Genomic DNA, 115,343 nt, shown 5'->3' with positions numbered 1-115,343 from the left:
GTTCCGATCAGCACCGCGACCGTGAAAGCCGGGGTGGGCGTGGCGGAGACGATGCCTTTGGAGAAGAGCTGGGTCATCTTTGAAGCCAACGTCAGCGAGACGAGGCAGCCGAGGGCGGTGGCCACCGTGCCCCATGCGATGGCCGTGCGGATTTTCGTCACACCCGCGCCGGCGAGCGTGGCGACGCCCTTCGGCACGTCGTTCGCTCCGTTGGCGGCGGCCAGTAGGAGCACGAGCAAGAGTACGAGCACTTCCATGCGTCTGCCTCCGGGGGTAGTGGTGCTCGTTGGTGAAAGCGCGCGCGGCAAGAGGTAGGGCCGGGCCGGACTACACGTCAGAAGGAAGAGCGATTCTCGGAGCCGACGCATCGGGCGCCGCCGTCTGTTCGGTGTTCATTCTTTCGTCACCTGGAGTTCATGATCGCTGTTCATCTCTCCGACGGCAATAGCGCCGGGACGGTCGAGGGTGCTTCGCCTTACCTCACTGGGCAGGGATCGGCCGCCAGGGCAGGTGCACCGGTTCGGCGGGGAGGTCACCGGCGAGCAGCCGGGGCAGAAGCGCGCCGATGCCGACGGGGAAGACGAGGTCGGAGGTGGTCTGAAGTTCGTGGACGGTCCACCAGCGGTGTGCGGCGATCGCCTCGAGTTCGTGGGCCTCCAGGTCCGAGGGCGCCAAGGTCAGATGGTCGAGGCGGGTGAAGAAGAACGAATCGACAGCGTGCAGGGTGAACTCGCCGAACCGGGCAGGACCGGAGGAGACGGCCACCACCGGACTCAGCCGCTGCGGAGCGAGGAGGTGACCGGTCTCCTCGAACAGTTCGCGCACCGCCGCCTGAGAGAGGGTTTCTCCGTCTTCGACACCACCGCCGGGCGTGGCCCAGAAGTGGGAGGCGGGCAGATCGTCGGAGGCCCGGAAACGGAAGAGCAGGAGCCGATCGTCTCGGTCGACCAGCAGAACGCGGGCGCTGGCCCGCACGGCGGGAACGGTCACTCCGCCGATCTTAGGCGGCGGCCCGAGGCGGGGAAGGAACCCGTCGCTGGTGCGTTCCCGAGCGGTCGCGGATGGCTTGCGGCGGGACCGGTTCATTGTTCGCCGCGCGGTGTCTCTCGGCTGAAACTTTCAGCTTCCCGTCCTCGAAACTTTCCGGCTCCCTATCTCCGGTACGTGTGAACAACTGGCAGGGGAGTGGCGATCATGTCGCTGACGTGGAGCGGGAGGGAGTAAGACCCTTCCCGGATGGATCACCCTGATGGGGATGTCTATGTGCCCACCTGGGGTCGATGCGGTAGAGGGCGACTCCCGCAGAGCGCGATGCTATGTTTCGCGCCAGATTTAGTTGTTGTTGCGTAGTTAAGACGGCTCTACTTTCGGTTGCTGGACGTATCCGAATCGGTTCGACGGTAAGACACCCATGTTCCACTGTTCATCAGTGCGTCCTGATGCGACCGGCGAGAGCGGTTCCACGCAGCGCGGGCCCTCCGTCCGCCACGACAGGACCTGTGAAAGAAGACAAAGGAGGCCACTCTTGAATCTGCGGCTCTTACGCAGAGCGCGGCTGTGGGTGAGCATGGTCGCCGGCGCCCTGGCCGTACTGCTGCCGGCGGGGGTGATGACGGCCGTCAACGCCCAGGCGGCCGCGGGCTGCCGCGTGGCGTACACGGTCACCTCCCAGTGGCCGGGCGGTTTCACCGCCGACGTGGGCGTCACCAACCTCGGTGACCCGATCAACGGCTGGAGGCTCGCCTGGACGTTCCCCTCCGGGCAGCAGGTCACCCAGCCGTGGAACAGCACGATCACCTCGTCGGGCGCGCAGGTCACCGCCGTCAACGTGAGCTGGAACGCGGCCATCGCGACCAACGCGACGGTCTCCTTCGGCTTCAACGGGTCGTGGTCGGGCGCCAACACCGCGCCGAGCACCTTCACGCTCAACGGCGTCACGTGCACCGGGAACGTCGGCTCGCCCTCGCCGTCGGTGAGTCCGTCGCGGTCCCCGAGCGCTTCGCCGTCGGCGAGCCCGTCACGATCCCCCAGCCCGTCGCCCTCGGCGAGCCCGTCGCGGTCCCCGTCGCCGTCTCCCTCTCCGTCGCCCAGCCCGTCGCCGTCCCCCTCGCCGTCGGCGTCTCCGCAGCCGGGCGACGCGATGGCCAGGGTGGCCGCCATGCAGCCCGGCTGGAACCTGGGCAACACCTTCGACGCGATCCCCGACGAGACGTCATGGGGCAACCCGCCGACGACCCAGGCCATGCTGCACTACGTGCGGTCCCAGGGATACAACAGCATCCGGATCCCGATCACCTGGAGCAACCACCACGGCCCGGCGCCGGACTACACCCTCGACGCCGCCTGGCTGAGCCGCGTCCGGCAGGTGGTCGACTGGTCCCTCGCCGAGGGCTTCTACGTGATGATCAACTTGCATCACGACTCCTGGCAGTGGATCAACGGCTACCCGGGCGACCGTACGACCGTGATGAACCGGTACAACGCGCTGTGGCGGCAGCTCGCCGGCACGTTCCGTGACTATTCCCAGAAGCTGGTGTTCGAGAGCATCAACGAGCCGCAGTTCACCGGCACCTCGGGAGACGGCGAGAGCGATCAGGTGCTGAACGAGCTCAACACCGCGTTCGTCCGCCTGGTACGCGCGTCCGGCGGCGGCAACGCCACCCGGCTGCTCGTGCTGCCCACCCTGTACACCAGCTCCGAGCAGGCCCGGCTGGACGCGCTGACGGGCACCTTCAACCAGCTGCACGATCCCAACCTCGCCGCGACGGTGCACTTCTACGGGTGGTGGCCGTTCAGCGCCAACATCGCAGGCGGCACCCGCTACGACAGCAACGTCGAAAGCGACCTGGTCGGCGGCTTCGACCGGGTGTACAACACGTTCGTGTCCCGCGGGATCCCGGTGATCATCGGAGAGTGGGCGCTGCTCGCCTACGACTACACCAGGCCCGGCATCATCGAACGCGGCGAGTTCCTGAAGTACATCGAGGCCGTCGGCTACAACGCCCGCATCCGCAAGCTCACGACCATGCTCTGGGACGCGGGTTCGTTCCTGGAACGCAACGAGCTGCGATGGCGGGACCAGGGCATCTACGAGATGATGAAGGCCAGCTGGACCATGCGATCCGGCACGGCCTCCTCCGATCAGGTGTATCTCCCGCGCAGCGGCACGATCACCGCCAGGTCGCTCACGCTCAACCTCAACGGCACCTCGTTCCAGGGCCTCCGACAGGGCGGCACCAATCTCGCCAGCGGCACGGACTACACCGTGTCCGGCAACACGCTGACCCTCACCGCGTCCGCCCTCACCCGGCTGGCCGGCAACCGGGCCTACGGCGTGAACGCCACCATCGAGGCCCGCTTCTTCCAGGGGGCGCCCTGGCAGATCGGCATCATCACCTCCGACACACCGACCCAGGCCGCCGCCACCGGAACGACCTCCTCGTTCTCCATTCCCACCCAGTTCCGCGGTGACCAGCTCGCCACGATGGAGGCCAAGTACGCCGACGGCAGCCCCGCCGGACCGGCCAACTGGACCACGTTCAAGGAGTTCTGGGCGACCTTCCAGCCCGACTACACCGCGAACACCATCATCCTGAAACCCGAGTTCTTCGCCGAGGTCAACGACGGCCGCGTCACCCTCACCTTCCACTTCTGGAGTGGGACGAAGATCACCTACTACATCACCAAGTCCGGCGCCAACGTGACCGGAAGCACCACCTGACCACAGACCGGGACGGGGTCGCGGCCACATCGGCCGCGGCCCCCGTCTTCAGCGCGGGCGAACTCCAGAAAGCGAGAACCAGTGGACCTGTCGTTTCTCCGCGGCCGGGGCCGTCGGCGCCGGCTCGCCATGGTCGTGGCGGTGGCACTCGCCGGCGCCGTCCTCACCACCCCGGGCACCAGGGCTCAGGCGGCGACCCCGGCCGTCGAGGTCACCGTCAACGCCCGTGAGGGACTCGGCACGGTGCCCGACACCGCGTACGGCCTCAACCAGGCGGTGTGGGACGGAAACATGAACACCCCGGCGTCGGTGGACCTTCTCGGCAAGGCCGGCGTGCAGATGATGCGCTATCCCGGCGGCTCGTACGGCGACGGCTTCCACTGGGAGACCAGCACCGTCTCCGGCGGCGGGTACGTCGCGCCGGGGACGGACTTCGACTCGTTCATGGGCACCGTCAGGGGTGTCGGCGCCCAGGCCATCATCATCGCGAACTACGGCTCCGGCACGGCCCAGGAGGCCGCCGACTGGGTGAAGTACGCCAACGTCACCAAGGGGTACGGCGTCAAGTACTGGGAGATCGGCAACGAGATCTTCGGCAACGGTCACTACGGCGCCGACTGGGAGCTCGACTACCACGAAAGCAAGAGCCCGGCCACGTACGCGAACAACGTGGTGGAGTACGCCCGGGCGATGAAGGCGGTCGATCCCACGATCAAGATCGGGGCCGTGGTCACCGATCCGGGCAACTGGCCCGACGGCGTCGTCGGGGACGGGGACACCGCGGCCTGGAACCAGACGGTGCTGTCGATCGCCGGACCGTACATCGACTTCGTGATCATGCACTACTACCCGAACCACACCACCGCCGCGGACGTCCTCCAGCAGGTGCGGCTGCTTCCCGGCGAGCTGGAGCAGGTGCGGCGGCAGATCGACCAGTACGCCGGCCGGAACGGCCCGAACATCGGCATCGCGCTGACCGAGACCTCGTCCAACTACCAGTCGGACACCCAGGTCGGCGGCCTGTTCACCGCGGACGTCTACTTCGCCGCGCTGGAGAACGGCGTCTTCACCGTGGACTACTGGGACACCCGCAACGGCATGGGCGAGGTCACCACCGCGCCCGACGGGACGACGTCGTACGGCGACGGAGGCCTGCTGTCGAGCGGCAACTGCAACAGTGACAGCGTCTGCGAGCCGCCGCTGAACACGCCGTTCGCGCCCTACTACGCGCTGCAGATGCTCAGCAGGGTGGCGCTGCCCGGCGACACCCTGGTCAAGGCGGCCTCCGACAACCGGCTCGTCACCGTGCACGCGGCCCGGGGCGCCGACGGCGGGCTCAGCGTCGAGCTGATCAACCAGGACCCCGGAAACGCCTACACCGTGCACCTCGGCTACGACGGCTGGACCCCCAGCGGCGCCACGCCGACGGTCCACACCCTCGGCTCCGGGTACACCTCGATAGCCACGTCGAAGCAGGGCACCGCGAGTACGCAGGTCATCCCGCCGTACTCGATCGTGACGCTCAAGCTCACGCCGTCGGCCACCAACCCGGTCAGCACCACGCTGACCGCGCCCGGCAGCCCGGCGGCGAGCGACGTCACCGCAGGCACCGCGACCGTCTCCTGGCGGCCGTCCACCGGCGGCGCCGTCACCCGCTACGCCGTCTACCAGCAGTTCGGCACCAACAGCGTGCTGCTCGGCGAGTCGACCTCGACCTCGTTCACCGCGCGGAACCTGGTCCCCGGCACCTCCTACACGCTGAACGTGCTCGCCGTCGACCAGAAGGGCCATCTCTCGATGCCCTCGGACCCGGTCACCTTCGTCACGGGCACGCCGCGCGACAGCACCTGCGCCGTCACCTACAACCTCGCCACGGGCTGGGGCAGCGGTTTCGTGGCGAACATCGGCGTCACCAACACCGGTCCCACTCCCATCACGGGATGGACGCTGGCGTTCACCTTCCCGGCCGCGACCGAATCCGTCTCCGGCAGCACCTGGAACGGCACCTTCTCGACGGACGGCCGGCACGTGGTCGTCACCCCGGCCGGCTCGAACACCTACCTTGCCCCGAACGGCGGCAACACGGTCAGCCTCGGGTTCGTCGGCAACCAGACCGGCGCCAACCCGCCGCCCGCCTCCTTCACCCTGAACGGGACCGTCTGCACCACGACCTACTCGTACTGAAACACCCGGGGTGCGGGCCGGACGGCCCGTACCTCCCTGGGTTGTACGGAAACGCGTCTTTCCCACCTGTTCCGCCCGAGATCGGCGCGCATCGCCGTCATCGAATCGATACGACCCTCTCACGACAGGAGACAGCATGCCCCCCTTGAAGCTGTCCGGGCTGCGCCGGCGAACCGCTCTCGCCGGTACCGCTCTGCTCGCCGGAGCCCTGCTCACCGCTCCGTCCCTGCGCGGCACGGCCGCGGCCGCCCCCTCCGTCTACGAGCCGACCTGGGCGTCGGTGGACCAGCACCCGGCCGCCCCGGAGTGGTTCCAGGACGCCAAGTTCGGCGTCTACTGGCACTGGGGCGCCTTCGCCACGCCCGAGTACGGCACCGAGTGGTACCCCCGCACGATGTACATCAACGGCTCCAGCGAGAACAACCACCACAAGAGCGTCTACGGCGACCCTTCGGCGTGGCCGTACCACAACTTCATCGACGGCGCGCGAGACAAGGCGGGCAACTGGGTGCAGTTCACGCCCAAGCTCAAGTCCGCCGGTGGCAACTTCGACCCCGCCGAGTTCGCGCAACTGGTCTCCGACTCCGGCGCGAAGTTCGCCGGTCCCGTGGCCGAGCACCACGACGGCTTCTCCATGTGGGACAGCCAGGTGAACGAGTGGAACTCGGTCGACCGCGGGCCCAAGCTCGACCTGGTCGGCCTGTTCGCCGACGCGATCCGCGCCAAGAACCTGAAGTTCATGGTCTCGCTGCACCACCTGTACAACTTCACCGGCTACTACGACCACGTGCCCGCCCAGCCGACCACCACGCTGAAGAAGCTGTACGGGCAGCTCCCCAACGTCCAGGAGCAGCAGCTCTGGTACGACAAGCTGAAAGAGGTCGTCGACAGGTACCGGCCGGACATGATCTGGCAGGACGGCGGCCTCTACCTCGTCGACGAGGCCAAGCGGCTCAACTTCCTGTCGTACTACTACAACCAGGCCAACGCGTGGGGCAAGGAGGTCGTCGCGGCGTACAAGGACGGCTTCAACACCAACGGTGAGGTGTACGACTACGAGCGCGGCGGCCCCGCCGACATCCGCTCCCCCTACTGGCTGACCGACGACTCCGTCAGCAACCCCTCGTGGTCCTACACCCCGACGCTCACGTACTACAGCTCGGCCGCGCTGGTCCACGCGTTGATCGACCGGGTGAGCAAGAACGGCAACATGCTGCTCAACATCTCGCCAAGGGCCGACGGCTCGATTCCGCAGACGCAGAAGGACCTGCTTAACGCCATCGGCGGCTACCTGAAGCGCAACGGCGAGTCGATCTACGCCACCCGGGCCTGGACCACCTACGGCGAAGGCCCGACCAAGATGGGCGGCGGCAGCTTCGTCGAGCCGCGGGCGGGCACGCCGCAGGACATCCGCTACACCCGCAGCAAGGACAACACCGTCCTGTACGCGACCGTGCTCGGCTGGCCCGGCTCGACCCTCAACCTCGCCTCGCTGGCCACCGGGAAGATGGACCTGTCCAACCTCAGCAGGGCCGAGCTGATCGGCGACACCGCCGGCACCTACATCAACCTGCCCACCCGCACCCAGGACTCCTCCGGCCTGCGCATCACCATGCCCGGCCAGCCGTACTCGGCGCTCGCGTACGTGGTGAAGCTGACCTTCAACGGGCCGATGAAGAACTCTCCCAGCACGACGAGCGGCGCCTTGCGCGACGTCAACTCCGGCAGGTGCCTCGACGTCGCCAACGTCTCCCAGACCAACGGCGCCCAGACGCAGATCTGGGACTGCAACGGTGGCGTCAACCAGCGGTGGGCGACCACCAGCGCGGGCGAGCTTCGGGTGTACGGCAACAAGTGCCTGGACGTCAACGGCGGCGGCACGGCCGACGGCACCAGCGTGATCATCTGGGACTGCAACGGCCAGAACAACCAGAAGTGGCGCCTCAACTCCGACGGCACCATCACCGCCGTCGGCGCCGGCAAGTGCCTGGACGTCTCGGCGTTCGGCACCGCCAACGGCACGAAGGTGCAGATCTGGACCTGCACCGGTGCGAACAACCAGAAGTGGACCCGAAGCTGACGCCGCAAGGATGTTTCCGAAAGGAGTGCCCATGCACCCCCCCAACAGGTTCGGACCCGCGCCGAGGACGCGCGCCCTCGCCAGGAGAGCGCTGACAGCGCTGTCCGTGCCGGCTCTGGTCGTGCCCGCCCTGGCCGCGACCGCCCCCGCCTTCGCGGCGACCACGGTCCAGGTCTCTCCGGTGGCGCCGTCGGACTCGTCCGCCACGGTCATCGCCAAGGCCGCGGACGTCGTGCCGGCGCCGCGCCAACTGGCCTGGCAACGGCTGGAGCAGTACAACTTCATCCACTTCGGCATCAACACCTTCACCGGCAGGGAGTGGGGCACCGGCACCGAGGACCCGAACGCGTTCCAGCCCACCGGTCTCAACACCGACCAGTGGGCGGCGGCGATCAAGGCCGCCGGGTTCAAGGGGGCGATCCTCACCGCCAAGCACCACGACGGGTTCCTGCTGTTCCCGTCCAAGTACAGCAACTTCGGCGTCGCGTCCTCCTCCTGGTCCGCCGGGCGAGGCGACGTCGTGAAGAGCTTCACCGACTCCATGCACAAGTACGGGCTGAAGGCCGGCCTGTACGTGTCACCGGCCGACCTGCACGAGAACCAGCCCGGCGGGAAGTTCGCCAACGGCAGCCCGTCCAGGCAGGTGACGATCCCGACCGACTCCTCCGAGATCGTCAACGGGGTGACGTTCACCTTCAACTCCGACGACTACAACACCTACTTCGAGAACACGCTCTACGAGCTGTTCACCCGCTACGGCGGCATCGACGAGCTGTGGTTGGACGGCGCCAACCCGACCGGCCGCAACCAGCCCTACAACTTCAGGGACTGGACGACCATGGCCCGCAGGCTGCAGCCCAACGCCGTCATGGAGGGCGACGGCGGGCCGGACGTGCGCTGGGTCGGCAACGAGAACGGCTACGCGCGCCAGTCGGAGTGGTCGGTCGTACCGACCAACGGCGATCCCGCCACGGCCGCCGACACCGCGCTGCCGGTGCCCGGGTTCAACACCGCCGCCGACGTGGGCAGCGACGCGGTGCTGTCCCAGCGCAAGTCGGACGGGACCAGTGCGTGGAACGTGCTGCGGTGGTCGCCCGCGGAGTGCAACGGGACACTCTCGGCGCGCCACAACTGGTTCTGGCAGACCGGCGAGACATGGCGGAGCCCGACCGAACTCTTGGAGATCTACTACGGGTCGGTGGGACGCAACTGCAACTTCCTGCTGAACATCTCCCCCAACCGGCAGGGCCTGCTCGACCAGTCGGCGATCGACACCCTCTCCCAGTTCGGGACCGTGGTGTCGCAGACGTTCGCCACCAACCTGGCCGCCGGCGCCGGCGTGGCCAACGACAGCGGGACCTCCAGCAGCACGGGTCACACCCCGAACCTCGCCCAGGACGGCAACCTGGACAGTTCCTGGCAGCCGACGGGCACGACCGGCGGGCTGGTGCTGACCCTGCCGTCGGCGCGGACCTTCGACGTCATCTCGGTGCAGGAGGACCTGAACATCGGCCAGCGCACCAGGTCGTTCGCGGTCGACTCGTGGAACGGCGGCTCCTGGACCCAGATCGCGGCCGACACCACGATCGGGCACAAGAAGCTGATCCGCCTGACCTCTCCCGTCAGCACCAGCCAGGTGAGGCTGCGGATCACCGGCGCACGGGCCAATCCCGCCATCGCCGAGGTCGGCCTGTATCGCCGCCCCGGCGGCAGCACCTCTCCGGCCGGCCCGATCAAGGGTGTCGGCTCGGGCCGGTGCCTGGACGTCAACGGCGCCTCGCAGGCCAACGGGGCGACGGTGCTGATCTGGGACTGCAACGGCCAGAGCAACCAGCAGTGGACCGCCACCAGCACGAGCGAGCTGCGGGTCTACGGCAACAAGTGCCTGGACGTCAACGGCGGCGGTACGGCGGACGGGACCGCGGTGATCATCTGGGACTGCAACGGCCAGAGCAACCAGAAGTGGCGGCTCAACTCCGACGGCACCATCACCGCCGTCGGCGCGAACAAGTGCCTGGACGTGTCCGGGAACGGCACCGCCAACGGCACCAGGGTCCAGATCTGGACGTGCAATGGCGGTAGCAACCAGAAGTGGACCCGAAGCTGACGCTTGACGAGCGAGCGCCCCGGGTCACCCACGCCGGCCGGACGTGCACGACACGCCCGGCCGGCACCGGCCGGTATGACGCCTGGTGCTCAGCCCTTCGGGGGCGCCGTGCTCTCCCGTACGGTGAGGGTGGTCGCGATCTCCAGTCCGACCTGGGTGATCTCCTCGCCGCGCCCGAGGGCCAGCGCCAGCTCGGTCGCGGCCGCCGCCATCTCGTTCAACGGCTGGTGGACCGTGGTCAGAGGCGGGTCGACCCAGGCCACGACCGGCAGATCGTCGAAACCCACCACGCTCAGGTCCCGGGGGATGGACAGTCCCATCTCGCGGGCGGCCTGGTAGACGCCGAGCGCCTGCAGGTCGTTCGCGGTGAAGATGGCACTGGGCCGGTCGGGCCGGGAGAGCAGGTCGCGCGCCGCGGCGTAGCCGTGCTCGCGCGTCAGCAGGGTGCGGACCACGAGGCCGGGGTCCGCGGGCAGCTCGGCCTCGGCCATCGCGGAGAGGTAGCCGGCCAGCCGGGCACGGCAGAACGGGTGATCAGGGCCGCTGATCATGGCGATGCGGCGGTGTCCCAGTTCGATCAGGTGCCGGGTCGCCGCCTGGCCGCCCCTCCAGTTGGTGGCGCCCACGAACGGCACGTCGTCCGGCAGCTCGTCGATCGGGTCGAAGACGACGAACGGGATGCCTTTCGCAGTGAGCTGGTCGCGCTCCGCCTGGGCGAGCTGCGCCACCGACAGGACGCACTGGGGGCGGCGTCCGACCGTGTCGTCGATGGACATGCCCACCGAGTCGTGGAGGCCGAACTCCGAGACCATGACTCCGACGCGGTTCTTGCGGGCCACCCGCTCGACCCCGCGGATGATCTCAACGGCCCACATGCTCTCCAGCTCGCGGAACACCAGTTCCACGATGTTGCTCCGGTTGCCGGTCGGCTTGCGGTATCCGTACTGGTTGACCAGTTCCTCGATCCGGGCGCGCGTCTGGGCCGACACGCCCGAGCGCCCATTGATCACTTTTGACACGGTGGGGATCGAGACCCCGGCTGACTCGGCGATATAGGCGATGGTGACCGATCCCGGCCCGCCGCCCTGCGAGCTCTGCTCGTCGGCCGCAGGCCCGTCCGATCGGTTGTCCGTCACGTTCGCCCTTCCTCGTCAACGGCGCGTCCGCCACGTCCTCCGACTGGATCAGCCGGCCTTGACGCGACGGTCTGGAGCCATTCTGGCACCCGTGGTGGCCGGGTGGTTCACCCCTTGACGGCGCCCGTGAGAACTCCCGTGCGCAGGTGCTTCTGGGCGAACGGGTAGACGACCAGGAGCGGCACCAGGGTCAGCACCACCACCGCCATCTGCGTCGACAGGGGAGCGGTCCGCGCGTGCGCCATGCCGAAGCCCGCGTTGACCGATCCCGGCATCCCGGCCCCGCGGTTGACATAGGTGAGCAGCACGTACTGCAGCGGCCACTTCTCGCTGTCGGTCGGCAGGTAGAGCATGACGTTGAAGAAGGAGTTCCAGTAGCCGACGGCGTAGAAGAGGGCGATCACCGCGGTCACCGCGCGCGAGGTGGGCAGGACGACGGACCAGAGGATGCGCCAGTCGCCCGCGCCGTCCATCCGCGCCGCGTCGATCAGCTCGCCGGAGGTCTTCGCGTAGAAGGAGCGGAGCACCAGGATGTTGAAGACCGAGACCGCGCTCGGGAGGATCAACGCCCACCACCGCCCGTAGCCGCCGAGGCCCGTCACCACCAGGAAGGTGGGGATGAGCCCGCCGCCGACGAACATCGTGACGATCAGCAGCACCAGGATGAGGCGGTGCCCGGGCGAACCCGGCCGCGACAGCCCATAGGCGCACAGGACCGAGACGACCATGGACAGTGCCGTGCCGATGACGGCGACGCCCAGGCTGACCGACAGCGCGGTGCGTACGGTTGGGTCGGTGAGAATCTCCCGGTAGGCCTGGAAGGTGAGGCCGTCCGGCCAGACGACGAGGCCGCCGGCCCGGTTGACGACATCGGGAGCGGACAGGCTGGTCACCACGACGATCCACAGCGGGACCAGCATGACCGCCAGCACGCCGCCGATGGCGCCGCCCTTCGCGGACCGGCCGGCGACGGTCGGCCGCTCCTGCCAGGGCGGGCGTTCCGCCCGCGCTCGCGGTGCCGTCGCCGCACTCGTGCCGGCTGTGAACACCTTGGTCATCTCCGGTACAACCCGTCCTCGCCGAAGGAATGCGCGATCCGGTTGGCGCCCCAGATGAGCAGGAGCGAGATCACGCTCTTGAAGAGCCCGGCCGCCGCACCCAGGCTGTAGTCGCCCGTGGCGATGCCGTAGTAGAAGGCGTAGGTGTCGAGCACCTCCGCGGCATCGTGGCCGACGGCGTCGCGCTGGATCAGGAACTGCTCGAAGCCGACCGAGAACGCGCCGCCGAGGCGGAGCACCAGCATCAGCACGATCACTCCGCGCAGGCCCGGAAGGGTGATGTGCCACATCCGGCGGAAGGGGCCGGCGCCGTCCACGGCCGCCGCCTCGTAGAGCCCGGGATTCATGGCGGACAGAGCGGCCAGGAAGACGACGATCCCCCAGCCGGCCTCCTTCCAGACCACCTGAGAGGTGACCAGCAGCACGAAGGTGCCCGGATTGGTGGTGATGTCCCACGTCTGCAGGTCGTGGGAGCGGAGGAACTGGTTGAGCGCGCCCGCACCGCCCAGCATCTGCTGAAAAATCGTGATCACCAGCACCCACGAGAAGAAGTGCGGCAGATAGACGACGGACTGGACGAAGTTGCGCACCCGCACACCGAGCACCGAGTTGAGCAGGAGCGCCAGCGCGATCGGGATGGGGAAGAACAGGACGAGCTGGACCAGGCTGAGGTAGAGCGTGTTCCGAAGCGCGCCCCAGAACAGCGGGTCGGCGAACAGCCGGCGGAACTGCTCGAAGCCCGCCCATTCGCTGTTCCAGACCCCGGCAGGCGGGTCGTAGTACTGGAACGCGGTGAGCAGTCCGAACAGCGGTGCGTAGTTGAAGACCAGCAGCAGGACGGCCGCGGGGACCACCATGATCAGCAGCGAGCGGTCGCGCCGCAGCCTGATCCGCAGGCCCGGACGCTCCTGCCGCGTGTGCGATGCGCTCACCGGCCCGTGCCGTACCTGTCCAGCACGTTGTCGGTCATCCACTGCTTGAGCCGGTCGCCCCCGCCGCCGGTCTTCCACGTGGAGACGGCGGCCTGGACCTCGGAGACCTTCGTTCTCCCGTGGTAGCAGTCCTTGACGGCGTCCTCGACGGCCTGCGCGGCACTGGCCGCCGACAGCGACCGGGGCAGGCTGATGTTCATGTTCCAGAAGACCGGCTTGTAGAGCGCCCTGACGTTGGCGGCCTGCCAGGCGGCGTAGTCCCTGGTGACGACCTCGGCGCCGGGGTTGCTGATCACGGCGGGCGGCGAGGCCAGGAACGGGAAGGTCATCGCCTGGACGAACTTCCTGCCGTCCTCGGTCGCGGTCGGAACCCCGTCCTCCATCGTGAAGTGGACGCCCTCGACCCCGAAGTTCACCATCGTGTACTCGGCCGAGCCGAAGGGGGCGGCCAGATAGTCGGCGACCGCCAGCAGTTCCTCGATCTGGTCCGGCTTCAGCCTGTTGCTGAGGTAGCTGACGACGTTCGTGGAGGGCCCCATGGCGACGCGAGGCGGGCTCGTGCCGTCGGCGGCGAAGAAGTCGAACGCGCCGCGGCGGTAGTCCTTGTCGGCGGCCGTTCCGGACTGGTGGTCGGCGAGGTTCCAGGCACCGGTGCCACCACCGCTGATCAGCACCTTTCCGGAGTAGAAGCGGGCGTCGGCGTTCGCGTTCTGACCGGCGGCGGCGTCCGGGTGCAGGTAGCCGGCCCGCGCCATGCGGTGGTGCCAGTCGAGCGCCTCGAAGAACTGCGGCATCTCGTACTTGTGGATCAGCCTGCCGTCCTGGACATCCCAGGTGAGCGGGACGTTCCAGGCGGGGAAGAGATAGGTCCACACGTCGTCGAAGGCCCAGACGCCGCGTCTGGCGTCGGTCAGCTCCTTGCCCAGGTTCATCAGGTCGTCGGCCGAACGCACCTGGCCGGCGGTGATCCCCTTCGCCTCCAGGATGTCCCGGCGGTGGAAGACCGCGCCGGCGACGACGAAGCCGCTGGAGAAGGAGGGGATGCCGTACAGCCTGTCGCCCCACGCGCCGGTCTGCCAGGCGCCGGTGGGGATGGCGGCGAGGTTCGGATACTTCTTGATCTTGTCGCCCGCCAGGTGGGGCGTGAGGTCGGCGAGTTGCGTCCCCGCCAGCCCGCCGACGTCGAAGACGGCGTTCCACCAGGTCGGCAGCTGGATCCAGTCGGGCAGGCGCCTGGCGGCCGTCATCGTCGGGACGATGGTGTTGTAGTTGTTGCCGTCCGCCGGCTTCATGGTGAGAGTGACGCCCAGGGCCTTGTTCACGGCCTCGTAGAAGGAGTTCCCCGCCGGCGGCACCGTGCCCCACAGCGGTGTGACGGCGGTGTAGCTCCCGCCCCTGCCCGGAGTCCCGTGGACGGTGGCGACCCGGCCGGAGGGGTAGGCCAGGAAGGCGGGATCGGTCGCGGCTCCGGCTCCGCCTGCCACGGACGGGATGTCCGGCCTGACCGAGCCGCTGGGCACGTAGGACGGCAACACCGCTCGCAGACCCGCCCCGGTGTTCGTGCCGGCCTTCTGACGCGCCCCGCCCCCGCAGGCGGCGAGCAGGGGAGTCGCCGCGGCGAGGGCGACGAAGCTTCTGCGGTTCAGCTCGGGTCTCACGGTGGGGGCCGTCCCCTTCGAGGTCGTCGAAGCGCTTCTACGCTGCCGCGAGACTAGTGACCCGTTTTCGGGGAGAACAAGAACACCGCATAAACGAAATTTTCCATGGCCTGGTCGGACGGCTCTCCCTCGATGAAAGAATCACGGCCCCGACGCGCCGTCGACGGTGAGCCAGGCGACGGCGGCGCCGTCCAGGGCGGCCCGGTTGTCGGCCGCGCGAGCCCAGCCGGGACGGGCTTCGGGTGGCATCACCGTCTTGCCCACGGTCACGCGCCGCTCGTCCACCGTGCCGGTCACGCCGCGGCCGGGCTCCTCGGTCACCTCCCGCGCCGGCGGCAGCGCCAGGCCGCGGGCCCGCGCCTCCGCGACGATCGCCTCGGCCAGCACGTGAGCGGACATCTGGTCGAGTGACGCCGCCAGCCGCAGCACCTCCGACGGCGTACGGCCAGGGGCGGCGACGACCTGCTGCGCGTACGTGCTGTCCTCGGCGGTCGCCGTCGCCTCGACGTCGACCGCGCCGCCGGCGTTGACCACCCCGCTGCGGACCGCCTCGCCGGTGCCACGCTCGACCAGGGCGGACTCGCCGGTCAGCGCGGACTCGTCCAGCATCGCCGGTCCCGTCAGGACCCGGCCGTCCACCGGCACGACCTCGCCCGGGCCGGCCACCAGGACGTCCCCGATCCGTACGTCCGCCAGGGGGACGACGACCAGGTCGTCGCCGCTCCGGCGACGCGCGGAGCGCGGCGCGCGGCGCGCGCTCCAGCGCCGCAGATCGCGCGACGCGCGGCGCTCCGCCGCGGCGTCGAGCGCCCGCCCGGTGGCCGGCATCAGCGCGATCAGGGCCCCGGCCAGGTGCTCCCCGACGGCCAGGGTCCCGGTCCAGCGCCAGCGCCGCGATCAGGTCGACACCCGCCCGCCCCCTGCGCACCGCGGCGGCCACCCACACCACGGCGGTAGGACGGCCACCGCGGTCCCCGCCGCCCAGAACCCGTCCGCGACGGCAGTGGCCCCGGCCAGCCAGGCAGCGCCACCACCACCAGCGCGCCGCCGGTCGCCACCAGGAACGCCTGTTCCCGCCACCGGTCACCCAGGACACCGAGAGGACGCGGCATGTCGAGCCTCCACGCACGGAAGTGTCGCCTCCATACGACAGCCCCGACGTGCGGGCCGACAGTGCCGAACGGCCCCCCAACAGTCACCACTCGGCAAGCACGGCCGGCGGGTAGGCTGCTGTGATCCGAATGGGCCCGCGTTCCGGGGGGACGATGTCCACTTCCCTTCTCCTGTGCCTGGCCGGGGCCATCCGGCGGTCGTACGGCGAAGTGATCGGCGCATGACCATCCGGGCCGCGGTCCGGCTGCAGGAGGGGGCGGAGGGCCGGGCGCGCGGGCGGATCCCGTGGCTCGCCCTCGTGGCCGCCGGCTACGCGGCGGTCCAGCTGGCTGTCGTCACGCCTCTCCTCGGGCTCGGCTGGGACGAGACGGTGTACCTGTCCCAGGTCGATCCACGCAATCCGGCCGCCTACTTCAGCGCGCCGCGATCGCGGGGGATCGGCTTCCTGGCGGCCCCCCTGATGGCCGTCACCGGCGCCACCCCTGTGATCAGGATCGTGCTGGCGCTGCTGTCGGCCGTCGCGCTCTACGCGGCGTACCGCGTCTGGCGCCCGCTGCTCGGGCCCGGCCGGACCGCGCTCGCCGCCCTGCTGTTCGCGGGCCTGTGGGTCACCGTGCTGTACGGACCTCAGGCCATGCCCAACCTGTGGGTGGCGCTGCCGGCGGTGGCGGCGACCGGCTTGTTCCTGCGCGCCCAGCGGCCCGGCGCCTCCGGAGTCGTGCTCCTCGGCCTGGGCGGCTCCGTCGCGGCGGCCACGCTCTTCCGCTTCTCCGACGGCGTCTGGCTCGCGGCGCCGCTGCTGGCCGCCTGCGGCGTGGTGCCCGCCTGGCGGCGTCCGGCCCCGGCCCTCGCCGTCGCGGGCGGGCTCGCCGCCGGTGGCGCCCAGTGGATCGCCGAGGCGTACGGGCGATGGGGCGGCATCGGCGCCCGCCTGCACGCGTCCAGCGCGACCGAGGGCGGCATGGGCCTGCACTGGGCCGGCGGAGACGCCTGGCGCAGCCTCAACGGGCCCCTGCTGTGCCGCCCCTGCATGGTCCCGCTGACGCACCCGGAACACACACTGTGGTGGCTGGCCCTTCCGGTGCTCGCGTTGACTGCCTGCCTGGTGGCCCTGCGCACCGGGCGGGCGGCCGAGACCGTGCTGCCCGTCGTCTGCGCCGCCGCACTGAGCGTTCCCTACCTCGTCCTCGTCGGCTACTCCGCGCCGCGCTTCTTCCTGCCCGTCTACGCCCTGCTGGCCCTGCCCGTCGCCACCCTGGCGGCGGGTACGGTGCGAGCCGTCCGTCCGGCCCCCGGCCGTGTCGTCGTCGCGGGGGTCCTGGCCGGGCTGCTCGTCGCGCACCTGACCGTGCAGTACGAGGTGCTCCAGGAGAGAGCCGCCGGTGCGCGGGCCACCGCCGACCGCTACCGGGCTGTCGCGGACGGCCTGCGCCGTCTCGGCCTGCGCCCGCCCTGCCTGGTCACCGGCAGCCACTCGCAGCCGATCGGCTACTACGCCGGCTGCGCCTCCGCCGACGTCAGCGGCAACAACCGCAACATCACCGAGGCCGCCCTGCTGCGCCGCGCCGCGACCGAACCCACCGCGGCGCTGGCCGACAGACGCTCCCCACCTCCCGGTTACGCCCAGGCGTGGAAGGCCCACCGGCTCCGGGGCACCGGCTACACCGCCTACCTCCCGAGACATGCCGCCGGCGGCTGATCCCTCGGTCACGCCGTCTCCCAGGGGTTCGACCGGCGGCTCCGGGTCCCACGGCCAGGGGAGGGGTTTCCGTCCTGACCCCGACGGCCGGGCGGGAAACCGCTCTCCTTGTGCCGGACCGCACGCACATCGGGGGTCACATGGAATCCCGAGGTCTCGTCTGCTGGAAGGTCTCTCTCACGATCGCGGGCACGGTCGTCCTTCTGTCCGTGGGAGCCGGGAGCGCGATGGCGGCGTCCGCTCCTCGTTCGGACGACGTCGACCCGTCCACGCGTACCAACGTCACGAAGTCGATGAAGGGCGAGGCGCTGGCGAACGTCACCTACCGCGCCTATGCCAAGCAGGCCGATCGGGAGAACCTGCCCGATGTCGCGAACCTGTACCGGCACACCGCGCACAGTGAGTTACGCGACCACTTCACCGAGCAGGTGGAGCTGATCGGCCTGGTCGGGGACAACGCGGCAAATCTACGACCGCCGCCGTCGAGCGCACCGAGCATTTCGCCGAGCACGCGAACCTCGCCGAAGCGGTCCGCGACACCGGGACGAACCTGTGCGAGACGATCAAGGGGGAGACGTACGAGGGCACGCGGATGTATCCCGAGTACGCGCGCCAGGCCTCGGCGGCCGGCGACACCGGTGTGGCCGAAGTGCTCAACGGCACCGCGAAGGACGAGCTGAGGCACGCGAAGGCCTTCTCCAAGAAGGTCGCCAAGCTCGGCAGGCAGTGCCCCACGTCGAGTTGACACTCAGCGCGCCCTACCGCGGACGCGGAACTCCTCGGTCACCTCGAGGGGCGGCGACCAGAGGAGACGTACCACCCGGGGGTATGCTACGGTCTCGGAAATACCCTAGGGGGGTAGGGTGTTCCATAAGGACAACGGATCTCCGAGCAAGGCGGCACCGAGGGCGACCTCAAGATCAAGGAAGCCTCCGACGCCGTCGCCCGTCTCGTCCGTTCCTGATCGATCGACAACAGAAGGAGAAGCGTCATGACGACCGCCACCTACACTGTCAGCGGCATGACCTGCGGTCACTGCGTCAGCTCCGTGAAGGAAGAGGTCGGCGAGGTCACCGGTGTCACCGGTGTCGAGGTCGATCTGGCCACCGGGCTCCTGACAGTGGAAAGCGACAACCCCCTCGACACGGCCACGATCAGGGCCGCCGTCGAGGAGGCCGGATACGAAGTGGTGGACCACCCATGAACACACCGGCCCGGATGGGCGCCTACGTCCTCGGCCTCGCCGTGGTCTTCGCGGGAGCGTTCGGCATCGGCGGCGCGGTCGGCGCGACTCCACCCTCGGCGCCCGTGAACAACGGACACGGAGGGCACGCGACCCCGGCACAGGCCGCGCCGAAGACGGACCACGTGCCGGGAGGGCTCCAGGTGTCCCAGAACGGCTACACCCTCACCCCGCGGACCACGACGATCACTCCTGGCGAGCGGACCGAGTTCCGGTTCACCGTGGACGGCCCGGATGGCCGCCCGGTGACCGCCTACGAGACGCAGCACGAAAAGAAGCTGCACCTCATCGTGGTCAGCCGCGACGCGACGGTCTTCCGGCACGTGCACCCGGAGCTCGCCGGTGACGGAACCTGGTCGGTGCCGCTGACGTTGCCCGACGCCGGCGCGTACCGGGTCTTCGCGGACTTCGTCCCCCAGGGCAGGGCAGGGCTGACCCTCGGCGCCGACCTGTACGCCTCCGGCGGCTACGCGCCCCGGCCGCTGCCGGCGCCCGGCCGTACGGTGACGGTGGACGGATACACCGTCCGGCTCGACGGCACCCTCACTCCGGGCGCGGCGAGCAGGCTCGTCGCCGAGATCAGCAAGGACGGCAGGCCCGTGACCGACCTGCAGCCGTACCTCGCGGCCTACGGCCACCTGGTCGCGCTGCGCGTGGGCGACCTGGCCTACCTGCACGTCCACCCCGACGGCACCCCAGGTGACGGCGTCACCCCGGCCGGGCCGGGCATCACCTTCTACGCCGAGGTGCCCAGCCGCGGCGACTACCGGCTCTTCCTCGACTTCAAGCACGACGGGACCGTGCACACCGCCGCCTTCACCGTACGGGCGGAGCAACCCTCGGGGGCCGCTCCCGCCGCCACGGCGGACCACGGATCCGAACACGCCCACTCCGGCCACTGACGCCGGGCATGACGCGGAAAGGAGGGGTGATGGCCCCCATCACCGGTGACCGGCCGACAGGCGCGGTCGAACTCTCGATCGGCGGCATGACCTGCGCGTCGTGCGCCAACCGGATCGAGCGCAAGCTCAACAAGATGGACGGCGTGAGCGCGACGGTCAACTACGCCACGGAGAAGGCGAAGGTGACCTTCCCCGAAGACCTGGACCCCCAGGCGCTGGTGGCGGAGGTGGAGAAGGCCGGATACACCGCCAAGCTCCCCGAGCCGCCCAAGCCGGAACAGGCGCCCCCGGAGCCGGACGAACTCGCCGCCCTGCGGACCCGGCTGCTGGTCTCCGTGGTGCTCGCGGTGCCGGTGATCGCGCTGGCGATGATCCCGGTGCTGCAGTTCACCTACTGGCAGTGGCTGTCGCTGACGCTCGCGGCCCCGGTCGTCGTGTGGGGCGGCCTGCCGTTCCACAAAGCCGCCTGGACCAACCTGCGGCACGGCACGGCCACGATGGACACGCTCGTGTCGCTCGGCACGATCGCCGCGCTGGGCTGGTCGCTGTGGGCGCTGTTCCTCGGCGACGCTGGCGTGCCCGGCATGACCCACGGCTTCGACCTGACCATCTCCCGCAGTGACGGCTCGGGTGACATCTACCTGGAGGCCGCGGCCGGAGTCACCGCGTTCATCCTGGCCGGGCGTTACTTCGAGGCCCGCTCCAAGCGGCGCGCCGGCGCGGCGCTGCGGGCGCTGCTGGAGCTGGGCGCCAAGGACGTCGCCGTGCTGCGCGACGGCCGCGAGGTGCGCGTCCCCGTCGGCGAGCTGAAGGCCGGCGACCACTTCGTCGTACGGCCGGGGGAGAAGATCGCCACCGACGGCGTGATCGAGGAGGGCACCTCCGCCGTTGACGCCTCGATGCTCACCGGCGAGTCGGTCCCCGTCGAGGTGCGGCCCGGCGACGCCGTCACCGGGGCCACGGTCAACGCGGGCGGCCGGCTGGTCGTCCGGGCCACCCGGGTCGGCTCCGGCACCCAGCTCGCCCAGATGGCGCGGCTGGTCGAGGAGGCGCAGACCGGCAAGGCCCAGGTGCAGCGCCTCGCCGACCGCATCTCCGGCATCTTCGTGCCGATCGTCATCGCCCTGTCGGTCGCCACCCTGGGCTACTGGCTCGGCACGGGCGAGGGGGCCGGGGCGGCCTTCACCGCCGCGGTCGCGGTGCTGATCATCGCCTGCCCCTGCGCGCTGGGCCTCGCCACCCCGACCGCGTTGCTGGTCGGCACCGGCCGCGGCGCCCAGCTCGGCATCCTGATCAAGGGCCCCGAGGTGCTGGAGTCGACCCGCGCGATCGACACGGTCGTGCTCGACAAGACCGGCACGGTCACCGAGGGCAGGATGACCCTGGCCGGGGTCCACCTGGCCGACGGGGAGGACCACGACGAGGTGCTCCGGCTGGCCGGGGCCCTGGAGCACGCCTCCGAGCACCCGATCGCGCAGGCGATCGCCCGGGGCGCGGCCGAGCGGGTGGGCGCACTGCCGTCGCCGGAGGACTTCGCGAACGTCGAGGGCCTCGGTGTGCAGGGCATCGTGGACGGCCACGCCGTACTCGTCGGCCGGCCCCGCCTGCTGGAGGAATGGTCCCAGCACCTTCCTGCGGAGCTGGAGAAGAGACTGGGGGAGGAACAGGCCGCAGGCCGTACGGCGGTGGCGGTCGGCTGGGACGGCCGGGCACGTGCGGTGCTGGTGGTGGCCGACGTCGTCAAGCCCACCAGCGCCGACGCCGTCGCCGAACTGCGCGCGCTCGGGCTGACGCCGGTGCTGCTGACCGGCGACAACGAGGCGGTCGCCCGTACGGTCGCGGGCGAGGTCGGGATCGACGAGGTGATCGCCGAGGTGCTGCCCGCCGGCAAGGTCGACGTGGTGAAGAGGCTGCAGGCCGAGGGCCGGACGGTCGCGATGGTCGGCGACGGCGTCAACGACGCCGCGGCGCTGGCCCAGGCCGACCTGGGGCTCGCCATGGGTACGGGCACCGACGTGGCCATCGAGGCCGCCGACCTGACGTTGGTGCGGGGCGATCTGCGGGTGGCGGCCGACGCGATCCGGCTCTCGCGGCGCACGCTGCGCACGATCAAGGGCAACCTGTTCTGGGCCTTCGCCTACAACGTGGCGGCCCTGCCGCTGGCCGCCGCGGGCCTGCTCAACCCGATGATCGCCGGTGCGGCGATGGCGTTCTCCAGCGTCTTCGTCGTCAGCAACAGCCTCAGGCTCCGCCGCTTCCGCTGAGTCCGCCGCGGCCACCGGGATGTACGCGACCCCTTGGCCGCGTACATCCCGGAGCAGGTTCAGGATGCGTCCGGAGTGCCGGTGCCCCGCCATCGGTAGTGGGCGTCCGGGAGGTTCTCCTCGTTGTCGCTCCCGTCCCGTTCCTCGACGAGGGTGAAGCCGTGCCGTTCGTAGAAGCGGCGGGCGCCGTCATTCTGCTGGAACACATGGAGGTCGAGCACGTGGGGGTGCGCCTCCTTGGCGTGGCCGAGCAGCGCGGTGCCGACGCCGCGCCCCTGGGCGGCGGGGGTGATGTACAGGTGGTCCAGCCAGCCGCCGTTCAGGCAGGCGAAGCCCGCGATTCGACCGCGCAACACGGCGACCCACACCTGCGAGGCCGGGAGCATGACGCCGGTGATCCAGGCCCCGGTCTCCTCGTCGGAGTGCAGGCGGGGCAGGTAGGTCATCCCGGCCCGGGCGGCGAGGAACACGTCGGCGATGTGCCCGGCGTCGCCGGACGACGCGCGGCGGATCAGCGGCAGCGCATCGTGTGCGATCGGCTTCGCCTCGGCCTCGCTTCCTGGCGGGAAGATCTGCTCAGACACGCCCACACCGTGCCACACGCGGTCCCACCCCCGCCAACGACTTCTTGGGCCGACATCAATAGTCAGGGACTCCAGCGGGCGGCGGCCAAGTCGACCAGATTCTTGAGCACTATGCCGATAATCTTGGCCCGTCCTCACGTGGAACAATTAATCTCTACTCCGAACTCGAGGTCTGTCCAAGCTGCTCGTCAGTCATTGAGCAGTTTCGTGACATGTTCCCCGGCATCAAGCTCAACGTGACCTGGGGGTAGCTGCTGTATGTCAGTAATTCGAAGGATGGGAATCCCGCTGGCCGATGCTGTCGGGTTAACTGAGCGAGAGATTTCACTCATTGCAGAGGATCAAGGAGTTCCGCGTCTGCCTCTAGTGTATGGAGAGTTCTTGCGGGAGATGGGGCGGGGCGGAGGGAGATTCCTTGCTGGCACCGAAGCCTTTTATCCTGGAATTCTGGGCTTAAAAGAGGATGCTACTCGGCTACTTCTAGAAAATCGGATGGAGGGGCTTATCTCAAATGAGTCAATCGTCTTAGCCATGCACCAGGGGTACCAGGTCTACTGGATGATTGACTTTCGTTTGGACGACCCTGCTGTTCGGATGTTTCAAGAAGGCGAGTCTGGAATTTTCCGGGAATGGGACTCTTTCACTGATTTTTTGCGGGATGAAGCTTCGCGTCTATGATCACGGATCTGGAGGATGGTCCATCCTTGCGCAACTTCGGCGGCTTCGTGAGCAAGCCAAGTTAGGCTGATTGACCCAGATTGTGCTGAAAAATGGAATTAGATAGAATGTTCATGGATGTCGCCGAAGCTATGCGGTCGCAGTCCGTACTGTGAAACCAAGTTGACTTAACTAATAGTCTTGCGACTCCTCCTGGGTTGGTTGCAGGATTGGACCTTTTGTACGAAGTCCGCGCGCGGCCGCTGCGGCGGTCCTGATGGACCTGCAGACACTTGAGGTTGGAGAGACTGCCATCACCTATGGTGAAGTAACTTTTCCTTATGTCCCAGGGCGGCGAGAACAGGACCGCAGTCTGGCGGTACGGGCCCGTGCCGGTCAGGGAGGAGCCGGGAGTAGGTCGGCCGATACCATGCAGTTGCGGGAATTGAACATCTTTCACACTGTGGCGACCGGCGCCGGCTTCTGCTTCGTCTGGTGTGCGAATGCGTTCGATCACATGCGCGGGCTGGAGAAATGGGAGGATGAGGTAGGGGGATGATTCGGCCCTCGAACGTCATATCTCGGCGGTTCCTTCCTATCGCCCCTTGTGTAACTTCGGCAGCATCATGAGCAAGGTTGAACTGACCGGTTGGATTGTGCTGGAGTGTAATGGAACCCTATGAGACGTTCTCGGATGTCGCCGAAGCCGTACGCGCGCAGTCGGCACTCCGAGATCAACTCGACTTGACCAACAGTCTGCCGACTGCTCCTGAATTCGTGGCAGGGTTGGACGTCTCATACGAAGTCGACAGCCGGTACGCCGCTGCTGCGGCGGTCCTGATAGAGCTGCGGTCACTTGAGGTCAGAGAGACTGCCATCGCCTACGGTGAAGTGACTTTTCCTTACGTCCCTGGGTTGCTGGCGTTTCGTGAGGTTCCTATTCTTCGGGAAGCGCTTGGAAAACTGGCAGGCCGGCCGGATGTGCTTGTTTGCGATGGTTACGGAATTGCTCATCCGAGACGCTTTGGATTGGCCTGTCACATGGGTGTATTGACTGGCTTGCCGTCGTTCGGTGTGGCGAAGTCGCCCTTCGGCATGGAATTTGTCGATCCTGGGCCACGACGGGGTGACTGGTCGCCGATCGTTGACGATGGCGAGGTGCTTGGTCGTGTGCTCCGTACGCAGGCCGGCGTCAAACCGGTGTTCGTATCCGTTGGGCATCGAGTCGGCCTGGACCAGGCGACCGAGGTGACACTCAAGCTGAGCCGTGAATTCCGCCTCCCGGAGGCGATTCGCAAGGCGGACTTTCTTTCGCGTCAAGAGCTACGAAGGCGTCAAGGGGTTGGATAGCGCGAGCTGGAACCAGACCACCCGCCCCGCCTTGCTCTCATGCCAGCCCCAGGCCGCCGCCAGCTCCTGGACCAGCCACAGCCCACGGCCCGTGCACGTCTCTGTGTCGGTGCCGACCTGTACGCGGGGTGAGCTGGTGGCCGAGCCCGCGTCGATGACGTCGACGTGGAGTGTTCCGGAGCGTCGAGCGACGGTCACGGTCACCTGTCCGCGGGGCAGGCGCGAGTCGGAGTGCCGTACGGCGTTGGCGACGAGTTCGCTGACCAGCAGCACGGCGTAGTCGGCCTGCGGGTGGCCGGTCCCGGCCAGGAGCACCCGAAGGTAGTGACGCGCCTTCCGCACCGACGCGGCCTCGCCGGGCAGGTCGATCCGTCCCAGCAGTTCCACCGCCTTCGTCGCGTGCTGCGGGAGACCCGCACAGCCGGGATCGGCGTACGGCTCAGGCGCCACCCAGCTGCCCGTGGAAGGCCGGGACGAGGCCGACCTCACAGCCTGATGTCCATGGTCGCCCGTCCGCATCTTCGACCCCTTCTCGCCAGCCTGGCACCCGTTTGAGCGCATTCAGTCATCAACTGATAACCCAACGTAAGTGGTTCGCTCTGATGGTCATCCCTCGGAAGCGACGAGGCAAGCGAAATTGCAAATTTGCTCCGTGTGGCGTCTTCGCTGGTTTCCCTGATGCGGTCCCTCCTGGGGCGGCACACTGTGCGTGACGATCAGGGAGGTTTCCGTGACGAACGGGCGTGGTCCCACGGTCCGGCGCAGACGGCTGGCCGGCGAACTGCGCAGGCTGCGCGAACGCAAAGAGCTGACCCTGGAGGACGCCGCCGAGCGCCTCGGCTGGTCGGCGGCGAAGGTGTCCAGGATCGAGACGGCCCGCGTCGGGATCACCTCGCCGGACCTCACCCGCATGCTCGACCTCTACGAACTGGCCGACGACAGGCGGGCCGGCCTGCACGCGCTGGCGAGGACGGCCCGCACCCGGGGCTGGTGGGACGCCTACGCGGACTCGCTGCCGAGCGACTACTCGGCCTACATCCAGCTCGAAGCCGACGCGGCGTTCATCCGCAGCTACGACGGCATGATCGTGCACGGCCTGCTGCAGACCGACGAGTATGCCCGGGAGATCATCCGCGCCGCCCTGATGGGCCTGTCCTCCCCGGCCGAGGTCGAGCGACGGGTGGAGGTGCGCATGACCCGGCAGCGGCTGCTGCTCCGGGACGAGAGCCCGCTGCGGTTCTGGACGGTCGTCGACGAGGCCGCGCTCACCCGCAGGGTCGGTTCCGAGGCGATCATGCGCGAGCAGTACGCGAGGCTTCTGGAGTTCGCGGACCGGGACAACGTCACTATCCAGGCGCTGCCCTTCGCCAAGGGCGCGCACCCCGCGACAGCGGGGACTTTCGCCCTGCTTGAATTCCGTGAAAGTCACGATCCAAATGTGGTGTACGTCGAGGGCACGACAAGTAATCTGTACGTCGAAAGCGATGCCGAGATCTACCGGTACTCGCTGGCCTTCGACCATCTTCGAGCGATGGCGCTCGACCCCGACGAGTCGAGGCGACTCATCGCGCGGCTGGCCGAGGGGTCCCGATGAGAGCGATCCTGTCGAGAGAAGCCAAGGGGTGTCCGTGTACCTGTCCCGCGTCACGTGGCGAAAGAGCCGTCGTAGCGGCAACGGCTCGAACTGTGTCGAGATCGCCGTCGCCGACGCTGCCGAGGCGGGCGCGGAGCACAAGGCGGACGCGCACCGGTTGTTCCTGGTCCGCGACTCGAAGAATCCGGACGGTCCGGTTCTCGCGTTCACGCCGTCCGAGTGGGACGCCTTCGTCGGTGGGGTCAAGGACGGCGAGTTCGACGACCTGAGCTGACCCCGAACGAGCCGCCTCGCCGGCCTCGACCAGTCAGGCGTACGGGCGATGCGACGGGGTGAGGAGGCGGCGCAGTTCCTCATAGTCGATCGGGCGGCCGAGCCGCAGGGTCGCGTACTCGGCCGAGGCGCCGTCCACCGCGGCGAGTTCCTCACACGCGCGGTGCCACTCCTCGCGTGCCTTCCGCAGAGCCAGCGCCTCCTCCGGACCTGCGCTCCGTGACGACGACCGATCACGAAGGCGGAGGTAGTTCTCGTAGGCGTCGCGTTCTCGCGCGGTCCCGGACGCGGACGGCGGCGCCAGCCGCTCGCCGAGGAGTTCGAGGAAGACGCGGGATCGGGCCAGCTCCGAGAAGTGCCATGCGGTGACCGCCGGGCTCGCCGGCCCGGCCCGGCCGCCGTCTTCGCCGTCGGCCGTCCCGGGATCGGCCGGGGCGGACGAGGCGAACAGCCACACCGCCAGGTCGTACAGGCCGCTGATCGATCCGCCGGCGCTGATGCGCAGCTCGGGGCTCAGAGCGCGCCCCCGCAGATCCTCCGCCGAGCGCATCGCCTCGAGCAGACTGTCCCTGGCCAGTCCCGCGTCACCGACGAACCTCGCGAGCTGCGACAACCCGGTCAGCGCGGTCATCTCCCAGATCAGCTGACCGGCGGCGCGGGCACGGCGCGCGGCGTCGGCGAAGAGCGCGGCGGCCTCGATGGCCCGTCCTTCCTGCACCAGCCCGTCGGCGCGGAGGACGAGATCCCGGATGGGGTTACCCCAGGCCGGATGGGGTGGGACAGTGCGCCGTGAAAGCCACGAGGACAACTGCTTGTTCAGGTTCCGGTGCGCTTGGCCGGACATCAGCAGGACGAACGGATACGGGCTGAGGCCGGAGAAATGCTCCCGGCCCCAGGCGAACCACTCCCTGAGCCCTTCTCGGGGAACGGCCGCCGCGTCCGCCGCCAGGCGGCGTGCGCCCTCCTCGTCGCCGCTCAGCTGCCGGGCGACGGCCAGGCCCAGCATGGCGCTGCTGCGGACGTACGGGCTGTCGCCAGGTGAGAGGAGTTCGTGGTCCAGGTCCACGGAGTCGAGCCCGTGCCTGCTGAGCAGGCGGCTCCACGCGGTGTGCCTGGCCTGGGCGGCCAACCGGGGGAAGCCGAGCTCGGCGTAACGCCGGGCGCACTCCTTCCAGGTGGCCAGCACCTCGTCCTCCCACCCGCGGTACTGGTAGATCTCCGCCCGCTGCCAGAGGCAGGCGGTGCGCTGGATCGCCAGGTAGCGGGTCAGGCGTGCGGCGTGCCGGGGCTGGATCCGCGGCAGCACCTCCGCGTCGACGAGGTCCAAGGCGAGCTCGGCCAGTTCGACGCGGCGCAGGGCCGCGTCGGTGGAGGCGGCGCCGGCGGTGAGCCGCGCGTCCAGGAGCAGCATGGCGACCAGCGTGCGATCGGGCCTGCGGGGACGGGACAGGACGCCGTCGTAGAGCCACTCGCCCAGGTATGCGGACACGCGCAGGGCGGACGCCTCCTGGTCCAGAATCTCCGCGAGCCGGGAGACGGGAGGGATCGCCCGATGTTCCAGGACGGCGAGTGTGTAACGCATGACCTCGGCCGCGGGGTCCACGCCACGGGAGCCGGGGGTGTGGAACGCCCGCAGATCCGACCGCTGTTCCGTCAACGTTTCGGCGACGGCCTGGTCGATCGTCATGATCGTCTCCAGTGCGGCCAGGGTGAGCGCGGGCGCGGCGAGCCGCGCGTCGGGATGCATCACGAAGGCCATCAGGAACGGCGCCCAGGCACAGCGCAGCAGCAGGTTCGCCACGACCGACGCTCCTGCCAGGGGAACCCGGATGAGCGTGCTGGGGCGGCGCGTCCCCAGAAGGTTCACGAACGTGCGGTAGACGCCGACCACGACCCGCGACGCGAGTACGGCGAGTGCGAGCAGCGTCCCGCCGTACGCCGTCGCCCAGGTCGCCCCGGCCCACGCGCCGGCGATCCACGCGCCGGTGGGGGAGAGGACCAGCAACGCGCCGGCGGCGAGGACGATGAGTTCACCCCAGCGCCGGAGCCGGACCCGCCGGCGGATCAGGCCGCGCCGCGTCGTCATCCGGACCGTCACGTGCACGCTGACCAGAAGCCCGGCTGCCGCGGGTGTCCAGGCGGGTGACCCGCCGGCTCGCGTCGCCGCCCAGACGCCCAGCGCGGCCGGGAGCACGCAGGCGATGCCCGACGCCCACGAGGACAGGCGATCGGCCCGCCCGGGTAGGCGGATGACCGGGCCGTACCTGCGTACGGCGCGCTGGTCGGAAAGCAGCCGGCGAAGGGTGCGGCCGGAGGTGCGGTTTCCGTCGGACACAATGCCTCCCACCGCTGCAGACGCTTCGGTGCGGGTGCCGGTTCACTCATGGTGCACCTTCCATCACGAATGCGCATCACGCCTTCTCGGCGCGATCCGGTGGGGCTAGCTTCGGCGTGGCGGCGATTGGATCTGAGTGGGCGGCGAGCGAGCAGCGCGGAGGGCCATGCCGAGGCGGTTGCGCGTCCGGAAGAGCGGGCCGTGGACGCGACATGTCGCTCGTGCCCGGCGCCGCCTGGCGGCCGGAAGACCGGGAGAGGCGGCGCGCGAGTACCGGCGGGCCTGCAGGCTCGCCGACAGCAAGGGCGCGGATCAGGCGGTCAGGTCGGCCCTGCGGCAGCGACTGGGGCTGGCGCTGCTGAAAGCGGGCCGCGGGCGCGATGCCCTCCGGGCGCTGACCGAGGCCTGCGAACTGCTCGCCGGCGTCGACGCCGGCGCGGCTGTGGAGCAGGTGGAGCAGTACGCGCTCACCCTGGACACTCTCGGGCTGGTGCGACGAGACCTCGGCCTGCTCGCGGCTGCGGAGAAGTCCCATCGCGAAGCGCTGAAGAGGCTGCGGCAGATCGGCTCGCAGGAGGACGCCGTCCGCGTGGCCGTCAACCTGGCCGTCGCGGTCAAGGACCAGGGACGGATCACCGAGGCGCGCGGGCTGCTCGAGGACATCCTGCCGGCGGCCCGGCGAGGTGATCGTCCGGAGCCGCTCGGGCATGTGCTGCTGACCCTCGGCCTGGTACACGAACTGCTGAACAACCCGGATTCGGCCGAGCGGCTGGCCCGGGAGGCGGCCGAGGCCTACGCCGCCGCGGGAAACAAGGAGAGCGAGGCGGCCGCGACGCACAACGTGGGCAGGGCGCTGGACGCCCAGGGAAGGCACACCGAGGCCATCGAGTGCTTCGTGGTCTCCTTGGCCATCAATCAGGAGATCGGCGCCGAGCTCGGTGTCTCCGACGACCTGGGCGCCCTGGCGTCCCTCTTCCAGCTCACCGGAGAGCACGGCGAGGCCCGCCGGTTGCACGAGCGGGCACTGGCGATACAGCGGCGGGCCGGCTACCGGCGCGCGGTCGTCTCGACCCTCAGCGACCTGGGCCTGCTGGCACGGGACGAGGGGGACTTCCCCCTGGCCCGCCGCCATCTGCAGGAGGCTCTGAAAGAGGCTGAGACGCTCGCGGATCCCCACATGGTCTACGAGGCGCGTGTCCTCCTGGCCGAGACCAGCATGGTGGAGGAGGACTACGAGCGGGCGCGCGTCGCCTACCTCGCCGCCGCCGAGGCGATCGGGGACGCCCGCCGGGCTCTGCTGGACGAGGCGGACGCCGTCACCTTCTTCAGCGAGTCCCGCCTCGACGCCCTGGACATGCTGGTCAGGCTGTCACTCCACCTGCACGATCGGACGGGCGCGCTGGAATGGGCCGACGCCGCGCGGGGGCAGGAGCTCGTACGCCGTCTCGCTCTGACCGCCCTCCCCGCACCGCCCGGACCGCCGGAGGCGATCCTCGCGGAGGAGGCCCGGGCGCGACACCGGCTCCGCGTCCTGGAGGGGGACCTGCGTGGCGGCGGGTCCGCGGACGCGGCGTCGCTGACGGCCCACCGGGAGACGCTGACCGTCCTGCGCCGTCTGGAGGACCGGCTCGGCGAGGAGGCTCCGGAGTACGTGTCGATGCGCCGAGGGGAACGCCTCGGCTGGAACGGCATCGCCGCTCTGCTGGCTCCCGCCGGAGCGAACCGCCCGCGTGAGGAGGCCGAATTGGACGACACCCCGATCTCCCCGGCGGCCGGATCCCGCTCGGACGGGCGGGCCGGCGAGACGTCACCCGGCGTCGTTTCCGGCCCGCCCGGGCGCCTGGTCCTGGCGGAGTACTACGTCACCGACCACGAGACGTTCGTCTTCGGTGTGACGGCGGACGCGCCGGAACCGCAGGTCGTCACGGTGGAGGTGACCCGCGCCGAGCTCCGGGAACTGGCCGAGGAGGTCCGCGGGACGCTGTCAGGCGAGCGCGCGGGGCTCGGACGGCTCCTCGCCGACGACCGGCTGGTCCGGTTGCTCGCGCCGGTCGTCCAGTGGGCCGGGCCCGGGGACGTGGTGTACCTGGTGCCGCATGACGCGCTCCATCTGCTGCCTCTGCACGCCGTACCCGTCGGCGGCGGTCCGCTGATCGACCGGAACCCGGTCGTCCTCGTGCCGTCGGCCTCCGTGCTGCGCTACTGCCAGGCCAAGCGCAGGACGCGCCGCGAGACCGCGCTCATCGTCGCCGATCCGCCCGCGGAGCACCCGCTGGCCTTCGCGAGGGAACAGGCGCTGGCGGTCTCGGCGGAGTTCGGCGGGCAGGGGGTGCCGGCGGCGGCCCAGGCGACCCGGGAGGCGCTGATCGCCAGGCTGGCCGAGCCCGGAGGCGCACCGGACGTCATCCACTTCGCGACGCACGGCGTGTTCGACCCGATGGAGCCGATGCGCTCCGGCATCGAACTCGCCGGCGGCCGGCTGACCGCGGAGGACATCCTCGGGCTGCGGCTGGACGTGGACCTCGTGACGCTCGCGGCCTGCGAGACCGGCGTGAGCGAACGCCGGCCGGGGGACGAGCTGATCGGCCTCACACGGGCGCTGCTGTACGCCGGCGCGCCCTCGGCGCTGGTCGCGCTCTGGCGGGTGGACGAGCTGTCGACCAGCATGCTGTTCGGGAGGTTCTACGCGGCGCTGCGGGCCGGTGCGTCCAAGGCCGAGGCCCTGCGCCAAGCCCAGCTGTGGCTCCGCGACCGGACGATCGCCGACGCGCTCGAATACGCGCGCGGTGCCCGCTCGCGGCTGGCCGGTGACCCGCGCGCCCTGGCCGTCGTACGGCTGGAGGAGGCACGGCTCCACCTCGCGGCCGGTGACTTCCCGGCCGCGGCCGGCCTGTTCGGGAACCTGGTGGACCACCCCGAGCTGGACGAGGAGCAGCGGGAGGTGGCGGAGGTCGGCATGCTCCAGGCGAGGCTCGCCATGGACGTCGGCGGCGAGCCGAATCTCAATGTCCCGGCGTTCGCCGACCCCTACCACTGGGCGCCCTTCGAGTTGATCGGCGACTGGCTCTGATAGCGGACAGGAGGTCGAGTGGAGCGGCGACGGCCCATCTCCGAGTTGATGACAGGCGATTTCACCGTGACGGACGCACGAGAGCCGGGGGACCCCGACCGGGGAACGACATTCACGGTCCTGGTCGACGAGGACGGCGCGCCGGCCGGGCTCGTCAGGGCAGGGGAGGCAGGCCAGGCTTGCGTCGTCGCGATGGACACCCCGATCACGGATGTGCTCGGCTCGGCGGACCTGCTGCACGCGCTGGTGGCGGGCGTGCCGGGACTTGTGATCGTCCAGGAGGGGCGCGTCACCGGCGTGGTCACCGCCGAGGCGATCAAGGCCGAGATCGTCGGCAGCGCCTCCTCCGGTCTTCTCTCCGGGAGGCAGTTGGGCGACGCCCAGCCGCCCGGCAGGCGGGCCGAGGTCGTCACGAGCCGCATCCGGTGCGCGGAGTGCGGCAACACGAACACCTTCCGCCGGTTCAGCCAAGCCCACCGCTACACCTGCCAGTACGGCGACCACGACTTCGTCCCCTACTGGAACGGGTGACATGGGCGGGCTGGTCGAGGCGGCGTCCGGAGTGGTCGACCGGCGGCTGCTCACCACGACGTTCCTGCCGGTCCTGGTCTTCCTGAGCGCCCTGGCGGCCGAGGGTGCCGCGGCGACGGGCTGGACCACCACGGTCCGCTGGTGGTCCGGGCTGGGCGCCGAGGTGCAGGTCACCCTCGCGGGACTCGTGCTCGCGGCCGCGCTCCTGGCGAGCCGGCTCATCGCCGTACTGCGCGTCGGGCTGACCAGGATCTACGAAGGCTACTGGGAGGCGCTGCCGTACGGCGGACGCCTGGCCGAGCGGTGCCGGACGCGTTTCACGGCGGCCGCGGCGGACGAGCCGATGCGCGGCGACCACCGGTCCCATCTCTATCCGGCCGACGAATCCCGTCTGATGCCGACCACGCTCGGCAACATCCTGCGCGGAGCCGAGGACCACAGCCGCGACAGATACGCCATCGACGGCGTCACCGCGTGGCCGCGCCTGTACGCGACCCTTCCCGAGACCTTTCACCAGGCGTTCGCCTCCGCGGCTGGCGACCTCGACCTGATGATCACGGTCAGCGGGCTCGGCCTGGTCTTCTCCCTGCTCGGCGGAGCGCTCGGCACCGCCCTGCTCCCGTGGTACGGGGCGCTCCTCTGCTGCTGGAGCGGCCTGCTGGTCGCCTGGGCCGGTTACCGTGGCGCGGTGCGTGCCGCCGAGCCGTACGGCGAGCTCTTCCGCGCCGCCTTCGACGTGTACCGCTGGACACTGCTGGACACGATGGGTCTGCGGCGGCCCACCGAATACCGCGCCGAGGCGGAGCAGTGGCGGCAACTGGACAAGCTCTGGACCGTCGGAGCGGTCGACAGCGAGCACGTGGCCAGCCTCGGCTTCCCGGATCCGCGACCGGAGGCGAGGGCCACGCCGCCGGACGCCTCCCCGCGGGGCGCACTTCATGGCCCGCCCCCGGTCCGGTCGGCTGATCCGCACATGGATCCTCCTGCGCCCGCGCAGGGCGGATCCCCTGCGCGGCCACTGCGGCTCACCCCGTGGCTGGTGGGCGCGGCCGCCGTCCTGGGGATCCTGGTGGCCGGGGGAGGGCTGGCGATCCGATCCCTCACCTCGCCGGCCGGCTGGACGGCCGTGCACGCGTTGCGCTCGTACCAGGTGCTCACGGCCGCTGACGTGAGCGGTCCCTCGGCGGGGGAAGCCGCGGGGCGGTACACGTTGCGGGCCGTGGAGGAGGGCGCGCCGGTGGACCCGGATGTGCTTGGTCCCCGGTTGCCTCCAGGCGCGGCCGTGGGCAGGGTCGTCGTCACGGTCCGGCCCCCGAACGGCCGGCTGTTCGCCGACGGAGTCGCCCAGGGAACGACGGCGACACTGCGCCTGGTGCCGTCGCCGGCCGTGCGTGGCCGCCCCGCGGCCGCCCGGGTCTTCACCGACGTCACGGTTCTCGACCTGCTCGGAGGCGAGGCGCGCACCGGGCTGGTGATCGCGCTTCCGGCCGCGCGCCTCGACGAACTGCTCGGTCACATCGGCGGCAGCGACGTCTACCTGGTCACGGCCATGGAGTGAGCCGCGCAGGTGACCTCGTCCGCGCGGCGCGGGGAGCCGCCGCCCTGCGCGGCGGACGGGTCGGCCGCGCAGGGCTGGTTCTGGCTAGCTCGGGCTGTTATCGGAGGTATGCCGCGAGGCCGAGCCGCTGGTCGCGTACGGCTCCGGCGACGAGGCCGGCGATCTGCCGGGCGCCGTACGCCTCGAAGTGGGTGTGGTCGTTGGCGAAGAACGCGCCCACCGGGCCCGAGGTGTAGTCGCCGCTGTACGGACAGAAGCGCAGGCTGTTGTAGAGGGTGTAGCTCAGCTTGTGCAGGTCGATGACCGGGGTGCCGGTGGCGGAGCCGACGTCGAAGGTCTCGGTCAGGTAGCCGCGGTTGGGCGTGGCGGTGCTTCCGCTGCAGGTCAGGGCGGCCACAGGGGTCACCAGCACGGGGTTGGCGCCACGCTGCTTCGCGGCGCGGACCATGGCGGTGAGGAGTTCGCGGTACCGGGCGGAGCCGACGTGCCGGGGGCAGGTGGGGGAGCCGTCGTTGATGCCGAACTGGATGAACAGGTAGTCTCCGGCCTTCATCCCGGTGGAGGCGTCGAGCATGGACTGCCAGCGGGCGGCGTAGGCGGTCGAGCTGAGGACGCATTCGCCCGAGGAGTTGGTGCTGCTCGTGACGGCCGACTCGTACAGCCAGGTCTGGATGCTGCGGCCGCCGACGGCGTTGTTCGCCACGGTGGCGTTGGCGGTGAGGTACTGGCCGAGCTCGCGGCCCCAGCCGACGATGGGGTCGCCTGAGCTGTTGGCGACGGTGGAGTCGCCGGCCAGCCAGACTGTGATCTTCCCGGGGGTCGGGGTGGTGCTGGGTGTCGCGCTCGGGCTCGCACTTGGCGTCGCACTGGGGCTCGGACTGGGGCTCGGGCTGGGGCTCGGGCTGGGGAAGCGGGTCGGAGAGGCGCTGGGGCTGCTGGTGACCCCGCCGGTGCAGGTGACGCCGTTGAGCGCGAAGCTCGCCGGCACCGGGTTGGCGGAGCTCCACGACCCGTTGAACCCGAAGTTGGCCGACCCGTTGCCCGGGATGGTGCGGTTGTAGTCGACGTTCTTGGCGGTGACGTTCGCCCCGGTCTGCGTGACCGCCGCGTTCCAGGCCTGGGTGACCTGCTGGCCCGTGGAGAAGGTCCAGGTCAGCGTCCACCCGTTGATCGTGTCGCCGAGGTTCGTCACGGTGACGTCCGCGCCGAAACCACCCGTCCACTGGTTGGTGATCCGGTAGGTGACGGCGCAGCCGGTGGCGGCGCCGGCGCTCGGCGCCGCCGCGAAGGTCAGCGCCCCCGTCAGCGCGGCCACCGCTGCTGCGATCGCCGTGGCGGCGCGCCGTCGGAACATGGTCATCTGCGGTTCTCTCCTTCTCGGGCGGGCGCTCGGTCGGTCAGCGGGCGTGCGTGCTTCTCAGCGGGTCGGCGACTGCCACGGGTAGTACGGCCGCCGCACGACCGGCCGTGTCATGTCAGGTGAGCGCGCATGCGGCGCCGTTGAGGGTGAAGGCGGCCGGTGCGGTGTTGGCGCCGTTCGAGGTGCCGGTGAAGCCGACCGTCGCGGAGGCGCCGGGCGCGAGGGCGGGGCTCCATGTGGGGTTCGTGACGGTGACGGCTGCGCCGGTCTGGGTGAATGTGCCGTTCCAGCCCTGGCTGATCTGCTGGCCGTCGGAGAACCTCCAGCCCAGCGCCCATCCGTTCAGGGTGCTGGCGCCGGTGTTGGTCACCTGTACCTCGCTCTGGAAGCCGCCGGGCCACTGGTTGGTCACGCTGTAGTGCACGGCGCACGCCCCGGTTGGGCCGCTCGGGGTGGCGCTGGGCGACGGCGTGGGGGTGGGCGACGGCGTGGGGGTGCGGCTGGGCGTCACGGAGGGCGTCGGGGTGAAGCTTGGTGTCGGGGTGGGGGAGGTGGGCGGAGCGAGGTGGGCGGCCACGATCGGCGCGAGTTTGGCCGCGATCGCGCGGTGCCCGGCGTCGTTGGGGTGGACACTGTCGGACAGGCCGTCGGACGGCACCCATCCGTCGGTGGCGACGAAGAAGACGTTGCGGTCGCCGGCGTTGTTGACGGTCTGCACCGCGGCCTGGGTCTGCGGGACGAACCGCCCGCGGAAGGTCTGCAGGGCCAGGATCGCGGCCTTCGGGTACTTGCTCCGGATGGTGCGCAGCAGGCCGACGTAGGAGTCCTGGAACTGTGTCGTGGACACGCCGTGTCCGGCGTCGTTGGTACCGAGGTTGATCACGACGACGTCCGCCTGGTATCGGGCGAAGTTGTGGTCGACGGCCCCGTCCGCGGCGCTGACCTTCACGAAGCGGCGGTCCAGGCCGACGCAGCCGTCGGCGGTGCTGACCAGGCAGGCGCCCCCCTCGGCGACCTGCATGTGGTCCAGCCCGAGCTGCTCGCCGACCAGCCATCCGTACGCGGTGAGGGCGTTCTTCGAGGTGGTGGTGCCGACGGTGATCGAGTCGCCGACGAACTCGACCATGCCTCGGGCCGCCTGGGCGGGCAGGGTGCGTGCGCCTGAGTCGAGCACCAGCCCCTGGAACACCGCGTCGCCGTGATAGGAGCCGGCCACCACCCGGTAGGACACGCGCAGGGTGTGGTTGCCCGCCGAAAGCGGGGTGGCGGTGAGGTTGACCGTGCCTCGTACGTTCTGCAGGTAGACGTCGGGGCGGCCGTCGATGCTGTAGTAGAGGTCGATGGTGTTGCGCTGCCTGAGCTTGACGGTGGTCCCGGTGAACCCGGTGGTGAGGTAGGCGCCGGCCCAGCCGGGGACGTAGGCGGTGCTGTCGCGGGTGTCCCAGCGGCCGACGAAGCGGATGTTGGGGTCGGTGGGCGTCCCGTCTCCGGCGGCGGCCTGCGCTCCGGGTGGCGTCGCGAGCGCGACCGCGGCGACGACGGTGCCGGCGGCGACCGCCAGGCGCATGAGCTTCATGCCGATCCGTCTCATGCAGCGTCCAATCTGGTGGGGACCGGTGGGGCCGGACGTTACGAGACGCTAGAAAAGCGCACGTAAAGGCGTCAAACACGTTCTGACTGCATGTGCAGGCGATTCGAAGGGGAAGTCGTCGCGTTTCAGGTCAGCCGTACGATGGCGGCCGACGGGGGACTCTCCCCGAATGAAACTTTCGGAACCTCGTGTGAAAAGCCCGCTCGCCCCTTCCGGACGAGTTCGGACGACGCCGCCCCAGGCCATGGACAATCTCCGCAAAAGACTTCAGCATCATCATCGAACCGCACTTCCGGGTGAAACGGCGGCGAGTACTTCGCTTGGCACGATGACCAAGCTCGCCGTCACCTGCGCGAACCCGGCCGTTCTGCCGCACGCCATCGAGCTGTATCGCTACTGCACCCTGGATCGATCCGGCAGTAAGGAGCGAGAAGCATGACCACGACGCTGTCGTTCGGGAACCGTCCGGCCGGGACCCCGGTTCACCGGAAGTTCCAGGACATTCCGTTCTCCGCGGCCGCCGGCACCGCTGACCCGACCAAGGGGCAGGCCGCCGTCTGAATGGGCCGGGAATGCTCTCGCGGCTCCTTTCCCACCCGTCGAACCGCCGCCCATCGAACCGCCGCCTGTCGAACCGCTGCCCGTCGAACCGACGCCCGGGTCATCCGGGGCACCTGATACGGACGCGCGGTGGTGTGCGCGGCCTCGGGCGCCGGTTCCGTCTCGCGCGCGTTCCACTCCGCGTTCCAGTCCGCGTTCCATTCCTCGCCCGGACCGGACGGGGGACCAGGTGCGCGTCACCGCGCACCGCACGCCCGCGCCGTACTCGTCACGGCGACACGGCCGTGCTCGACGGCGCCCACACCCGGAAGGAAGTGGTCCTATGAGCCCGCACACCGTCGCGCCGCTGCTTCTCGGCCTCGCGGTGATCGTCGTGACGGCGTGGCTGCTCGGCATGCTCGCGCGCCGGCTCGGCCAGCCCGCGGTCATCGGCGAGATCGTGGGCGGCGTCCTGCTCGGGCCGACGCTGTTCGGCGGCGCGATACCCAGGACGCTCTTTCCCGCCGAGGTGCGGCCGTCGCTGACCCTGCTGGCCGACATCGGCGTCTGCCTGTTCATGTTCCTTATCGGCCTGCACCTGGACCACACGTTGCTGCGCGGCCAGAGTCGTACGGCCTCCGTCGTGTCGGTATGCGCGATGCTGCTGCCGTTCGGTCTCGGCGCCCTGCTGGCGCTCTACCTCGCCGGCGGTGGCGGGACCGGCGACCGGGTCGCGTTCGTGCTGTTCATGGGCGTCGCGATGGCGGTCACCGCGTTCCCCGTCCTGGCCCGGATCCTCACCGACAAAGGCCTGATCGACACGCCGATCGGCGGGCTGGCACTGGCCTGCGCCGCGGTGGGCGACGTGCTCGCGTGGGCGCTCCTCGCCGTCGTGGCGGCGCTGGCGGGTGGCGGTGGTCATCCGTGGCGCGTCCTGTTCGTGGTGCCCTTCGCCGCCGTGCTGCTGGGGGTGGTACGACCGCTGCTGGCCCGGCTGGCCGCCCGCCGTCCGGTGTCCGGTCCGCTGACCGGCGTCGTACTGGTCGCCGGGGCGGCCGGGCTGCTGCTGTCGGCTCAGGCGACCAGCTGGATGGGCCTGCACGCCATCTTCGGCGCGTTCCTCTTCGGCGTCGCCATGCCGCGTGAGGGCGTCTCGGCGCTGCGCGAGCGGGTCCTGCCGTGGATCGAGCGAATCTGCGCCGTCATGCTGCTGCCGGTCTTCTTCATGGCCGCCGGTCTCAAGGTCGATCTGTCCCGGCTGGACACGGTCGCGTTCGGCGAGCTGGCGCTGATCCTGCTCGTGGCGGTCACCGGCAAGTTCGGGGGTGCGTACCTCGGCGGGCGGATCACCGGCGTACGTCCCCGCCACTCGGCGGTCCTCGGCATCCTGATGAACACCCGCGGCCTGACCGAGCTGATCGTGCTGACCGTCGGGCTCGAGCTCGGCGTGCTGACGCCGCGGCTGTACTCCCTGATGATCCTGATGGCCCTGGTCACGACCGCCATGACCGGTGTCCTGCTGCGGATCGTGTACCCCGAACGAAGGGTCATCGAGGACAGGTCGCCCCGCACCGGCGCAACCCGCCTGCACGTGAACGAAGGCCGTTCCGGCTTGTCTGATGAGTATTGACGCTTGTCTGACGAGTGCCCATCATGGTGTCGCCGGAGTCGAGATCAATTGCGCCCCGGGAGGCAGGGCCCGGGGGCCCTTGCCCGGCGCGGGCGCAACGACATGAGAGGTGGCGCATGCCCCGACTGTTCGCCGCTCGACTGCTCACCACCTGTCTGACGTTGTCCGTGGTCGCGGCCTGCGGGGCCACGGGCGGCGGCACCACCGCGGGTCCGGCCTCCGGTGAGAGCCGGGCCGGCGCCGGAAAGATCACTGTCGGGGTCGCCTACAGCCGGGGCGGGCGCGGAGACAAGTCCTTCAACGACTCGGTCGGGGCCGGAGTCGACCAGGCCAAGGCGAAGCTGGGCGTGTCGGCCAAGGAGCTCAGTCCGAACGCGGCCGGGTCGGACCTGGAGGAGGTCCTGCGCCTGCTGGCCGAAACAGGACACAATCCCGTCCTGGCCGTCGGCTTCTTCTACGCCCAGCCGCTGGCGAAGGTCGCGCCCGCCTTCCCCCACACCCAGTTCGTCATCATCGACGACGCGACGGTGAAGCTGCCCAACGTCACCAACGTCACCTTCCGGGAAGAGCAGGCGAGCTACCTGGTGGGAGCGGCGGCGGCCCTCAAGTCGTCCACCGGGCGGATCGGCTTCGTCGGCGGCGTGCAGACACCTCCCCAGGAGAAGTTCATCGCCGGATACACGGCCGGCGCCCGGAAGATCAAACCCGGCATCCACATCTCCAGCGTGTTCCTCTCCCAGCCGCCCGACTTCAGCGGGTTCTCCTCGCCGGACAAGGCGCAGGAGGCGGCCCGCGGGATGTACGACGACGGCGCCGACATCGTCTACCACGCCGCCGGTGCGTCCGGGCTCGGCGTCTTCCAGGCGGCGAAGGCGGCGGGCAAGTGGGCGATCGGGGTCGACGTGGACCAGCGCAAGACGGTCGGACAGGGGCTGGCCGACGTGATCCTCACCAGCGCCACCAAACAGCTCGACGTCGCGGTGCTGCGCATCATCGAGGACGCGGCGGCGGGCAAGCCGGTCTACGGGCTGCAGGAGTTCGGGCTCAAGGAGGGCGGAGTGGGCTACACCACGACCGGCGGCGAGCTCGGCGACGCCGAGCCGCGAATCGAGGAGCTCCGCAAGCAGATCATCGCGGGCGAGATCACCGTGCCCGTCTCGCCCAGCTGACGTCCGCGCCGGCGACACCGCAACGGGGCGAGTCTGGAGGTCCGATGTCCCCGCACGCCGTCCACGAACCACCTCCGCTCGTCGAGCTCCGCGGCATCGGCAAGCGCTATCCGGGCGTCGTCGCCAACCGTGACGTGAACCTCGCCGTCCACCCGGGCCAGATCCACGCGGTGGTGGGGGAGAACGGCGCGGGCAAGTCGACGCTCATGAGGATCCTGTACGGAGAGGAGCAGCCCGACGAAGGCGAGCTCCTGCTGGACGGCGAGACGGTCCGGCTGCGGTCACCCGCCGACGCCATCGCGGCCGGGATCGGCATGGTCCACCAGCACTTCATGCTCGCCGAGAACCTGACCGTGCTGGAGAACGTGATCCTCGGAGCCGAGAACACCCGCTGGGGCCTGCTCGACCGCCGCTCAGGCCGGCGTGCGGTGCGGGAGGTGAGCGAGCGCTACGGCCTCGACGTCGATCCCGACGCCACCGTCGAGCACCTGGGCGTGGGGCAGCGGCAGCGCGTCGAGATCCTCAAGGTCCTCTACCGCGGCGCCCGCGTGCTGATCTTCGATGAGCCCACGGCGGTGCTCGTACCCGGCGAGGTGCGGGCCCTGTTCGGCAGCCTCGCCGGACTGCGCGCGCAGGGACTGGCCGTCGTCTTCATCTCGCACAAGCTCGACGAGGTGCTCGCCGTCTCCGACCACATCACCGTCATCCGCGCGGGCGCCTCGGTGGGATCCTTCGCGACCGCGGACGCCGATCCCCGCCGTCTGTCCCGGCTCATCGTCGGCGGGGAGCTGCCGGCGCCGGCGGCGCGGCGGCGCGGCGGAGGCGGGGAGGTCGTCCTGCGGCTGCGCGGCCTGCGGGCCGAAGCCGTCGCGGACGCGACGCTGGAGGTGGCGCAGGGGGAGATCCTCGGCATCGCGGGGGTCCAGGGGAACGGGCAGACCGAGCTGATCGAGGCGATCATGGGAATCCGCGCGGTGTCGGGAGGCTCGCTGCACATCGCGGGCCGGGAGGCGACCCACCTCGGCACGCGGGGCCGCCGCCGGCTGGGGCTCGCCTGTATCCCGGAGGACCGCCACCGCCAGGCGCTCGCGCTGCCCGCGACGCTCTGGGAGAACGCCATGCTCGGCAGTGAGGATCTGCGCCGGCGCAGCCGGTGGCGGGTCGACAGGAAGGCCGCCCGGGACGCGACCGGCCGGCTCGTCGCCGGGTTCGGCATCAGGTCGCCCTCTGTCGACGTACCCGCCGCCGCGCTGTCGGGAGGCAACCAGCAGAAGCTGGTCGTCGGCAGGGAGCTCGGCGGCCGGCCCAAGGTGCTGCTGGCCGCCCACCCCACCCGCGGCGTGGACGTCGGTGCCCAGGCCGTCATCTGGGAACGGCTGCGTGACGCCAGGGACGACGGTCTGGCGGTGCTGCTGGTCGGCGCCGATCTCGACGAGCTGCTCGGCCTGAGCGACCGGGTGCAGGTGATGCTGCGCGGCAGGCTGAGCCCCGCCGTCCCCGTCGGGGAGCTGACCGTGGAGCGCCTCGGCCGGATGATGACGGGCGCCGAACCGGAGCCCGTCGACTCGGCCGCGGAGAACCGATGAGGCCCGCCCGGACGCCGGGCTGGGGAGTGGCGAGCACACTCGCCGCCCCCGCGCTCGCACTGCTGATCGCGCTCACCGTCTCGACGGCCGTTCTCGCCGCGGTCGGCGCCTCGCCGTCGCGGACGTACCTGACGATGCTGGAGTTCGGCGTACGGCCTGACTCGCTCGTCTCCGCGGTCAACCGGTCGGCCATCTACTTCTTCGCCGGTCTCGCCGTCGCCGTCTCCTTCCGCATGAACCTCTTCAACATCGGCGTCGAAGGGCAGTACCGCTTCGCGGCGCTGCTCGCGGCTGCGGCCGGCACGTCCTTCGATCTGCCGGGGCCGCTGCACCTCGCCGTCGTCTGCCTGGTCGCCGTGCTCGCCGGCGCCCTGTGGGCCGGTATCGCCGCCGTGCTCAAGACATGGCGCGGCGTCTCCGAGGTTCTGTCCACGCTTCTGCTGAACTACGTCGCCACCGCCGTCATCGCCTTCCTGCTGGCCGAGGTGTTCGCGGCGGGAAGCGCCACCGGATCGACCCCTGAGCTGCCGCCCTCGGCGCGCCTGCCCGAGCTCGACGGGCTGCTCGCCCTTCTCGGGGTCTCGCTTCCCGCGGGCGCGCACCTCGGCGGGGCCGTGCTGGGAGCGGTCGTCCTCGGCGTCGCCGTGCACCTGCTGCTCACCCGCACCCTGTACGGCTACGACCTGAGGATGAGCGGACTGAACCCTGCGGCGGCCCACGCCCACGGCATCGACCCACGCCGCATGATCATCATCACGATGCTCGTGTCGGGCGGGCTCGCCGGGCTGGCCGGTCTGCCGGACCTGCTGGGCAACACCTATCGCTACGGCGTGGACTTCCCCTCCGGCGCCGGGTTCACCGGCATCGCCGTGGCGCTGCTCGGCCGCAACAGCCCTCTGGGCATCGCGCTGTCCGCCCTGCTCTTCGGGTTCCTGGAGCGTTCGGCACTGATCCTCGACATCGAGGGCATCCCGAAGGAGATCGTCACGATCATGCAAGGCGTCATCGTGATCAGCGTCGTGGTCGCGCACGAACTGGCGCGCCGCATGGACCGCAGGCGCACCGCGCGACTCGTCCGCGAAGGGGCCCCCGCCACACCGACCGCCCCCGCCACGCCGGCCGGACCCGCCGCATGAGGGCGGCGACGCCGCGGCCCTGGTGGCGCCGCCCTCATGTGGTGGGCCCGGTGCTCGCCGTGGTCGCCGTCCTGCTCGCGGTATCGATGGTCAGGACTCTCACCGGAACCGAGGCCCTCACCGGATCCGGCGTCGTCGGCGCCACACTCCGCCTGGCGGTTCCGATCGGGCTCGCCGGTCTGAGCGGCCTGTGGAGTGAGCGCGCGGGCGTGGCCAACCTCGGCATCGAAGGCATGATGATCATCGGGACCGTCTGCGGAGCCTGGGCCGGTTACGCGTACGGCGTCTGGGCCGGCGTCCTGGCCGGCGTGGTGGGCGGCGTCCTGGCCGGCCTGCTCCACGCCGTCGTCACCGTGACCTTCGGCGTGGACCAGGTGGTCTGCGGAGTCGCCGTCAACATCCTGGCGGTGGGGGTCGCGCGCTTCCTGTGCGTCGTCGCCTTCAACGGCCTGCCCGGGGCGGGCGCCACCCAGTCGCCTCCCGTCCGGGGGACGATCGGCACGATCAGCCTGCCGGTCCTGGCGGGCGGCTGGGGCACGCCGGACCTCCTCGGACGGCTCGAACAGACGCACTGGTTCCTCCTCTCCGATGCCGGCGGCATTCTGCGGGGGTTCCTCCACGACGTCTCCTGGTTCACCGTGGTCGCCGTCGCGCTGGTCCTGGGCAGCGTGCTGGTGCTGTGGCACACCGCCTTCGGGCTGCGGTTGCGCGCGGCCGGGGAGCATCCCGCCGCGGCCGACTCCCTCGGGGTCCCGGTCCAGCGGATGCGGTACTGGGCGGTGCTGGTGTCCGGAGGGCTCGCCGGTCTCGCCGGGTCCTACCTGGTCACCGTCGCCTCCAACGTCTACCGGGAGGGTCAGACCGGCGGCCGGGGCTTCATCGGGCTCGCCGCCATGATCTTCGGCAACTGGCGGCCGGCGGGCACCGTCGGCGGAGCGCTGCTGTTCGGGTACGCCGACGCCCTGCAACTGCGCCAGTCGACCGCCGTGCACGTGCTGATCCTGCTCGCCGCCGTGCTGCTGTGGATGGCGGCGATCGTCGGCCTGCGCCGCCGTCCCCGTCTGTCGGGGGTGATGGCGCTGCTCGGCATGACCGCCTTCGCGGTCTTCCAGACCACCGACGCGGTCCCCACCCAGCTCGTCTACGCCACGCCCTACCTCGCCACCCTCCTGGTCCTGGTCACGACCGCCCAGCGACTCCGGATGCCGGCCTACGTCGGTGTCCCCTACCGACGAGGAGGAGCCTGACCCATGACGGAAGAGCCGGAACCTCGCCTGATGGCGTACGCCGACGTCTGGTCGGCCGTGCCCGGGCAGACGGTGTCCGTGTACGGCAGCGGCCCGCGGGGCACCGTGGACGTCGACCTCGTCGACCTCGTCACGGACGCCGTCCTCACCCCGGCCTCGCCGGTCTCCGTCGAGCCACGGCCCCTGGAGATCGGTTCCCACCTGGAGATCCCCTCCGTGCCGGCGCCGGCCAGGGGAAGCCTGGCGCTGTGGATCCGCCCGCACCGGCTGGGCACGAGGCAGGTCCTGGCGGACCTGACCGCCGGGGAATGGCGGCTGCTCCTCGCCCTGGACGAGGAGGGCAGGGCCGAGGTGAGCCTCGGCACGCCGTCCGGTCGTCTCGACGGCCGCGCGCCCTCGGGCGTCCGGGAGGGTTCGTGGTCCCTGGTGGCGGCGGCCTGGGAGGCGACGCCGGCCACGACGACCGTCCATCTGACCGTCGGCGGGGGAGGGGAGAGTATGCGCGCGACGGGACACGCACCGCCTCCGCCCGCCGGGACCGGGGCGCTCCGGCTCGGCGCGGGCCCCGGGCGCGACTCGCCCTACATCGGACGCATCGCCCTCCCCCTGCTGACGAGGAGCCTCCTCACCGGGGAGGCGTGCGCTCCCCTGCTCGGCCTGACCACGGGAGCCGGCCTGCTCGGGCATGCCGGCGACGACGTGGTGGCTCTCTGGGACCCTTCGGCGGATCCCGGCGCCCCCCTCGTGCCCGACGTCAGCGGGAACGGGCACCACGCCCGGGCGGTCAACCGGCCGCTCGCCGGGCTGGCCGGCCCGGAAGGCGACGCCGGGAAACCCGCCCACACCGCCGTGCAGCTGAGCCCCGAAGACCTCGACGACGCACGCTGGCCGGAGACCTGCGCGCTGACCGTCCCCGGCGACACCGCGTCCACCGTGCTCGGCATCCGGCTGCGGGGCGGGGGCCGGTCGTTCGTCGCCCCGCTGATCGTCCGTCCTCCCGGGCCGCCGCACGAGCCGGCGTCCCGCCCGCTCGCGGTGGTCCTGCCCACCTTCACCTACACGGCCTACGCCAACCACCGGCAGTCCAGCGAGGCCGAGTACTTCGGCGACTACTCGCGGGTGACCACCCGCGGGATCACGCTCTCCCCGGTGGACGCCTACCTCAACCGGCACCGGGAGTTCGGGCTGTCCCTGTACGACAGCAGGCGGGAGGGCGGGGCCGTCTACTACTCCTCCAGGCGCCGTCCCGTGCTGAACTACACCGCCGACTACGTCTGGTGGATGACGGGGGCGCCGCGCCACTTCTCCGCCGACATCCTGCTGCTGCGCTGGCTGCGGTCCGAAGGGTTCGCCTTCGACGTCCTCGCCGACGAGGACGTGCACGCGGGCGGAGCCGACCTCCTCGCGGGTTATCGCGTGGTGATGACCGGCAGCCATCCCGAATACATCAGCGCTCCGGAGCGCGCGGCCGTCGGCGCGTACGTGTCCGGGGGCGGGCGGCTCATGTACCTCGGCGGCAACGGGTTCTACTGGGTCACGGGCGTCGACCCCCGCTACCCGTACGCCATCGAGGTCCGCCGCCGCGGCACGGGTGACTGGTGGGACAACGAGCCCGGCGAGGACGTCCTGACCTCCAACGGCGAGCCCGGCGGGCTCTGGCGCCTCCAGGGACTCCCGCCGCAGGAACTTCTCGGTGTCGGCTTCGCCGCCCAGGGCTGGGGCCCGGCGCCCGGATACACCCGCCTGCCCGACAGCTACCGCGACGATGCGGCCTGGATCTTCGACGGTGTCGATACGGAGGTCGTGGGCGCCTACGGGCTCGCGCTCGGCGGCGCCGCCGGAGACGAGATCGACCGCGCCGCGCCGGAACTCGGGACCCCTCCCGGCACCCTGGTGCTCGCCACGTCCGCGGGCGGGCACGGCCACTACTACCTGCCGGCCGCGGAGGACGCCTCCCCGGACGGGGACACCGTACGCGCGGACATGACCCTGCGCAGGCTCGGCGGCGGCGGCGCGGTCTTCTCCGTGGGCTCCGTCAACTGGGTCGCCAGCCTCGCCGCCCGCGAGGGCGACATCAGCCGCATCACCCGGAACGTCCTGTCCCGATTCCTGCTTTCCGACGTCTTGTGAGGAGCAGCGACATGGCCGCGAGCGCCCGCCGCGACGACTATCCGTACCCCCGCACCTCCGGCGAGCTGACCGACGAGCAACTGACCATGCCTGCCGACGATCTCACGGCCATCGCCCGTCACCCGTTGACGGTGTACAAGGACACCACCGAGCTCTACCATCAGCTCGCCCGCCAGATGGCCGACGAACTGCGGGAGAACAACCTGCGCGGGGAGCCGACCCGCTGGATCCTCCCCGTCGGCCCGAAGGCGCACTACCCGATCCTCGCCGAGATCTGCAACCGGGAACGCATCAGCTGGGCCGACGTGTTCGCCTTCCACATGGACGAGTTCCTCGACTGGCAGGGCCGGCCGGTGGATCCGTCCCACCCCTTCAGTTTCCGCGGTTATTGCGACCGCAACCTCTACCAGTTGCTGGATCCCGAGCTGAGGCCCGATCCCGGCAACGTCGTCTACCCCGACGTGTTCGACCCCGACGCCTACGCCGAACGCCTGCGACAGGTGGGCGGGGCCGACACCTGCTTCGCCGGATTCGGATACCGCGGGCACCTGGCCTTCAACGAACCCCCCACGACCCGCTGGCACCACTACAGCCTGGAGGAGTTCGCCGCCTCCACCACCCGGATCGTCCCGCTGCTGGAGGACACGATCGTGGCGCACTCCCACCGCGTGACCGGCGGCTACACCCAGGCCATCCCGCGCATGGCCATCACCGTCGGCATGGCGGAGATCCTCTCCGCCCGGAGGCTGCACCTCGTCACCGACGGCGGAGCCTGGAAGCGGTACATCGTGCGGGTCCTGCTGCTCACCACCGAGCCCGACGTCCTGCTGCCGGTCACCCTCGCGCACCGCCATCCCGACGTGCACGTCACCGTGGACGCCGACAGCATCGCACCCTGTGCGCTGGGCCTCGGCTCGTGACCGTGCTGGCCGTCGGCGCCTACACCGTGGACCTCTACATGTTCGGCGACCACCTGCCGGCGCCGGGCGAGAGCGTCGGCGCCTCCGGCTACGCCACCGCGCACGGCGGCAAGGCGGCGAACGTGGCCGTCGCGTCGGCCCGGCTGGGAGCTCCAACCGGGTTCGTCGGCGGCCTGGGAGACGACGCCGACAGCGTGGCGGCGCTGGCCGCGCTGCGGGCCGACGGGATCGAGACCGGCGGTTGCGCCGCGATCGACGGCGTCGCGACCGGGCGCAGCTTCGTCTACGTCGACAAACGGGGCGGGCAGATCGTCATGACGTGGCCGGGGGCCGCGGATCTGCTTCCCCCCTCCCGGGCGGCCGCCGCGGCCGCCGGGCTGCGGCCCGGTTCGGTGCTCGTGCTCCAGGGCGAGATTCCCGTGGCGACCTCCGCCGCGGCGGCCGCCGCGGCCCCGCCCGGCGTACGCGTCCTGCTCAACCCGAGCCCGGCAGGGCCGTTCCTCAGCGAGATCGGGGAGGAGCTGCTCCGCCGGGCCGACGTGCTGGTGCTGAACGACGGCGAGCTGGCCGCGCTGACCGGGCCCGCGGACGAGGCGCGCCCGGCGGCGACGCGGAGTGACGAGGGCGTCTCTCCGGCCGAGTCCCTGCTGCCCAGGACCAGAGGGCGGACCGTGGTCGTCACCCTTGGTGAACGGGGCGCCGAGATCGCCGGAGACCACGGCACTATGCTGATCGGCGTGCCGCGCGTGAACGCCGTGGACACCACCGGAGCGGGTGACGCCTTCACCGGAGCCCTGGCGGCGGCGCTGCGTACCGGCGCGAGCGTGGCGCAGGGAGTTAGGCTCGCCTGCCGGGTGGCGGCGGTCTCGGTCACGCGCCGCTTCTGCGCTCCCAGCTACCCATCCGCCTCAGAGCTCGGCATCGCCCCGCTCCAAGGCTCGTCCGGGCAGGAGAACCCCGGTGAGACGACACCCCACCCTGGCAGTCCAGGTACGTGACCGGCTGCGTGCCCTGATCGCCGAACGGGGACTGCGTCCCGGGGACCGGCTGCCGTCGGAGAACGAGCTCATCGCCCTGTTCGAGGTCGGCCGCACCAGCATCAGGGAGGCGCTCAAACTGCTGGAGCAGGAGGGCGTCATCCAGGCCCGCCACGGCGACGGCCGCTACCTCACGTCCCAGCCCAGCCTCGACCGTCCGCTGACCCGCCTTGAGGGAGTGACGGAGATGCTGGCCAGCCGGGGGCACACGGCCGACAACACGGTCCTCGACATCACGGCGGCGGAGCCGGACCGGCACCAGCGCGAGCTGCTCCAGCTCCCGCCCGGCGAGGCCGTCGTACGGCTGGAGCGGTTGCGCCGCCACGAGGACGACGCGCTGCTCTACTCGGTCGACCTGTTCCCCCGGTCCCTCATCGCCCGTCCGCTGGACGAGGTGGACTGGACCGGGTCGCTGTTCCGGCTGCTCGCCGAGCACGGGCACAACGTGGCCTACGCGGTCGCCCAGGTCCGCGCCGTCACGCTCGACGAGACGCAGGCGGAACGCGTCGCGAGCCCCCGCGACGGCGCCTGGCTGCTGCTGGTCCAGACCCATCACGACAGCGCCGGGCGGCCGCTGCTGTATTCGGAGGACTACCACAGGGGCACCGACTTCTCCTTCCATCTCGTGAGGCGCCGTGACTGACACCCCCCGCGCCCGCCGGGTCCTGTTCGACCACGACGGCGCTCCGGACGACCTGCTCGCCCTTCTCCTGCTGACCCAGTACGACAACGTCGACCTGCGGGGAATCGCCGTGACCCCGGCCGACTGCCTCCCCGGACCTGCCCTGTCGGCGACCCGCAAGATCCTCGACCTGACGGGCGAGGACGTGCCGACGGCCGTGGGAGTGCTGCCGGGGCGCAACCCGTTCCCGCTCGCCTGGCGCATCGACGCCCTGCGGGCGGACGCCTTACCCGTGCTCAACCAGAAGGACCACATGACCGCCGGCGCGGAGGGTCCTCCGGCGCACGAACAGCTCGCCGCCTGGCTGATGCGGGCTCCGGACCCGGTCACCGTGCTCGCCACCGGCCCGCTGACCAACCTCGCCTGGTGCCTGGAGCACCACCCGGAGGTCGAGTCCCGCATCGAGGAGGTGGTGTTCATGGGCGGAGCCATCGACGTCGACGGCAACGTCAGGCAACCGGGTCACGACGGCACCGCCGAGTGGAACCTCTTCTGGGACCCCGACGCCGCCAAACGCGTCTTCGACTCCGCCGTCCCCATCACGATGTTCCCCCTGGACGTGACCAACCGCGTGCCGGTCACCGCAGAGCTCGCCCGGACCTTCGGCCGCAGTTACGGCGACCACCTCAGCGATCTGGCCGGATCGCTGCTCGCCCTGACGTTCGGAACGCTGGAGACCACCGGGCTGGCCTACTGCCTCTGGGACAGCCTCACCGCCTCCTACCTCGCCGAGCCCGGCATCTGCGCCTTCGAGACGGTGCGCTGCGACGTGGTCGCGCAGGGCGAGAGCCAGGGGCGCACCGTCAGGGACAGCCGCGGCCGCGCTGTCAGGTGCGCCCGTACGGTCGACGCCGACCGGTTCTACCGGCACTTCCTCGGTACGCTCGCCCCGGGCGGGCCAGGGCTGCCACCCGCCTGAACGCGCGGGGCCCTGCGGCCCAGTCCTACGGCGGGGTCCTACGAGGCGGCGTCTCCTACGAAGGGTCCAGCCCGCACATGGCGAGGGCCCGCAGCGCGAGGTCGATCATGCCGGTTTCCCGGGAGGACGACGCCAGACGGCGCAGCGCCGCTCCGTCCAGCCAGCGTGCCTCGACGAACTTGTCCCGCTCCATACGCGGGCGGGCCAGGTCACCCGCGACCGTGGCGAGCACGTCGATCTCGCGTCTGCGCTCGCCGTCGCCGCCGCTCCAGTCGAAGACGTCCACCACCCGGTCCGCCCGGAGCAGGTGCCAGCCCGTCTCCTCCTCGACCTCCCGGGCGAGCGCCGCGCACAGCGTCTCGCCCTCTTCGACGTGTCCTCCGACGATGTCCCAGCAGTCGGGGTAGAGCCGTACGTGGGGAGCCCGCCGTTGCAGGAACACCTCGCCGAGCGGGTTGACGAGGACGGCGCCGACGACGCACCGCGCGCCCGCGGCCGACGCCTCCCGCTGGATCCGCTCGAAGTCCGGAGGGTGCGGGGCGCAGCCGCCGGCCGCCCGCCCGGTCACGCCGGCTCCTGATGGGCGTAGTACGTCGCGTACAGGCCGGCGAAGCGGCCGCCGCGGCGCAGCAGCTCGTCGAATCCGCCGTCCTCGGCGACCCGGCCCTCGTGCATGACCAGGATGCGGTCGGCCCGCCGGATCGTGGAGAGCCGGTGCGCGATCACCAGCACGGTACGGCCGGTGAACAGCCGGGACAGCGCGTTCTGGATGTCCCGCTCGGTCAGCGGGTCGACGCTGGCCGTCGGCTCGTCCAGGATCACGATGTCCGGCTCCCTGAGGAACATCCGGGCGAGGGCGATGAGCTGCCGCTGCCCCACCGACACCCCCTGGCCGCCGGCGCTCAGCGTGTCGTGCAGGGACATGGGCATACTGCGGGACCACACCTGGGGACCGATCCTCTCGATGGCGCGTTCGACGTCCGCGTGGCCGGCTCCCGGCCTGCCGTAGGCGATGTTGTCCGCGAGCGTGCCCGCGAAGACGAACGGGTGCTGCGGGACGACGCCGACGCGCCCCCGGTACGCTCCGAGGTCGAGTGAGCGCACGTCGCGGCCGTCGACCAGCAGCTCGCCTCCCTGGAAGTCGTAGGCGCGGGCGATCAGCTTGGCCAGGGTGGACTTCCCGCCGCCCGTGTGCCCGACGACGGCCACGGTCTCCCGGGCGGCGATCCGCAGGTCGAAATCGTGGAACACGGCGGTCCCGGCCGCGTAGCCGAAGCGCAGTCCGCGCGCCTCGATCTCGCCGTCCAGCCGCGTCACCGGCTCGTTTCCGTGCTGGACGACGGCGTGGTCGCTGTCGATGAGCGCGAAGACCCGCTCGGCGGCGGCGAGACCCTGCTGGAACAGGCTCCAGAAGGACGCCGCCTGGGTGACCGGCTGCCACAGCATGCCGAGCGCCTGAAGGGCGAAGTACCACTCGCCGGGGGAGAGCCTGCCGAGCACCGCGAAGCGTCCGCCCTGGTAGACGACGACCGCCGTCGCCAGACCGGCCAGCAGCGTCAGGACCGGGAGGATGACCGCGTAGATGAGGCCCTGCCGCACGTAGACCGCGTAGGACAGGCGGTTCACCTCGTCGAAGTCGCGGTAGACGGCCCTCTCCCGGCCGAAGCTCTTGGCGACCGAGATGCCCAGCATCGACTCGTGCACGGTCGCGTTGACCTTGGCCATCACCCGCCGCGTGGCGGACGCCGCCATCCTGGCGAGCCTGCGGAAGGCCAGCGCCGCGGCGAGCAGGAGCGGAAGCGTGGCCAGGATGATCAGACCGAGGTCCACGTCGATCCAGAACACCACGCCGCCGAGCAGCAGCACCAGGAACATCTGGCTGATCAGGTTCAGGGTGAGGGTCATGACCGAGCTGAAGCCCTCGGTGTCGCCGGTGACCCGGCTGAGCACCTTCCCGACCGAGTTGTCGTCGTAGAAGGCGACGTCCTTGGCGAGCGCGGCGTCGGCGGCCTCGCACTGCAGCCGGTACACGACCCCACCCACCAGCCACGCCGCCAGGGCCTGGCGCGCCCAGTTCATCCCCCAGGCCAGCACCGCGGCCGCGACGACGAACAGGCTCAGCCGCACGCCCAGCCCGGTCCCGTCCCCGACCTGGTCGATCATGCGGGAGATGACCACCGGCACCGCGGCGGTCAGCAGGGCGGATCCCACGACGAGGGCGGCGGAGCCGAGCATCGCGCCGCGCTGTGCCCGCAGGTAGCGGAGAATGCGGCCGAGGAGGCGGCGGTTGCCGTAGACGCGGTCGTAGGTGTCGCCGCTCAGGCCCGCGAACAGGTCGCTCACGACGGCCGCCGGTCCGTCTCGGCGATACGGGTGTCAGCCACTGTAGATCTCCCGGTAGAGCGCGCAGCGCGCCATCAGCTCCTCGTGCGTTCCCTGGTCGACGACCCGCCCGGCGTCCAGCAGCAGGATCAGGTCGGCGCGCCGGATCTGGCCGGGGCGGTGCGAGATCAGCACCGTGGTACGGCCGGTGGCCGCGCGCTCGATCGCCTCGGTGATGGTCGTCTCGGTCCGGGCGTCGACCGCGCTGGTCGCGTCGTCGAGGGTGAGGATGCGAGGGTCGGTGAGCAACGCCCTCGCGATGGCCAGCCGCTGCCGTTGCCCGCCGGACAGCGTCGTCCCGCCCTCGTTGAGGACCGTGGCGTAGCCGTTCTCCATCGTCTGCACGAACTCGTCCGCGCACGCCTGCTTGGACACGCGCAGGACGTCCTCGTACCCGGCGCCGTCCGGCGACCCGAAGGCGATGTTGTCCAGCACGCTCTTGGAGAACAGGAAGGTCTCCTGGTCCACATGGCCGATCTGGCGGCGAAGCGCGCCCGGCTCCCAGTCGCGTACGTCCCGTCCGTCGATCAGCACCCGTCCCTCGGCGGCGTCGTACATGCGGTTGACCAGCTTGACGAGCATGCTCTTGCCGCTGCCGGTGGGGCCGACGACGGCGAGGGTGCGGCCGGCGGGAACATGGAAGGAGACGTCGTGCAGGACGTCCCTGCCGTTGGCGCGGAAGGTCACGTGGTCGAAGGTGATCGAGCCGGTGATGGCCGCCGTGGTGCCCTCGACGTCCTCCCGCTCGCCCGGGTCGCCCTCGATGATCTGCCTCATCCGGGTGGCGGCGACGACGCCCTCCTGGATGACCGGTACGGCCTGCTCGGACATGCTGACCGGCTGGGCGAACAACACCAGCCAGCCGAGATAGGTGACGATCTGGGCGAGGGTCAGCTCGCCCTGCGCGTACAGGTAGAGGGAGTGGATGGAGCCGATCGCCATGCCGAGCGCGAAACTCAGCGCGGGCAGGTAGACGGCCTGCGCCCGGCCCCGCCTGACGAAGGCGTCCCGGTACGCGGCCGCGGCGCTCCTGAACGCGAGCCGCTCGTGCTCCTCCTGGGTGCACGCCTTGACCGTGGCGATGCCGGACAGCGTGGTGGAGAAACGCTCGTTGAGGTCCGCGAAGGACTCCCGGGCCCGCATGGTCAGCGGATGCAGCCGCCGCAGGTGGTAGCTCAGCGCGCAGGCGAACACCAGGATCATCACGCCGGGGGCCAGCAGCAGCTGGCCGTGCAGCGAGGCGATGAACAGGGTCGGGACCAGCAGGGCCAGGATCCCGTTGAACGCGGTGGAGACCCCGGGGCTGAGCATGTAGTCGACGAGTCTCGCGTCGTTGATGGCGCGGGCCAGGATGTCGCCGATGCGCTGCTGGTCGTGGAAGGACATGCGCTTGCTCAGCAGGCTGCGGTACAGATCGTCGCGCAGGTCCCGTTTGACCCGCTGGGCGATGATCTCCATCGAGCCGTTGGACAGCAGGTCGGCGGCGAACCTGCCGACCGCCAGCAGACCGGCGGCGAGCGCCGCGGCCGCGACCACGCCGAGGTCCGGGTGGGCGCCGCCGGCCTCGGCGAACGCCGAGCCGATCTGGACGGGAACCAGGGTGGAGCAGAGGTTCGCCGCCACCGCCGCGACGGTGAACGACAGCAGCAGGCGCCGGTGCCGTCGCAGGTGGACGGAGATCCACCCGCCCACCCGCGGGGACGCGCCCGGCCCGTCGCCGGGCTCTCCTGCTGGGCGCGTCCCCTCGGCCGCGGGGTCTTCGGGTGCCTGACTGGTTCCCGTGGTCAACTAACCGACCTCTGCCGACGCCGGGACCGGATCCGTCAGGGAGCCGAAGCCGCTCCCGCCGGTGGCGTGCAACTCGTCCATCGTCTGGTCGCACAGCTTCGACGCCGCGAGCGCGTCGGCGACCGTCGGCGCCTCCCACGTGGGGGAGTGGCCGTCGCCGTTCCCGTTCACGGGGTGCCCGGCCGGCTTCCGGCGGCAGGCGTCCAGGAAGGCCTCCAGCTCCGGCCCGAACCCGCTGCGCGTCCAGCCGTGGTCGAGGTTGCGCGTGCTGTGCAGTTCCTGGCCGAACGGCAGGCCCTCGGACAGGTCAAGGGTCACCCGTTCGAGGGACGGGGCGCTGTAGCGGCTGCCGTCCATGCCCTGCACGGTGACGCCCACCAGGAAGCGCCTGACGTGGTTGCCCATCCGGAGGGTCGAGAGCGATCCGTCGTCGTGGCGCAGGAAGACGGTCCCCTGGAAGCGGTCGGCGTCGCCGGTGATGGCGTGCGCGTCCACCTGGACGACGGGGGAGGGCACGAACCAGCGCGCCAGGTCGAGCGCGTGCACCCCGTTGTGCCGGATCCACGCCTCCAGCGTCGTGTCGACACCCCACTGGGGAGCCGACGGGTGGCGGCTGTAGAAGTCGATCGTGACCGAGCACGGAGTGGCCCGGACGTCCCGGCTCAGCTCGTGCAGCCGCTGAAGGGTTTCGGCGTAGCGGAAGTTGAACCCCACCTGGACGTGCCGGCCGGTGTTGTGCACCACCTTGTCCAGGTCCTGCAGGGCGGCGGTGGACGGCCCGGCGGGCTTCTCCACGAAGCAGTCGACTCCGTGCTCCACCAGGTAGCGGGTGAGCACGTAGGACGGCTCGGGCGGCACGGCGAGCACCGCCGCGTCCACGGTCTCGAGATCGAGAGCCTCGACCGACTCGGCGTGGACCACACCGCCGGCCAGGGACGCGAGCTCCGCGGCGAGGGACCTGTCGGGGTCCACGCAGGCGACCACCCGGTGACCGGGGATGCGCTGCAGGAAGGGAAGGAGGTTCTGTCGCATCTGGCGGCCGCACCCCACCAGAGCGAGGCGGAGGGCGTCAGCCACGGCCGGCTCCGGCCGAGGTGTTCCACTCCTCGAATGCCTGGCGGGCACGGTCGTGCAGGTCGGCCCAGTCGGTGTCGCGGTGCGCGAGGCTCACGAAGGAGGGGTGGCCTTCGAGCAGGAGGATGCCGGCCCCGGTGAGGGCGGCGAGCAGCGCCTCACGCCGCTCCTTGTCGCCGAGGAGCGTGTCGTCGTGGTACACCAGCTCGAACATCCCGCCGCCGAGCACCGGACGGGCGCCGACCAGCGAGCCCACTCCGGCGTCCTGCGCGGCCGCGGTGAAGACGGACGCCACCTGCGTGCCGATCCTGCCGATCTCGGCCCAGCCGTCCGGCGAGTCCCCGACCGGCTTCTCCAGGATGTCCCTGGTCGCCAGCGCGGCGTAGACGGCGATCATCTCCTTGGAGAAGGTGCCGCTGAGCCGCGCCCGCTCCGCCTGCGCGAGCAGTTCCGCGTCGCCCACCAGAAGGCTCAGCGGAGCCCCGTTGGCCAGCGCCTTGCCGATCACGATCAGATCGGAGCCGAGGCGGTTGTCGTGGTCGTAGCCGAGCGGTGAGATCCGGCCCCCGGTCTTGGTCTCGTCGAAGACCGTGAGCAGGCCGGCCTCGCGGCACATCGCGACGGCCTGGCGCAGCACCTCGGGGGTGGTGAACGACGCCAGATAGGCGTCGAAGACGAAACACCCCAGCAGGCCCTTGTGCCGGTCCAGCAGTTCGGCGAGAGACTCCAGACGCAGGTCGACCCAGTTGGCCGCGGGCTCGGTCTCGCCGATCCCGCGCATCGCGTCGGTGTATCGGAGCTTTTCCCGCAGTGGGGAATGCAGCGGCTCGTGCCATTTCAGGGAATTGGCGATCTGCGCGTCGTGCCAGCCGATATACCCGCTGCGGACGACGCCGAGCCGTCCGGTCCGCATTGCGGCCAGCCGGAAAGCCGCGGTTACGGCCTCGGAAGCGGTCTTGAAGTACGCGCCGCGATCTTTCGGACGGTCGCCGAGCAGCCGCTCCAGGTACTCCTGGTGAAAGGTCGTGTAGCCCGGCATCATTACGCCGTTGACCAGATAACGGCTCAGGATCTCACTGAATTGGTCATCCGAGTGACCGAGAATCACCGGTCCGTAACCCATGACGAAGTCGGTGTACGTCACGCCGTTCGCGTCGGAGACCTCACCCCGCTTGCCCTGCGAGAACAGGAGCTGCTGCCCTGCGGACTTGAACTTGCGGGTGATCTTAGAGTGTGCTATTCGCTCGTGTTTGGACAAAGATCCTCCCTGTCCGGAATTAATGGATCTTGCGCCTAATTTCACAGACCGTACTCGTGGGTTTTGAGCGAGTCAAGCGGGTTTTCGGCCCGTTCGCGGCGTCTTGACAACCTTGCATCCGCATAGAAAGGTGTGTGAGGCCATTGGTCACGGGTCTGCCCCAGGCGGACTGCTAGCGCCAATATGGGGGCGATGTGGATTACGAGTCCAGGCGAGGAATCCCGGTCCTTGAGCTAACCGCGAGGATAGAACCCGATATCGTCGGGCGCAGTAAGCGTCTGTGGCTACTGCCCGACGGGCTGTGCCTCGTGCAGATAATCCCCAGCCTGCGCAGCTTCACCTACCAGCGTGACGAAATCGTGGAACGCACCGGCCCGCTGCGGCTCGAATTCTACGAAAAGGCCGCGGCCCGGGTCGCGGCCGCGGGCGTTCCGTGCGCGTTCAGGGAGCGGGTCTCCGACGACCTGTACCTCGCCGACTACGTCCCGGCGCCGCCCTTCGAGGTCATCGTGAAGAACAGGGCCACCGGATCGACCACGCGGAAGTACCCGGGCCTGTTCGAGGACGGCACGCGCCTGCCCCGCCCTGTGGTGAAGTTCGACTACCGGTGCGATCCCGAGGACCAGCCGATCGGCGAGGACTACCTGAGGGTCCTCGGGCTGCCGGTCGACGAGATGCGCGAGCGCGCCCTCGTGGTCAACGACGTGCTGCGATCCTGGCTGCACCCGGTGGACCTCTGGGACTTCTGCCTCATCTTCGGGCAGACGGAGGACGGCGAGCTGAGCGTCATCTCCGAGATCTCCCAGGACTGCATGCGGTTGCGGCACCAGGACGGCTCTCCTCTGGACAAGGACCTGTTCCGTGGCGGTGTCGAGGGAGACGAGATCGTGAACCAGTGGAGCCGCATCCTCGATGTCATCGACTGAGGCCCCGGTCGCCCTGATCACGGGCACCAATCGCGGCAGCGGCAGGGCGATCGCGGAGGATCTGCGCTGCCGCGGCTACCGCGTCTTCTCGTTGAACCGCTCCCTGGCAGGGGAGGACCGGCTCGGGGAGCGCCGCTGCGACCTGGCCGACCCCCGCCAGATCAGGGAGGCGGTCGGCCAGGTGCTGGAGGAGGCCGGCCGTCTCGACGTGTGCGTCTCCAACGCGGTCGACCGGGTCCTCGACCCGATCGCCGAACTGGACGAGGCGGACTGGGACCGATTGGTCTCGATCAACCTCAGTGCCGCCTTCCACCTCATAAAGGCCGTCCTGCCGGCGCTGAGAGCCGCCCGCGGCATCTTCGTCGCCATGGGCAGCCACGCAGGCTCCCGGTACTTCGAGGGCGGCGCCGCCTACAGCGCCACCAAGGCAGGGCTGAAGGCGCTGGTCGAAACGCTGCTGCTGGAAGAGCGGCGCAACGGCGTCCGGGCCTGCCTCGTCTCGCCCGGCGCGATAGCGAACCTGGACGGCGACGAGTCGCGGTACAAGATGAGCACCCGGTCGGTCGCCCGCTGCGTCTGCACCATCATCGACTCCTGGCCGAGGGACCTCGTCGTGGGAGAGATCGAGGTGCGCCCGGCCCACCTGGCCGAACCGCCCATCACCGGCATCGACCGGCTGCTGCACGTGTAGCGCGCCACGGAGGAACCGTACCGTGACGATGCTCCTGCCGGCGGAGTCCGGCCACCCGATGCGGATCGAAACCATCACCTGCACGGATGCGTACCGAGTGCCGGCTCATCACGCCTGCAAGGAGGAGTAATGATCTCTCTCGCACTGCCGAAGGGGTCGCTGGAGCGGCGGGCCCTGCAGCTCTTCGAGGCCGCGGGGCTCCGCGTACGACGATCGTCGGAGAGTTCCTACCGCGGCACCATCGACTACGGGAACATGACGCGGGTGGCGTTCTACAAGCCGCGCGAGATCCCGTCGCTGATCGAGAGCGGGTCGTTCGACCTGGGGCTGACCGGTGCCGACTGGGTGGAGGAGAGCGGCGCCAAGGTCGAGGTGGTGGAGGCCTTCGACTACTCCAGGCACAGTGAGAAGCCGTGGCGTCTGGTGCTGGCGGTGCCCACCGACCACGCCGCCACCTGCGTGACGGACCTCGTCGACGGTGTCCGCGTGGCCACCGAGTATCCGAACACCAGCCGCCGCTTCCTGGAGGCCGCGGGGCGGCGGGCCGAGGTGGTGGTGTCCTACGGCGTGACCGAGGCCAAGATCCCGGAACTGGCGGACGCGATGGTGGACGTCGTGGAGACGGGCCATTCGCTCCGGCAGAACAACCTGCGGGTCATCGAGACGATCAAGACCTGCGGTGCCCAGCTGATCGCCAACCCGGTCGCCTACGAGGACAAGGGCAAACGCGATGTGATCCGGAATGTCGCCCGGCTGCTCCGGGCCGCCTGGGTAGGGCCCGCCCACGTCCTGCTCACGGTCCGCGTCCCGGCGGAACGCCTGCCCGAGGCGGCCCTCGCCATGCCGGCGGACTCGTGGCGAGCCGGGTCGAGCCTGGCCGACGAGAACACCGTCGTCCTGCAGGGGGTGCTGCAGAAGAGGGACGTGCCGGCGACGATCGGCGCGCTGCTGTCGGCGGGAGCGCTCGACGTGACCGAGTCGGGCGTCGGCATGCTCGCCTCGGACACGGCGCGGGCATGATGCTGATCCGTTCCGGGGACGACCGGCTCGTCCCGGCGCGAGAGGCGGGCTGGCGCGCTTCCTCCGGGGCGCTCGAACTGCGTCTCGCCGGGCAGGTCCCCGGCGACCCCGTCCAGGCGGTGGCCCGCGCCCTGCTCGCCGTCGACCTGGACGACCACTCCCGCGTGCTCGACGTCGACGTCATCGGGCTGCCCGCCGAACTGCTGACCCCGCTCAGTCGCTACGCCGTCCCCCCGCACCCGTCGTACGGCCGCGACCCCGTCGCACTCGATCTGGACGCGGCGTGGCTGTGGATCCACGTCCAGGACGGCCGGCGCGCCCACCGGCACCGGCAACCCGCGATCGTGCGCTTCTCCTTCGCGGGTGAGCGGCTCGCGGCCATCCGGGCGCGCCTGCCCGAGTCGGAGAGCTGATCGTTTGCGCGTGGCCATCGCCGCGTTCATGATCGATCCGGTGGACCGCCGGCGTCGTACGAAAGGAATGTTCTCTTGAACCCCCGACCGCTGTCAGGCATCTCCGAGCCGGGTGAGCAGCTCCGGCCACGCTCGCAGTGGGGGACGATCGTCGTCGTCTACCTCAGCGGGGTCGTCGCGGCGATGAGCCTCGGCAAGTTCTCCTCGGTCGGGCCGGAGGTGGCGGCGCGGCTCGGCCTTTCGCTGGCGCAACTGGGCTGGGTGATCTCGGCGGTCGTCGGCGTCGGAGCGGTCGCCGGGCTGCCCGCCGGGTACCTGATCCGCCGTTACGGCACGGAGAGATCTCTGGTCGTCGGCCTCGGCCTCATCGCGGCGGCGAGCGCGGCGAGTGTGACGGCGGGTGACTTCGGCTGGCTGCTGGCCGCCCGGATAGCGGAAGGCGTCGGATACCTCCTGGTCACGATCTCCTGTCCGGCGCTGATCCTCCGTCTCGCGCGGGAGCGGGACCGGGGCGCGGCCCTGTCGCTCTGGGCCACGTTCGTGCCGGTGGGCCTCGGGGCGAGCACCCTGGCCGGGGGCGCCCTCGGCTCCGCTCTGGGCTGGCGCGGCTGGATCGGGCTGATCGCCGCACTGACGTTCGTGATGGTCCCGGCCGTCTGGATGCGTCTGCCGCGCGGGTCCGCCCGGCAGACTTCGGCCGGGCCCGTCCCCAGGGCGCGGGCGCTGACCTGGCCGACAGTGCTCGCCGCGGCCTTCTGTCTCACCGCTCTGGTGACGATCCCGGTCGTCGTGCTCCTGCCCACGCTCCTCATCGAGCAGCACGGGCGCTCGGTCGCCGGCGCGGGCGCCATAACCTCGGTGATCTCTCTGCTCGGCGTGCTCGGGGGGCTGGCCGTCGGCGTCCTGTTCCGGCGAGGCGCGCCTCTCGCGCTGATGGCGGCATCCGGGCTGCTGGTCGTGCCGGCCGCCTGGCTCACCTACTCCGCGGGCGCCTCTCTGGCCGCCACCGTGGCGGGCGCGGGGGTCATCGCGCTGGAGAACGGTTTTCTGGGGGCGCTCGTCTTCGCCACCCTCCCGCTTGTCCTGGAGCGCCTCGACCACGCCGACGTCGGCAACGGCGTGGTCGCCCAGGCGGGCAGCCTCGGGTCGCTGCTCGGCCCTCCGCTGTTCGGCCTGGTGGCCGGCGGATTCGGTTTCCAGGCCCTCGTGCTGGTCATCGCCGTCGGGGCGCTCGCGGCCGTCGGCGCGCTGCTGCTGGTGAGCAGAGCGGCGCGGCGCCCGGCCTCCGGCTGATCGGCGCCGCCGCCGTCCTGCTCCCTGTCGTCTTCGCCTCGGGCGGTCGTCCGAAGCGGATGCGGGTGCTCAGGCCTCCTGTGGCTCCTGCTTACCCAGGCCCTGGAACCTGTTGTTGATGAAGTCGCCCCACGTCGCGTTCAACGTCGTCAGCTCGCCGTCCACCATCTTCCACTGCCGGGCCTTGTGCGGCGGATAGGCGAAGAGCACCGACGACAGTCGCTTGTAGCCGGGGGGCATGGGCTTGGTGTGCACGCGGTGCGTGGACGGCCGGAAGCGTCCGTCGGAGGCGCTCGTCAGCATGCGGCCGATGTTGCACAGGACCACGTCGCTCTTGGCGATCACCGGCTCGACCCAGGTGCCGTCGTGCAGGACGTACTGCAGGCCCTGGTCGGAGGGGGGAAGCTGGAGACCGAGCATCTGGATCCCCGAGTGCTCGTGCGCCAGCACCTCGCGGTCCCCGATGTCCCTGTAGTGGATCACACGCAGGTTCGTCGCGTCACGCGAGAGGTCGAGCTCGGGCGTCCCGGGAGGCATCATTCCGCGGACGACCTCGCCGAAGAGCGAGATCAGCCGGAAGGCGATGCCGAACACCTCGGTGGCGGAGGCCCCGAACTCCGGGAAGGCGCGCAGGACGTCTCCCGCCCCGGGCGGCTGATCGGAGATCATCGCTCCGCTGACGTGGATGAACTCCTTGGGGTCGGGCACGCCGTTCGCCAGGCGGGGGATCTCCGAGTTGTATGGGAAGAATCCGTGTGTGCCGCCGACGGACAACTGCGGCACGGCCTCGAACGCGTAGTCGGCCAGGCTCGGCTCGGTGGACGCGCAGGCCGACGCGAACTGGTTCATCATCGTCTCGACGCGCTCCCCGATGCCCGGGACCTCCGCGGCCATGAAGCCCCATTTGGTCAATTGGAGCCCGATGTCTTCGGCGGCGGACTGCATATCCGCGTCCAGTTCGTGCAGCCTGATGCTGGGGACACGACCACTGAGTTCCATGGGGGTGACGTCCATTGTCGCTCCGATTTCTCGTCGGCCGGAATTCCGGCGTCCTGTCGGCTTGACTGATGTGGTCAAGGAGTCGCGGTCATGGTGCTTATCCGAGGGCTTCAAATGAATATGTGCGGACGGCCGCGCCTGACGAGGCGATCACCGACCGTACGGCGCCGCCGACGCGGAGGACCGTTCTCAGGTGGCCCGGCGCCGGGTTCGGCGGACGCGGGAAGGAGCGTCCATGCCCAGCCGTTGCGCGGCCAGGGCGACCTCTGTGCGGTTGGCGCAGCCGAACTTCACGAGCAGGTTGGAGACATGGCGTTTGACGCCGTGAATGGATATCCCCATGGCCCGGGCGATCTGGTTGTTGCTCATGCCCTGCAGCAGGAGGGCCAGCACGGCGTGCTCGCGTTCCGTCACCCTCGCCGGGTGCGCGCTCCGGTCCGGCCCGCGGCGTTCGCCCGCGGCCAGCGGCCCGCGCTGCACGGAGGAAGGCACGGGCACGTCGCCGCTGATCACCTGCTCGAAGGTTCCGGTCAGCCGTGCGACGTTGATCTCGTCCCACAGGAGACAGCCGTCCACGCCGTACGTCTGGATGGCTGACGAGGCGGTCCTCACCTCCTCCTTCCGCACCGTGACCAGTATCTTCTGGCGAATCCTGAGCGCGACGCGCTCCAGGAACTCGGGCAGTGCGGCGAGCGGCGTCACCACCAGGTCGAAGCGCTCGGCGTCGTACAGCGACCCGGCCTCGGCGACGTCCCGCCCGACCGCGATCCCGGACACGTTCGGCACCTTCATGAGCAGCACCGGGATCCCGTGATAGGAAACGTCGTCCTCGGCGATCCACAGGACGGAGACGGCGGGGCGTCGCGCGCGGCGGTCCTCGGCCGGCCGGCCGGACCGGAAGTCGGGAATCCGCTTTCCGGCCTTCGCGACGCCGGTACTCATCGCCTCATCCTCTCTGTCACATCGTCGGTCGACGTTGTCGCGGGCGTACCGGGAGAAGTGGTGCGGCGCCGTTGGGACGGGAATCCGTGCCCGTCCGCGGATGATATATAACTCCGATTAGAGTTCAACCGTAACAATACGGATTAGCCTGATTTACATAGTTTTTTACTGCTAGCTGACGCTAGTCAATGAACAGGGTCTCGTCAATCGGTCGGCCGGCGCGGAGACGGCATCGGGGATACGGCGGGCCACGGATCCCGGCCGCGTACCGAGCCCAGTGCTTCCCGCAGGGTGAACCGCCCCGCGTAGAGCGCCTTCCCCACGACGGCCCCCTCGACGCCCAGCGGCACCAGCGAGGCGATGGCACGGAGGTCGTCGAGGCTGGACACCCCGCCGGAGGCCACGACGGGTCTGCCGGTGGCGGCGCAGACGTTCTTCAGCAGGTCCAGGTTGGGGCCCCGCAGGGTGCCGTCCCTGGCGATGTCGGTGACGATGTACCGCGCGCATCCCGCCGAGTCCAGCCGGGCCAGGGTCTCGTAGAGCTCGCCGGCGTCACGGGTCCAGCCGTGGCTCCGCAGGGTGGTGCCGTGGACGTCCAGCTCGACGGCGACGCGATCGCCGTTCCGGGCGACGACGTCGGCGACCCACTCGGGACTCTCCAGGGCGCCCGTACCCAGGACCACACGGGTGCAGCCGGTGGCGAGCGCCGCGGCCAAAGTCTCGTCGCCGCGAATGCCGCCGCACAGTTCGACCTTGACATCGAGGGCCGCGATCACCTCCGCGATCCGCTCCCTGTTGGTCCCGGTGCCGAACGCCGCGTCGAGGTCGACGATGTGCACCCACTCGGCGCCCGCCTCCTGCCAGGCGAGCGCCGCGTCCAGCGGGTCGCCGTACCAGGTCTCCGACCCGGAGACGCCGCGTACCAGGCGTACGGCCTGGCCGTCTCGGATGTCGACGGCGGGAAGCAGTTCCAGGCACTGCGCAGGCATTCGGGCACCTCGGGGGAGTCTCGGCAGGGCCGGCCGCGACCGCCGGGGGAGGGAAGCGGCTGTCCGCCACGGCGCGTCGTGAACTGACGGGAAGGACGGCGCACGTCCGCGCCGGATCCGAGGGCGACGTCGTCCGCCGTACGAACCCTTTCATTATGCGAGCCCGGTCGATTCTGCGAAGTACACCTTCGGCCACCTCCATGGTTCACTTGCCGCCGTCCCCGGGCGCGGGGACGCTTACGAAAGCCGAGGCGTCCCGTGCGCGTCATGCGGACCGTGAAGGAGGATTCAGGGCGTGGAGCGCCGGATGATCGTGTGCGACCTCGACGGGACGCTGCTGGACTCCCACGGCCTGGTCTCGGAGCGCACCCGCCTGGCGGTGCGCCGCCTGCACGGCGCGGGGCACGTGTTCGTCATCGCGACGGCGCGGCCGGTGCGGGACACCCGGCACGTGGCCATGGCCCTCGGCGGCACGCCGATCGCGATCTGCGGGAACGGCTCCATCACCTTTGACTTCGTCCGGGACGAGGTGGTCGCCTTCCGCCCTCTGACCGAGGCGCATGTCGTGGAGGCGCTGGCGGTTCTGCGCGATCGGTTCCCCGGAGTCCGCCTGGGGGCGGAGTGCCGGCTGGAGCTGGTCCTGGAGGAGTCCTTCTACGTGCCTCCGGCCCTGTCGTGGACCGCGCGGCGGGTGCCGCGCCTGGAAGAGGCACTCGACCGGCGCGCTGTCGGCAAACTCATGGTGCAGCTGGACGGGACCGCCCGCCACTACTACGAGAGCGTGCGCGGACTGCTCGGCGGCTGCGAGGTCACGATCTCGGCGGACGTGTTCTGCGAGGTGATGCGCGCCGGTGTCACCAAGGCGGCCGCCCTGGAGCTGATGGCGGGGAGCCTCGGATTCGCCTTCGGCGACGTGATCGCCTTCGGCGACATGCCGAACGACCTTCCCATGCTGACCTGGGCGGGCACGGCGGTAGCAGTCGCGAACGCGCATCCGGCGGTGCTCGCCTCGGCCGACGAGGTGACCGCGTCCAACGACGACGACGGCGTCGCCAAGTGGCTGGAACGCCTGACCGGATAGACGTGCGCACCCGGGATTTTCCCTCACCCGCCGCCACGGGTGCCCTGCGTCACTGCACCATGAGGTGCGCGGGCTCGGTGAGCACGCCGGCGGCTGCCGGGAAGTCGGCCAGACGGGTCGGCGGCGTCTCGACGGCGAGTTCGCGGGGCAGCAGTGCGCTGAACTTGAGCCCGCGCCTTCGGCTGGGCGTGCTTTCAAGATCGATCACGGCGCGGGTCTAGAGTGCCGGTGACCCTCGATCGTGAGGGCCCCCGCACCCGTCTCGTCCGCGTGGACGCGACGAGACGGGTGCCACGGGCAGAAGGGCCTTCCCCCGATATATGCCGATCTGGTTGAGGAGGGAACGAGATCGACTGCGAGGAGGGCGGCGCAGGAGTCGGTCCCTTGCGGAGGGGTTGGTCAGTCGCTGCCCCACCGGGCGGTCGTCGCCGGGGTGTGGCCCCGGACCTGCAGGACCTTGGCGAAGTCCCGCTGGCGGTGGCGCAGGCCGTGCACGAGCATCACCTCGCGGGCGCCCACCTCGTCGGCGATGTCTATGAGCCCTCTCCTGTCGGCGTGGGCGGACAGGCGCATCATCTCGACGCGGGCGCGCAGCGGGACCTCCTTCTGCACACCATGATCGTTGATGGACAGGTGCGGCGCCTGCTCCTCGACCAGCCGGAGCAGCCTGGCGCCGGAGGACTCCTCGTCCTGGTAGCCGGAGAGGAACAACGCGCTGCGGGGCTCCGGAAGGATCCGGGCGGCCCACTGCACGGCGGGACCCCCGGTGAGCATGCCCGATGTCGTGATCACGACGCCGGAGGCGAACAGGTTCAGGTCATCGGGACGCCGCGCGCGGGACACGCCGTTGCCGAGGATGCGCAGCGGAGCTGGCCGGTCCGCCGTGATGCGCTCGAAGGACGACGTCACATCGGCGGCCATCCCGTCGAGCAGCACGGGCACGTGCGGCAGGTGCCTGCGCATGATCATGGCGATTTCCTGCGCCCGGCCCAGCGCGAAGGCCGGGATGAGCACGCGTCCACCGGCCGTGTACACCTCCTCAACCGCGCGGACGAGGTCGGTGACGCGGGTCTCCCGTGCGCTGTGATCCTCGGTGCAGCAGGTGGACTCCATGACGAGGAGATCCGCCTCACGGGCCGAGTCGGGCAGGGAGTAGCCGTCCACGGTCTCCTGGCGGAAGCCGGAGATGTCACCCGTGACGACGACACGCTGGTCACCGGCCCGGACGACGACTCCGGCGGCGCCGAGGATGTGCCCGGCCGGGAACAACTCCACCGAGAGATCGCCGATCCTGCGTACGGCGCCGAACGGGATCTCCTCGCAGCGTTGTACGGCCGCCTCGACCGCGCGGCGCGAGTACAGGACCTCGCCGCCCGCGCCCCATTGGCGGTAGAGCCGTTCCCGATCGCTCATCAGCTTCGCCGAGTCGGCCCACATCCGGGGCATCAGCACGGTCGTCTCCGGAGTGGCCAGGATCCGCAGGTCCGGAAGGCGTTCGACCAGAGCGGGGACGTAGCCGCAGTGGTCGGTGTGCGCGTGTGTGACCACGACGGCGTGGATCGGCCCGGTCAGGGCCTGGTCGATGTCGCGCGGAGGGAGCGCCGGATCACCGGGCCGCAGCCCGGCGTCGACCAGCAGGCGGGTTCCGCCCGCCTCGACGAGCACGCTGGACCCGCCGATCTCCTCCGCAGCGCCGATAGGGTGAACGCGCAGGTGACGTTCGCCGGTTACGGTCACCCGGTGCGGCGCCGGCACCGGTTGCGGGGGCGCGGCAATGGCCTGGAACGCCGTTGCGAGAACCTCCGGCGCGATACCGGCGGCCTGCGCCGCGAGGATGAGTGGGAGTTCGGACCCCTGGCCCTGTCCGGTCCGGAGGTTACGCGGGTCGCGCGCCTCCGGCCCCTCGTCGTCGGCGTCCGGGGCCCGCTGCAGGATCGCCAGCAGGTTGGACGCCAGCACGCGGGGATCGTGCAGCCGCCGCTGCAAGGCCGCTACCTGGGTGTCCAGCTCCTCCGCGCGCTTTTCGGCGTCGGCGAGCGCGCCCCTGGCGCTCTGGAAGGCCCGATCGGAGTGCTCGTGCCGCCCCTTGGCCGTCGCCAGCCTGCTACGGAGATCGTCGGTCTTCTCCTGATGACGCTTGCGCAGGGTACGGCGCGTGGCGCTCTCCCTGTTCAACCGCTCCGCGAGGCGTAAGCCGGCCCGGACGACGTCGTCGTCGGGCGAGAGGAGCAGGGTGACGACGGCCTTCGCTTCCGGCTGGCCATGGTCGGCTGCCAGGTCTTCGCGAAGCCTGGCGCGGAGGGCCGGCACCCGGACCAGCGCGTCGACGATCACCTGACGGTTGTCGGCGGTGAACCGCTCCGCGTCGTGTCCTCTGCCGGCCATCCCCGGCCGGGAGAGGATCACCTCCGCCGCGGCGTGCAGAACCGGGAGGAGAAGGTCCGTCACCGCGAAAACCCCATCCTCAGGGTGGCCTGCAGAAGGACGGGCTCCGGCTTCAGCGTCCCGTCGTCCTGGGAAACCAGCGCGCCGAGAATCCGCAGCACCTCCACCAGGTCCGCGGTCGAGGTGAAGCCCTCCTCCAAGAGGTTCGGTTCCGACAGCCGGGTGTCGTCACTGAGGATGCCGGCGAGCGTCTCCGGCCTCTCCGCGGTGTCGAGGATCTCCACCAGGGTCTGCCACGCGGCGTCGAGTGCCGGGCCAGTGAGCACCCCGGTCGATCGGACGAACTCCTCCGGAGCCTCCGCCAGGAAGCCACGGCATCGCTCCAGAGCGTGTTCGGGATCGGCGTCGCTGGCGGCCAGCGTCCGGACCACCCTGCTGATCAACAACGGCCAGCCGCCGGTGGTGCGCAGCAGCGAGTCCTGACTCGACCTGTCCTGGAAACCGAGGTCGACCTCGTGCATCCACTGCCGGACGGCGGCCTGGTTGAAGCGCTGGAGCTCGATCAGTTCGGCGCAGCCGGTCAGGCCGCCGGGACCGTCGCCTCCGGCGTCGGCCCCTCGAACCGCCGAGAGCCACTCCGAGGCGTGCTCGGGCGGCGCGACGAGGGCAATGGAGCGGGTTCCCTTGGTCACCGCGGTGATCGCCTCTGCCGCCCAGTGTACGGAGGTGGTTGTCTTCGTGGGCTGCTGACCGGCGAGGTCGACGATCACGATGTCATGGCCGGATCCCTGCTCGGCGCGCTGCAGCGCCCCGCGGAGAGTGAGACCGTCCACCCCGACCCGGAGTGTCCGGGCCTGCCCGGTCCGGGAAGCGGCCTCCTCCAGAGCGGCGGCCACCCGGTTGATCTGCAGGGCCGGGGAGCCGGCGATCACATGCAGCGTGTTGCGGTGGCTGAGCAGCCGCATCACCTGGCTGCCGGTCAGGGGGGAGCGCTCGCCGTGTTCCTTGTAGGCGTCGCGGTAGCACTGCGCGTCGAACTCCTCGGGCCGCTCGAACGTCTCGGCCTGATCGAGCACGGCCACCACCTCGTCGGCGCCGCCCAGCAGGTTGAGGATGTGCGGTGTGCGCAGCCGGTAGCGCTCACCGTCCGCCGCGAGGACGCCGAGGTTGACACATTCCTCCAGCAGCCCGCGGAACCCGTCGCTGGTCGAGTCCTTGAACCCGTGCGGCCACCAGTCCAGGCATTCGGCTCGCAGTTGGCCGGCCGTCAGCTCGCCGACGGCACCCTCGTCGAGCGCGTGGAACGCGACCGTATAGGCGATGACCTTGTAACGCTTGTCTAGGTTTAGTGTCCATTCGAAGCGGTCACGGAAACCGCGAGCGAGCTTGTTGTCCCGCCAGACCGCCTCCACGTCCTCTCGCGTGATCTCGTACGGCAGGGCCGTCTGCGTCGCCGAGATCCGGCGCAGTCGGGTCAGCAGAGCGTCGGCGAACAGCTGGATGAGCGCCGGAGCGTTGTTCGCCTCGGCGATGACACGCGCCCCCAGCCGAGGGGTGAACCTGAACCCGAGCGCCTCCAGGGGCTTGGTCAGCAGGCTGTACGCGTCCTGCGGGTCGAGCGGGCCGACCGCGATGGGGGTACCCAGATGCGCGAGCGGCTGGTTGGACAGGCTTTCGAAGCGGGCCGTCTGGTGCAGGCCGGCGAAGACCACCTTCACCCGCCGGTCCGTCTCGTTCATAAGGTTGCGCAGCGCGATGACGTTGTCGAAGGAGGCGTCCCTCGCGTCCGCGTTGAGGAACTCGTCGGCTTCGTCCAGCAGGATCAGCAGCTGCCGCGCCGGATCGGCCTCGATCCAATCCTTCACGCCCCGGCAGACCTCCTCCGAGCCGATCGAGCGCGCCGAGGACAGCGGCAGGACCTCGGCCTGCCTGAGCCGGTCGGCGAGTGTCCGCCACAACGCGGCGACGGATTCGATCTTACCGATGTTCTGGATGACTTCGGAGACGACCAGCCGGTTGGGATCGGTCTTGCGGATGTTCCGTTCGGCCTTGCGCAGCAGCGCGGACTTGCCGAGCTGCCGCCCGCCGTAGACGAAGGAGGATCCCGCCCGGCTGATCACCTCCTGCAACTGGTCCCGTCGGCCGTAGAACATCTCCTCCGGAACGTCGCCCGTGGGCGCATACGGATTGGTGGCGGTGAACGGGGCTAGCAGGCTCACCGTCGTGCTCCAGTCCGCGTCGGGAAGGCAGGCGAGGTAGCTGATTGCGGCGTCGTCCAGGAACGCCGCGACCGGCGTGGGACGTCTGCGGCTCACTGCGGCCAGCTGGCGGCGCTGCTCCACGGTGAGCACGCCGAAGTACAGGACGAGGACGGTCTGGTCGGCCGGCTGGTCCTTCAGCCACTCGACGACCTGCTGTGGGCCCGGGGATCGCCACACCAGCAGGAGCTGGAGCCGGTCACCCGACGGGCTAATCCGGGAGCCGAAGGCCGGCAGCTGCGGATCGACGATCGTGCGCACCTGGTCGAGCGTGATCCAGAGCCGGTCCCGCTCCTCCCGGGACGCCCTCTGCGCGCCCTCCAGGCCGATCACCTGCAGGACCGCGGCGATGGCGGACCTGAGGTTTACCGCACCCTTCGGCCCCTGGGACATCGCGTGCCAAAGGCGCAGGCCGTCTCCCGCGACGCCTCGCCGGCTGCGAGGGACGCCGGAGATCGACAGCCCGGTCCGGCGCAGGAGGGCGCCCAGCTCGGGCTCGCCGACCTCCTGGCCCGTACGGAGCGCGTCCTTGAGCCGTTGCAGCCACTCTGCCCCTTCCAGGCCCTTCTGCCTGGCCGGCAGCCGGGCGGACATGTTCTCGAAGGCCTGCGGGAAATGCGGGAAGAACCGCTCGAGGTGGTGAACCGTGTCCGATATCTCCGGCAGCCGTTTGCCGCTCTTCGCCTGCGCCATGAACTCGCGGGCGGTGGTTAGGTCGCCGTCCTCGATGTAGGTGCCGATGCGGTCCCGGACGGCGGCGACGTCGGCGTTCTCGGCGCTCAGCGCGGTCAGCACGGCCAGCTCCGCGGCGATCTGCTCGTCGCGGATTCGCGCGGCATCGCGCTCCAGGACGTCGAGTTCGCGGGTGATGACGTCGAAGTCGTCCCGTTCGTCGTTGCCGAGAGCCTGGAGCGCGGCGGAGAACCGGTTGGCCGCTACCTCGGGGAGCACTCCCGCACGGCGCCACTCCGCGATCCGGTCCTGGATGCCGTCGACGCGGTCGCCACGCTCGTGCCGGGCCTCCTCGACCAGCTTGTCCCTGCGCTGGCGGAGCTCCGCGTGAAGGGTGTGGTCCTGCTGGGACAGCACCGACAGGAGGGCCCGCGTGCCTCGGTGGTCGCCTGACCCGGCGCGGGCCTCGAAGGCCGCGCGCCAGTCGCGGTCGCCGGCTACACAGAGAGGAAGCAGGTCGTCCAAAGCGGGCCGGGCGCGCGGCATGACGGTGTCCCCGTCGAAGCCAATGGTGGGAGATAGGAGCAGGTCGCCGTTGAGCAGGTGACTGATCAGCCGCTCCGGCTGGGTGAGCGGCCCGCCGTCCAGCAGGCGCAGGGTGTCGCCGACCAGCCGCGAGACCCCGCTCGCCGCGGCGGCGACGAGCGGGTCGGCGGAGGCCGCCAGGGCGGAGATCTCCTCCTCCACCTGCGCCCGATACGTGTGCACGGTCGTGCGGAGTTCGTCGAGGTGCCGGACGACCCGGAAGACGCCGGAGCCGTCTGTCTGGAAAGACTTCACCTCGTTGACGGCGGCCACCCAGCTGGCCACGAGGTCGAGCGCCTTCTCGATCTTTTCGATCAGTTTCGCCCGCGCGCCGGAGTGGATGCGGTCGGCTCCCTTACGGGAGGCACGGGCCTTGGCCGTCTCGTCGATCAGCCGGTCGATCTCGCCGCCGGTTCTGATCCGGTCGAGTTCGCGTTCGGTCTCGTCGACCAGAGACTCGTCGTCGCGGGCGGCGATCGCCAGCAGCTTCCCCGGGCCCGAGGAGTCGTCCAGGATCAGGGTCTTCCAGACCTCCGTGGCCAGCGCGTACTTGATCTTCTGAGATGGGCCCTCCTCTAGAAACCTGGCCGCGGCGGCGGTGGCCTGTTCCCGGCTTTCGTCCGCCCGCGAGGCGTCGTGCATCCGTTCGGACAGGCCGGGCACCAGATAGGCTCCGTTCTCCGCCATCATGCGGAACGCCTCGCCGTACTCCCTAAGACCGTGACAGCGCGACAGCGCCGGCGGCAGCTCGCCCAGCAGACGGGTCGCTTCCGGGGTGGGGTGGACCAAGCCGCTGCGCAGTGCGGCGGCCCAGGCCAGCAGCTGGCCTGGAGTATCGTCGCCGAGGGTCTTCACAGTCACGTTGCCGGCGGATTCGGTGAAGGCGGCCGACAGCCGACCAGCGAACTCGCTCATCTCGGCGGCGATCGCGGCGCACCGCCGCGCGCTCACCTCTGCTGGTGATCCGCCGGCGGCATCACGCAGCCACGCCGCCAACCCGAACCGCCCGGCACGGAGCGCGGCGGCCTCGGCCTGGGCTTCCGCGCCGGTGAGTCCCGCGCCACCGGTGAGACCAATGTCGTTTGCCGGCCCTGTGTCGCATGTCGGCTCCGCGCGGTGCGTCAGGCCAGCGCTATCGGACGGCCCAGTGCTCCCGGACGGCTCGGTGCCGGCCAGCTCAGCGGCGCGGCCGGAGGAGGCTCGCCGGGCGTGTGCCCCCTCGGCACCGCCGTCCGCGCCGTCCGCGGTCGTTTCCGTACCAGAAGAGGGGCCGAGATCCTGCGGCGCGGTCGCACCGCTCCTCACCGGGGGCGGCGGCGTGTTCTTGACGGGCTGCGCCACAATCTCGATGAAGGCGTCCAGGTCGGCGAGTGCGTCCTGTTCGTCCGTGCCGTGTGGCTCGGCGGGGCCGTCCGGGCCGGCGTTCCCGTCCACGTGCGCCGGCTCGGGCGGAACCTCCGCGGCGGACGGCGAGAAGGGTGCCCGCGGCTCGTCCGTCCGAGGGGCGGCCCCTCCCTCGCCATCCTGCGCCCTATCGGCGTGCGTGGAGCCTCCGGACGACGCGCCGTCTGGTGCGGTGGCCGCCTTGTCGTCGCACTTCCCCTGAGGCGCACCGCCGGACGGGGGAGCTGGAAGGATCACGTCGGCTGGGTCCGGAACCGTCAGCCAACCCCGCACGGCGGCCAAGCCCAGCTTCCGCCATTCGGGGGGCGCCTCCTGGAGGAAGCGGTCCTGCAGTTCGACGATCCGGTCCAGGGAGTCGTCGTCGCCGGAGTCGCCGGCCGGACTGACGAGCTCCGCCAGCGACTCCAGGATCGGGCTCTCCACCGTAGCGGCCTCGCGGACCTGTTGCAGGAGACCTTCGAGGCTTGGCGGACCGTCGATGTGGGCCAGGGCGAGGATTCGTCTGCGCCGGGCGTCCGCGGACTCGAGCTGGATGATCTCGTGCTGGAGTGAGTCGGCGGTCATGCCGGAGAGCGTGGAGCCGCGTACGGCCTCGATCCTGCTTCGCAGCCCGTCGAACTCCTGCACACCACGCAGGATCATCTCGACATCCTCGTCGAGAGGCCGTCCGGCGTCGGCGAAGGCCCGCCGGATTCGGTCGGCGGCGTCCGTTGCGTTGCTGAGTGTCCGGCGCAGGAGATCGAGTTCCGCTCGTAACGTCGAGGCGGACGATCGCTGATCGTCCTCAGCGGCTTCGCGAACCATCGGGGGCATCGCTTCCTCTTCGTCATGAGACCCGTCGACATGGGGCGCCTGGAGCGATCCATCGGATGGGAGGGACAGGGCGGCCTCCCGGAGCTGGGAGAACGTGATGGGCGTTTCGGGAAGCGCGGGATGACCGGCACGCAGTTCTCGCCAGGCGGATCGGAGCGCGTCCGCCGCGGCGGCATTCATGCGCTCAGCGGAGCCCACGAGCAGGGCGAGCGCCACAGCCGACAGTGGCATGTCATGGCAGTAGATGTGGGTGAGGACGAGGTCGACGACCCTGTCGGCGAGCCCCTGGGGCGCCTTGGTCAGCGTCATGGCGAGCACAGGTGCCCTGGAGAGGGCGTCGGCGGTGTCGCCGGGACTCAGCAGCCGGGCACACGTGTCCTCGGAGAGATCGTCATGGTTGTCGAACCCGGGAAGGAGGGGCACGCTCAGCGCGCAGGTGAGGGAGGTTGACGCTCGCCCGTCGTTCCCCTGGAGGATGCGGGTGAGATTGATGAGCGCGGGCCGGGGTATCGGCCGGACATCACCGAGCCTCAGGTGACTAAGGACTCCTCTGCGTACCGTCGGCGGGTAGTGCCGGATCATCATCAGGTCGTCCGGGGTCACGCGGGCCGTCACGTCCGCTGTGATGAGGCCGACGTGTTCGAACGCGGCCAGGGCGCTGACGTCGCCGAGTGGCGCGGGGCGCCGGTCATACGGGCCCTTCCCGTTGCAGAGTCGCCGCATCGTGTCCCCCTTCTTTTCGTGGGGCGCGAACCGTCCGTGGACAGAGAAGAGTCAATCGTGCCGCCGGGTCCGGGCGAAGCATGGCTGGAGCGCGCAGGAGGGGTGATGAGTCCTTGCCGGCCAAGGATCGGCGCACTGGATACCCGGTGGACGAAAGAGACCATACTCGGACCGAGCATAGGAGGCAATGGTGAATGCGATTCACAGAAAATCAGAGCAAAATGGTCTTATCGTGTAGCTTGGGTGACAAGGGTGCGAATCGCAAGGAATAGGCCGTTTGGGGGATATCGGACGTCGCGGCGGCTGGGCGAGTATCTCCCTGTTTCTCAGTTTTATAGCCCCATCGTGTAGGGGTCTCGCACGAGCAGGTAGGCGCCCCGAAGAAAACATGCCCCCGACGTCTACTCACTCGGTGCAACGCTTGGTGTTCGCGCTGACGATGCGCTACCCATATGACGGCAAGACGATCTCGGCGCTGTTCATGAACATTACCTTTCCTGGACGTCCGGCCTCCGTTGAGTCCGGGCTGGGTTCGGGCCGCTCGTCGCCGCGGTGTTCGTCCAGAGCCCGGCCGATACACTCTCCGCCCGATGCGTACCGGCTCGAGGAGTCGGCCGCCACGGAAGGGGTCGCGCTGCCGGTGGCCGTGCGACGCTTCGCCGTCGCCACGGACGTCTTGTGGGACGGGACCGGCAGGGCGCCACTGCGTCCGTACGGCCGCACCGCCCCGCAACCCCGGTAGGAGTCGGAGTTCCGCCGCTGGATGGGGCTCTAGTTGCAGCCGTCACCCAAAGCTGCTTGCCCGTTCACCCACAGTGAGGCATACTTAGGGGGCTGCACCCCCTGGGGTGTGGAAGTGAGGCCGGGCCTCCCGATGGAATCGGGCGTCCGGCCTTCGCGCTGTTCTGGTCATTCAAGGCAGATCGTGTGGACTTGCTCGATGAGCAGGTCGTAGTAGTTGGCACGGCCATCCAGCCACCAGGTTGTAGCGCTGACAACTGCGTCCGCAGCCCAAAGAAGCGGCTCGCTGACGGAGGGCTGCCACATAACCGTCAGACTCTTCGGCAGAGTACTTGCCATGCGTAGCCCGGTCAGAAGTCCTCGATCGAGGTGGTCTTGCTCGGGCGACCTGCTCTCGATTACCACTTTCGATGCGCCGATCTGCTCGACCTCCAGAAGCAGCCGCTCTAAACATCGTCGGCGGGCTCGCTCCGTTCGGACCTCCTTGTCGTGGAGGTACACCGTGACGATGCCTCGAATAGGCATGGTGGCAAGCCGCTGAGTGATTACGAGTTGTCGGGTGGGGGATTCGTCTCGCCAATGAAGGCGAGAGCTCTTGCCCAGGCGAAGGGATTCAAGGTTCGCGCGTACCGCCTCGTGGTCGGCGGAATCTATGACAACAGCGGCCATCGCGTAGACGCTGTCGTCCTGGGGGCGGCGGCGAAGGCTTTCGTCGATATAGGCGGCAAGTATTGAGTAACTATATAGTCACTGAAAGTGATGTGACGAGGGGTCGGTCGAACGCGAGTGCGGGTACGGAGCGGGTTTAGGTGGCTGACCGACCAACCGGTCCGTGAGGCGCTCAAGAGGTTTCACAGCGTCCCGAACGCGTCACGGGCGGCCCCGGAAGGACCATCGTTGCGCTGCGGCGTGTCAAGCATTTGGTCGAGCGGCTCGGCCCTGGCTAGGGCAAGGACGTGTTGCTGGCCACCTTCGATGAGACGGCGTACACAGCAAGACCTGCACGCTGCGAGCGACTCGCCGCCGAGTGACTATGGTGCCTGGAGCAGCTGCGTCAGCGGAGCGGTTGTGACCATTGTGCTCGCGTCTTGGAGAGGTCGTCGTCGAAGGTCACCAGCGTGTCCGCCTGGAGCCGGGTCAGTGCGATGTACTCTGCCCTATATGTGTCCGGCCAGTCCAGGGTGCGGGCGACCTCCCAGGCGACGGATTGGAGCACGCGGTCCCACAGAGCCGGATACGCAAGGAACGGATGCCGTCGAGGATCGTCCTCGCCGTCCGCTCACCGACGTCGCCTCGGCGGACGGAGCAGTACACGAGCGCGAGTGCCTGGGATCGCAGCAACGCCGGAGCGAACAGCGCATGACACGGTGGAATCGCCTCCCCGCACTAATGGCTGCGCGGCACGCCGATGGAGTCGTACAGTTCCCGAGTCCGCGAGGAGGCGGGGCCGTCCGGCGACACCCGGACGGCGGCCAGGAGCCGGGGTTCCGCCGCGGTGTTCGGCAGCAGCCAGACCAACGGCCGGTGGCCGTCCGTCCGCAGGGCGAGCCGGAGGTTGAACAGGGCGGCGCCACAGCTCACGTGCAGTGAGCGCCCGCGGGGGTCGCTGACCCGGAGCCGCCGGTCGGGGTCGGCCAGCAGCTCGGCGAACTCGCTCCGGACCGCTCTGAGCCGCCAGGGCTGGGTGTTGAGCACCGAGGGCGCCTGTCCGGTGGCGGCGACCAGCCGCCGGACGGCGAGGTCGGTGGCGAAGGGAGGCATCATGGCGCACCTTCTCGTGGAGTCCGCGACGCGTTCACGCGCCCCGGGTGGAGGAACTTCTCCGCTCGTGACCACCACGACCGCATGGCCACGCCGCCAGTCTTTTCGCCGCGCCGGCCTGGCGGCAGGGCCCGAGGGGCCGACGAACGGGGACTTCCGTCGCCGGACGGAGGGACCGATCACTCTTGGCAGGCAGGGGCGGCGCCCGGAAGAGCGCCCGGCGACGCCGGAAACCGATGACCTTGGTCCTGGGGGACGGGGTCCTTGTGCGGCGGCCCGGAAGCGGTTCCCGCAGAAGGATGAGGGTGACAAGCCGCCCGCCCAAGCCCCATGAGGTGATCGAGATGACCGACTCCCCGACCGGAGACGCGTTGCCCGCCGAGGTGCACGCCGCGATCGACACGCTCGTGACCGGTGCGCTGAAGGCACTGACGGAGTACGAGTCCTTCACCCAGGAGCAGGTCGACCACATCGTCAAGAAGGCGTCCGTCGCCGCGCTGGACCGGCACGCGGCGCTCGCCCGCCTGGCGGTCGAGGAGACCGGCCGCGGCCTGTTCGAGGACAAGGCGGTCAAGAACATCTTCGCCTGCGAGCACGTGACCCACAGCATGGCCGGCCTCAAGACGGTCGGCGTCGTCTCCCGCGACGAGATCGACGGCATCGTCGAGATCGCCGATCCGGTCGGGGTGGTCTGCGGCGTCACGCCGGTCACCAACCCGACCTCGACCACGATCTTCAAGGCGCTGCTGGCGCTGAAGACCCGCAACCCGATCGTGTTCGCGTTCCACCCGGCGGCCCAGCACTGCAGCGCGGAGGCGGCGAGGATCGTCCGCGACGCCGCCGGCGCGGCCGGCGCGCCCGAGCACTGCGTCCAGTGGATCGAGGAGCCCTCGCTGGAGGCGACCGGAGCGCTGATGCGGCACGAGGGCGTGTCGGTCATCCTCGCCACCGGCGGGAACGCCATGGTCAGGGCCGCGTACTCGGCGGGCAAGCCGGCCCTGGGCGTCGGGGCGGGCAACGTCCCCGCCTACATCGAGCGGACGGCCAAGCTGCGCCGGGCCGTCCACGACGTCGTGCTGTCCAAGACGTTCGACAACGGCATGATCTGCGCCTCCGAGCAGGCCGTCATCCTCGACGACGAGATCCACGACGCGGCGCTGGCGGAGTTCGCCCGGCTCCACGCGTACGTCGCGACGCCGGAGGAGAAGGCGAAGCTGGAGGAGTTCGTGTTCGGGGTGACGGCACACGGTGCCTCCTGCTCCGAGGCGAGGCTCAACCCCGACGTGGTGGGGCGGTCTCCGCACTGGATCGCCGAGCGGGCCGGTTTCGCCGTGCCGCCGGACACCTCCCTGATCCTCGTCCCGGTGCGGGAAGTCGGCCCGAGCGAGCCGCTGACCAGGGAGAAGCTGTGCCCGGTGCTCGCCGTGCTGCGGGCCCGCACCCGGGAGGAGGGCCTGGTCCTCGCCGAGCGCATGGTCGAGTTCGACGGCCTCGGGCACAGCGCCGTCATCCACACCGAGGACGCCGCGCTCGCCGAGAAGTACGGCACCAGGGTCAAGGCGGTGCGGGTCATCTGGAACGCCCCCGCCTCCCAGGGCGGCATCGGCGACATGTACAACGCGTTCCTGCCGTCGCTGACCCTGGGCTGCGGCAGCTACGGGCACAACTCGGTGTCGAACAACGTCTCCGCGGTCAACCTGGTCAACATCAAGCGGATCGGGCGGCGCAACAACAACATGCAGTGGTTCAAGGTCCCGGCGAAGATCTACTTCGAGCCGAACGCGATCCGCTACCTGGCGGACATGCCGGACGTGCACCGCGTCACGATCGTGACCGACGCCGTGATGACCCGCCTGGGGTACGTCGACCGGGTCGTCGACGTGCTGCGGCGGCGCGGCGAGCGGGTGGCCCTGCAGATCATCGACGACGTCGAGCCCGAGCCGAGCGTGGCGACCGTCGACAAGGGCGCCGACGTCATGCGCGCGTTCCGGCCCGACGCCATCGTCGCTCTCGGCGGCGGCTCGGTGATGGACGCGGCCAAGGTCATGTGGCTGCGGTACGAGCACCCCGAGGTCGTCTTCGCGGACATGAAGGAGAAGTTCTTCGACGTCCGCAAGCGCGCGTTCCGATTCCCGGCCCTGGGTGAGCTCGCCCGCCTCGTGTGCGTGCCGACCACCTCGGGCACGGGCGCGGAGGTCACGCCGTTCGCCGTGATCACCGACACCGCGACCGGCAAGAAGTATCCGCTGGCCGACTACGCGCTCACCCCGAGCGTCGCGATCGTGGACCCGGTCCTCGCCGCCGACCTGCCCCGGGTGGTCACCGCCGACAGCGGCTTCGACGCCCTCACCCACGCCGTCGAGGCGTACGTCTCGGTCTACGCCAGCGACTTCACCGACGGTCCCGCCCTGCACGCCATCAGGCTCATCTTCCATTACCTGGAGCGCGCGGTGACCCGCGGCGCGGCCGACCCGGCGGCCAGGGAGAAGATGCACAACGCCGGCACGATCGCCGGAATGGCCTTCGGCAACGCCTTCCTTGGGATCGTGCACGCCATGTCCCACACGCTCGGCGCCACGTTCCACGTGGCCCACGGGCGCACGAACGCCGTCCTGCTGCCGCACGTCATCCGCTACAACGGCACCGTCCCGTCGAAGCTGTCGGGCTGGCCCAAGTACGAGGACTACCGCGCCCCCGAGCGGTTCCAGGAGATCGCCCAGACGCTGGGCCTGCCCGCCGCCACCCCGGCCGAGGGGGTCGAGTCGCTCGCCGCGGCGGTCGAGCGCCTGCGTGACGCGGTCGGGATCGAGCGGTCGTTCCGGGACATCGGCGTCGACGAGAAGGCGTTCCTCGACGCGCTCCCGCAGCAGGCGCTCAACGCGTACGAGGACCAGTGCGCGCCGGCCAACCCCCGGATGCCGATGCTGGAGGACATGCAGGCGCTGATGCGCGCCGCCTACTACGGGTCCTCCCCGGAGTAGGCACCCGCCATCGCGGCGGCGCACCCCGTCCGCCACACCCCCGTCGCCACACCTGGGCCCCCGCGCTCGGCGTCCACCTCGACGCCGGCCGCGGGGGCCGTCGCGTCGTCCACTCCTGTCATTCGTCAAGAGGCACCGGCCGTCCACCCCGGCCGGCCGTTCCGGCGTGGACGACGACGCCGGCTCGGGCGGCCCTGGTGTGGCGGACAGGGTTCGACACGGCCTCGCGCAGGACGGCGAGCAGGTAGGTGCGCCGCAGGCCACACCCTCGGCACAGGCACAGGCACAGGCGCCGGCCCGGTCCCGGCACACGATCTCGACGCCGGTGTGGGCCTGCAGCCAGGCGGGGAGGGAACAACGTCGCGACCATTCCGCTGATCAACATGCCGCAGATCGTCGCCGTCGGCAGGTGACCTGCCGCGCTTCTCGGTGAGGTAGAGGTTGCCGAACACCTCGTCGCGGGCCCGGATCGGCACCCCGAGGAAGCTGCGCGTCCACCAGTGTGGTGGCGGCTCCCGCTCCGTCATGGTGCGCACTTCCCAAATGGACATGCCGGTGCCCACCCCCGCGAGCGGGGGTGGGCACCGGAGCCGATCGTGAGATCAGGCCTGGTCTACTTCAGGATCGGGAAGCGGCGGACCAGGGGGGTGGCGGCCCAGATCCTGCCGAGCCCGAACGTGGTGCCGGCTCCGCCCAGGGCGAGGCCCGCGAGGACGATGGCGTAGACGATGTGCTCGTCCATGAAGGGGTTGGTGGTCAGCGGGAGTTCGGCGGCCCACATCATCAGCAGGAGGAGCCCGCCGGTGGTGGCGGCGACGCGCATGCCCACGCCGAGGACGAGGGCGGCGCCGATGCCGGCGAGGCCGGTCATGAACAGCCAGTCGACCCAGGCCTGGCCGGCGAGGGCGCCGAACAGGCCGCCGAAGGTCCTGTCGGCGGTGCCCTTCAGGAAGCCGGTGGTCGGGCTTCCGCCGTTGATCCACGCCTTGGCGGCGGGGGTGGCGAAGCCCCAGCCGAACAGCTTGTCCAGGAAGGCCCACAGGAACACCCAGCCGATCGCGATCCGGGCGGCGGCCCACACGTACCGGACCGGGCCGGCGCCGGTGGGGATCGTCTCGCCGTGCGCGCGGGGAGCGGGGACCGTGGCGGGGGGAGCGGCGGGGTGGAGGTTGTGGTTTCTCCGGTTGCGCCCTTCGGTGATGGCCATGACCGGCCCCTTTCAACGTGTTCGCGTCTTCTCTCTTCTCAACGCCTCAAGCAAACCGCGATCAGCGGCCGTGCCGCAGGAGCCGTACGGCACGCTTCGGTCGTCTTGAAGTCCCGCGCTCATGGGACTTTCGGCCCAAGCGGTGCGGACAACGTGTCGTCGCGATCGCCCGGCGCTTCGCCCGGCGGCACGCCACGGCGCTGTCCGGACGGCCGGTGTGGCTGTTCAGCAGCGGGCCGCTCGCGGACGAGGCGGAGATCCCGCCGGTTCCCCAGGCGGCCCGGGCGTCGGCCGCTCTCGGCGCGCGTGGGCACCGGACGTTCGGCGGGCGGCTCGCCCGCGACGCCGAGGGCTTCCTCGCCTCGAGGATCGCCGCAAGGAACGGAGGCGACTACCGCGACCCCGATCGGGTGCGCGCCTGGGCCCGACAGGTCGCCGAGCATGTGGCAGCCCCGCGGGGAACGGGGGTCTGACAGACTCCTCGCATCAGGAGATCGACGGCGGCAGGACGCGATCGCCTACGGCCTGAGGAGCAGTGCGTGAGCGGGTGGCCGGAAGCGCGCCGGGCGGCACCCCGCCGGTCAGACGCTGGTGACGCCGTGGGCGGCGAACTGGGCGTGTACGCGATCGAGCAGGGCGTGGTCCGGGGGTTCGACGTCGGCCAGGGGGAACGTGAGCCCGAGCCGGGCGTACTTGCCGGCGGCCATGCGGTGGAAGGGCAGCACGTCGACCCGCTCGACGTTGCCGAGCATCGCGACGAACCGGGCGAGGCCGTCCACGTTGTCCTCTCCGTCGGTGAGGCCGGGAACCAGGACGAACCGCACCCAGACCGGGCGGCCCAGGTCGGCCAGCCGGCGGGCGAAGCGCAGGGTCGGCTCCAGGCTCGCCCCGGTCAGCCGCCGGTAGCCCCGCGGGTCGTACGACTTGATGTCGAGCAGCACGAGGTCGGTGTCGGCGAGCAGCGCGTCGCTCGCGCGGTCGCCGAGGAAGCCCGAGGTGTCCAGCGCGGTGTGCAGGCCGCTCTCGTGGCAGCGGCGCAGCAGTTCTCCGGTGAAGCGAGGCTGCAGCAGCGGTTCGCCGCCGCTGAGCGTCACCCCGCCGCCGGCGACGGAGATGAACCGGCGGTAGCGGTCCACCTCGGTCATGACCTCGTCCACCGTGACCCGGCGGCCGTCGCGCATGCGCCAGGTCTCGGGGTTGTGGCAGTACAGGCAGCGCAGCGGGCACCCGCAGGTGAACACCACGAAGCGGGTGCCGGGACCGTCCACCCCGACCGACAGATCCCACGACTCGATGACGCCGGAGCCCGCCGCCGGCTCCGCCTGGCACAGCTCGGCGGCTGCGTCCTGGCGGAGCCGGGCAATGGACTCGTGGCGGAGCCGGGCGACAGGGTCCTGGCGGAGCCGGGCGACGGGGTCGTCCAGCGGCTTCTCCGGCATCACAGCCGTCCGTGGAAGGTGCGGTCGATCACGTCCTGCTGCTGCTCGCGGGTGAGCCGGACGAAGTTCACGGCGTAGCCGGAGACCCGGATCGTGAGCTGGGGGTACTTCTCGGGGTGGTCCATCGCGTCGACCAGCGTGGCCCGGTCGAGCACGTTGACGTTCATGTGGAAGCCGCCCGCGTCGAAGTAGCCGTCGAGCACGCCCACCAGGTCGGCGACCCGGTCCTCCACCGTGCGGCCCAGCCCTTCGGGGGTGACGGTGCTGGTCAGCGAGATGCCGTCCTGCGCCTGGTCGTAGGGGAGCTTCGCCACCGACAGCGCCGAGGCGACCAGGCCGTGCCGGTCGCGGCCGTTCATCGGGTTGGCGCCGGGGGCGAACGGCGTGCCGGCCCTGCGCCCGTCGGGGGTGTTGCCGGTATGCCTGCCGTAGACCACGTTGGAGGTGATGGTGAGCACCGACTGGGTGTGCTCGGCGTCCCGGTAGGCCGGGTGGCGGCGGATCTTGTCCATGAACGCCCGCACCAGGTCCGCCGCGATGGCGTCGGCGCGGTCGTCGTTGTTGCCGTACGCCGGGTAGTCGCCCTCCACCACGTAGTCCACGGCCAGCCCGGTCACGTCGCGGAGCACGCGGACCTTCGCGTGCCTGATGGCCGACAGGCTGTCGGCGGCCACCGACAGGCCCGCGATGCCGCAGGCGAGCGTGCGCTTGACGGGATAGTCGTGCAGCGCCATCTCGATGCGCTCGTAGGCGTACTTGTCGTGCATGTAGTGGATGACGTTCAGGGCGTTCACGTACGTCTTCGCCAGCCAGTCCATCATCCGGTCGAACGCCGCCGCGACCTCCTCGTAGTCGAGCACGTCGCCGGTCAGCGCGGGGTAGGCGGGGCCGACCTGCTCGCCGCTGATCTCGTCCCGGCCGCCGTTGATCGCGTACAGCAGGGTCTTGGCGAGGTTGACGCGGGCGCCGAAGAACTGCATCTGCCTGCCCACGGGGGCGGCCGAGACGCAGCAGGCGATGGCGGTGTCGTCGCCGTACCTGGGCCGCATCAGCTCGTCGCTCTCGTACTGGATCGAGCTCGTCTCGATGGACAGGCGGGCGCAGAAGCGCTTGAACGGCTCCGGCAGGCGTGGCGACCAGAAGACGGTCAGGTTCGGCTCCGGCGCCGGGCCGAGGTTGCGCAGCGTCTGCAGGTAGCGGTAGCTGGTGCGGGTGACCAGAGGCCTGCCGTCGGCGCCGATGCCGCCGATCGACTCGGTGACCCAGGTCGGGTCGCCGGAGAAGAGCTGGTCGTACTCAGGGGTGCGCAGGAAGCGGACGATGCGCAGCTTGATCACGAAGTCGTCGACGAGCTCCTGGGCCTCCTGCTCGGTGAGCCACCCCTCGGCGAGGTCCCGCTCCAGGTAGACGTCCACGAAGGTGGAGGTGCGGCCGAGGGACATCGCCGCGCCGTTCTGCTCCTTGACGGCGGCGAGGTAGGCGAAGTACAGCCACTGGATCGCCTCGTGGGCCGTCGCGGCGGGGTGGGAGATGTCGTGGCCGTAGGAGGCGGCCATGGTCTTGAGCTCGCCCAGCGCGCGGATCTGCTCGGCCAGTTCCTCGCGGTCGCGGACGACCGCGTCGGTGGAGAACTCTCCGTCGAGCGAGTGCAGCTCGGCCCGTTTGGCCTCGACCAGCCGGTCCACGCCGTAGAGGGCGACGCGCCGGTAGTCGCCGATGATGCGCCCGCGGCCGTACGCGTCGGGCAGGCCGGTGATGACCCCGGCGCGCCGGGCCGCCCGGATCTCGGGGGTGTAGGCGTCGAAGACGCCGTCGTTGTGCGTCTTGCGATACCTGGTGAAAATCTCCTTCACCTGGGGGGCGAGCGTGTACCCGTACGCGGCGAGGCCGTTCTCCACCATCCGCAGCCCGCCCGCCGGCATGATGGCCCGCTTCAGCGGGGCGTCGGTCTGCAGGCCGACGATCAGCTCACGGCCGCAGTCGATGTAGCCGGGCCGATGCGAGGTGATGGAGGAAGGCGTGGCGGTGTCCACGTCGTACACTCCGCGCCGCCGCTCCTCAGGGAACAGGCCCGACACCTCCGCCCACACCGCGCGGGTCCGCTCGGTGGGGCCTGCCAGGAACGACTCGTCGCCTTCGTACGGCGTGTAGTTGGCCTGGATGAAGTCGCGCACGTCGACCCGCTCACGCCAGGCCGTGCCGCGGAAACCGCGCCACGCGCCGTGCGCGGCCGCCTCCTGCCCGGCTCCACGCCGCCTGGCCCCATGCTCGCTGGCCCCATGCTCGCTGGTCCCATGCTCCCTGGGCTGTGTGACCGTCATCGCCGGCCCCTCTCGTCGGTGTCCGCTCTCACTGTCGTCCCTGGGGCCGTCCTCCTCGCCGAGCGGAGGTCACCGATCACGAGGACCAAAGTCATCCGCGCGACAGGCCGGCCATCGGCGGTCCCGTGTAACTTTCAGCCGAACCGGTGATCGCTCGGGGACGCCGCACACCCCGTGGGCGGCATCGGGACGGTGCCGTGCCGGGCGAGCCGCCGTGCGCCGCCGGCCCGTCCGTTGACGCCCGAACCACGACGTGCGTACGGTCCGGCTGCGAACCCGAAGTCACTACGAAGGAAACCGTTTGTCGGGCTCATCACGAGCGGCGATGCGGCGAATGTGGCACGTGGAATGCGTGAAGGTTCTCGTTCCCCGGTCAGTCGCCCCGCCATCGGCAACCAGTCGGAAACCGGTATCTCGGCAACTTCGCGCCCCGCCCCAGCGGCTCCCGCCCAGGCTCTCCTCTCCAACCCACCACCGCTTCAGAGGACACACATGCGACTCTTCTCCCTTCGATCGGGGACGGCGCTGGCCGCCGTCGTCTGTGCCGGGGCCACCGCCCTCACCCTCGCGCCGGCCGCCCAGGCGGCGGCCGGCTGCCAGGTCACCTACACGATCAGCAGCGAGTGGCCGGGTGGTTTCGGCGCGAGCGTCAGCGTCGACAACATCGGCGACCCGATCAGCGGCTGGAAGCTGACCTGGTCGTTCGGCGCCGGACAGACCATCTCCCAGCTGTGGAACGGCAGCTACACCCAGTCGGGCGCGCAGGTGACCGTCACCGACGCCGGCTACAACGCCTCCATCCCCACCGGCGGCTCGGCCGGCTTCGGCTTCAACGCGTCCTGGAACGGCTCCAACCCCGTCCCCGCGAACTTCGCCCTCAACGGCACCCCCTGCACCGGCGCCGTCAGCAGCCCGTCGGCGAGCCCCACCCAGTCGCCCGACACGAGTCCGAGCGCGTCCCCGTCACAGAGCCCGTCGCAGAGCCCCTCACCAAGCCCTTCATCGAGCCCGTCACCCAGTCCGTCACCGAGCCCCTCCGGTAGCACACCCCCGTCGAACCCTGTGGGGAAGGTGCTGACCGTGGCCGTCGGCTCCCCGTTCCGGCCGGTCACCCACGTGGCGACCGGCGGTCTGTACGGACTGGCGGAGAACGGCAAGCCCGCGGACTCGACCCTGTTGCCGCTGAAGGTCAACTCGCTGACGCAGCCGGCCCCCGGAGTGGGACAGCGGCCCAACGGCCAGCCGCCCGGCGGAGACTCGCTGCTGGTGGCGCCGCAGGCCACCCGGGTCGGCGCGGGGGAGTACATCCGGATGCCGGACATCTACTCCAACTTCCCCTATCAGTGGGTGAGCTGGAACGACTGGCTCGCCAAGGTGGACACGATGGTCCGCGCCCGGCTGAACGCGACCTCGGTGAGCAACATCCTCGGCTGGGAGCTGTGGAACGAGCCGGACTGGACGTGGAAGACCGCCAACGCCGGGGCCTTCAACGACGGCTGGACGCGCACCTTCCGGGCGGTGCGGGCGCTGGACACCACGACGCCGATCGTGGGGCCGAGCATCTCCTACTACAACCGCTCGTGGTTGTCGTCGTTCCTCAGCAGCGCCAAGGCGGCCGGCACGCTGCCGGACATCATCTGCTGGCATGAGCTGGGCAGTCCCAACAACATCGCCGCCAACATCGCCGACTACCGCGCGCTGGAGTCGTCGCTGGGCATCAGCCCCCGGCGGATCTCGATCAACGAGTACGCCGCGACGAGCGAGGTGGACGTCCCCGGCCGGATCGCCAGCTACGTGGCCAAGTTCGAGCGGGCCGGGGTCGAGTCGGCGCACCGGGCGTTCTGGTACGAGTACGGCACCATGAACGGGCTGGTGACCAACAACACCCAGCCCACCGGGACCTGGTGGCTCTACAAGTGGTACGGCGACATGGCCGGCCGGATGGTCACCACCACCCCGCCGAACCAGACCGGGCTGGACGGCTTCGCCTCCTACGACGGCACCCGCAAGATCGTGAACGTGGTCCTGGGCAACGAGGCCGGCACCAACACGGTCCGGCTGACCGGCATCGGCGCGCTCGGCCCCTCCGTCCAGGTGACGGTGGAGTCCACGCACACGCAGGGCCGCTTCACCGCGGCCCCGGCGGCCACCTCCGTCTCCAGTGCCGTCTATCGGGTGACCGGCGACCAGCTGCTGGTGATCGTGCCGAACATGGCCGCCTCCGACGGGTACCACGTGGTCGTCCAGCCGGCCAGCGGGGTGCCGTCTTACCAGCAGCGGTACGAGGCGGAGGACGCCTCGGTCTTCCGCGCGCAGCGGCTGACCGCCTCCAGCGCGTCCGAGGGCGGCTACGTGGGCCGCATCGACAACGCCACGAGCACGCACAGCACCGACAGCTACGTCGACTTCGTGGTGAACGTGCCGGCCGCCCGCACCTACACGATGACCATCGGCTACGCCAACGGCGGCGGTGCCACCGCCACCCAGGGCCTGGCCGTGAACGGCGGATCGTGGGGCGCCGTCAGCTACCCGGCCACCTCCGGCTGGGGCCAGTTCGGCGCGACCACCGGCACCACGGTCGGCCTCAAGGCCGGATACAACGTGATCCGCCTGGCCAAGGGCTCTCCCGGGTTCTCCGGTGGCACCGGCAACGCCGAACTGGACTACATCCAGCTCACCTGAGCCACATCGGCACACCTGACCGCCCGCGCCGGCAGTACGCCGGCGCGGGCGGTCGCCGCCGTCAGGGAACCGGCGAGCCACGGAAACGAGGGAGAGGGAAAACCGGAGAAGCGGAAAGCAGGGAAAACAATTTCCGGCAAGCCGTCGATGTGCTTTTGGTGGTCATCGACACCGTGTTTCCGGCGCGTTGCCCGCACTCCATCGCGCTATACAGTGAATTGCGGCAACGTCCCCCGGAAACTGGAGGAAACGTGGGGAGACCGGAGCGTCACGCCACAATCGCCGACGTCGCGGCACTGGCCGGCGTGTCGGTGGGCACGGCCTCCAAAGCGCTCAACGGGCGCGGATCGCTGCGCGAGGAAACCCGGACGCGGGTGCGCGAGGCAGCCCGGCAGCTCAGCTTCCAGGCCAACGCCGGCGCGCGGAGCCTGCACTCGGGCCGCACCTACACCGTCGGCATGATCACCACCGACACCATCGGCCGGTTCAGCATCCCGGTCCTGATGGGAGCCGAGGACGCGCTCGGCGCCGGCGAAATGTCGATCTTCCTCTGCGACGGCCGGGACGACCCCATCCGTGAGCAGTACTACGTCAAGACCCTTCTCAGCCGCCGGGTCGACGGGATCATCGTTACCGGCCGCCGCACCGAGGCGCGCATGTCCATCGGCCGGGACCTGCCCGTCCCCGTGGTGTACGCCTTCATCAGCTCCTCCGACCCCCAGGACTGCTCGGTGGTTCCCGACGAGGAGAGCGGGGCGCGCAAGGCGGTCGAGCACCTGCTGGCGGTCGGGCGCACCCGGATCGCCCACGTCACCGGTCCGGAGCATCACAACTCCGCGCGGGTGCGCGCGGCGGCCGCGCTCGACCGGCTGGCGGGCGAAGGGCTCGACCTGGTCGCGCCGCCGCTGTTCGGCGGCTGGAGCGAGGCGTGGGGCCGGCAGGCCGTCGGCATCCTGCTGGCGGGCCGGACGGAGTTCGACGCGGTCTTCTGCGGCAGCGACCAGATCGCCCGCGGCGTGAGCGACGCGCTGCGGGCCGCCGGGCGGCGGGTCCCGCAGGACGTCGCCCTCGTCGGCTTCGACAACTGGGACGTGATGACCGAGGGCGCTCAGCCACCGCTGACCAGCGTCGACATGGACCTCGAAGGGCTCGGCCGGTCGGCGGCCGAGAGGCTGCTGGCCGCCATCAACGGCACCGCCTCTCCCGGCCGGCACCCGCACCCCTGCCGGCTCGTGGTGCGCGGGTCGACCATCGTTCCGCCCGCGTGACCGGGGACAGGCCCCGGCGGCGCGGTCAGTGCGATGTCGTGGGCGTCGCGTAGAGGGTGCGGGCGACGCCGACGCGGTTGGAGACGCCGAGTTTGGCGAAGATCCGCGACAGGTGCATCTCCACGGTCTTCTGGGTCACGTAGAGCCGCTCGGCGATCTCCCGGTTCTTCAGCCCCTCGCTGACCAGCCGGGCGATCTGCCGTTCGCGTGCGGTGAGGGAGGCGGCGCTCGGCCGGTCGGCGACGGGCGGGCCGGAAGCGCCCGGCGGGTCGGCGGCGGCTGATTCGATCACCGGCACAGTCGGGTCCGCGGTCGTGCCGGCGGTGACGCCGACGGTGATGCCGACGGTGATGCCGGTGGTGATGCCGGTGGTGATGCCGGTGGTGATGCCGGTGGTGATGCCGGCTGTCAGGTCGGCGGAGAGCGTCCGCCGCGTGGCCGCGCCGGAGGGAACGGCCTGCTCCGGGCCTCCGGGGGACGCCTTCGCGGCCGCCGCGACCTCGGGGTCGCCCGCGGCCCGCCTGGCCTCCGCGACCATCTCGGCGGCGAGTGCCCCGGGCCAGCCCTGTTCCACGGGCGTGCCGTACGCGGCCAGGTGACCTCGCAGGGCGTCGAGGTCGCCAGTGCGGGCCGCGACGAGACAGCGCGCCGCCAGCACGGAGGAGTGAAGCGCGGCGCTGCCGGACAGCCAGGCCGCCCGCCCGGCCTCGTCGGCGCTCTCCTCCGCCGTCGTGAGCCGGTCGGTGGCGCACAGCGCCGCGACGCGTGCCACCAGCGCGTGGCATACGACCGCGTGCCTGCCGGCCGACCTGCCGGCGGCCACGGCACGATCGAGATGCCGCACCGCCTCGTGCGGGCGTTCGAGGACGAGCGCGGCCCAGCCGATCCAGAGCGGCGCGTCCGGGAGGGCCGCGAGCTCCTCGTCGGGGAGGACGTCGAGGTCCGCGGCGGCCCGCGAGTAATCGGCGAATCCATCCGCGGACGGCGAGCCGGAGAGGACCGCCGAAACGGCGAGCATCCCGCGTGCCGCGCAGCCGAGCAGGCGCAGGCCGAGCCGATCGGCGATGTGGACGGCCTGTGCGGCGTCGGCGCACGCCGCGGCGGGGGACCCGCTCGACACTTCGAGCCGGGCCCGTTCGAACGACAGCACCGCGCGATCGGCCTCGGCCGGGGCGTGCGCCAGTTCGGCACGCAGCAAGGCGCGCGCCTCGCCGGACCGGCCCAGGTCGTGCAGCAGGCGGGCCTGACCGGTGGCCACCGCGGCGCGCCGGCCACCCGCGCCCGGCGGGATCAGCCGCAGGGCCTCGGCCAGGGCGTCGCAGCCCTGCCGCAACTGGCCCGCCGCCTCGCAGGCTCTGCCGAGTGCCAGCAGCAGGCCGGTGCGGACGTCGGTGTGCTCGTCCTCGCCGTCCGGTCCGGTCCCGTCGTACGGCAGCAGTTCGAGCGCCGCCCGCCGCCACTGAGCCGCCTGTCGCGGACGCGCGGTCTCGACCTCGTCGGCGGCCGCGGCGAGCAGCGCGACCGCGGCGCGGTCGCCCGGCGTGGCGACCCGCGTGAGATGCGGCGCCGTCCCGACGGCGGACGCCCGGCCGCCGGACGGCGACTGTGCGGCCCGCGCGTGGGCGCCGAGCCGCCAGCCGGGGCTCACGTTGTGGTAGACCGCACGGCGGACCAGGGGGTGCCGGAACCCGAACCGCCCGGTCCCCGCCACGAGGCGGATGAGGTCGTGGGAGGCGATCTCGTCGATCGCCGAATAGGCGTCCTGCTCGCCGACCTCGGCGACCGCCGCCACCGACGGCACGGTGAGCGGGTCGCCGAGCACCGCGCACGCGGCGACGACCAGCCTCCCCACGGCCGAGAGACGGGCGACCTCGGCGGCCATCGCCGAGGCGAACCACGGCGGAACGGGGGCGATGTCGGCCTCGTCGATGCCGGGCGGGCCCTGCTCCAGCACGTCGGCCAGAGCCCGGAGGTAGCCGGGGTTGCCCTCACTCGCGCGGTACAGCTCCCCGCGCGCGTGCGCGGGCGTGTCCTCACCCATCAGGGCCCCGGCGTGACTTTCGGCCAGAGTCTCCAGGTGGAGCCGGGTGACCTCCCGTGCCGTGTCGACGGTGGCGCGCAGCCGCGGGGACACCTGCCGGTGCCGATGCGCGAAGGCGAGGAGGACGGGGGCGCGGGGCGGCGTGCACATCAGCCGGCACACCACGTCGACGGTGCCCGCGTCGGCGTGCTGCAGATCGTCGAGGACGAGGACGACCGGCAGGGACGAGGCGAGGTCCTCCAGCAGCACGCGGACGGCGTGCGCCGCGCGGTAGGGCGCCGCGATGTCCGGCGGCGACGGCGCGGAGGCGTCCGCCGCCAGCGAGGGGAAGACGGCCGCCAGCACGTCCCGCTGCGCCGCCGGCAGCCGGTCGAGCCGTTCGCCGCCGGCGACGGGGAGCCGGCCGTCCAGCGCGTCGACGATCGCCCCGAACGGCAGGTCGCCGTCCACCGGCTGCGGCCGGCCGTTGAACGCGTCGATGCCCGCGACTCGTGCGACGCGCGTCACCTCGGCGAGTAACGCGGTCTTGCCCGTTCCGGGGTCTCCGCTGATTTCGAGGAAAGCCGGGCGGCCCTGCGACAAGCCATGGACCGCGGCCTCGATCTCGCGGCGTTGCGACTCCCGTCCGATAAGCGGGCTGACCGGCCGGTGCGGATCCGTGGCCGCGGCGACCGGTGTGCCGTCAAAGGCCGGATACCGCCGCGGCGGCACACTCATATCCTTCACCCCATGGCCTCGCACTTTTGTCGGACCCTGATCGGAATGCGCGTGGATCGATATTCGGGCATGGCTGCGGAACAATCGGCGGTAATGTGAATGAAAAGCGTGGGAGCGCTCCCACGATTTTCGCAAGCTCGTCGCTCTCTGTCAGCGTCTCCCGGCTGGCAGCACGTGTCCTGGCAGGATGTTGTCAGGTTCCGTCCATCCCGGACAGAGCGCCGAAAGCATCGGTGATTTCTGCGTCGGGAGCCACGGACCAGGGTGTCGATCGAGGCGGCCCATGGCATGCCGGGCCGGGCGGACCCGGCGGGAATCCCCGGGATGCCGAATTACGGGCGGAAGAAATGCGGGCCGGCCCGCCGTCACCGCTTTCCGAAAATGGCGTCGCTTCACACGTTTGCGCACGCTGTGTGAGCGTACGACGACTTCCTGTCGGAGACCGGTCGCCGGGATGCCGGGGGCCACGGTTGCCAAACCAGATGGCAACCGTGGCCGCCGGGACGGGTTGGCGGACCGGCTTTAATATGACGATGCCTGGCAGGCCGCCGGGGAGCGCCGGGCCGCATATCTGCCAAGTGACGCGGTTCGGCGATATGCGGTGTACGAGGTAGGTGGCATGTGAATTCGCAGACTTGCCGCAACAGTGTGCTGCAGGGTTTCGGTTTGGATATGGCCAGCGAGTCGGTTTATTTGACGATTCTGGCGGATCCCGACAGCACGGTCGCCGATCTGATGCTTCGGCTGGGTCTGGCGGAGGACGAGGTCCGGGTCGCGCTGGACCGTCTGCGCCGGCTCTCGCTGCTCCGGCCGTCCCGGGAGGACCCGGGCGTGTTGTGCCCGGTCAGCCCGGCAATCGCCCTGGAAGCCCTCGTCAAGCACCAGGAGGCCGAGCTGGTCCGCCGGCAGAACCAGATCGCGGAGAGCCGGGCGGCGATCGCCGTGCTGGAGGCCGAGTACGCGATCACGCGTCACGCCTCCGGCGACGTCCTGGAACGCCTCGCGGACATCGACGCGATCCGGGAGCGGCTGGTGCAACTGGCCCGCGACGCCCGTTACGAGTTCCTGTCCCTGATGCCGGTGGGCACGCGGTCCGCCGAGAGCACGGCGGCGAGCCGGGCGCTGGACGAGCAGATGCTGGAGCGCGGGGTGGCCGTACGCGCCCTCTTCCTCGACACCATCGACCGCGACCCGGTCACGTCGGGCCATGCCCGCCGGCTCACGTGGCTGGGCGGCCGGGTGCGCACCCTTCCGGTGCTGCCGATCCGGATGATCGTCGTGGACCGCGAGGTGGCGATGGTCCCGGTCGACCCCGAGCACGTCGCACTGGGCGCGGTGCTGGTCCGCGGCGAGGGCATGGTCATGGCGATGCGCACGCTGTTCGACCTGATGTGGGAACGCGGCCGGGACTTCGGCGAGTCCCGCACCCGCGACGGCGACGGTCTCACCGACCAGGAGCGTGAGCTGCTGCGGTTCCTGTGCGAGGGGCACACCGACGAGGCGGTGGCCCGCAAACTCGGGATCTCCACCAGGACCTGCCGCCGGATCACCGCGGACCTGATGAACCGGCTGGGCGCCCGCAGCCGGTTCCAGGCCGGGGCACGGGCGGCGGAACGCGGCTGGTTCCGCTATCCCGCGCCCGCGCCCGGACCCGGCATGTGGGCGGACGCGCCGACCCTGTGACGTCAGACGGCCTTGTGACGCCGTACGACCTCGTGGCGTCGGACGGCCGCGGGACGTCGGACGGCCTTGTGACATCGGGCGTGCTCGCGGCATCAGGCGTCCGCCGGTTCGCGGTCTCCGGCCAGCCGGTCCCGCAGGTGGTCGACGAGTGCCGCGGGTGTCGGATGGTCGAACGCGATGCTGGCGGGCAGGGCCAGCCCGCTGGTGGCCGCGAGTCGGTTGCGCAACTCCACGATCATGAGCGAGTCCAGGCCGAGCTCGAACAGGGTGGCGTTCGGCTCGATCCAGTCCGCGGCGTGACCGCTGACCTCGGCGACCTGCCCGACGACCAGGTCGAGCAGCAGCGCGTCCCGTTCGTCCGGTGAGAGGCCCGACGGCGGCAGCGCGCCCATGACGTCCGGCCCGGCCTCGGGCTCCGGCGTGGCCACGGTTCCGGTACGCGTCGCCGCGAGGTCCAGGTCGGCCGGCACGATCAGTGGCTCCGCCACGGCGAGTGCGTCGTCGAACAGCCCCAGTCCGTCCTGGACGGGCAGCGGCGTGATTCCGGCGCGGCGCATCCGTTCGAGGTCGGCGGGACCGAGGCGGCCGCCCATGCCGTCGGACTCCCACAGCCCCCAGGCCAGCGACATCGCGGGGAGCCCGAGCGAGTGGCGGTGGCGGGCGAGGGCGTCGAGGAACGCGTTGGCCGCCGCGTAGTTCGCCTGGCCCGCGGTGCCGAGCACGCCCGCCACGGAGGAGAACAACACGAAGGCGTCCAGGTCGAGCCCGCGGGTGAGCTCGTGGAGGTGCCAGGCGCCGTCGGCCTTCGGCCGCATGACGTCCTCGACCTGCCGCGCGGACATGGCGGTGAGCACCGCGTCGTCGAGCACGCCCGCCGCGTGGACGACCGCGGTGAGCGGATGGTCCGCCGGGACCGCGGCGAGCAGCGCCTCCACCGCGCCGCGGTCGGCGACGTCGCAGGCGACGGCCCTGACCTCGGCCCCGAGGCCGGCCAGGTCGGCGACGAGCCGGTGGGCGCCGGCCGCCGCGTCGCCCCGGCGGCTCGCCAGGATCAGATGGCGTACGCCGTGCTCGATGACGAGGTGCCGGGCGAGCAGTGCCCCGAGGCCGCCCGTTCCGCCGGTGACGAGCACCGTGCCCTGGGGGTCGATGCGCCGGCCGTTCCGGCCCGTGATCAGGGGGACCTGCACCGGCTCCGGCCGATGGAGCATGCCGTCTCGAATGACGATCTGCGGCGCGCCGGTGGCCACCGCCGCCGCGATCGCGTCGCGGGAAGCGGGCGTCCCGTCGACGTCGACGAGCGTGAAGCGGTTCGGGTTCTCCGCCTGAGCCGACCGGATCAGGCCCCAGGACGCCGCGTTGGCGAGGTCCTCGACCGGGTCGGTGGGGAGGGCGGCCACCGCGTGCCGCGTGAGGAAGACCAGCCGTACGCCGGCGGGGGCGTCGTCGGAGAGCCACCGCTGCGCGAGTTCCAGCGTGCGGCGGGTCGCGCGGCGGGCCGCGGCGGGCGTGAGGTCGTCCGGCGGCAGCGGCACGACCACCGCGGCGGGCGGCTCCCCGTCCGCCGCGACGGCCGCCCACGCGGCGGAGAGATCACCGGGGTGCGCCGTGACAATGGGCCGCGGTCTCTCGTACGGCGTCTCATGGGGCGGCTCGACGACGGGCCAGGCGACGCGGTACAACGCCCCGCGGCGGCCGGCCGAACGCCCGAGCTGCTCCGGCGCGACGGGCAGCAGATGCAGTGACTCGACGACGACCGCCGGGCGGCCGGTCTCGTCCCACCCGGTGATCGACACCGCTCCCGGACCGGCCGGTGAGATCCGCACCAGGAGCTCACGCGCGTCGTGTGCGGAGAGGACGACCCCGTTCCAGATGAACGGGATGCGGGGCCGCGCGGTCTCCTCTCCGGCGTCGGCGACCAGGTCGACGAGCCGCTCCGGCGCGCCGTCCAGGCCGAGCCCGTGCATCGTCGCGTCGAGCAGAGCCGGGTGCGGGCCGAACAGGCCGGGATGCAGGCGCCGGTCCTCGGGCAGCCGAAGCTCGACGTAGAGATCGTCGCCGTGCCGGTGGGCGGCGCGGACGCTCTGGAACACCGGACCCCAGCCGTAGTGGCCCCGGGCGTTGAACCGCCGGTAGAAGTCGCCGACCTCGATCGGGACCGCGCCGCCGGGGACGCCGCCCGTGGGCCGGTCCGTCTTCGCGGTCCCATTCCGCGAAGCCGCGACACCGCCGGGCCGGGCCGGGCCGAGCACACCGGTGGCCAGCTGCGACCAGGGACGCCCGCGAGCCTCGCCCTCGCCCCTGCACCGCAGCGAGAACTCCCGTCGCCCGGCCGGGCCGGCGGGTCCGGCCCGTAGCTGCAGTTCGACCCTGCCCTCGGGCGGGACGATCAGAGGGGCCTTGTGCGTCAGCTCGACGACCTCGGCGCACCCGGTCTGCCGGGCGGCCCACGCGGCGAGTTCCAGGAACGTCACGCCCGGCACGACGACGCGCCCGTGCACCTCGTGGTCCGCGAGCCAGGGTTGCGTACGCGCCGAGAGGCCGCCGGTGAACAGCATGCCGCCGTCGTCGAGTTCGATCGCCTGGTCGACCAGGGGGTGGCGCTCCGCCGCCCGCGAGACGGCGGAGGCGTGGCTCCGGCCGGACGCCGGAAGCCAGAACCGCCGTTGGTCGAAGGCGTACGTCGGAAGATCGACGGGTGTGCCCCGTCCGGCGGCGAGGACGTTCCGCCACACGACGGCAAGGCCCTGGCAGTACGCCTCGGCCAGCGCGGCGATGAGGCCCTGCGCCGCGCCCTGCCCGGGCCGTACGACCGCGATCGGCGCGCCCGGGCGGAACGTTGTGCCTGCCTGGTGCGGTGCGTCTGGGTGCTGCGGTGTGCCGGTCCCGTGATGCGGTGAGGCCGGCTGGTGTGTCGCGGCCGGGTCGTCCTCGGCGGGCGTGGGCATGGTGGTCGGGGTGGGCGTGGTGGGACCGAGCACCAGGACACGGCCCGCTCCGCCGGCGGTGAGCAGCCCGGCGCCGTCCCACGTTCCGGTGGCGTCCCGGCGGGTCCAGTGCCCGGGGTCGGCCAGATCATCGGCTGTCAGGAACCGTCCGGTCGAGCCGTGGACGATCGGGATGGCGGGCTCGACGAACCGGGTGCGCCCGACGACCGTGCGGACCTCGCGCAGCGCCGCGTTCTCGTCGCCCCGGCCCGCCAACTGGCCCGCGAACCGGCCCAGGGCGACGGCCAGGGCCGCGGCGTCGGTGAGGGAGAGAGCACCGGCGACGTAGGCGGCGGCCGGCTCGCCGCTCCCGGCCCCGAGAACGTACTCGGGCGTGACCCCGAAGTATTCGAGCAGCCGGGTGAGCGCCACGTCGGCCGCGAACCGGGCCGCGTGCGCGTGGGCGGAGGAGTCGTCCCCGAGGGCGCCGGGGGCGGTGCCGAGCACGTCGCGCAGGGGAGTGTCCAGATGGGCGTCCAGTGCGCCGCGGACGGCGTCGAACTCCGCGGCGAACACCGGGAACGCCTCGTACAGCCCGGGTGCGGTACCGATTCGCCCGTCACCGATCTGCCCGTTTGCTGCCTGTCCCGTGCTGACCGGCCCGGCGCTGAGGAGCCCGGTGGCCTCGGGGTAGAGGAACGCGGTCCGTGCCGCCTTCGCGACGCCCTGGACCACGCTGGTGACGATGCCGGGGACGGTGTCGAGAGGACCTTCGCCACGGGCGAGCCGGTCCAGCGCCTCGGCCAGTTCGGCGTGGGTCCGGCCGGTGACGGCGGCCCGGTGCTCGAACGGGTGCCGGGTCGTGACGAGCGCGTGAGCGACGTCGTCGAGGGGGAGCTCCGGGTGACTCCTGGCGAAGTCGCGGAGCCGGGCCGCCTGCGCCCGCAACGCCGTCTCCGTGCGCGCGGAGACCAGCCAGGGCGCCGGCGATGCCGTCTCCGTCCGCGTTCCGGGCACCTGGGCCGGGGGCCCTCCGTGCACGGGTTCCGGCTTCTCCTGTGGTGCGGGCTGCTCGATGACGACGTGGGCGTTGGTGCCGCTGATGCCGAACGACGAGACGCCTCCCCGGCGCGGCCGGCCCGTGCCGGGCCAGGCGGTCGGTTCGGTCACCAGGCGTACCGCGCCCGACGACCAGTCGACGTGCGGGGTGGGCCGGTCGACGTGCGGCGTCCTCGGCAGCACGCCGTGCCGCATCGCCATGACCAGTTTGATGATCCCGGCCATTCCGGCCGCCGCCTGGGTGTGCCCGATGTTGCCCTTGACCGAACCGAGCAGCAGCGGCGGCCGCGCCTCCCGGTCCCGGCCGTACGCGGCGAGCAGCGCCCTGGCCTCGATGGGGTCGCCGAGCGCGGTGCCGGTGCCGTGCGCCTCCACGACGTCCACCTCGGCCGGGCCGAGCCCCGCGGCGGCGAGCGCCTGCGCGATGACCTGTTCCTGCGCCGGGCCGTTGGGCGCGGTCAGCCCGTTGCTCGCGCCGTCCTGGTTGACGGCGCTGCCCCGGAGGAGGCCGAGGACCCGGTGGCCGTTGCGGGCCGCGTCGGAGAGCCGTTCGAGCAGGAGCATCGCGGCTCCCTCGCTCCACGCCGTGCCGTCGGCGGCGGCGGCGAACGGCTTGCACCGGCCGTCGGGAGCCAGCCCGCGCTGCCTGCTGAACTCGGTGAACACGGTCGGGGTGGCCATCACCGTGGCGGCGCCGACCAGCGCCATGCCGCACTCCCCGGAGCGGAGCGCCTGCCCGGCGAGGTGCACGGCGACCAGCGACGACGAGCAGGCGGTGTCCACCGTCAGGGCCGGTCCCCGCAGGCCGAGGCCGTACGCGATGCGGCCGGAGTTCACGCTCGGCGCGGTGCCGGTCAGCAGGTGCCCGGCGACGTCCTCGGGGACGTGTGTGCCGTCGCCGCCGTACTGGTGCGACGACGCGCCGACGAAGACACCGGTGTCGCTCTCCCGCAGGGTGGCGGGGTCGATCCCGGCGCGTTCCATGACCTCCCACGCGAGCGTGAGCAACAGCCGCTGCTGCGGGTCCATCGCGACGGCCTCGCGGGGGCTGATGTCGAAGAAGGCGGGGTCGAACTCCCCGGCGTCTTCGAGGAAGCCGCCGAGGTTCGTGTACGACGTGCCGGGTCGTTCGCCGTCCGGGTCGTACAGCCGGTCCAGGTCCCAGCCCCGGTCGGTGGGGAACTCCGACACCGCGCCGGCGCCGGACATCAGCAGGTCCCACAGGTCCTCGGGGGAGCGCACGCCGCCCGGATAGCGGCAGGCGATCGCGACGATGGCGATGGGATCCGCGTCCGGGTCCACCGGCGCGGGCGCGGCGGCGGCCGGGGCCGCGACGCGGTCGGACGTGCCGGTGAGCTCCGCGTACAGGTGGTCGGTGACCGCGTCCGGCGTCGGGTGGTCGTACGCCAGCGTGGCGGGAAGCGCCAGGCCCGTTGCGGCGGTGAGGCGTTCCGGCAGTTCGACGGTCATCAGGGAGTCGAACCCGAGGTCGCGGAAGGGCCTGCGCGCGTCGACCGCCTCGGCGGACTCGCCGACGATCGCCGCCGTGTGGCTCAGCACCACGTCCAGGACCCGCGGGCGCCGCCTGGCGGCGGGCAGGGCGGCGAGTTCCCGCCGCAGCCCCTGGCCGGACAGTCCGGACGCGGGGGCGTCCTCAGGCGCGCGGAGCACCTCCCGCGCCGCCGGCAGGTCGTCGAGCAGCGGACGGGGACGCGCCGCGGCGAACGGGGGCACGAACCGCTCCCACGCGATGTCGGCGATGGTCACGCAGGTCTCGTCGTCGTCCAGCGCGTACTGCAGCGCGGCCATCGCCTGCTCGGGGGGCAGCGCCTCGACGCCGTGCCGCTGCAGGTGGCGGGCGAACACGGCGTCCGCGCCCATCCCCGGCCCGGCCCACAGACCCCAGGCGAGCGAGGTCGCGGTGCGGCCACGGGCGCGGCGCCGCTCGGCCAGGGCGTCGAGGAAGGCGTTGGCCGCCGCGTACGCGGCCTGGCCGGTGGTGGCCCACAGGCCGACGCCCGCGATCGAGGAGAACAGCACGAACGCGTCCAGCGCGGTCTCGCCGAACAGCTCGTCCAGGTTGGCGGCGCCGGCGGCCTTCGAGCACGCCTCCGCGAGATCGCTCGCGGTGAGGTCCTCGATGGGCACGCGCCGCCCGACCCCCGCCGTGTGGAACACCGACCGGATGGGGCCGTGCTCCGCGGTCACGGTGCCGACCAGCTCCGCCAGCGCCGCGCGGTCGGCCACGTCGCAGGAGGCGATGGTGACGGCGGCGCCGAGCGAGGTGAGCTCCGCTTCGAGGGCCTCGGCGCCCGGCGCGGCCCTGCCCCGGCGGCTGGCGAGCACCAGGTGCTCGGCTCCGCCCGCGGCCAGCCATCGAGCGACGTGGGCGCCCAGGCCGCCGGTGCCACCGGTGACCAGGACGGTTCCGCGCGGGCGCCAGGGTTCGCCGGCGGACGGCGGCCGCGAGGCGCTCACCAGCCGGCGTCCGAACAGCCCGGCGGCGCGGATCGCGATCTCCTCCTCGTGTCCGGGCCCGTTCAGGGCCGTACGAAGGAGAGGCGCGGAGCGGGTGTCGGCCGGGAGGTCGACCAGGCCGCCCCACGAGCGCGGGCGTTCCAGGGCGACAGAACGGCCGATCGCCCAGATCTGCTCCTGCGCGGGGCTTTCGACCGGGTCCGTGGAGCCGGTGCCGACCGCCCCGCGGGTCAGCAACCACAGCGGCGCGTCGAGCGCGGCGTCGCCGAGGGCCTGCACGAGCGTCAGCGTCGCCGACAGGCCACGCGAGATCTCGGCATGACGCGGGTCCGGGCGTTCGTCGAGCGCCAGCAGCGACAGCACGCCGCCCGCACCCGCGGATCCGCCACCCGCGGTCCCGTCACCCGTGCTGCCATGATTCAGCGCGGCCCGCAGCCGCGACGCGAGCACGTCCCGGCCGGCGTCGCCGCTCACCTCGGCGATCGTCCGGACGTCGGCGCCGCCGTCGGCGAGGGCGTCCGCGCACGCGGTCACCCATTCGTGGTCCGCGTACCCGGCCGGGACCACCAGGAGCCAGACGCCGCGCGGGGCGGGAGCCGCCGTCACGGGGATCGGCCGCCAGGCGACGCGGTACCGCCGTCCGTCGGCGGCCGCCCGTTCGCTGTGCCGCTGGTGCCAGTCCGACAGGATCGGGACGACGGCGCCCAGCGACGACCGCTCGTCCGGGCCGGTGACTCCGAGCGCGTCGGCGACCGCGCCGGTGTCCCCGGTGCGTACGGCGGCCCAGAAGCGCGTCTCGGCGGGGACGGCCGTGGACGGCCACGATTCGGAGGCGTCCGGACCGGGGGTGGCGGTCAGCCAGTAGTGCCGATGCTGGAAGGGGTACGTGGGCAGGTCGGCGCAGGCGGCCGGCCACCCGGCGCGACCCGGGTGCGGGGGCACGCCCGCGCCGCGGGCCCGGGCCCAGGCGACGGCCCGGTCGGCGGTCTCGGCCTCCGGGCGTCCGCGCTGCAGGACGGGCATGAACCCCGGCGCCGGGCCGGACTTGGGCGACAGGGCCGCGAGGGTGGTCCGCGCGAGCGGCGCGAGCACGGCGTCGGGGCTCAGCTCCAGGTAGGAGGTGACGCCCTGTTCGGCCAGCCGGTGGACGCCGTCGAGGAAACGCACCCCCTCGCGCGCGTGCCGCACCCAGTACGCGGGCGAGCACAGCTCCTCCTGGGTGGCGATCCGGCCGGTGAGGTTGGACACGACGGGGATGGCGGGCGGCCGGAAGGTCAGGGCGGCGGCGACGTCGAGGAGGTCGCCGAGCATGCCGTCCATGTGCGGCGAGTGGAAGGCGTGGCTGACGTTCAGCCGCCGGGTCGCCCAGCCCAGCTCCTCGCAGCGCCGCGCGACGTCGAGCACGGCGTCGGTGTCGCCGGAGACGACGACGGCGGCCGGGCCGTTGACGGCGGCCACGCCGACGTTCTCCTCGTGCCCGGCGAGCAGCGGGCGTACGGCGTCCTCGGCGGCGCGGATCGACACCATCGCGCCGCCCTGCGGCAACTCCTGCATCAGCCGTCCGCGGGCGGTGACGAGCGCCGCGGCGTCGGCCGTCGACAGCACGCCCGCGACGTGCGCGGCGGTGAGCTCGCCGATCGAGTGGCCGATGAGGTAGTCCGGCGTGACGCCGTGCTCCCGGGCCAGCGCGTACAACGCGGTCTCCAGGGCGAACAACGCCGGCTGGGTGTAGCGGGTCTGGCCGAGCAGCTCCGCCTCGGCCGACCCGGCGGGCGCCCACATGACGTCGCGCAGCGGCCGGTCCCCGTGCGCGGACAGATGCGTGTCGAGGTGCGCGCAGACCTCGTCGAGCGCGGCCGCGAAGACCTCGGACGCCTCGTACAGCTCACGGCCCATGGCGGGCCGCTGGCTACCCTGCCCCGCGAACAGGAAGGCGGTCTTGCCGGCCCCTCCGGCGGCGCGCAGCACGCCGGGAGCGGGCTCGCCCGCGGCGACCGCGCCGAGGCCGGACAGCAGCGCCGCCCGGCTCGCCGCCGTGATCACGGCGCGGTGCTCGAACAGGGTACGGCCCGTCGCGAGGGCCGCCGCGACGGTGTTCGCGTCGAGGCCGGGGCGGGCGGCGACGTGGTCCCTGAGCCGCTGCGCCTGCGCCCGGAGGGCCGGCTCGGTCTTGGCCGAGATCAGCCAGGTCGCGGGCGTCCCGCCGTCCGCTTGGGTGGTCGGCGGCGGCGCGGTCTCCGGGGACGTGGCGGCCGGGGCCTGCTCCAGGATGAGGTGCGCGTTGGTGCCGCTGATGCCGAAGGACGACACCGCCGCACGGCGGGGACGGCCGGCGTCCGGCCAGCCGGTCGCCTCGGTCAGGAGGCGGACGCCGCCGGAGGACCAGTCCACGCGGGGGGTCGGCCGGTCGACGTGCAGCGTCCTCGGCAGGACGCCCGCGTCCATGGCCATCACCATCTTGATGACCCCGGCGGCCCCGGCGGCGGCCTGGGAGTGACCGATGTTCGACTTCACCGAGCCGAGCAGCAGCGGCCGGTCGGCGGGCCGCTCCCGGCCGTAGGTGGCCAGCAGGGCCTCGGCCTCGATCGGGTCGCCGAGCGAGGTGCCGGTGCCGTGCGCCTCCACGGCGTCCACGTCCGCGGGCCCGAGCCCGGCGGCGGCCATGGCCGCCCGGATCACCCGCCGCTGCGCGGAGCCGCTGGGGGCGGTCAGCCCGTTGCTGGCGCCGTCCTGGTTGACCGCGCTGCCGCGGATCAGCGCCAGGACGGGGTGGCCGTTCCGCCGCGCGTCGGACAGCCGTTCGAGCACCAGCAGCGCCGCGCCCTCGCCCCAGCTCGTGCCGTCCGCCGCGGCGGCGAACGGCTTGCACAGGCCGTCGGCGGCGAGCCCGCGCTGCCGTCCGAACTCGGTGTACATCGTGGGGGAGGCCATCACGGTCACGCCGCCGGCCAGGGCCAGGCCGCACTCGCGGAGCCGCAGCGCCTGGCAGGCCATGTGCACGGCGACCAGCGACGACGAGCAGGCGGTGTCGACGGTCACGGCGGGGCCGCCGAGGCCGAGGGTGTAGGCGATCCGGCCGGAGATGACGCTGCCCGTGCCGCCCGTCAGGAGGTAGCCCTTGAGCTCGTCGGGTCCCTCGTGCCCGCGCGGGCCGTACTCCTGCGGGATCGCGCCCACGTAGACACCCGTGTCGCCGCCCGCGAGCGTCGCGGCGGGGATTCCGGCCCGCTCCAGGGCCTCCCAGGTGACTTCGAGCATCAGCCGTTGCTGCGGGTCCATGGCCAGCGCCTCGCGCGGCGAGATGCCGAAGAAGTCGGCGTCGAAGCCCGCCGCGTCGGCGAGGAACCCGCCGACGGCGGGGACCTGCCAGCCGCGGTCGGCGGGTACGTCGGACACCGCGCAGACGTCGGACTCCACCAGCCGCCACAGGTCCTCGGGCGACCGTACGCCACCGGGGTACCGGCAGGCCATCGCCACCACGGCGATCGGATCGTCGGCCGCCTCCGCGACGGCGGCGGTCGTCGTACCGGCCGTCACGGTGGCCGCCGGGCCGTCCGCCTCGCCGAGCAGGCGCTCGGCGACCGCGACCGGCGTGGGATGGTCGTAGACCAGCGTCTCCGGCAGGCGCAGCCCGGTCGCGGCGCTCAGCCGGTGGCTCAGTTCGACGCCGGTGAGGGAGTCGAAGCCGAGATCGCCGAAGGTCTGCCGCACGCCGACGGCCTCCGGGGTCGCGTGGCCGAGGAGGTCGGCGACCTGCTCGCGTACCAGGGCGACCGCCGCCGTGCGCCGTTCCGCCTCCGGCAGCCCGGACGTCACGCGCCGCCAGGCGGAGCCGTCCGGCGATGACGTCGTGACCACGGCGAGGGAGGGAGCCGGTTCGGTCGCCTGCGGGGTGGTCGGGGTGACCCAGTGCGACGTGCGCTGGAAGGCGTACGTCGGCAGGTCGACCAGGGCCGCCTCGTCTCCGAGCACGGCCGGCCAGTCGACGTCGGCCCCGTGGACGTAGGCCAGCGCCATCGACCGCAGCACGCCGTCGTGGTCGGGCCCCGCGGCGAAGGCGGTGTCCGTCGCGCCGGTCAGCACGGGATGCGTCGCGAGTTCGACGAAGACCCGGTGGCCCTCGCGGGTCAGAGTGCCGACGAGAGGACCGAGCCGGTCGGGGACGTCGGGAGGTGTGGCTCCGGCGGCGGCGCCGACCGCGGCCCGGTCGAGCCTGCCGCCCGTACGCGTCGAGTAGCAGGGGATCTCGCCGTCATCCGGCGCCGTCACGTCGAGCGTGCCCGCGTCCGGTACGCCTGCGTCCGGCGCGCTCGCGTCAGGGGCTGTCGCGTCAGGGGCTGTCGCGGCGGGCACGGCCGCGGCGGGCAACGGCAGTTCGGAGGAATCAGGCGGGCCGGCCGGGTGGGAACCCGCGCCGCCGTGGACGACCAGACCGGCGGCCTCGGCGAGGGTCAGGAGACCGGCCGCGCAGGCGGCCGCGATCTCGCCGTCGAGATGGCCGACGACCGCGCCGGGCCGTACGCCGAAGGACCGCAGGGTCGCGGCGAACGCCACCGCGACGGCGAACGACACGGGCCGGGCGACCTCCGGCGCGTCGGCGCCGGGCGCTCCGGGCGCGCCGCGCAGGACGTCGAGCGGCGACCAGCCGGTGATCCGCTCGATCTCCGCCGCGCACGTCTCCAGGTGACGGCGGAACGTCCGTCCGGGAGGGGTGGGCAGGTCCAGCAGCCCGGCCGCCGCGGCGAGGTGGCCGGGGACGTCCTCGGGCGTCCCGGGGAACACGAGGACCATCGTGCCCTCGTCGTCGGCGCCGCCGCGCAGGAGGTGACCGCCCGGGCTGCCCTGTTCGGCCGCCGCGAGACCCGTCAGGAACCCCGCGCGGTCGGCGGCCAGGACGACGGCGCGCTCCCGCAGGGAGGCCCGCGTCACGGCGAGCGAGCGCGCCACGTCCGCCGTCCCGGGCCGCGGCTCGGCCCCGGCGAACTCCCGGAGGCGTCCGGCCTGGGCCCGCAGGGCCTGCCCGGTCTTCGCGGACAGTATCCACGGAAGCAGGTCGCCGGTGGTGGCGGCCCGCGCCACCGGGCGCTCGGCCGCGGGTTCCGCGGGGTGCGTCACCGAGGGCTCTCCCGGGCGTGCCGCCGGGCGCGTCACTGGACGCTCCGCCGGGGGCTCGCCCAGCACGACGTGACAGTTGGTGCCGCCCACGCCGAACGAGGACACGCCCGCCACCAGCGGCCGGTCGGGCCTCGGCCACGGGGACAGCTCGGTCTGGACCCGGAGGCCCAGCCGGTCCAGCGGAATCTCCGGGTTCGGCGTGACGTAGTTCAGGCTCGGCGGGAGCTCCCGATGGGCGAGGCTGAGGGCCACCTTGAGCAGGCCCACGATTCCCGCCGCGCCCTCCAGGTGCCCGACGTTGGTCTTGACCGAGCCGACGGCGAGCCGGTCGCCGTCCGGCCGTCCCGTTCCGAGGGCCGCGCCGAGCGAGGCCGCCTCGATCGGGTCGCCGACCCGCGTGCCGGTGCCGTGCAGCTCGACGTACTGGACCTCGTCCCGGCCGACGCCCGCGCGGCGCGTCGCCAGCTCGATCACCCGCTCCTGCGCCTCACGGTTCGGGACGGTGAGAGTGCCGGTGTTCCCGTCGTTGTTGACGGCGCTGCCCAGGATCACGCAGTGGATCCGGTCCCCGTCGGCCTGGGCGCGGCGCAGCGGCTTGAGCACGACGGCCGCGGCGCCCTCGCCCCGGACGTAACCGTTGGCGCGGGCGTCGAAGGTGAAGCAGCGATCGTCGGGCGACAGCCCGCCGAACCGCTCCGCGCCGACGGTGCTCTCGGGCACGATGTTCAGGTTGACCCCGCCCACCACGGCCAGTTCCGCCTCCCCGCTCTGGAGGCTCTCGCAGGCGAGGTGTACGGCCAGCAGCGACGACGACTGGCCGCTGTCCACGGCGAAGCTCGGGCCGCGCAGGCCGAGGTGGTAGGAGATCCGGTTGGCGATGACGCCGCGGTTGGAGCCGGTCAGGGTGTGCCGGGTGATCCCCTGGAGCCCGTTGCGGTGGAGCACCGTGCCGTAGTCGCCGGACATCGTGCCGACGAACACGCCGACGTGGCGGTCCCTTATGGAGGTCGGCGCGATCCGGGCGTTCTCCAGCGCCTCCCAGGCGAGCTCCAGCATGAGCCGCTGCTGGGGGTCCATGACGGCGGCCTCGTTCGGTGAGATCCCGAAGAACTCCGCGTCGAACTCGTCGATCCGGTCGAGGAACCCGCCGGGCCGGTGTCCCGGCGCGACCTCCGGCCGGCCGGGCGGCGGATCGGTGATCGCGTCGGTCCCCGCCCGCAGCAGCCGCCAGAAGCCGTCCGGGCCGGGCGCCTGCGGAAGCCGGCAGGCCAGGCCGAGTACGGCGATCGGCTCGGCGTGGCTCATCGCTGCGCCTCCCGGCCGTCGCCCTCGGCGAGCACGGGCTGGCTGCGCCAGGCGTCCGGGTCGCCGGTGTCTTCGGGAGCGCGGGCGCAGATCACGTACCGGCCGGGCGCCATCGCGGAGTACCGCCCGTTCAGCAGGCCCAGGCAGGCGCGGTGGGCCTCCCGCGGCGTACTGACCGCGCCGCCCGCGGCGACATAGGCGGTCAGCACGGGACGGCCGTCGTCGTCCGGCACGGCGAACACCCGGGCCGGCGCCTGGACGGCCTCGTCGACCACCGCCTGCACCTCCGGCAGCTCGATCCAGCAGTTGTCCACCCGCAGCCACTCCGGGCCGCGGACGACCGGCGTCAGCCCGGTGATCTCGGTCATCCGGCGGAGATCGACGTCACCGGCGGCGGCCGCGGCGAGCAGCCGGTCGATCCCGAGCAGCAGCGACTCGATCTCGGCCGCGGGGATCAGGTCGGCGTGGCCGGTGGTCAGGCCGAGCAGCGGCTCGCCGTCGGAGTCGATGACCCGCATCAGGAGCAGCACCCGGAAGTACGGCGGGATGTGCCAGCGGAGGGCGGTCCGCGGGAGCGCCTCCTGTGCCGCCTCCGGCGGCCCGGACGGCCGCGTCTCGCCGTCGAAGAAGATGTTGATGTTGGAGGCGCAGTCCCGCTGGAACAGAGTGCCCCGGCGGTCGCCGATCTCCTCCTGGAGGTCCTGGAGCAGCCTGACCTCGTACAGCCCGTGCATGGCGGCCCGCAGCGTCGCGCCGCCGGTCCGCCGGACCAGCTCGTCGAAGCTGGTGGTGCCGGCGTCGACGGCGAGCAGGCTGTCCTGCGCCAGGGTGCCGACGTAGTCGTGCATCTCCCTGCCGATCCGGTTGTTCGCCAGCGAGGCGAACACCAGGTCGGTGACGCCGGTGCGCCAGGAGACCACCGCGCAGAACGCGGCCGACAGGACCATGGGCAGCGTGGTCTGCGTACGCGCCGCGATGTGCGGCAGCGCGAGCCGCAGCGCGGGCGAGTCGAGCCAGCAGCCGAGCGGCTGCCCCTCGCCGCCGGAGGCCGGCACCGCGTAGTCGTGGTGCACCTCGCGTTCGTCACCGTCGGCCGGCCGCGGCATCGCGCAGAGGCTCTGCGGCATCCGTGACGTGAGCTGCCGCCAGTACCGGAGCGACGCCTCGGCGCGGCGCCGGCCGCGGGTGGAGTTCTCGACGAGCGCCTGGTCGGCGGGCTGGTGCGTGAGGGGCCCCGCGTGGCGCTCGTCCGGGTGGCGGATCAGATGGTTGAACTGCCGTACGACCACGGCCAGGCTCTCGCAGTCGACCGCGAGGTGGCTGCACGCGATGAGCACCACCCTGATGGCGCCGTCGCGCATGGCGACGGCGGCGCGGAAGAGCGAGTCCGCCACGTCGTCCACGGGCGCGGCCTGCAACGCCGAGATGAGGTCGGTGACCTCCTCGGGGCCGACGGGCGAGCCGGCGTCGGCGTCGGTCTCGTACACGTCGACGGCCACCTGGCCGGAGCCCGACACCACCTGGCGCCGCCCGTCGCCGGTGACGAAGGAGGTACGCAGCGACTCGTGCCGCTCGACCAGGACCGCGAGGGTGTCGGTCACGTCGCGGAGGGTGGTGCCGTCCGGCACCGTGACGGCCCACTCCATCATGCGGTAGAGCCCCGCCCGGGTGTCGTCGCCGAGCCATTCGAGGGTGTTGATCTGCCCGAGCGTCAGCGGCGCCTCCACCGCGCGTCCCCCGGCGTATTTCACGTGAATGCGTTCGGTGAATATCAGGCCACCCATGCCGCCTCCTGAACACTCAGCGCTCGGGGGATCGATGAATTTCACACGGAGGGTATTAACCGGGCGGCCGGCGGCCTATTGGGGAAATCTCCACATCTCTCGCCCGGCGGGGCCGGCGGGTGATGGTAGGGAAAACCCCAATATCCATCCCGGGTGGCTCGGCCTAGCGTGTGCTTCGTTTGAATCCGATGACGCATGTGGAGGCACGTGTCATGCCCACCGCCCCCGTCCCGGCCATTGAGGCGGTGCAGGGTTTCGTACCGCGCCGGTCGGTCGCCATCGAGGAGGTGGCCGACCGGATGGGGATCAACCGGCACCAGCTCCGGCTGTTCCAGCGCGTCCACGGCCTGGCACGGCTGCCCATGGACCCCGACCTCGACCTGATCGACCTGCTGAGCACGCCGGCCCGGGCGCTCGTCCCCACCGCGGCCGACCGGGACCGGATCCGCTACCTGATCTACGCGCACACCGCGCCGGACGTCGCCCCCGCGCACGTCAGCACGGCTCAGGAGCTCTGCCGCAGGCTGGACCTGCCGAAAGCAGAGGCATTCGCGGTCACTCAGCAGAACTGCGCGAGCGGGCTCGCCGCCGTCGACGTCGCCGTACAGCTTCTGCTGGCGGACGGTGACGCGGAGGCGCGCGCGCTCGTCGTGACCGGTGAGAAGCCGACCTCGCGGATCTTCTCCGTGATCCCCAACACGACGCTGATGGGGGAGGGGTCGGCCGCCTGCCTGGTCGGTGTGGGCGGCGCCGGCCGGCGCATCAGGTCGTACGCGGTGCGGACGCGCGGCGAATACGCGCAGCTGTACCGGCCGCAGCCCGACGTGCTCGCGGATTTCTTCACCTCCTACACGCCGACCGTTGTGGAGATCCTTCGCCAGGCCGTTCACGAGGCGGGCCTGAGGCCGGAGGAGATAACGATGATCGTGCCGCACAACGTGAACAACTCGTCGTGGCGGAGCGTAATCCGCGAACTGGGTTTCGGGGTCGAGCGAATTTATCTCGACAACGTTCCCCGGCTCGGCCACTGTTTCGGATCGGACCCATTCATCAATCTCGCCAGCATGCGTGACGAGGGCCGGCTGCGCGACGACGGCGTGTATCTGCTCGCCGCCGTCGGCCTGGGCGCGACGTACGCCGCGATGGTGATCGGCGGATAGGGGCAACGCTGTGACACGTGAGAGCACCGACTACCTCCGGCGGCTCAAGACCGCGCTGACCGGGGATCCGGCCACGCCGCTGGCCTTCCTGTGCAACTTCGAGGTGGAGACCCAGTGGGCGCGCCACCACATCGGCCTGCCGGCGCCGGCGGCGGCGCCGACGGAAGTGGTCCAGCGGATGGAGGAGCTCGGCCTCCTGCTCGCCGGGCCCGGCGACGTCATCCTCGTCAAGAACGCGCCCGACCAGGGTTACCTCCGCTACCTCGGCGAGGATCTCGGGATCGGCCTTCCGGCGGTGCTCGTGCCGGAGACGACGACCGGGGACAGGTCGACCGCGGAGGACCTGCTGAACTCGCCGCAGGCGCTCGACCGGCTGAGCGCCCTCGGCCGGCGGGGCGCCCGGCTCATCCCCATGGGGACCTCGGAGTTCGAGGAGAAGCTGGCGATCTCCGCCCAGGTGCCGCTGGCCGTGCCGGACGCCGCGACGTTCGAGCGGGTGAACAGCAAGATCTACAGCCGCCGCATCACCGAGGAGCTCGGGCTGCCCCCCGTGCCCGGATGGTGCTGCGAGACGCTCGGCGAGCTGCGGCACGCGCTCGCCCAGGCCGCCGGCCTCCCGGGACCGGTGGTGGTCAAGGACGCGTACGGCGTCTCCGGCAAGGGGCTGGTCGTGCTCGACACCGCGGCGAAGGCCGACCGGCTGGTGCGCATCCTGGAACGGCGCGCGGCCCGCACCGGCGACGACCGCGTCGCGCTGGTGGTCGAGCACTGGATCCCCAAGCGCGCCGACCTCAACTACCAGATCACCGTCGACCGCCGTGGCGGCGTGCGGCTCGACTTCGTCAAGCAGGCGCTGACCGAGCGCGGCGTCCACCAGGGGCACCTCATGCCCGCGGACCTGAACGACGACCAGCACGCCCTGCTGCGCCGCGCCGCCGAGGAGGTGGGCGGCCGGCTGGCCGCCGACGGCTTCTTCGGGGTGGCGGGCATCGACGCCATCGTCGCGGACGACGAACGGGTCTACCCCGTCCTGGAGATCAACGCCAGGTTCAACATGTCGACCTACCAGGGCGGGATGACCGAGCGCTTCCACGCCCCCGGTCACGTCGCCCTCGCCCGGCACTACCCGGTGCGGTCCGCGGCGCCGCTCGTCTTCGACGACCTGCGCCGGGTCCTCGGCCCGCTGCTGTTCCCGGCGTCCGGCGGCCGGTTGATCGTCACCTGCTTCGGCACGGTGAACATCGGCGCCGGCAACGCCGGTGCAGGTGACGGCACGCCGCACCAGGGCCGGCTCTACACCCTGCTCACCGCTCCTGACCACGACCGGCTGACCGCGCTCGACAGGGCCGTACAGGCCGCTCTCGCCGGCGTGATCCAGCCCAGGGAGGACTCATGACCGACGCGTACGCCGTGCAGGGCATTCCGGTCGCCGATCTCGCCGACCGGTTCGGCACCCCTCTGTACATCTACGACGCCGATGTGCTGACCGACGCCTACACGGAGCTCCGGCGGCGCCTGCATCCCGCCGTCGACATCTTCTACTCGGCCAAGGCCAACCCGAACGTCAGCGTCTGCTCCGTCATGCGGTCGCTCGGCGCCGGCCTCGAGGTGTCCTCGATGGCGGAGCTCGCGACGGCGCGGTGGGCCGGCGCGGCGCCGGACGACGTCATCTTCCTCGGGCCGGGCAAGTCCGAGGGCGAGCTCCGGGCCTGCCTGGAGGACGGCATCGCGGCCGTCGTCTGCGAGTCGCTCGAAGAACTGGCCGCGCTCGACCGGCTCAGCCGGCCCGGGACCCGCGTCCTGCTGCGGGTCAACCCGGCGTTCACCACCAAGGGGGCCCGTCTGTCGATGGGCGGCAAGCCCCGGCAGTTCGGCATCGACCACGAGCTGCTGCTGGAGAGCGCGCCGGCGCTGCGCGCGCTGCGCAACGTGCGCGTCACCGGGATCCACGCGTACATGGGCACCCGCATCCTCGACGAGGACGGCGTCGTCCAGAACACCGCCGGCATCCTCGCCGCCGCGCGCGAGCTGAGCGCCACGCTCGGCTTCCCGCTCGAGACCGTCGACATCGGCGGAGGCCTCGGCATCGCGTACTTCGAGAACGAGAAGGACCTCGACCTCGACCGGCTGACCGACGGGGTCAACGCGGTCGTCGGGGAGTTCGCCGCGGAGCACCCGGACTGCCGGGTGATCATGGAACTCGGCCGCTACCTCGCGGGCCGCTGCGGCACGTACGTCGTCCGGGCCAGGTACGTGAAGCAGTCGAAGGGGGAGTGGTTCGTCGTCACCGACGGCGGGATGAACCACCACATGGCCGCCGTCGGGGTGGGCAGCTTCGTCAAGCGCAACTTCCCCATCCGGTCGATCGACCACCCCGGGGAGCTCGCCGACCGCCGGTACACCATCACCGGCCCGCTGTGCACCCCCGACGACGTGCTCGGCCGCAAGGTGGCCCTGCCCGAGGTGCGGCCCGGCGACCTGATCGGGGTCGAGCGTTCGGGCGCCTACGGGCCCACGTCGTCCCCGGTGCTGTTCCTCAGCCACGGATACCCGGCCGAGGTCCTCGTCTCCGGCGGCACCGCGCATCTCGTCCGGCACCGCGACACCGTCGAGGACCTGCTGGGCAGGCAGGTCCTCGTCGACCGGCCGGGCCCGGCCGCCGGGTCCGCGGCGGAGCCGACCGCCGTACAGCGAGTCGCCCAGCCCGTCGCCCAGCCCGTCGCCCAGCCTGTCGCGCAGTGAACAGTCCCACAGTGAGAAGGGAAGACTGGCAATGAACCGATCCGAGATAGTGGCAGCGGTCGTCCGGGCCGTCGGCGAGGTGCTCCAGCGGGACGTGCCCGACGTGACGGAGGACACCCGGCTGTTCGACGACCTTCAGCTCGACTCCACGTCGATCCTCGAACTGCTCATGGCCGTGGAGGACACGATGGTCGTCGAGATCGACCCCGAGGGTCTCGACATGGACAGCTTCCGCACCATCGGCACCCTGGTCGACTACCTCCAGGGGCTCGTGGACCTCGTCTCCACCGGCAACGCCGGCTGACGCACCGTCATGGCCCTGTCACTGGAGACCGCGGTCGCCTACGTGCCGCGCACCACCCGTCCGTGCCACTTCGAACCCGACATCGCCGAGTTCAACGAGGGTGTGCTCGCCCCGTACGGGATGCGCTTCGACACGTCGTTCGCGGCGGGCGGGAGCAACGCGACCTTCCTGGAGCTCGCCGAGGGGGTGCTGCGGGCGGCCCCCGGCCCGCTGCCCGGCCCGGACCTGCTGATCGTCGCGTACGCGCTGCCCGACCCGCACGCGCCGGAGAAGACCCTGGCGGCGCACCTCGGTCACGTGCTCGGTGGCCGGTCCATGAGTTTCGCGGTCTCCGAGCAGGGGCTCGGCGCACCGTTCACGGCACTGCGGATCGCCGGCGCCTATCTGCGGTCCGGCCGCTGCCACAGCGCCGCCGTGCTGGTCGTCGAGCAGACGACGTATCCCTACCCGGAGCCGTTCGTCCAGGACGGCGACCTGGTGGACTCGGCGGTGCTGCTGGTGCTCGGCGGCGCGGGCGGCTGGGAACTGGCCGGGCTCGCCTCGGCGGGGCCGCACCGGGATCTCGCCGCCCTGCTCGACGAGCCGCCCGGGCTGCCGGAGGGCTCCGACCCCGGGGAACGGCTGGTGGTCACCGGTTCGTGGGCCGACGCCGCCGAGACGGGCCCGGCCGGGCCGAAGGCCCACCAGGCGCCGCCCGGCTCCTACTGCACCGGGGTCTGGCTGGAGTTCGCCAGGCACCACGCCGAATGGGGCGCCGCCTACCGGACGATCGTGCTCGGCGACACCGATCCGCGCACCGGGATCAGCCACGTCGCCACGTTCACCCGCCGCGAGGCCGCCACCGGGGGAGAGCGCCGATGACCACAGCCGTTCTCGGGAGCTACCCGCCCCTGCTCGACGCCCTGCACGCCGACGTAACGTCCGGCGGGTTCGTCGCCTCGCCGTCCGGATGCGTCCTCGCCTCGGCGGAGGCGCTCGGCGTGGCCGGGCCGGGCAGGTTCAGCCGCTTCGGGCTCGCGTGCGTGCCCGCGTCCGCCGGCAGCGCCCGCGACGACGCGACGGCCGCCCGGTTCGCCGAGGGCCTGCTCGCGCTGCAGCACACCGTGCTCCGCCGGACGCTGGCGCACACGATCACCCGCCTGGGCGAACGGGTCAGCGAGGGCACCAGCCTGCTGGCGCGGCCGCAGCTCCAGGCCGATCTGGCCGACGTCGCGATGGAGTTGCAGGAGGAGGCGGCGGAACCGGAGGAGGAGACCGGCCGAGACGTCCGCTGGGCCCGCCACCAGCGCCTGACCAGCACCGGCCGGGTCCTGCTCCGCCTCCTGGGCGGGTACGGCATGCTCGCCGAGGGGCCCGGCGCCGACCTCTACCTGGCCGAGGTGGCGGGGAACGTCTACCTCCAGCCCGGCCCGGACCACCGCGTACGGCCGGAGACGGAGGACCACCATGCCTGAGACCGCGCCGTACGCCCTGGACACGCGCGGCGAGCGGATGGACGCGCTCGAACAGTACTTCCGGGAGGCCGCGCGGGAGCTGCGTGAACCGGGCGCGGAGCTCGACGCCGATCCGGACGCCATCCACCGGTTCCTCCACCTGCCCGCCGTACGGCTCCAGCAGCACATGCTCACCCCGGCGCGGTTCGCCCGCCACGACGACCTCCTGCCGTCCTTCGTGCCCGCGGAGGCCTCGTGCGCCGAGTGGATCCTCGCGGCGGAGTGGCTCGCGTACGGCGATCCGGGCATGACGCTGGCCAGCCCGGGGCCCGCCCTGTCGACGGTGGTCCTGCGGGCCCTGGCCGACGAGGCACAGCAGGACTGGTTCTTCGGCCGGACCTCCGACTGGCCCACGTGGGCCTTCTTCGCGCTGACCGAACCGGAGAAGGGCTCGGCGGCGACCGAGCTCACGGCCCGCCTGGACGCCGACCCCTCCGGCGACGGCTGGGTGCTGAGCGGCGAGAAGATGTACATCGGCAACGGCGCGCACGCGCGGGTGGGTGTGGTGTTCTGCCGCCGGGCCTCGGGACCGTGGGGCATCGAGGCCGTCATGGTGGACACCGCCGACCCCGGATTCCACGCCGAGACGCTCCCGATCATCGGGTTGCGCGGCGCGCGGATCAGCCGGCTGCGCTTCGACGGGATGCGCATCCCGCCCGAGCGGGTGCTCGGCCGCCACCGGCCGCGCAGCCGGCGCGGGCTGCAGGGAGCGCTGCAGGCCATGCTGTGGTTCCGGCCCAGCGTCGCCGCGTTCGCCCTGGGCGTGGGCCGGGCGGCCTGCGACTACGTGCTGGAACAGCGGCCCGCGCTCGCCGGCGCGGACCGCGCCGAGGTCGACGGCACGATCGACCGGCTGAACCGGCTGCGCCGCCTCCTCCGCGACGTTGCGGCGGAGATCGACGCCGGGTCGCCCAACACGTTCCGGGTCAGCGGCGTCAAGATGCGCGCCGCGCGCCTCGCCGAGGACGCCACCCTGCTGGCCGCCCGGCTGCTCGGCCCGGCGTCGCTGGTCGAGCATCCCCGGCTGGACAAGCTGTACCGGGACGTGCGGGCCTTCGAGTTCATGGAGGGCACCGGCAACATCCACCGCCGCGGCGTCTTCCAGGGGCTGTTGCGGGACGACTATTTCACATCGCGAGACCGGGACGTCCGCCCCGGACGTGTGGTCGAAGGGGTGGTCTGATGCGTGTCGGTGTCGACCTGATGTCCATCGGCGAACTGGACCGGCTGCGCGCCCGCCGCTGGTTCGACGACTACGCGTTCGCCCCGGCGGAACTCGCGGCGGCCAAGGGCCTGTCGGAGGAGCGCGGCAGGGAGTTCCTGGCCGGCCGGTTCGCCGCCAAGGAGGCCGTGCTCAAGGTGTTCCGGATGGGGCTCTTCCAGGGCGTCGCGCCCCGCGAGATCGTGGTCGCCCGCGCCTTCTCCGGAGCCCCCGAGGTCACGCTGGAGGGCGCCGCCCGCACGGCCGCCGACGCCGCCGGCGTCCGCGGCGTCGACGTCTCCATCACACACAAGGGTGACCTGGTCGTCGCCGTCGCGGCGGCCTGGTCGTGAGCACATCAGGAGCGGCCGTGCCCATCATCCAGGCCACCGGGCTTACCCGCACGTTCACCGTCGGCGGCAGGACGGTCGAGGCCGTCCGGGGTGTCGACTTCGAGGTCCGTCCCGGCGAGATCATCGGATTCCTGGGGCCGAACGGCGCCGGGAAGACCACCACCCTGCGCATCCTGACCACGATGCTCAAGCCCACCTCGGGCCGGGCGACCGTCGTCGGCGTCGACGTGGACGCCGACCCCGCCGGCGTCCGCCGCCGCATCGGCTACGTGGCGCAGGCCGGCGGCACCGACGGCAACTGCCGGGTGGCCGAGGAACTGATCCTCCAGGCGCGGCTGTACGGGATCGGCAAACAGGACGCGGAACGCCGGGCCGCCGACCTGTGCGAGCGTCTCGACCTCACCGGCCTCGCGGACCGGCCGATCCGTACGCTGTCGGGCGGCCAGCGGCGGCGCACCGACATCGCCCTCGGACTCGTCCACGAGCCGCCGCTGGTCTTCCTGGACGAACCGTCCGTGGGCCTGGACCCGCAGAGTCGCAGCGACCTGTGGACGCACATCCGCCGCCTGCGCGACGAACACGGCACCACGGTCTTCCTCACCACGCACTACCTCGACGAGGCCGACTCCCTCTGTGACCGGATCCTGGTGATGAACCACGGGCGGGTCATCGCGGAGGGCACCCCCGACGCCCTCAAGCGCCGGATCTCCGGCGACGTGATCAGCCTGACCCTCGGCGGCGACGCCGACCACGCGAAGGCGGTGCTCGCCGAGTGCCCCGGCCTGGACGAGATCGCCGTCTCCGGGCAGACCGTACGGCTGACCGCGCGCGGCGGCGAGCAGGCGCTCGTCTGGCTGATGCGCACGGCGGACCAGGCCGGCCTCGACCT

General features: G+C 71.3%; 80 protein-coding genes and 1 pseudogene (2 of these 81 cut by a window edge). 48 read left to right on the top strand and 33 right to left on the bottom strand.

What is annotated here, in order from left to right; all coding sequences use genetic code 11:
* Nucleotides 1-257 carry the 5' end (the start) of an inorganic phosphate transporter gene (locus tag FED44_RS27275; protein WP_167521610.1) on the bottom strand. It extends 787 nt beyond the left edge of the window, so only the first 257 of its 1,044 coding nucleotides appear in the window; it begins with the start codon at nucleotides 255-257; its stop codon lies beyond the left edge, outside the window.
* A gap of 223 nt (nucleotides 258-480) precedes the next feature.
* Nucleotides 481-990, bottom strand: a complete 510-nt coding sequence (locus FED44_RS27270; RefSeq protein ID WP_244302299.1) for an NUDIX hydrolase — start codon at nucleotides 988-990, stop codon at nucleotides 481-483.
* A 535-nt stretch (nucleotides 991-1,525) separates the two neighbouring features.
* Here FED44_RS27270 and FED44_RS27265 point away from each other — a divergent pair.
* From FED44_RS27265 to FED44_RS27250, 4 genes are all read left to right on the top strand, one after another.
* Entirely contained in the window at nucleotides 1,526-3,721 is a 2,196-nt protein-coding gene (locus FED44_RS27265) for a cellulase family glycosylhydrolase (protein WP_208759203.1), read from the top strand.
* An 81-nt stretch (nucleotides 3,722-3,802) separates the two neighbouring features.
* Nucleotides 3,803-5,905, top strand: a complete 2,103-nt coding sequence (locus FED44_RS27260; protein WP_208759202.1) for a cellulose binding domain-containing protein — start codon at nucleotides 3,803-3,805, stop codon at nucleotides 5,903-5,905.
* Nucleotides 5,906-6,041: 136 nt separating this feature from the next.
* Nucleotides 6,042-7,985 carry a lectin gene (locus tag FED44_RS27255; RefSeq protein WP_138462500.1) on the top strand — a complete coding sequence of 648 codons (1,944 nt, stop codon included), beginning with the start codon at nucleotides 6,042-6,044 and terminating at the stop codon, nucleotides 7,983-7,985.
* A gap of 31 nt (nucleotides 7,986-8,016) precedes the next feature.
* Nucleotides 8,017-10,092 carry a lectin gene (locus FED44_RS27250; RefSeq protein WP_167521609.1) on the top strand — a complete coding sequence of 692 codons (2,076 nt, stop codon included), beginning with the start codon at nucleotides 8,017-8,019 and terminating at the stop codon, nucleotides 10,090-10,092.
* An 89-nt stretch (nucleotides 10,093-10,181) separates the two neighbouring features.
* On the opposite strand, the gene FED44_RS27245 is transcribed toward FED44_RS27250, so the two are convergent.
* From FED44_RS27245 to FED44_RS27225, 5 genes are all read right to left on the bottom strand, one after another.
* Complete coding sequence (locus FED44_RS27245; RefSeq protein WP_138462498.1) at nucleotides 10,182-11,228, bottom strand: LacI family DNA-binding transcriptional regulator; 1,047 nt, start codon at nucleotides 11,226-11,228, stop codon at nucleotides 10,182-10,184.
* A 107-nt stretch (nucleotides 11,229-11,335) separates the two neighbouring features.
* A complete protein-coding gene (locus FED44_RS27240) occupies nucleotides 11,336-12,286 on the bottom strand; it encodes a carbohydrate ABC transporter permease (protein ID WP_138462497.1) in 951 nt (316 codons plus the stop codon).
* Entirely contained in the window at nucleotides 12,283-13,218 is a 936-nt protein-coding gene (locus FED44_RS27235; RefSeq protein ID WP_244302298.1) for an ABC transporter permease, read from the bottom strand. Before FED44_RS27235 ends, FED44_RS27240 begins: the two co-directional genes overlap by 4 nt.
* Nucleotides 13,215-14,876, bottom strand: coding sequence for an ABC transporter substrate-binding protein (locus FED44_RS27230; RefSeq protein ID WP_138462496.1), 1,662 nt, complete (start codon nucleotides 14,874-14,876; stop codon nucleotides 13,215-13,217). The genes FED44_RS27235 and FED44_RS27230 overlap by 4 nt, the downstream gene beginning before the upstream one ends.
* Before the next feature lie 141 nt (nucleotides 14,877-15,017).
* Nucleotides 15,018-15,704: a P-type ATPase actuator domain-containing protein gene (locus tag FED44_RS27225; protein ID WP_208759201.1), complete on the bottom strand. Its 687-nt coding sequence runs from the start codon at nucleotides 15,702-15,704 to the stop codon at nucleotides 15,018-15,020.
* A gap of 505 nt (nucleotides 15,705-16,209) precedes the next feature.
* Between FED44_RS27225 and FED44_RS27220 the strand changes: the two genes are divergently transcribed.
* From FED44_RS27220 to FED44_RS27200, 5 genes and pseudogenes are all read left to right on the top strand, one after another.
* Complete coding sequence (locus FED44_RS27220) at nucleotides 16,210-17,688, top strand: hypothetical protein (protein WP_138462495.1); 1,479 nt, start codon at nucleotides 16,210-16,212, stop codon at nucleotides 17,686-17,688.
* A gap of 487 nt (nucleotides 17,689-18,175) precedes the next feature.
* Nucleotides 18,176-18,433, top strand: a pseudogene (locus tag FED44_RS36070) (ferritin family protein); the annotation flags it as partial.
* Nucleotides 18,434-18,679: 246 nt separating this feature from the next.
* Nucleotides 18,680-18,892, top strand: a complete 213-nt coding sequence (locus FED44_RS27210) for a heavy-metal-associated domain-containing protein (protein WP_117409694.1) — start codon at nucleotides 18,680-18,682, stop codon at nucleotides 18,890-18,892.
* Nucleotides 18,889-19,833, top strand: a complete 945-nt coding sequence (locus FED44_RS27205) for a hypothetical protein (protein WP_138462493.1) — start codon at nucleotides 18,889-18,891, stop codon at nucleotides 19,831-19,833. The genes FED44_RS27210 and FED44_RS27205 overlap by 4 nt, the downstream gene beginning before the upstream one ends.
* A gap of 29 nt (nucleotides 19,834-19,862) precedes the next feature.
* Entirely contained in the window at nucleotides 19,863-22,097 is a 2,235-nt protein-coding gene (locus FED44_RS27200) for a heavy metal translocating P-type ATPase (RefSeq protein WP_138462492.1), read from the top strand.
* 59 nt (nucleotides 22,098-22,156) lie between these two features.
* On the opposite strand, the gene FED44_RS27195 is transcribed toward FED44_RS27200, so the two are convergent.
* Nucleotides 22,157-22,681, bottom strand: coding sequence for a GNAT family N-acetyltransferase (locus FED44_RS27195; protein ID WP_222867924.1), 525 nt, complete (start codon nucleotides 22,679-22,681; stop codon nucleotides 22,157-22,159).
* 98 nt (nucleotides 22,682-22,779) lie between these two features.
* On the opposite strand from FED44_RS27195, the gene FED44_RS38555 reads away from it, so the two are divergent.
* From FED44_RS38555 to FED44_RS27180, 3 genes are all read left to right on the top strand, one after another.
* The gene (locus FED44_RS38555; RefSeq protein WP_138462524.1) at nucleotides 22,780-22,932 is read left to right on the top strand and encodes a deaminase domain-containing protein; all 153 of its coding nucleotides are present in this window, start codon (nucleotides 22,780-22,782) and stop codon (nucleotides 22,930-22,932) included.
* A 25-nt stretch (nucleotides 22,933-22,957) separates the two neighbouring features.
* Nucleotides 22,958-23,359: an SMI1/KNR4 family protein gene (locus FED44_RS27185; protein WP_138462491.1), complete on the top strand. Its 402-nt coding sequence runs from the start codon at nucleotides 22,958-22,960 to the stop codon at nucleotides 23,357-23,359.
* 648 nt (nucleotides 23,360-24,007) lie between these two features.
* Nucleotides 24,008-24,688 carry an endonuclease V gene (locus tag FED44_RS27180; RefSeq protein WP_138462490.1) on the top strand — a complete coding sequence of 227 codons (681 nt, stop codon included), beginning with the start codon at nucleotides 24,008-24,010 and terminating at the stop codon, nucleotides 24,686-24,688.
* Here FED44_RS27180 and FED44_RS27175 read toward each other — a convergent pair.
* The gene (locus FED44_RS27175) at nucleotides 24,662-25,138 is read right to left on the bottom strand and encodes an ATP-binding protein (protein ID WP_167521608.1); all 477 of its coding nucleotides are present in this window, start codon (nucleotides 25,136-25,138) and stop codon (nucleotides 24,662-24,664) included. The two genes, FED44_RS27180 and FED44_RS27175, sit on opposite strands and share 27 nt — an antisense overlap.
* A 280-nt stretch (nucleotides 25,139-25,418) precedes the next feature.
* On the opposite strand from FED44_RS27175, the gene FED44_RS27170 reads away from it, so the two are divergent.
* Nucleotides 25,419-26,282, top strand: a complete 864-nt coding sequence (locus FED44_RS27170; protein WP_117409705.1) for a helix-turn-helix domain-containing protein — start codon at nucleotides 25,419-25,421, stop codon at nucleotides 26,280-26,282.
* A 34-nt stretch (nucleotides 26,283-26,316) separates the two neighbouring features.
* A complete protein-coding gene (locus FED44_RS37710; protein WP_244302297.1) occupies nucleotides 26,317-26,556 on the top strand; it encodes a DUF397 domain-containing protein in 240 nt (79 codons plus the stop codon).
* A 33-nt stretch (nucleotides 26,557-26,589) separates the two neighbouring features.
* Here the strand turns inward: FED44_RS37710 and FED44_RS27160 are convergent, their stop codons facing one another.
* Nucleotides 26,590-28,890 (bottom strand): DUF3080 domain-containing protein, encoded by a 2,301-nt coding sequence (locus tag FED44_RS27160; RefSeq protein WP_138462488.1) that lies wholly within the window; start codon nucleotides 28,888-28,890, stop codon nucleotides 26,590-26,592.
* Between the two features lie 166 nt (nucleotides 28,891-29,056).
* Between FED44_RS27160 and FED44_RS27155 the strand changes: the two genes are divergently transcribed.
* From FED44_RS27155 to FED44_RS27145, 3 genes are all read left to right on the top strand, one after another.
* A complete protein-coding gene (locus FED44_RS27155; RefSeq protein ID WP_138462487.1) occupies nucleotides 29,057-31,960 on the top strand; it encodes a CHAT domain-containing tetratricopeptide repeat protein in 2,904 nt (967 codons plus the stop codon).
* Nucleotides 31,961-32,026: 66 nt separating this feature from the next.
* Complete coding sequence (locus FED44_RS27150; protein WP_138462486.1) at nucleotides 32,027-32,491, top strand: hypothetical protein; 465 nt, start codon at nucleotides 32,027-32,029, stop codon at nucleotides 32,489-32,491.
* Between the two features lies 1 nt (nucleotide 32,492).
* Nucleotides 32,493-34,049: a hypothetical protein gene (locus FED44_RS27145; RefSeq protein WP_138462485.1), complete on the top strand. Its 1,557-nt coding sequence runs from the start codon at nucleotides 32,493-32,495 to the stop codon at nucleotides 34,047-34,049.
* A 97-nt stretch (nucleotides 34,050-34,146) separates the two neighbouring features.
* On the opposite strand, the gene FED44_RS27140 is transcribed toward FED44_RS27145, so the two are convergent.
* Together FED44_RS27140 and FED44_RS27135 are read right to left on the bottom strand one after the other, a co-directional pair.
* Nucleotides 34,147-35,409: a cellulose binding domain-containing protein gene (locus FED44_RS27140; RefSeq protein ID WP_208759200.1), complete on the bottom strand. Its 1,263-nt coding sequence runs from the start codon at nucleotides 35,407-35,409 to the stop codon at nucleotides 34,147-34,149.
* 115 nt (nucleotides 35,410-35,524) lie between these two features.
* Entirely contained in the window at nucleotides 35,525-37,000 is a 1,476-nt protein-coding gene (locus FED44_RS27135; protein ID WP_167521607.1) for a cellulose binding domain-containing protein, read from the bottom strand.
* 435 nt (nucleotides 37,001-37,435) lie between these two features.
* On the opposite strand from FED44_RS27135, the gene FED44_RS38225 reads away from it, so the two are divergent.
* From FED44_RS38225 to FED44_RS27085, 11 genes are all read left to right on the top strand, one after another.
* On the top strand, nucleotides 37,436-37,561 hold the full coding sequence (locus FED44_RS38225; protein WP_262367355.1) for a hypothetical protein: 126 nt from the start codon (nucleotides 37,436-37,438) through the stop codon (nucleotides 37,559-37,561).
* A 322-nt stretch (nucleotides 37,562-37,883) separates the two neighbouring features.
* Complete coding sequence (locus FED44_RS27130) at nucleotides 37,884-39,170, top strand: cation:proton antiporter domain-containing protein (RefSeq protein ID WP_138462484.1); 1,287 nt, start codon at nucleotides 37,884-37,886, stop codon at nucleotides 39,168-39,170.
* A 116-nt stretch (nucleotides 39,171-39,286) separates the two neighbouring features.
* Nucleotides 39,287-40,339 (top strand): BMP family lipoprotein, encoded by a 1,053-nt coding sequence (locus FED44_RS27125; protein WP_138462483.1) that lies wholly within the window; start codon nucleotides 39,287-39,289, stop codon nucleotides 40,337-40,339.
* A gap of 44 nt (nucleotides 40,340-40,383) precedes the next feature.
* A complete protein-coding gene (locus tag FED44_RS27120; protein WP_117409678.1) occupies nucleotides 40,384-41,925 on the top strand; it encodes an ABC transporter ATP-binding protein in 1,542 nt (513 codons plus the stop codon).
* Nucleotides 41,922-43,061: an ABC transporter permease gene (locus tag FED44_RS27115; protein ID WP_208759199.1), complete on the top strand. Its 1,140-nt coding sequence runs from the start codon at nucleotides 41,922-41,924 to the stop codon at nucleotides 43,059-43,061. The genes FED44_RS27120 and FED44_RS27115 overlap by 4 nt, the downstream gene beginning before the upstream one ends.
* Nucleotides 43,058-44,308: an ABC transporter permease gene (locus FED44_RS27110; protein WP_138462482.1), complete on the top strand. Its 1,251-nt coding sequence runs from the start codon at nucleotides 43,058-43,060 to the stop codon at nucleotides 44,306-44,308. Before FED44_RS27115 ends, FED44_RS27110 begins: the two co-directional genes overlap by 4 nt.
* Before the next feature lie 3 nt (nucleotides 44,309-44,311).
* The gene (locus FED44_RS27105) at nucleotides 44,312-46,438 is read left to right on the top strand and encodes a N,N-dimethylformamidase beta subunit family domain-containing protein (protein WP_138462481.1); all 2,127 of its coding nucleotides are present in this window, start codon (nucleotides 44,312-44,314) and stop codon (nucleotides 46,436-46,438) included.
* Nucleotides 46,439-46,449: 11 nt separating this feature from the next.
* Nucleotides 46,450-47,358 (top strand): 6-phosphogluconolactonase, encoded by a 909-nt coding sequence (locus tag FED44_RS27100; RefSeq protein ID WP_117409675.1) that lies wholly within the window; start codon nucleotides 46,450-46,452, stop codon nucleotides 47,356-47,358.
* A complete protein-coding gene (locus tag FED44_RS27095; protein WP_117409674.1) occupies nucleotides 47,355-48,356 on the top strand; it encodes a ribokinase in 1,002 nt (333 codons plus the stop codon). Before FED44_RS27100 ends, FED44_RS27095 begins: the two co-directional genes overlap by 4 nt.
* Nucleotides 48,319-49,038: a GntR family transcriptional regulator gene (locus tag FED44_RS27090; RefSeq protein WP_117409673.1), complete on the top strand. Its 720-nt coding sequence runs from the start codon at nucleotides 48,319-48,321 to the stop codon at nucleotides 49,036-49,038. The genes FED44_RS27095 and FED44_RS27090 overlap by 38 nt, the downstream gene beginning before the upstream one ends.
* Complete coding sequence (locus FED44_RS27085; RefSeq protein WP_117409672.1) at nucleotides 49,031-49,996, top strand: nucleoside hydrolase; 966 nt, start codon at nucleotides 49,031-49,033, stop codon at nucleotides 49,994-49,996. The genes FED44_RS27090 and FED44_RS27085 overlap by 8 nt, the downstream gene beginning before the upstream one ends.
* Before the next feature lie 55 nt (nucleotides 49,997-50,051).
* Here FED44_RS27085 and FED44_RS27080 read toward each other — a convergent pair whose 3' ends face one another.
* Genes FED44_RS27080 through FED44_RS27060 form a run of 5 tightly spaced genes read right to left on the bottom strand, consistent with a single transcriptional unit; the run spans nucleotide 50,052 to nucleotide 56,498 of the window.
* Complete coding sequence (locus FED44_RS27080; RefSeq protein WP_167521606.1) at nucleotides 50,052-50,564, bottom strand: NUDIX hydrolase; 513 nt, start codon at nucleotides 50,562-50,564, stop codon at nucleotides 50,052-50,054.
* Nucleotides 50,561-52,339, bottom strand: coding sequence for an ABC transporter ATP-binding protein (locus FED44_RS27075; RefSeq protein WP_208759198.1), 1,779 nt, complete (start codon nucleotides 52,337-52,339; stop codon nucleotides 50,561-50,563). Before FED44_RS27075 ends, FED44_RS27080 begins: the two co-directional genes overlap by 4 nt.
* Before the next feature lie 33 nt (nucleotides 52,340-52,372).
* The gene (locus FED44_RS27070; RefSeq protein WP_117409671.1) at nucleotides 52,373-54,166 is read right to left on the bottom strand and encodes an ABC transporter ATP-binding protein; all 1,794 of its coding nucleotides are present in this window, start codon (nucleotides 54,164-54,166) and stop codon (nucleotides 52,373-52,375) included.
* Nucleotides 54,167-55,243, bottom strand: coding sequence for a Gfo/Idh/MocA family protein (locus FED44_RS27065; protein ID WP_117409670.1), 1,077 nt, complete (start codon nucleotides 55,241-55,243; stop codon nucleotides 54,167-54,169).
* Nucleotides 55,236-56,498 (bottom strand): aminotransferase class III-fold pyridoxal phosphate-dependent enzyme, encoded by a 1,263-nt coding sequence (locus FED44_RS27060; RefSeq protein WP_165900873.1) that lies wholly within the window; start codon nucleotides 56,496-56,498, stop codon nucleotides 55,236-55,238. The genes FED44_RS27065 and FED44_RS27060 overlap by 8 nt, the downstream gene beginning before the upstream one ends.
* A 194-nt stretch (nucleotides 56,499-56,692) precedes the next feature.
* Here FED44_RS27060 and FED44_RS27055 point away from each other — a divergent pair, with 194 nt between their 5' ends.
* The 5 genes from FED44_RS27055 to FED44_RS27035 all read left to right on the top strand — a co-directional run bounded on the left by FED44_RS27055 (nucleotide 56,693) and on the right by FED44_RS27035 (nucleotide 60,841).
* Complete coding sequence (locus FED44_RS27055; protein ID WP_341868638.1) at nucleotides 56,693-57,424, top strand: phosphoribosylaminoimidazolesuccinocarboxamide synthase; 732 nt, start codon at nucleotides 56,693-56,695, stop codon at nucleotides 57,422-57,424.
* A complete protein-coding gene (locus FED44_RS27050) occupies nucleotides 57,411-58,115 on the top strand; it encodes an SDR family oxidoreductase (RefSeq protein WP_117409668.1) in 705 nt (234 codons plus the stop codon). The genes FED44_RS27055 and FED44_RS27050 overlap by 14 nt, the downstream gene beginning before the upstream one ends.
* A gap of 129 nt (nucleotides 58,116-58,244) precedes the next feature.
* Complete coding sequence (gene hisG / locus FED44_RS27045; protein WP_117409667.1) at nucleotides 58,245-59,135, top strand: ATP phosphoribosyltransferase; 891 nt, start codon at nucleotides 58,245-58,247, stop codon at nucleotides 59,133-59,135.
* Nucleotides 59,132-59,548 carry a hypothetical protein gene (locus tag FED44_RS27040; protein ID WP_117409666.1) on the top strand — a complete coding sequence of 139 codons (417 nt, stop codon included), beginning with the start codon at nucleotides 59,132-59,134 and terminating at the stop codon, nucleotides 59,546-59,548. The genes hisG and FED44_RS27040 overlap by 4 nt, the downstream gene beginning before the upstream one ends.
* 75 nt (nucleotides 59,549-59,623) lie before the next feature.
* Complete coding sequence (locus FED44_RS27035) at nucleotides 59,624-60,841, top strand: MFS transporter (RefSeq protein WP_117409665.1); 1,218 nt, start codon at nucleotides 59,624-59,626, stop codon at nucleotides 60,839-60,841.
* A 69-nt stretch (nucleotides 60,842-60,910) separates the two neighbouring features.
* Here FED44_RS27035 and FED44_RS27030 read toward each other — a convergent pair whose 3' ends face one another.
* The 3 genes from FED44_RS27030 to priA form a co-directional block, all read right to left on the bottom strand.
* Nucleotides 60,911-61,855, bottom strand: coding sequence for an isopenicillin N synthase family oxygenase (locus FED44_RS27030; protein WP_133306139.1), 945 nt, complete (start codon nucleotides 61,853-61,855; stop codon nucleotides 60,911-60,913).
* Nucleotides 61,856-62,029: 174 nt separating this feature from the next.
* On the bottom strand, nucleotides 62,030-62,782 hold the full coding sequence (locus FED44_RS27025) for a response regulator transcription factor (protein WP_138462480.1): 753 nt from the start codon (nucleotides 62,780-62,782) through the stop codon (nucleotides 62,030-62,032).
* A 203-nt stretch (nucleotides 62,783-62,985) separates the two neighbouring features.
* Nucleotides 62,986-63,771 carry a bifunctional 1-(5-phosphoribosyl)-5-((5-phosphoribosylamino)methylideneamino)imidazole-4-carboxamide isomerase/phosphoribosylanthranilate isomerase PriA gene (gene priA, locus FED44_RS27020; protein ID WP_138462479.1) on the bottom strand — a complete coding sequence of 262 codons (786 nt, stop codon included), beginning with the start codon at nucleotides 63,769-63,771 and terminating at the stop codon, nucleotides 62,986-62,988.
* Between the two features lie 295 nt (nucleotides 63,772-64,066).
* On the opposite strand from priA, the gene FED44_RS27015 reads away from it, so the two are divergent.
* Entirely contained in the window at nucleotides 64,067-64,852 is a 786-nt protein-coding gene (locus FED44_RS27015; protein ID WP_138462478.1) for an HAD family hydrolase, read from the top strand.
* A 49-nt stretch (nucleotides 64,853-64,901) separates the two neighbouring features.
* On the opposite strand, the gene FED44_RS36065 is transcribed toward FED44_RS27015, so the two are convergent.
* The 6 genes from FED44_RS36065 to FED44_RS26990 all read right to left on the bottom strand — a co-directional run bounded on the left by FED44_RS36065 (nucleotide 64,902) and on the right by FED44_RS26990 (nucleotide 76,197).
* Nucleotides 64,902-65,060, bottom strand: a complete 159-nt coding sequence (locus FED44_RS36065) for a hypothetical protein (RefSeq protein WP_167521605.1) — start codon at nucleotides 65,058-65,060, stop codon at nucleotides 64,902-64,904.
* 191 nt (nucleotides 65,061-65,251) lie between these two features.
* Nucleotides 65,252-67,300 carry an MBL fold metallo-hydrolase gene (locus tag FED44_RS27010; protein ID WP_138462477.1) on the bottom strand — a complete coding sequence of 683 codons (2,049 nt, stop codon included), beginning with the start codon at nucleotides 67,298-67,300 and terminating at the stop codon, nucleotides 65,252-65,254.
* Nucleotides 67,297-73,692: an nSTAND1 domain-containing NTPase gene (locus tag FED44_RS27005; protein ID WP_138462476.1), complete on the bottom strand. Its 6,396-nt coding sequence runs from the start codon at nucleotides 73,690-73,692 to the stop codon at nucleotides 67,297-67,299. The genes FED44_RS27010 and FED44_RS27005 overlap by 4 nt, the downstream gene beginning before the upstream one ends.
* Nucleotides 73,693-74,601: 909 nt before the next feature.
* The gene (locus tag FED44_RS27000) at nucleotides 74,602-75,102 is read right to left on the bottom strand and encodes a hypothetical protein (RefSeq protein ID WP_167521604.1); all 501 of its coding nucleotides are present in this window, start codon (nucleotides 75,100-75,102) and stop codon (nucleotides 74,602-74,604) included.
* Nucleotides 75,103-75,487: 385 nt separating this feature from the next.
* The gene (locus tag FED44_RS36665; protein WP_208759196.1) at nucleotides 75,488-75,649 is read right to left on the bottom strand and encodes a hypothetical protein; all 162 of its coding nucleotides are present in this window, start codon (nucleotides 75,647-75,649) and stop codon (nucleotides 75,488-75,490) included.
* A 170-nt stretch (nucleotides 75,650-75,819) separates the two neighbouring features.
* Nucleotides 75,820-76,197 carry a hypothetical protein gene (locus FED44_RS26990; protein WP_187406084.1) on the bottom strand — a complete coding sequence of 126 codons (378 nt, stop codon included), beginning with the start codon at nucleotides 76,195-76,197 and terminating at the stop codon, nucleotides 75,820-75,822.
* Between the two features lie 341 nt (nucleotides 76,198-76,538).
* Here FED44_RS26990 and adhE point away from each other — a divergent pair, with 341 nt between their 5' ends.
* The gene (gene adhE, locus FED44_RS26985) at nucleotides 76,539-79,175 is read left to right on the top strand and encodes a bifunctional acetaldehyde-CoA/alcohol dehydrogenase (RefSeq protein ID WP_138462474.1); all 2,637 of its coding nucleotides are present in this window, start codon (nucleotides 76,539-76,541) and stop codon (nucleotides 79,173-79,175) included.
* On the opposite strand, the gene FED44_RS36660 is transcribed toward adhE, so the two are convergent.
* Both FED44_RS36660 and FED44_RS26975 read right to left on the bottom strand, forming a co-directional pair.
* Nucleotides 79,154-79,297 (bottom strand): hypothetical protein, encoded by a 144-nt coding sequence (locus FED44_RS36660; protein WP_187406083.1) that lies wholly within the window; start codon nucleotides 79,295-79,297, stop codon nucleotides 79,154-79,156. The two genes, adhE and FED44_RS36660, sit on opposite strands and share 22 nt — an antisense overlap.
* A 491-nt stretch (nucleotides 79,298-79,788) precedes the next feature.
* Nucleotides 79,789-80,382: a hypothetical protein gene (locus tag FED44_RS26975; protein ID WP_138462473.1), complete on the bottom strand. Its 594-nt coding sequence runs from the start codon at nucleotides 80,380-80,382 to the stop codon at nucleotides 79,789-79,791.
* Nucleotides 80,383-80,597: 215 nt separating this feature from the next.
* Between FED44_RS26975 and FED44_RS38220 the strand changes: the two genes are divergently transcribed.
* Nucleotides 80,598-80,855, top strand: coding sequence for a hypothetical protein (locus FED44_RS38220; protein ID WP_138462472.1), 258 nt, complete (start codon nucleotides 80,598-80,600; stop codon nucleotides 80,853-80,855).
* Between the two features lie 108 nt (nucleotides 80,856-80,963).
* On the opposite strand, the gene pflA is transcribed toward FED44_RS38220, so the two are convergent.
* A complete protein-coding gene (pflA, locus tag FED44_RS26965; RefSeq protein ID WP_138462471.1) occupies nucleotides 80,964-81,821 on the bottom strand; it encodes a pyruvate formate-lyase-activating protein in 858 nt (285 codons plus the stop codon).
* On the bottom strand, nucleotides 81,821-84,142 hold the full coding sequence (gene pflB / locus FED44_RS26960; protein WP_138462470.1) for a formate C-acetyltransferase: 2,322 nt from the start codon (nucleotides 84,140-84,142) through the stop codon (nucleotides 81,821-81,823). Before pflB ends, pflA begins: the two co-directional genes overlap by 1 nt.
* 492 nt (nucleotides 84,143-84,634) lie before the next feature.
* On the opposite strand from pflB, the gene FED44_RS26955 reads away from it, so the two are divergent.
* A complete protein-coding gene (locus tag FED44_RS26955; protein ID WP_138462469.1) occupies nucleotides 84,635-86,824 on the top strand; it encodes a cellulose binding domain-containing protein in 2,190 nt (729 codons plus the stop codon).
* Between the two features lie 251 nt (nucleotides 86,825-87,075).
* On the top strand, nucleotides 87,076-88,092 hold the full coding sequence (locus FED44_RS26950) for a LacI family DNA-binding transcriptional regulator (RefSeq protein WP_138462468.1): 1,017 nt from the start codon (nucleotides 87,076-87,078) through the stop codon (nucleotides 88,090-88,092).
* A 25-nt stretch (nucleotides 88,093-88,117) separates the two neighbouring features.
* Here the strand turns inward: FED44_RS26950 and FED44_RS26945 are convergent, their stop codons facing one another.
* Nucleotides 88,118-90,850 (bottom strand): helix-turn-helix transcriptional regulator, encoded by a 2,733-nt coding sequence (locus FED44_RS26945; RefSeq protein ID WP_138462467.1) that lies wholly within the window; start codon nucleotides 90,848-90,850, stop codon nucleotides 88,118-88,120.
* Between the two features lie 693 nt (nucleotides 90,851-91,543).
* Between FED44_RS26945 and FED44_RS26940 the strand changes: the two genes are divergently transcribed.
* Nucleotides 91,544-92,533, top strand: a complete 990-nt coding sequence (locus FED44_RS26940) for a helix-turn-helix domain-containing protein (RefSeq protein WP_208759195.1) — start codon at nucleotides 91,544-91,546, stop codon at nucleotides 92,531-92,533.
* Nucleotides 92,534-92,625: 92 nt separating this feature from the next.
* Here the strand turns inward: FED44_RS26940 and FED44_RS26935 are convergent, their stop codons facing one another.
* Nucleotides 92,626-105,417 carry a type I polyketide synthase gene (locus tag FED44_RS26935; RefSeq protein ID WP_138462466.1) on the bottom strand — a complete coding sequence of 4,264 codons (12,792 nt, stop codon included), beginning with the start codon at nucleotides 105,415-105,417 and terminating at the stop codon, nucleotides 92,626-92,628.
* Nucleotides 105,414-107,201: a condensation domain-containing protein gene (locus tag FED44_RS26930; protein ID WP_138462465.1), complete on the bottom strand. Its 1,788-nt coding sequence runs from the start codon at nucleotides 107,199-107,201 to the stop codon at nucleotides 105,414-105,416. Before FED44_RS26930 ends, FED44_RS26935 begins: the two co-directional genes overlap by 4 nt.
* A 212-nt stretch (nucleotides 107,202-107,413) precedes the next feature.
* On the opposite strand from FED44_RS26930, the gene FED44_RS26925 reads away from it, so the two are divergent.
* The 9 genes in view from FED44_RS26925 to FED44_RS26885 are tightly spaced (at most 31 nt apart) and all read left to right on the top strand, a layout consistent with a single transcriptional unit that may run on beyond the window.
* Nucleotides 107,414-108,361 carry a ketoacyl-ACP synthase III family protein gene (locus FED44_RS26925; protein WP_138462464.1) on the top strand — a complete coding sequence of 316 codons (948 nt, stop codon included), beginning with the start codon at nucleotides 107,414-107,416 and terminating at the stop codon, nucleotides 108,359-108,361.
* A 10-nt stretch (nucleotides 108,362-108,371) separates the two neighbouring features.
* The gene (locus FED44_RS26920) at nucleotides 108,372-109,757 is read left to right on the top strand and encodes a preATP grasp domain-containing protein (protein ID WP_138462463.1); all 1,386 of its coding nucleotides are present in this window, start codon (nucleotides 108,372-108,374) and stop codon (nucleotides 109,755-109,757) included.
* On the top strand, nucleotides 109,754-111,103 hold the full coding sequence (locus FED44_RS26915) for a type III PLP-dependent enzyme (protein WP_138462462.1): 1,350 nt from the start codon (nucleotides 109,754-109,756) through the stop codon (nucleotides 111,101-111,103). Before FED44_RS26920 ends, FED44_RS26915 begins: the two co-directional genes overlap by 4 nt.
* A 31-nt stretch (nucleotides 111,104-111,134) precedes the next feature.
* Nucleotides 111,135-111,407 (top strand): acyl carrier protein, encoded by a 273-nt coding sequence (locus tag FED44_RS26910; protein WP_111701597.1) that lies wholly within the window; start codon nucleotides 111,135-111,137, stop codon nucleotides 111,405-111,407.
* Nucleotides 111,408-111,416: 9 nt separating this feature from the next.
* A complete protein-coding gene (locus FED44_RS26905) occupies nucleotides 111,417-112,268 on the top strand; it encodes a hypothetical protein (RefSeq protein ID WP_138462461.1) in 852 nt (283 codons plus the stop codon).
* Nucleotides 112,265-112,861 carry a hypothetical protein gene (locus FED44_RS26900; RefSeq protein WP_111701595.1) on the top strand — a complete coding sequence of 199 codons (597 nt, stop codon included), beginning with the start codon at nucleotides 112,265-112,267 and terminating at the stop codon, nucleotides 112,859-112,861. The genes FED44_RS26905 and FED44_RS26900 overlap by 4 nt, the downstream gene beginning before the upstream one ends.
* Nucleotides 112,854-114,083, top strand: a complete 1,230-nt coding sequence (locus FED44_RS26895; RefSeq protein WP_208759194.1) for an acyl-CoA dehydrogenase family protein — start codon at nucleotides 112,854-112,856, stop codon at nucleotides 114,081-114,083. The genes FED44_RS26900 and FED44_RS26895 overlap by 8 nt, the downstream gene beginning before the upstream one ends.
* Entirely contained in the window at nucleotides 114,083-114,454 is a 372-nt protein-coding gene (locus tag FED44_RS26890) for a holo-ACP synthase (RefSeq protein ID WP_111701594.1), read from the top strand. Before FED44_RS26895 ends, FED44_RS26890 begins: the two co-directional genes overlap by 1 nt.
* Nucleotides 114,455-114,477: 23 nt before the next feature.
* Nucleotides 114,478-115,343 carry the 5' portion of an ABC transporter ATP-binding protein gene (locus FED44_RS26885; protein ID WP_111701604.1) on the top strand. 85 nt of this gene lie beyond the right edge of the window, so only the first 866 of its 951 coding nucleotides appear in the window; its start codon is at nucleotides 114,478-114,480; its stop codon lies beyond the right edge, outside the window.

Source organism: Microbispora triticiradicis (assembly GCF_005864065.1).
GTDB lineage: Bacteria > Actinomycetota > Actinomycetes > Streptosporangiales > Streptosporangiaceae > Microbispora > Microbispora triticiradicis.
Note: the sequence above shows the minus strand (reverse complement) of the source record. Positions and strands in the feature narration are given on the sequence as shown.

Excerpts from the sequence above, each read along its gene's own strand:
- FED44_RS27255 (WP_138462500.1), top strand. The coding sequence starts at position 6,042 with ATGCCCCCCTTGAAGCTGTCCGGGCTGCGCCGGCGAACCGCTCTCGCC.
- FED44_RS27250 (WP_167521609.1), top strand. The coding sequence starts at position 8,017 with ATGCACCCCCCCAACAGGTTCGGACCCGCGCCGAGGACGCGCGCCCTC.
- FED44_RS27240 (WP_138462497.1), bottom strand. The coding sequence starts at position 12,286 with ATGACCAAGGTGTTCACAGCCGGCACGAGTGCGGCGACGGCACCGCGA.
- FED44_RS27225 (WP_208759201.1), bottom strand. The coding sequence starts at position 15,704 with ATGCCGGCCACCGGGCGGGCGCTCGACGCCGCGGCGGAGCGCCGCGCG.
- FED44_RS27220 (WP_138462495.1), top strand. The coding sequence starts at position 16,210 with ATGACCATCCGGGCCGCGGTCCGGCTGCAGGAGGGGGCGGAGGGCCGG.
- FED44_RS27210 (WP_117409694.1), top strand. The coding sequence starts at position 18,680 with ATGACGACCGCCACCTACACTGTCAGCGGCATGACCTGCGGTCACTGC.
- FED44_RS27205 (WP_138462493.1), top strand. The coding sequence starts at position 18,889 with ATGAACACACCGGCCCGGATGGGCGCCTACGTCCTCGGCCTCGCCGTG.
- FED44_RS27200 (WP_138462492.1), top strand. The coding sequence starts at position 19,863 with ATGGCCCCCATCACCGGTGACCGGCCGACAGGCGCGGTCGAACTCTCG.
- FED44_RS27185 (WP_138462491.1), top strand. The coding sequence starts at position 22,958 with ATGGGAATCCCGCTGGCCGATGCTGTCGGGTTAACTGAGCGAGAGATT.
- FED44_RS27180 (WP_138462490.1), top strand. The coding sequence starts at position 24,008 with ATGGAACCCTATGAGACGTTCTCGGATGTCGCCGAAGCCGTACGCGCG.
- FED44_RS27155 (WP_138462487.1), top strand. The coding sequence starts at position 29,057 with ATGCCGAGGCGGTTGCGCGTCCGGAAGAGCGGGCCGTGGACGCGACAT.
- FED44_RS27145 (WP_138462485.1), top strand. The coding sequence starts at position 32,493 with ATGGGCGGGCTGGTCGAGGCGGCGTCCGGAGTGGTCGACCGGCGGCTG.
- FED44_RS27140 (WP_208759200.1), bottom strand. The coding sequence starts at position 35,409 with ATGACCATGTTCCGACGGCGCGCCGCCACGGCGATCGCAGCAGCGGTG.
- FED44_RS27135 (WP_167521607.1), bottom strand. The coding sequence starts at position 37,000 with ATGAGACGGATCGGCATGAAGCTCATGCGCCTGGCGGTCGCCGCCGGC.
- FED44_RS38225 (WP_262367355.1), top strand. The coding sequence starts at position 37,436 with ATGACCACGACGCTGTCGTTCGGGAACCGTCCGGCCGGGACCCCGGTT.
- FED44_RS27130 (WP_138462484.1), top strand. The coding sequence starts at position 37,884 with ATGAGCCCGCACACCGTCGCGCCGCTGCTTCTCGGCCTCGCGGTGATC.
- FED44_RS27125 (WP_138462483.1), top strand. The coding sequence starts at position 39,287 with ATGCCCCGACTGTTCGCCGCTCGACTGCTCACCACCTGTCTGACGTTG.
- FED44_RS27120 (WP_117409678.1), top strand. The coding sequence starts at position 40,384 with ATGTCCCCGCACGCCGTCCACGAACCACCTCCGCTCGTCGAGCTCCGC.
- FED44_RS27115 (WP_208759199.1), top strand. The coding sequence starts at position 41,922 with ATGAGGCCCGCCCGGACGCCGGGCTGGGGAGTGGCGAGCACACTCGCC.
- FED44_RS27110 (WP_138462482.1), top strand. The coding sequence starts at position 43,058 with ATGAGGGCGGCGACGCCGCGGCCCTGGTGGCGCCGCCCTCATGTGGTG.
- FED44_RS27105 (WP_138462481.1), top strand. The coding sequence starts at position 44,312 with ATGACGGAAGAGCCGGAACCTCGCCTGATGGCGTACGCCGACGTCTGG.
- FED44_RS27100 (WP_117409675.1), top strand. The coding sequence starts at position 46,450 with ATGGCCGCGAGCGCCCGCCGCGACGACTATCCGTACCCCCGCACCTCC.
- FED44_RS27050 (WP_117409668.1), top strand. The coding sequence starts at position 57,411 with ATGTCATCGACTGAGGCCCCGGTCGCCCTGATCACGGGCACCAATCGC.
- hisG (WP_117409667.1), top strand. The coding sequence starts at position 58,245 with ATGATCTCTCTCGCACTGCCGAAGGGGTCGCTGGAGCGGCGGGCCCTG.
- FED44_RS27040 (WP_117409666.1), top strand. The coding sequence starts at position 59,132 with ATGATGCTGATCCGTTCCGGGGACGACCGGCTCGTCCCGGCGCGAGAG.
- FED44_RS27030 (WP_133306139.1), bottom strand. The coding sequence starts at position 61,855 with ATGGACGTCACCCCCATGGAACTCAGTGGTCGTGTCCCCAGCATCAGG.
- FED44_RS27025 (WP_138462480.1), bottom strand. The coding sequence starts at position 62,782 with ATGAGTACCGGCGTCGCGAAGGCCGGAAAGCGGATTCCCGACTTCCGG.
- priA (WP_138462479.1), bottom strand. The coding sequence starts at position 63,771 with ATGCCTGCGCAGTGCCTGGAACTGCTTCCCGCCGTCGACATCCGAGAC.
- FED44_RS27005 (WP_138462476.1), bottom strand. The coding sequence starts at position 73,692 with ATGCGGCGACTCTGCAACGGGAAGGGCCCGTATGACCGGCGCCCCGCG.
- FED44_RS27000 (WP_167521604.1), bottom strand. The coding sequence starts at position 75,102 with ATGGCCGCTGTTGTCATAGATTCCGCCGACCACGAGGCGGTACGCGCG.
- FED44_RS26990 (WP_187406084.1), bottom strand. The coding sequence starts at position 76,197 with ATGATGCCTCCCTTCGCCACCGACCTCGCCGTCCGGCGGCTGGTCGCC.
- adhE (WP_138462474.1), top strand. The coding sequence starts at position 76,539 with ATGACCGACTCCCCGACCGGAGACGCGTTGCCCGCCGAGGTGCACGCC.
- FED44_RS36660 (WP_187406083.1), bottom strand. The coding sequence starts at position 79,297 with ATGACAGGAGTGGACGACGCGACGGCCCCCGCGGCCGGCGTCGAGGTG.
- FED44_RS26975 (WP_138462473.1), bottom strand. The coding sequence starts at position 80,382 with ATGGCCATCACCGAAGGGCGCAACCGGAGAAACCACAACCTCCACCCC.
- pflA (WP_138462471.1), bottom strand. The coding sequence starts at position 81,821 with ATGCCGGAGAAGCCGCTGGACGACCCCGTCGCCCGGCTCCGCCAGGAC.
- pflB (WP_138462470.1), bottom strand. The coding sequence starts at position 84,142 with ATGACGGTCACACAGCCCAGGGAGCATGGGACCAGCGAGCATGGGGCC.
- FED44_RS26955 (WP_138462469.1), top strand. The coding sequence starts at position 84,635 with ATGCGACTCTTCTCCCTTCGATCGGGGACGGCGCTGGCCGCCGTCGTC.
- FED44_RS26945 (WP_138462467.1), bottom strand. The coding sequence starts at position 90,850 with ATGAGTGTGCCGCCGCGGCGGTATCCGGCCTTTGACGGCACACCGGTC.
- FED44_RS26935 (WP_138462466.1), bottom strand. The coding sequence starts at position 105,417 with ATGAGCCACGCCGAGCCGATCGCCGTACTCGGCCTGGCCTGCCGGCTT.
- FED44_RS26930 (WP_138462465.1), bottom strand. The coding sequence starts at position 107,201 with ATGGGTGGCCTGATATTCACCGAACGCATTCACGTGAAATACGCCGGG.
- FED44_RS26925 (WP_138462464.1), top strand. The coding sequence starts at position 107,414 with ATGCCCACCGCCCCCGTCCCGGCCATTGAGGCGGTGCAGGGTTTCGTA.
- FED44_RS26915 (WP_138462462.1), top strand. The coding sequence starts at position 109,754 with ATGACCGACGCGTACGCCGTGCAGGGCATTCCGGTCGCCGATCTCGCC.
- FED44_RS26910 (WP_111701597.1), top strand. The coding sequence starts at position 111,135 with ATGAACCGATCCGAGATAGTGGCAGCGGTCGTCCGGGCCGTCGGCGAG.
- FED44_RS26905 (WP_138462461.1), top strand. The coding sequence starts at position 111,417 with ATGGCCCTGTCACTGGAGACCGCGGTCGCCTACGTGCCGCGCACCACC.
- FED44_RS26900 (WP_111701595.1), top strand. The coding sequence starts at position 112,265 with ATGACCACAGCCGTTCTCGGGAGCTACCCGCCCCTGCTCGACGCCCTG.
- FED44_RS26895 (WP_208759194.1), top strand. The coding sequence starts at position 112,854 with ATGCCTGAGACCGCGCCGTACGCCCTGGACACGCGCGGCGAGCGGATG.
- FED44_RS26890 (WP_111701594.1), top strand. The coding sequence starts at position 114,083 with ATGCGTGTCGGTGTCGACCTGATGTCCATCGGCGAACTGGACCGGCTG.